The organism is Streptomyces sp. NPDC002784 (genome assembly GCF_053592135.1).
In genome coordinates this window covers 391,417-504,798 of record NZ_JBSFVD010000002.1, presented here as the reverse complement: position 1 = coordinate 504,798, position 113,382 = coordinate 391,417, and the positions used below count along the sequence as shown (strand labels likewise).

The following is a 113,382-nucleotide window of genomic DNA, read 5'->3' as shown; positions in this document are numbered from 1 at the left end:
TGCCAGGTGACCTACGCGACCAACGTCTGGCAGGGCGGCTACACCGCCAACGTCACCGTCAAGAACACCGGTACCGCTGCCCTGAACAGCTGGCAGCTCGGCTTCACCCTGCCCTCCGGGCAGCGCGTCACCAACTCCTGGAACGCCACCCTGTCCGGCTCCTCCGGCGCGGTGACGGCGACTCCCGTGGCGCACAACGCGCAGATCGCCGCCGGCGGCAGCCAGAGCTTCGGCTTCCAGGGCACCTACAGCGGCACCTTCGCCAAGCCCAGCGCCTTCAGCCTGAACGGCACCGCCTGCACCAGCGCCTGACCCCGCCGGTGCGCCGCACCGGCCTCCTCCGGGGCCCGCCCCGCCTTCCCGCACCGACGGGGGCGGGCCCCGGTACCCACGTCCGCCCCTCCGGCCCGCACCCGGAAAGGCCGCACTCCATGAGCCCGAGCCGCACCGTGTCCGCAAGCCCACCCGTGCCCGTACGTTCCCGGACCCGTCGCCCCGCCCTCGTCGCCGCGCTGTGCGCCGCGACCCTCGCCCTGACCGGCCTCGCCGCCGCCCCGCCCGCCCAGGTCCCGGCGGCCGCCGCCGCGCTGCCGTACCAGGACCCCTCCGTGCCGGTGCCCCAGCGGGTCACCGATCTGCTCTCCCGGATGACGCTCGACGACAAGCTCGGGCAGATGACCCAGATCGAGAAGGACGCGCTCGTCCCGCAGTCCGACCTCGCCACCTACCGCATCGGTTCGGTGCTCTCCGGCGGCGACTCGGCGGTCAGCCCCAACAACGCCCAGACCTGGGCCGACACCTACGACTCCCTGCAGCGCACCGCCCTCGGCACCCCGCTCGGCATCCCGATGATCTACGGCATCGACGCGGTGCACGGCCACAACGCGGTGCGCGGCGCCACCCTCTTCCCGCACAACATCGGCCTCGGCGCCACCCGTGACCCGGCGCTGGTGCAGCGGATCGGGCGGGCGGTGGCCGAGGAGGTGGCCGGCACCGGCATCGACTGGTCCTTCGCGCCCTGTCTGTGCGTGGCCCGCAACGACCGGTGGGGCCGCACCTACGAGTCGTTCGGGGAGAAGCCCGAACTGGCCACCTCCATGGCCACGTTCGTCACCGGCATGCAGGGCACGAGCCTGGGCGGCGACCCCGCGTCGGTGCTGGCCACCGCCAAGCACTACCTCGGCGACGGCGGCACCACCGGAGGCGTCGACCAGGGCAACACCGAGCTGTCCGAGGCCGAGCTGCGCGCGATCCACCTGCCGCCCTTCCAGGAGGCGGTACGCCGCGGCGTGGGCTCGGTCATGCTGTCCTACAGCTCTTGGAACGGCGTCCGCTCGCACGGGCACAAGTACCTGGTCACCGACGTGCTCAAGGGCGAGCTGGGCTTCACCGGCTTCGTCGTCTCCGACTGGGCCGCGGTCGACAAGCTCGACGGGCAGAGCGGCTTCACCGGCGCCGAGATCGCCACGGCCGTCAACGCCGGCGTCGACATGGTGATGGTCCCGCACGACTACAAGAAGTTCCTCACCCTGCTGCGCGGCGAGGTGAACGCCGGGCGGATCCCCCTGGCGCGCGTCGACGACGCCAACCGGCGCATCCTCACCAAGAAGTTCCAGCTCGGCCTGTTCGAAAAGCCGCTCACCGACCGGTCGTTGACCCCGACCGTCGGCTCCGCGGAGCACCGGGCGCTGGCCCGGCAGGCGGTGCGGCAGTCGCAGGTGCTGCTGAAGAACGACGGCGCGATCCTGCCGCTGGCGAAGAACGCCAAGCTGTTCGTGGCCGGCAAGTCCGCCGACGACATCGGCAACCAGAGCGGCGGCTGGACCATGGGCTGGCAGGGCCGCAGCGGGCCCGTCACCGAGGGCACGACCGTCCTGCAGGGCATCCGCGCCGCCGCGACCGACCCGTCCCGGATCACCTACGACCGCTACGGCAACGGCATCGACGGCAGCTACACCGCGGCCGTCGCGGTGATCGGGGAGACCCCGTACGCCGAGATGCACGGCGACCGGCCCGGCGGCATGGGGCTGGACCAGGAGGACCTGCAGACCCTCAGCCGGCTCAAGGCCAGCGGCGTGCCCGTCGTGGTCGTCCTGGTCTCCGGACGCCCGCTCGACATCGCCGCACAACTCCCTGACTGGCGCGCCCTGCTGGCGGCCTGGCTGCCCGGCACCGAGGGCGCCGGAGTGTCGGACGTGCTCTTCGGCGACCACGCCCCGACCGGCAAGCTCCCCATGACGTGGATGCGCAGCGCCTCCCAGCAGCCCATCAACGACGGCGACGGCAAGAGCCCGCTCTTCGCGTACGGGCACGGCCTGACCTACGGCAGCGCTCCCGACCCCGACCCCGACCCGGACCCGGACCCCGAGCCGCAACCCAAGTCCTGCACCGCCCAGTTCAAGGTCGTCTCGGCCTGGACCGGCGGCTACCAGGCGGAGATGAGCGTCAAGAACACCGGCAGCGGCCCGCTCACCGGCTGGTCCGTCGCCTGGGACCTGGGCGGCTCCACCGTCAACAGCCTGTGGAACGGCTCGCTGACCGTGGCCCAGGGCCGCGCGACGGTCCGCAACGCCGCCCACAACGGCGCCCTGTCACCCGGCGCCACCACCTCGTTCGGCTTCACCGCGAACGGCGGCGCGGGCACGCCCGCTCCGCAGTGCACCGGCTCCTGACGTACGACCGGCACATCCGCACGTACCACCGAGGAGGGCACGATGACCGAACCGACCAGAGCCGACGGCGCCATGCGGCCGCGCAGGCGCCGACGACGGTCGGCAGCCCTGGCCACCGCCCTGGCCACCCTGATGCTCGGGGTGGCGGGCCAGATCGCGGGACAGCCCGCGGCAGCGGCGGAAGCACACGTCGACAACCCCTTCGCCGGGGCCACCTTCTACATCAACCCCGACTACGCCGAGCACGTGGACACGTCCATCGCGCAGACCTCCGACGCCACGCTCAAGGCGAAGATGGAGAAGGTCAAGAACTATCCGACCGCCGTCTGGCTGGACCGGATCGCGGCCATCCACGGCGGTGCCGCCAACGCCGGACGCAAGAGCCTCGCCGACCATCTCGACCTGGCGCTCGCCCAGAAGAAGCCCGGACAGCCGATCACCGCCACCATCGTGGTGTACGACCTGCCCGGACGGGACTGCGCCGCCCTCGCCTCCAACGGCGAACTCCCGGCCACCCAGGCGGGTCTGGACCGCTACAAGACCGAGTACATCGACGTCATCGCGAACGTCTTCAAGAACCCCAAGTACCAGGACATCCGCATCACCACGGTCATCGAGCCCGACAGCCTGCCCAACCTGGTCACCAACACCTCCGACCCCGAGTGCGCCCAGGTCAAGAGCAGCGGCCTGTACGTCAAGGGCATCCAGTACGCCCTGGACAAGCTGCACGCGATCCCGAACGTATACACGTACCTGGACTACGCGCACTCCGGCTGGCTCGGCTGGGACACCAACCTCACCCAGACCGTGCAGCAGTACACCGAGGTGGCCAGGGGCACCGCGGCCGGTCTGAGCAGCGTCGACGGCCTGATCACCAACGTCGCCAACTACACGCCGCTGGAGGAGCCCTTCCTGACCAACCCCGACAAGACGGTCGGCGGCAACATGGTCAAGTCGAGCAAGTTCTACGAGTGGAACCCGAACTTCGACGAGGCCGACTTCACCAAGAACGTACACCGGGCGCTGGTCGCGGCGGGCTGGCCCGCCTCCACCGGCATGGTGATCGACACCTCCCGCAACGGCTGGGGCGGCGCCGCGCGGCCCACCGCGGAGAGCACCAGCACCACGCTCGACACCTACGTCACCGAGTCCAAGGCCGACCGCCGCACCCACCGCGGACTGTGGTGCAACGTGAGCGGAGCCGGCATCGGGCAGCCGCCGCAGGCCTCGCCCGCGGGATACCCCGACTCGCACCTCGACGCCTTCCTGTGGGTCAAGCCGCCGGGTGAGTCGGACGGCGCCAGCAAGGACATCCCGAACGACGAGGGCAAGCGCCAGGACCCGATGTGCAACCCCGACTACACCGCGCCCAACGCGGGCAACAACAAGACGGGGGCACTGCCCGACGCGCCGCTGGCCGGGCACTGGTTCCACAACCAGTTCGCGATGCTGGTGCGCAACGCGTACCCGGCCGTCCCGACGGGCGGCACCGACCCGGGTGACACCACCGCCCCGACCGCCCCGACCGCACTGCGGACCACCGCCAAGACCGCGAGCAGTGTCTCCCTGGCCTGGACCGCGGCCACCGACAACGTGGGCGTGACCGGCTACGACGTGTACCGCAACGGCACCCGGGTCGGCTCGGCGCCGGCCGGCGGTACCACGTACACCGACACCGGGCTGAGCGCCGCCACGGCCTACAGCTACACCGTGCGGGCCCTCGACGCGGCCGGGAACGTCTCCGCCGCCTCCACCGCGCTGAGCGTCACCACCGAGACGGGCGGCGGCGGCCCCGACCCGGCGGGCGGTCTCAAGATCGCCTACAAGAACAACGACTCCTCGGCCACCGACAACGCCATCCGCCCCGGCCTGCGGATCACCAACACCGGCAGCGCCGCCCTCGACCTGACCAAGGTCACCGCCCGCTACTACTTCACCCGGGACGGCGGTTCGCCCACCGTCAACGCCTGGTGCGACTACGCCGCGGTCGGCTGCTCCAACGTCAAGCTCAGGGTCGTCCCGCTGAGCACCCCGGTCGCGGGCGCCGACGCCTATCTGGAGGTCGGCTTCTCGGCCGGCTCGCTGGCCGCGGGCCGGGACACCGGTGACCTCCAGCTCCGGATGGCCAAGTCCGACTGGTCCGCGTTCAACGAGGTCGGCGACCACAGCCGCACCACCGCCACCTCGTACACCGACGCCCCGGCGATCCCCGGCTACCTCGGCACCACCCTGGCCTGGGGCACCCCGCCCGCCTGATCCGCGTACCTCCCCACACTCCCCCGCCCGCCCGGAGCGACTTCCTTCCCCGGGCGGGCGGGGGCTCCACAGCGGACAGCCAAGGAACGACAGGAGGCACCATGGTTCGACGCAGAAACCGGCTCCTCTCCTGGGCGGCGGTGCTCGCCACCCTGCTGAGCGGACTCGGTCTGGCCTTGCTCGGCCAGGGCAGCGCGCAGGCACACGGGGTGGCGATGATGCCCGGCTCGCGGACGTATCTCTGTTATCAGGACGCCAAGACGGGCACCGGCGCCCTGGACCCGACGAACCCGGCGTGCAAGGCCGCGCTGGCCGAGAGCGGATCGACGGCCCTGTACAACTGGTTCGCCGTGCTCGACTCCAACGCGGGCGGGCGCGGCCCCGGGTACGTACCGGACGGCAAGCTGTGCAGTGCCGGTGACCGCTCCCCGTACAACTTCACCGGCTACAACGCCGCCCGCGCCGACTGGCCCCGCACGCATCTGACCTCCGGGAAGAGCATGCAGGTCCGGTACAGCAACTGGGCGGCCCACCCGGGCGACTTCCGGGTGTACCTGTCCAAGCCCGGCTACTCGCCCAGCAGCCCGCTGGGCTGGAACGACCTGGAGCTCATCCAGACCGTCACCAACCCCGCCCAGTCGGGTTCGGTGGGCAGCGATTCCGGTCACTACTTCTGGAACCTGAACCTGCCCGCGGGCCGCTCGGGCGACGCGGTGCTGTTCATCCAGTGGGTGCGCTCGGACAGCCAGGAGAACTTCTTCTCCTGTTCCGACGTCGTCTTCGACGGCGGCAACGGCGAGGTGACCGGCATCCGCGGCTCGGGCGGCAACCCGACGCCCACGCCCACGCCGACGCCGACGCCGACTCCGACGCCCACCCCGACCAACCCGCACACCGGCTGCATGGCCGTCTACTCGGTGACGAACGCCTGGAACGGCGGCTTCCAGGGCTCCGTCCAGGTGATGAACCACAACACGGCACCGATGAACGGCTGGGCCGTGCGCTGGCAGCTCGGCACCGGCACCCGGCTGAGCCAGGTCTGGAACGGCACGCTCAGTACCGGCTCCGACGGCACGGTCACGGTCAGAAACGTCGACCACAACCGGACCGTCGCGCCGGACGGCAGTGCGAGCTTCGGCTTCACCGCCACCTCCACCGGCAACAACCATCCGGTCGGCTCGATCGGCTGCGTCACCCCGTAACACGTTCCGCCGAGGCGCCGGCTCCCGCACCGCGGGGAGCCGGCGCTCTCGTGTGCGCGGCGGTCAGCGGGCGGGGGAGGCCAGCGCGTCGGCGTGGTCGTTGACCGGCTGCGGGGTGCCCGCGAGGTCCAGGACGAACAGCGGGACGCCGAGGGCGTCGGCGCGGACGCGGCCCTCGGTGGCGTATCCGGCCAGGGAGAAGTAGACGCAGCGCGCCGACTCGGTCATGGCGGTCAGCCACAGGCACTCCACGTCCCGTACGGAGGCCGGGCGCACGGTGGGGTCGACCTGGGCGAGCAGGCCGGGGGCGGCGAGTCCGATGCCGGCGGGGGGCCGCTGGTCGGCGCGGCGGATGTCCCGGTAGCCGAGCCAGCGCAGGTAGAGGGCGGCGGCCGTGACGGCGTCCCGGGCGGTACGGATCGGCACCGGCGCGAAGGGGGCCCGGCACCGGGGCGCCACGGGCGTACGGGCGCCGGGGTCCGGGGGCGCGGCGGCGGGACCGGCCGAGGAGAGCGTCCCCGTCACCGGGATCCGCAGGACCGTGCCGCACGGGCAGCCCAGCTCGGGGCGGGGCCACTGGCCGCTCCGGCCGCAGGAGACGCACCGGACGGTCACCCACTCCTCGGCCCAGGCCCGGTGGCGGACGGCGACCGGGACCCCGCGCGGATCCAGCGGCGGGGCGACCGGGCCGCCGCAGGCGCACGGATAGGACACGGCCGCGTACTGGTGCTCACGACTGCAGGCCGGGCAGCGCACCGCCACGCTCTGGGGCATGGCACCCATGGTGCTCCAGCGCGCCCCCGCTTGTCCCTCTCTTGACGGGCTTCGTCCCCCCCACTTACATTGCTTCCAGATAGTAGAAAATACTTTCCGCAATACGGAAGAGCTCAACCGCGGGGCGCGACGGGGATGCGAATCCGACAGCCGAAGCAGGAGTACTCAATGGCTCGAATGACCGCTGCCCGAGCGGCAGTTGAGATCCTCAAGCGCGAGGGCGTCAGCAACGCGTTCGGTGTGCCGGGCGCGGCGATCAACCCGTTCTACGCGGCGCTCAAGGCGTCCGGCGGCATCCAGCACACCCTCGCCCGGCATGTCGAGGGTGCCTCGCACATGGCCGAGGGCTACACCCGCACCCACGCGGGCAACATCGGGGTGTGCATCGGCACCTCCGGACCGGCCGGCACCGACATGATCACCGGTCTGTACTCCGCGATCGGTGACTCCATCCCGATCCTGTGCATCACGGGCCAGGCGCCGACCGCCGTGATCCACAAGGAGGACTTCCAGGCCGTCGACATCGCCTCGATCGCCAAGCCGGTCACGAAGATGGCGGTGACCGTCCTGGAGGCCGCGCAGGTCCCCGGCGTCTTCCAGCAGGCCTTCCACCTGATGCGCTCCGGCCGTCCCGGCCCGGTCCTGATCGACCTGCCGATCGACGTCCAGCTCACCGAGATCGAGTTCGACCCGGAGACGTACGAGCCGCTGGCGGTCTACAAGCCGGCCGCGAGCCGCGCCCAGGTCGAGAAGGCGCTCGGGATGCTCAACGCCGCCGAGCGGCCGCTGATCGTCGCGGGCGGCGGTGTCATCAACGCCGACGCCGCCGATCTGCTGGTGGAGTTCGCCGAGCTGACCGGCACCCCGGTCGTCCCCACCCTGATGGGCTGGGGCCTGCTGCCCGACGACCACGAGCTGAACGCCGGCATGGTGGGCCTGCAGACCTCGCACCGCTACGGCAACGCGACCTTCCTGGAGTCCGACTTCGTCCTCGGCATCGGCAACCGCTGGGCCAACCGGCACACCGGCAAGCTGGACGTCTACACCGCCGGCCGGAAGTTCGTCCACGTCGACGTCGAGCCCACCCAGATCGGCAAGATCTTCGCCCCCGACTACGGCATCGCCTCCGACGCGAAGGCGGCACTCGAGCTGTTCGTCGAGGTGGCACGGGAGTTGAAGGCGGCCGGCAAACTGCCCGACCGCTCGGCGTGGGCGGCCTCCGCACAGGAGCGGAAGGCGACGCTGCAGCGCCGTACCCACTTCGACGACATCCCGATCAAGCCGCAGCGCGTCTACGAGGAGATGAACAAGGCCTTCGGCCCGGAGACCCGGTACGTCTCCACCATCGGCCTCTCCCAGATCGCCGGCGCCCAGATGCTGCACGTCTTCCGGCCGCGCCACTGGATCAACTGCGGCCAGGCGGGCCCCCTCGGCTGGACGATCCCGGCCGCGCTGGGTGTCGCCAAGGCCGACCCGGAGGCGTCCGTGGTCGCGCTCTCCGGCGACTACGACTTCCAGTTCATGATCGAGGAGCTGGCGGTCGGGGCGCAGCACCGGATCCCGTACGTCCATGTCCTGGTGAACAACTCCTACCTCGGCCTGATCCGCCAGGCGCAGCGGGCCTTCGACATCGACTTCCAGGTCAAGCTGGAGTTCGAGAACATCAACTCGCCCGAGCTGGGCGTCTACGGCGTCGACCACGTCAAGGTCGCCGAGGGGCTCGGCTGCAAGGCGATCCGGGTGACCGACCCGGCGGAGCTGGGCGCGGCCTTCGAGCAGGCCAAGAAGCTCGCCGCCGAGTTCCAGGTGCCGGTCGTCGTCGAGGCGATCCTGGAGCGCGTCACCAACATCTCGATGTCGACCACCAACGACATCAGCAACGTCGTGGAGTTCGAGGAGATCGCGACCGAGCCCGGCCATGCGCCGACCGCGGTCAAGACGCTCAAGGTCTGATCCACCGGCCGGCTCCGTAGGGGGCAGTCCACCCGTGAGGTGGGCTGCCCCCTCGTCGTCGTCCCCCGGTTTCGTCGTTCCCGCCCTGAGGCCCGCCGCACACCCCCGTACCGGCGGGCCTCAGGACGCCCCCGTGTCCCGCGGGCCGCCCGGACACCCCTGACCGGTGTGGCCCGCCGGAGCCCGCCGCCCCCGTGCCGGCGGGCCCCGTGTTCCGAGAATGTGCCCGCGCCCGGGGGCGGTTGAAGCCCCCGGGCGCGGGTTCAGAGGTTGATTTGAGGGTTGCGTAGCGGGGCTACGGACGGCGGCGTAGACGGTTCACGTCCCCGGTGTCCCGTGCGTCCCGTGGGGCTCCGAGAGCCCCGGCCACTCCTCGGGGCCGCCGCCCTGCCATTCGACGAGGTCGCTCTCCGCGACGTCGGTGACGTACAGGTCGGCCAGCCGCAGGAACTCGGCGACGTCGTCGATGTGCGAGGCGATGCCGAGGGTCTCGTCCCCCGCGGTGACCCGCCGGGAGCCGTCCAGGGCGGGGGAGTGGACCACGATGTGCGGTTGCTGCGTCGGGTGTGCCATGTCTTCAGCCTGCTGCGCGAGGGGCGGTTCCGCACGCCGGGAACGCCGAGAAGCGCCGGATACGGGACCGTCCGTATCCGGCGCTTGTCCGCCGGTGAGGCAGGAGGGTTTTCGGGACCGCGGCGGTCGCGACGGAGCCTGAAACACCCTTCCCTCAGGTCGAGAAGGGGTTCCGGTCCTTCACCACCGCACTGGCTCGCACACCGCCGCGGTCCTCACCCTGACCCGCGTCCGACGCCGATCGACCACCCCTCATCCGGGTCTCTCGGCCGCTCGGACGCGGTCAGGGAGCCTTTCAGTCCTCGCGCAGGGCGCGGACCGCCTCCTCCACGCGCTTGCCGTACTCCGGGTCGGCGGCGTGGAAGTGGGCCAGGTTCTTCTCGATCACGTCGTCGCGGGAGACCTGGGAGAGGCCACCGGCGATGTTCGCGACCAGCCGGGACTTCTCCTCGGCGGACATCAGCCGGTACAGCTCGCCGGCCTGGAAGAAGTCGTCGTCCTTGGTGTGCTGCGGGGCCTCGTGCGTGCCGGTGTACCCGGACACCGCGAGCGGGGCGGACAGCGGACGCCCGGTCTCGACCGGGCCGTCGTAGGAGTTCGGCTCGTAGTTCTTGGCGTACCGGCCCTGGGAGTTGGCGGCCATGAGGCCGTCCCGGCCGTAGTTCTGCGCGCTCGTCGCCCGCGGGGCGTTCACGGCGAGCTGGGTGTGGTTGACGCCCAGGCGGTAGCGGTGCGCGTCGGCGTAGGCGAACAGGCGGCCCTGGAGCATCTTGTCCGGCGACGGGCCGATGCCCGGGACGAAGTTGTTCGGGGAGAACGCGGCCTGCTCGACCTCGGCGAAGACGTTGTCGGGGTTGCGGTCCAGGACCAGGCGGCCCACGCGCTGCAGCGGGTAGTCGGCGTGCGGCCAGACCTTGGTCAGGTCGAACGGGTTGAAGCGGTACTCCGCCGCCTCGGCGGCCGGCATCACCTGCACGTACAGCGTCCAGGACGGGTTCACGCCCCGCTCGATGGCCTGGAGCAGGTCCGTCTGGTGCGAGTTGGGGTCCTTGCCCGCGGTCTCGGCGGCCTGCTCGGCGGACAGGCAGCGGATGCCCTGGTTGGTCTTGAAGTGGTACTTGACGAAGAAGGCCTCGCCCTCGGCGTTCGTCCACTGGTAGGTGTGCGAGCCGTAGCCGTTCATGTGGCGGTACGACGCCGGGATGCCGCGGTCGCCCATCAGCCACGTCACCTGGTGCGTCGCCTCGGGGGAGTGCGCCCAGAAGTCCCAGACGTTGTCCGGCTCCTGGCGGCCGGTGAACGGGTCGCGCTTCTGCGAGTGGATGAAGTCCGGGAACTTGATCGGGTCCTTGATGAAGAACACCGGGGTGTTGTTCCCGACGAGGTCGTAATTGCCCTCTTCGGTATAGAACTTGACCGCGAAACCCCGCGGGTCGCGGACCGCGTCCGCCCCGCCGAGGCTGTCGGCCACGGTCGAGAAACGCAGGAAGACCTCGGTGCGCTTGCCGACGGCGCTCAGGAAGTCGGCGTGGGTGAAGCCGCTGACGTCGTCGGTCACCTCGAAGTAGCCGTAGGCGCCGCTGCCGCGGGCGTGCACGACGCGCTCCGGGATGCGCTCACGGTTGAACCGGGCGAGCTTCTCCAACAGGTGCTGGTCCTGGAGGAGCAGCGGACCGCCGACGCCGGCGGAGGCGGAGTTCTGGTTGTCGGCGACCGGGGCGCCGGACTCGGTGGTGAGCACGCGCTTCGACATCGTGGACCTTCCGTGCGGGAGTCAGCGGAAACCTGTTTCCGCTTCGTGGAGCCTAGGAGGGGGCAAACAAGGCGTCAACAGTTTGTTGAAGATACTCAACGGTCTGTTGAAGTGGATTCCGGGCGGCGCCGCCGCTTGGGCGCGACAGGACAGGTGTCAGCGGCGACGCCGCCCGGAGTTCTCGGCAGGTCCTCAGACCTGGGCGCCGGAGAGGCGCTCGACCGCGCGCAGCAGCGCGGAGTGGTCCAGGCCGCCGTCGCCCTGCGCACGCAGGGAGGCGACGAGCTGGGCGACCACGGCGCCGACGGGCAGGGCCGCGCCGACGTTGCGGGCGGCGTCGGTGACGATGCCCATGTCCTTGTGGTGCAGGTCGATCCGGAAGCCCGGCTTGAAGTCGCGCTGCAGGAAGTTGTCCTTCTTGCGCGTCAGCACGGTGGAGCCGGCCAGGCCGCCGTTGAGGACGTCCAGCGCCGCCGTGAGGTCCACGCCCGACTTCTCCAGGAAGACCACGGCCTCGGCGCACGCCTGGATGTTCACGGCGACGATCAGCTGGTTGGCGGCCTTCACGGTCTGGCCCGAGCCGTGCGGACCGCACAGCACGATGGTCTTGCCGAGGGACTCCAGCACCGGCTTGGCCTCGTCGAAGTCGGCCCGCTCGCCACCGACCATGATCGACAGTACGGCCTCGATGGCGCCGGCCTCGCCGCCGGACACCGGGGCGTCCAGCACACGGATGCCCTTGTCCTTGGCGGCCTTGGCCAGGTCCACGGAGGTCTGCGGGGTGATCGAGGACATGTCGATCAGCAGGGCGCCGGACCGGGCGTTGGCCAGGATGCCGTCGGGGCCGTAGGAGATGGCCTCGACCTGGGGGGAGGCGGGGACCATCGTGATGATCACGTCCGCGTCCTTGACGGCCTCGGCGATCGAACCGGCCGCGGTGCCGCCGGCCTTGGCCAGCCGGTCCAGCTTGTCCTGCTCCAGCGTGAACCCGGTGACGTCGTAACCCGCCTTGATCAGGTTCTCGGACATGGGGGAGCCCATGATGCCGAGGCCGATCCAGGCGATCTTGGGGAGTGCGTTGCTCATGAGGGTGTGCCTTTCGGTCAGGGGGGTCAGCGGGGCAGCCAGTCGAAGGCCTCGGCGCTCGGGCGGTCGCCCGGCTTGTACTCGAGGCCGACCCAGCCGTCGTAACCCGCCTTCTGCAGCTGGTCGAGGAGGTCTTCGAGGGGCAGCGAACCCGTGCCCGGGGCGCCGCGGCCGGGGTTGTCGGCGATCTGCACGTGGCCGGTCTGGGCGGCATACCGCTCGATCACCGCCGGCAGGTCCTCGCCGTTCATCGACAGGTGGTACAGGTCCATGAGGAACTTGGCGTTGCCCAGGCACGTCGCGGCGTTGACCTTGTCGACGACGCCGACCGCGGCCGGGGCCGACACCAGCGGGTACCGCGGCGACTCGGGCCGGTTCAGCGCCTCGATCAGCAGGATCGCGCCGATCCGGTCGGCGGCCCGGGCCGCGAAGACCAGGTTCTCCAGCGCCAGCGCGTCCTGCTCGGCCGGGTCCACGCCCTCGACGCGGTTGCCGTAGAGCGCGTTGAGCGCCGTGCAGCCGAGGGAGGCGGCGAAGTCGGCGGCCACGTCGATGTTGGCGCGGAACCTCTCCGACTCCTCGCCGGGCACCGACAGGGCGCCGCGGTCCGGGCCCGGGAGTTGTCCGGCGTAGAAGTTCAGGCCCGTGAGCCGGACGCCCGCGTCCTCGATCGCCTTCTTCAGGGCGTCGAGCTCGGACCGCTCGGGGGTGGGGGAGTCGATCCAGGGCCACCACAGCTCGACCGCGGTGAAGCCGGCCGCGGCGGCGGCCGCGGGGCGCTCCAGGAGCGGGAGTTCCGTGAAGAGGATCGACAGGTTGACGTTGAAGCGCTGCTCTGCGAATCCCATGGGGTCCGGCGCTCCCTTCCGTTGTCGAGATTCCGTATGACGGAAGTTCTTTTCTGCTTACTGGAAGATTGCCGTCGGGTGTTCGAGCTTGTCAAGAGGGGTCGGCGGAAAGCGGCGGCGCGCGTTAGGTTGAGCGCGTGCGACTGAGAGTGGAATTCACGACCGAGCCCTTCGACCTCGACGAAGCCCCCGCGCACGCGGTCGTGGCCCGCGAGGTCATCGAGGCGGCCGAGCTGGACGCGGTGGACGTCGGCCCGTTCGGCAACACCGCCGAGGGCAGCGCCGACGCCGTCCTCGGTGCCGTGGACGCGCTGCTGCGCAAGACCCTGGAGTCCGGCGCCACCCGGGTATCGCTCCAGGTCAACGTGGTCGGGGAGGGGGAGCGGTGAACGTCGAGCCCTTCATCACGGCCGTGAAGCCGCTGGTCGACGCCATGGGCGGCGAGATGCTGCCGCCGGACGAGGCCGGTCCCGAGGACGTGGTGCTCGCCTGGGAGGGTGCCGACGTCGTCGCCGTACGCCTGCCGCAGCTCGCGGACTCGCTGGACCACATCCTGGCCGCCATGGAGCGCAAGCAGGGCAAGCCGCTCGCCGACCTGGACCGCAAGTCCAAGCAGGAGGTCGTCCGGATACTCGAGGCGCGCGGCGCCTTCTCCGTGCGGCACGGCGTGGAAACCGTGGCCGGCGCCCTGGGCGTCAGCCGCTTCACCGTCTACAACTACCTGAACCGCGAGAAAGGGGCCTGACGGGGGGCTCCGGGTTTCGTTACCCGGAATTTTCAACAAAGTGTTGACGTGGTGTCGCGCAGGGCGTTAGCTATCGGCAGCCCGTTCAGCACAAGGCCACGGAGGCTCCCGTGACGTCCACATCCACGCCGGGCCTGGTCCGGTTCAACGCCCTGGAGGAGCACGCGGCCTTCGCCGCGCTCCACGAGGCGTGCGCCTCCCGGGCGTGGGCCGAGCGGCTTCTCGCCGCCCGCCCGTACGCCACCGTGGAGGACCTGTACTCCGCCAGTGACGCCGCGATGGCCGAGCTGACCGCCGCGGACCTGGAAGAGGCGATGGCCGGCCACCCGCCGATCGGCCGCCCCAAGCCCGGCGACCCGACGTCCGCCCGCGAGCAGCGCGGCATGGCCGGCGCCGCGGCGGAGCTCAAGGCGGAGATGCTCGAACTGAACCTGGCCTACCAGGAGAAGTTCGGCCATGTCTTCCTCATCTGCGCCACCGGCCGCACCGGCGAGCAGATGCGCGACGCGGTCAAGGAGCGGATCGGCAACGCGCCGGAGCAGGAGCGCGAGATCGTCCGCACCGAGCTGGGGAAGATCAACCGCATCCGACTGGCCCGACTCGTCGAAGAGGAAGCCTGACACCATGAGCACCAGCACCACCGCTTCCGTGTCCACGCACATCCTGGACACCAGCGCCGGCCGCCCCGCCGAGGGCGTCGCCGTCGAGCTCTCGGCCCGCGGCGGCCGGTCCGCCCAGTACGGGCAAGGAGGCGACTGGCGGACGCTCGGCGGCTCCGCGACCGACGCGGACGGCCGGTGCAAGGACCTCCCCGCCCTGCCGGAGGGGACCACCCACGTACGGCTCGACTTCGCCGTGGAGCCGTACTTCGAGAAGAAGCAAGCCGATGCGCAGCAGGACGCCCCCGCGAATCGGGACAGCGGTGCCGCCGTGTTCTTCCCGGAGGTGGCGATCACGTTCGCCGTCGTGCCGGGCGAGCACTACCACGTACCGCTGCTGCTCAACCCGTTCGGCTACTCCGTTTACCGAGGGAGCTAGCTAAATGCCCACCATCCTGGGACAGAACCAGTACGGCAAGGCCGAGAACCGAGTCGTCAAGATCACGCGGGACGGCGCCACCCACCACATCAAGGACCTCAACGTATCCGTGGCGCTGAGCGGCGACATGGACGAGGTCCACTACTCCGGCTCCAATGCCAACGTCCTGCCGACCGACACCACCAAGAACACGGTGTACGCGTTCGCCAAGGAGTACGGCATCGAGTCGGCCGAGCAGTTCGGCATCCACCTCGCCCGGCACTTCGTCACCTCGCAGGAGCCGATCGAGATCGCGCGGATCCGCATCGAGGAGTACGCCTGGGAGCGGATCGCGACCTCCGACGCCAACTCCCGGTTCATCGGCGCCGACGAGGTCAAGCACTCCTTCGTGCGCAAGGGCCAGGAGACCCGCGTCACGCAGATCACCTACGACGGCTCGTCGTGGGAGGTCGTCTCGGGTCTGAAGGACCTGACCGTGATGAACTCCACCAACTCCGAGTTCTGGGGCTACGTCAAGGACAAGTACACGACCCTCCAGGAGGCCTACGACCGGATCCTCGCGACCCAGGTCTCCGGCCGCTGGCGGTTCAACTGGACCGACGACGAGCAGAAGATGCCCAACTGGGAGAAGTCCTACGAGCAGGTGAAGAAGCACATGCTCCAGGCCTTCGCCGAGACCTACTCGCTCTCGCTGCAGCAGACGCTGTACCAGATGGGCTCGCGCATCATCAACAACCGCAGCGAGATCGACGAGGTGCGCTTCTCGCTCCCGAACAAGCACCACTTCCTGGTGGACCTGGAGCCGTTCGGGCTGAAGAACGACAACGAGGTCTACTACGCCGCGGACCGCCCCTACGGCCTGATCGAGGCCACCATCCTGCGGGACGGCTGCGAGCCGAGGATCCCGGTGGACCTCACCAACCTCTAGCAACACCATCTCGGCACCCGCGGCCGGGACTTGTGCACCCGGCCGCGGCACTCAAATCTCCCGGGTCCTGCCGTGCCCTCTCCACAACAGCGCAAAGGACGAACCATGGCAGCCAACCAGCGCATCGTCATCGACAACTGTGCGATCGCGACCGTCGACGCGAACGACACCGAGTACGCCTCGGGTCACGTCGTCCTCAACGGCAATCGCATCGAGGCGCTGGGCGCGGGCAGGGCCCCCGACGGCCTGGAGAACGTGGTCCGGCGCATCGACGCCACCGGCCACCTCGTCACCCCCGGCCTGGTCAACACCCACCACCACTTCTACCAGTGGATCACCCGGGGCCTGGCCACCGACCACAACCTCTTCAACTGGCTCGTCGCCCTCTACCCGACCTGGGCGCGCATCGACGAGCAGATGACGTACTCGGCCGCGCAGGGCTCGCTGGCCATGATGGCCCGCGGCGGTGTCACCACCGCGATGGACCACCACTACGTCTTCCCGCAGGGCTCCGGCGACCTGTCCGGCTCGATCATCCGCGCCGCCCGCGAGATGGGCGTCCGCTTCACCCTCGCCCGCGGCTCGATGGACCGCAGCGAGAAGGACGGCGGCCTGCCCCCGGACTTCGCCGTCGAGACCCTGGACGGCGCGCTCGCCGCGACCGAGGCCACCGTCAAGGAGCACCACGACGCCTCCTTCGACGCGATGACCCAGGTCGCCGTCGCGCCCTGCTCCCCCTTCTCCGTCTCCACCGACCTGCTGCGCCGGGGCGCCGAGCTGGCCCGCAGCCTCGGCGTACGGCTGCACACCCACGGCTCGGAGACGGTCGAGGAGGAGAAGTTCTGCCACGAGCTGTTCGGCATGGGCCCGACCGACTACTTCGAGTCCACCGGCTGGCTCGGCGAGGACGTGTGGATGGCGCACTGCGTCCACATGAACGACTCCGACATCGCCGCGTTCGCCCGGACCAAGACCGGTGTCGCCCACTGTCCCTCGTCCAACGCCCGTCTCGCGGCCGGCATCGCCCGCGTCCCCGACATGCTGGCGGCCGGCGTCCCGGTCGGCCTCGGCGTCGACGGCACGGCCTCCAACGAGTCGGGCGAGCTGCACACCGAGCTGCGCAACGCGCTGCTCATCAACCGCCTCGGCGCCCACCGCGAGGCCGCCCTGAGCGCCCGTCAGGCGCTGCGCCTGGGCACCCACGGCGGCGCCCAGGTGCTCGGCCGCGCGGCCGAGATCGGCTCGCTGGAGCCGGGCAAGCTGGCCGACCTGGTGCTGTGGAAGCTCGACACGCTGGCCCACGCCTCGATCGCCGACCCGGTGACCGCGCTGGTCTTCGGCGCCGCGGCCCCGGTGACCGCCTCCTTCGTGGGCGGCGAGCAGATCGTGGCGGACAACCGGCTGCTCACGGTCGACGAGGACACCATCGCCCGCTCCACCCGGGAGCAGGCGCAGCGCCTGGCGCGGATCGCCGCGCAGGGCTGACCGGTTGAAGATCTCCGGTCGGGGGGGACGGCCCTCGACCGGTGGCCGTGGACCCGAGCGGGGTCCATGGCGGCCGTCTCCGGGGCGCGCATCAATGTGTGCGCCCCGGAACGGCCTCCCGTCCTCTCTTCAACGTTCCACGGTTTCAACGGTCCCGCACGACCGCGCACCACCTCCTTGAAACCCACGTCAGAGCCGACGTGCTGTTAACCGACCGGAGGAGCCGCCCGTGTCCGCCCACCCCGTCGACGAGAAACTCCCCGCCCTGAAAATGGCGACCACCGGCCTGCAGCATGTGGCCGCCATGTACGCGGGCGTCGTCGCCCCGCCCCTGATCGTCGGTGCGGCCGTCGGTCTCAGCGCCACCGAACTGACCTTCCTCACCGGTGCCTGCCTCTTCACGGCCGGTCTCGCCACCTTCCTCCAGACGCTCGGCATCTGGAACATCGGCGCCCGTCTGCCCTTCGTCAACGGCGTCACCTTCGCAGGTGTCGCCCCCATGACCGCGATCGTCGCCGCCACCGACGACAAGTCCGACGCGCTGCCGATCATCTTCGGGGCGGTGATCGTCGCGGGACTGCTGGGCTTCATAGCGGCCCCGTTCTTCAGCAAGATGGTCCGCTTCTTCCCCCCGGTGGTCACCGGCACGGTGATCACCCTGATCGGCGTCTCGCTCCTGCCGGTGGCCTTCGGCTGGGCGCAGGGCCCCAACCCCGCGGCGGACGACTTCGGTTCGAGTACGAACCTGACGCTGGCGGCGGTGACGCTGCTCCTGGTGCTGCTGCTGCGCCGCTTCACGCGGGGCTTCGTCAAGCAGATCGCGGTACTCCTGGGCCTGGTCGGCGGCACCCTGATCGCCATCCCGTTCGGTGTCACGGACTTCGGCCCGGTGGCGGAGGCGAGCGTGATCGGGTTCCCGTCGCCGTTCCACTTCGGGGCGCCGCAGTTCCAGGTCGCCGCGATCATCTCGATGTGCGTGGTGATGGTGGTCTCGATGACCGAGTCCACCGCGGACATGCTGGCGCTGGGCGAGATCGTGGACCGCCCGGCCGACGAGAAGACGATCGCGGCGGGCCTGCGCGCCGACACCCTCGGCTCGGCGATCAGCCCGCTCTTCAACGGCTTCATGTGCAGCGCCTTCGCCCAGAACATCGGCCTGGTCGCGATGACGAAGATCCGCAGCCGGTACGTCGTGGCCGCGGGCGGCGGATTCCTGGTCCTGATGGGCCTGTGCCCGATGGCCGCCTCGCTGATCGCGGTGGTACCGCGGCCGGTGCTGGGCGGGGCGGGCGTGGTGCTGTTCGGCTCGGTCGCGGCGAGCGGTATCCAGACCCTGGTCCGCGCCGGCCTGGAGAAGGACAACAACGTCCTGATCGTGGCGGTCTCGCTGGCGGTCGGCATCATCCCGATCTCCGCCCCGGAGTTCTACCACGCCTTCCCGGAGACCGCCCGGATCGTCCTGGACTCGGGCATCTCGACGGGCTGTGTGGTGGCGGTGCTGCTGAACCTGGTCTTCAACCACCTCGGCAGGAACCAGGACGCGGAGGACGTCACCCACCCGATGGAATCAGGCGAAGAACTCACGGGCCCGCCCCGAACGGCCCCGGCGACGTCCTGACCCGAGGGCCCTTCAACAGGGAGGCGGCGGGGGCCGGTCACCGCCCCCGCCGCCTTCGCCAGTCTCAGAGCCCGAACGCTCCCGGGTCGGTGGCCAGCTCCTTGAAGCAGCCCTGCGGATTCGCCACCAGCCGGCGCTCGGTCAGGTGCAGCAGGCCGCCGACGCCGGTGACCTCGGCCGCCACGGTGCCGTCCGCCTTGGTGATGGTCTGCTCGATGCGGAAGGTCTTGCCCTCGCCCCACACGAAGGCGCAGGACACGTCGACCTCGTCGCCCGCCAGCAGCTCGCGCCGGTAGCGGATGGTCGTCTCCAGGGCGACCGGCCCGATCCCCTGGGAGATCAGTCCCGTCTGGCTGATGCCGGCCGCCTGGAGCAGCGACCAGCGGGCGTGCTCCGCGTAGTTGAGGTACACGCTCTGGTTGAGGTGACCCTGTACGTCGGTCTCGTAGCCACGGACGGTGATCCGGACGGAGAACGGCTCGCTCACGGACTTCCTCTTCTCGTCGTCGATGCCCTGTGCGGTGATCGTGGCATCCTCCTCACGTCCGGCGCGGCGACGCCAGCAGATATCGCGCGCGGGTACGGGGATCCGTGTGCTCGCTCACCTGCCAGCCCCCCTGCTCCAGGGTCCCCGCGCACGCCTGCAGACCCTCGGCGTCGGGTCCGTGCACGGCCACCGCCTCCGGCTGCGGGGTGGCCCGCACCCGGTAGCCGTCGGTGCCGTCGGGTCCGGCGGGCGGGTGCCCGGCGGCCTCCAGTGCCAGCGCGGCGGCCTGCACCAGATGCGTACGCTCCCAGCCGCACGGCCGGTCGGTGGCGCCGTCCGGGTTGGTCATCCGGCGCAGCTCCACCAGCCCTTCCCAGGCACCGCGCACCTCGCGCAGCCGGCCCGGACCGCCGGCGGGCGGTTCCTCCTCGCCGCCGATGCGCGCGGCGAACACCCCGGACTCGGCGGCGGGCGCCCGTACGGCCGGCACAGCCGGGACGTCCGCCGTCTCCCGTATCCGGTGGCCCGCCGGGGTCAGGAAGTGATCGTGCGGCGGCCGGGGGTGCCGGAAGGCGAGCCCGCGCTTGACCAGGGCCGCGAGCTGGGTCTCCGTGCCACCGCGCAGCCGCCCGGTGACCGGGTCGGCGGAGTCGATCACACGCCGCTGCGCGGCGGTCGGCGGTCGTGTCACGGCGTGCTCCTCTCAAGCGGTTTCCCCACCGCTTCGAAGGCTACGACCCGGGTCTGACATTCCACCCCGCGATCACCGGCCGCCCGTGCTCGGTGCCCAGCCGGCACACGGTCCCGGTGGCCAGCTGGAACAGCGCGCCGTTCGCCGGGGGCAGCCCGAGCCGCCGGGCCGTGAGCACCCGCAGGAAGTGACCGTGCGCCACCAGGACGACGACGCCCTCGGTGTTGGCGAGCGCGGCGTCGACCTTGGCCAGCATCCGGTCGGCGCGTTCCCCGACCTGCGCGGGGCTCTCCCCGGGATGGTCCGGCGGACCCGGCGCGACCCCGTCGGTGAACAGGAACCAGCCGGGCCGCTCCCGCTGGATCTCGACGGTCGTGATGCCCTCGTAGCCGCCGTAGTCCCACTCCCGCAGGTCGGGATCGAGCCGGGGCGAGGCCAGGCCGATCAGCTCGGCCGTCTCGCGGGCCCGTTGCAGCGGGCTGACGAACGCGGCACCGATCCGGTGCGAGCGGATCAACGGCACCAGCCGCCGCGCCTCCTCGCGCCCTTGCTCCGTCAGCGGCACGTCCGTCAAACCGGTGTGCCGCCCCGAACGGGACCACGAGGTCTCACCGTGCCGCACCAGCAGAAGATCACCCATGGCACCCAGGCTACTGGCGGTACCCGCTGAGGAAGCGGCCGATGCGGCCGATCGCCGCCTCCAGGTCCTCCGCGTGCGGAAGCGTGAGGATGCGGAAGTGGTCGGGGGTGGGCCAGTTGAAGCCGGTGCCCTGGACGACCTGGATCTTCTCGCGCAGGAGCAGGTCCAGGACGAACTTCTCGTCGTCGTGGATCTGGTGGACCTTGGGGTCCAGGCGCGGGAAGGCGTACAGCGAGCCCTTCGGCTTGACGCAGGAGACGCCGGGGATCTCGTTGAGCTTCTCCCAGGCCACGGTGCGCTGTTCGTGCAGCCGGCCGCCCGGCGCGGTCAGCTCGTGGATGGACTGGCGGCCGCCCAGCGCGGCCTGGATGGCGTACTGCGCGGGCGCGTTGGCGCACAGCCGCATGGAGGCCAGCATGGTCAGGCCCTCCAGGTAGTTCCTGGCGTGCTGCTTGGGGCCGGTGACGACCAGCCAGCCCGAGCGGAAGCCCGCCACCCGGTAGGTCTTCGACAGTCCGCAGAAGGTCAGGACGACCAGGTCGGGGGCGAGGGCGGCGGCCGAGTGGTGGACCGCGCCGTCGTACAGGATCTGGTCGTAGATCTCGTCCGCGAAGACCATCAGGCCGTGCCGGCGGGCGAGGTCGAGGATGCCCTCGATGATCTCCTTCGGGTACACGGCGCCGGTCGGGTTGTTCGGATTGATGATGACGACCGCCTTGGTGCGGTCGGTGATCTTCGCCGCCATGTCGTCCAGGTCCGGGTACCAGTCGGCCCGTTCGTCGCAGCGGTAGTGCACCGCCTTGCCGCCCGCGAGGGTGGTGACGGCCGTCCAGAGGGGGAAGTCGGGCGCCGGGATCAGGATCTCGTCGCCGTCCTCGACCAGCGCGGTCACGGCCATCGAGATCAGCTCGGAGATGCCGTTGCCGAGGAAGACGTCGTCGACGTCGACCTCCAGGCCCAGGGTCTGGTAGCGCCCCGCGACGGCCCGGCGGGCGGAGAGCACGCCCCGGGAGTCGGTGTAGCCGTGCGCCTGGGGGAGCATCCGGATCATGTCCTGGAGGATCTCCTCCGGCGCCTCGAAGCCGAAGAGCGCGGGGTTGCCGGTGTTCAGGCGCAGCACGCTGTGGCCCGCCTTCTCCAGTGCGTCGGCGTGCTCGATCACCGGGCCGCGGATCTCGTAACAGACCTCGCTGAGCTTGTTCGACTGCCGGAACTCCATGCGCGCGCCCCTCCGGTATCTGGTGTTACTTGGTTTTACCAAGTCCGTGCTTGGAAAGTCCAATGACATGTCTAGACTGCGTTCCATGTCGCCACGCCGAAGCTACGACCAGTACTGTTCCGCCGCCCGCGCCCTCGATGCCGTCGGCGACCGCTGGACCCTGCTGATCGTCCGCGAACTGCTGGCCGGTCCGCGCCGCTACACCGACCTGCACGCGGATCTCCCGGGCGTGAGCACCGACGTGCTCGCCTCACGGCTGAAGGACATGGAACGGGACGGGCTGACCACCCGGCGCCGGCTGCCCCCGCCCGGCGCGGCCTACGTCTACGAACTCACCCCGCGCGGACGGCAGTTGCTGCCGGTCCTCCAGGCCCTCGGGGCGTGGGGCCGGGCCGAGCTGGGCGAGCGCCGGCCGACCGACGCCGTACGCGCCCACTGGTTCGCGCTGCCGCTGCTCAGCCTCCTTCCGGGCGAGGGGCTCGTCGAAGTGCGGCTGGAGGAGGGCGAGTTCCATCTGCACGCCGGCACCGAGGAGGGGCCCGTCTACGGTGAGGGCCCCGCACCGGCCGAGCCCGACGCGCGTCTGGAGCTGGACACCGGCACCTGTACGGCGGTGGCGCGGGGGGAGTTGAGCGTCCCGGACGCGGTACGGGACGGCCGGATCACCGTGACCGGCGACGGGACCCTCGCCAAGGCCCTGCGGGAGGCATAGCGAAGGGCCCGCCGCACCGGAGTGCGACGGGCCCCGGGCCGAGGATCAGACCCCCGGCGGCCGTCCCGAGCCGCGCGACAGCGCGTACCCGCCGACACCGGCCAGCGCGGCCAGCACACCGCCCGCCGCCGTCCACAGCCAGCGGTCGGACCACCAGCCGGACGCCCAGCCGTCCTCCGGATCGATGCTGGACAGCACCGCCGGACTCTCCTCGTCCGCACCGGACTTCATCGCGATCCCCGGCACCAGCGGCTTCGCCAGCGAGCCGTCCACCGCCGCCGCCCCGCCGATGTCCTTGGAGTCGACCCGCACCGAGGCGTCCACCGGCAGACCCAGGTCGGCCGTCGCGAGGTCCACCACGGTCAGCCGGACGTAATAGGTGCCCGGCAGCGGGTCGTTCGCCCACGGCTCCGACCAGGCGCGGACCGTGCGCAGCACGCAGGTCAGCTCCACGGACGCGGCGTCCGCTGCGGCGGTGCGCGTCTGGGCGCCGTACTGGCAGGCCTGACGGCGCCGCAGTCCGTCGTAGACGTCGATCTGCCAGGTCTCGGCGGCGTGCGTCTCGGGGAGCCGCACCGTCGCCCTGACGGTGGGCCGCTGCCCGGCGTCCGCCGGGAACGACCAGTACAGGTAGTCACCCGCGGAACCGCCGGCGGTGGCGTCCTGGCCCTGCTCGATCTCCACCGCCGTACGGAAGGACGTGCCCGCCTCGGTCGGCGCCTCGGCCGCCGCGGCGGGGGCCGCCGCGAGCCCCAGCATCAGCAGGGCCGCGCTCAAGGGACGTATGAACCTCATCAGTTGGTCCTCCAGACCGCGACCCGCCAGCGCGACACCCAGCCCCAGATCAGCCCCGCCAGGAAGCCGGTCAGGATCAGCGTGCCGAGCAGCCACCAGCCCCGCCCGAGCCCGAAGGAGGCCACGTCGCCCGACTCCGACGGACCGTCCACGACGTCGACCGTCAGCTCCAGCGGCAGACCGGGCGTGGTCTTGACCCCGGCGGCCGCCGAGAACGAGTGCGTGACCTGAAGGCACACGCCCTCGGTGGACGCCTCGTCGCTCTCCGCCTTCGGATAGCGCAGGCCGGTCGAGATCACGTCCGTACGGCCGTTGCCCGCGGCCTCGCCGCGCACGATCTCCCGGCCGTGCACGGTCACCGCCCGCAGCAGCACGCCGTAGGAGGGGTTCACCGCCCGGTCCGCGCCCACGCTCAGCGAGGCGCGCAGTTCCTGCCCCGGCTCGACGTCCACCCGGTACCAGCGCTGCTGCCCGGACTCGGCGCGGTCGGTGTACAGGCCCGACTCCAGGGTGGGCGCCTGCGCGCACCGGTCGGCGCCCTCGGCCGCCACCGGTGTCACCACGGGGTCGGCCGCCCGGTCCACCAACTGGTTGACCCGGTCGGTGAGTTCGTCGGTGTGCTCCACCGAGGTGTAGGTGCCGCCGGTCGCCTCCGCGATACAGCTCAGCTGCTGCCGCATCTTGGTGCTGGGGACCAGGCCGAGCGTGTCGATGGTCAGCCCGATGCCTTTGGCGGCGATCTCCCGCGCCACCTCGCACGGGTCCAGCGGGGCGCAGGTGTCCTCGCCGTCGCTGATCAGCACGATGCGCTTGGAGCCGGTGCCGCCGTCGAGGTCGTCGGCCGCCTTCAGCAGCGCCGGACCGATCGGGGTCCAGCCGGTGGGCGTGAGCGTCGCCACCGCCGTCTTGGCCTCGGTACGGTCCAGCGGGCCGACCGGGTACAGCTGCGCGGTGTCCTTGCAGCCCGTCTTCTGGTTGTCGCCCGGGTAGTTGGCGCCCAGCGTCCGGATGCCCAGCTCGACCTCCTCGGGCGTGGCGTCGAGCACCTCGTTGAACGCCTGCTTCGCCGCGGCCATCCGGGACTGGCCGTCGATGTCCCGCGCCCGCATGGAACCGCTGACGTCGAGCACGAGGTTCACCTTCGGCGCGTCCTCGCCCGTGGGTTCGCCGGCCGCCGCCCCGGCCGGGAACGCCGTCCCGGCCGTCAGCGCGGCGAGCAGGGCACAGGCCCCCGCCGCCAGCCGTGTTCTTGTGATCATCGGCGGATCCTAATGATCAGAGGTGTCCGGCTCCAAAACGGCCGCTCACCTTCAGGGGGTTGGGCAGCCGCGCCCACTGGTCCCCGGGCGTCCGCGGCGACAGCCGCATCAGCGTCAGCGCCTTCGCGGGCAGCGGCTCCGCGCGCAGCACGGCCAGATCGGGCGTGCGCGGCAGATCCCGTACGGCCGTCTCCAGCGCCGCCCCCAGGGCCGCCGCCGAGCCCGCCGTACCGGCGAGCGCGCCCGCCACCAGCGAGCCGAACAGCTTGCGGCGCAGGGTGGTTTCGTCGTCCGTCACGATCCGGCCGGTCAGCTCGGGCACCGGGATGCCGTGCCGGGTCAGCCGGGCCGGGCTGACCCGGATGTCGGCGAGGTCGCGGTAGACGAGGCGCAGCGGGGTGCCGTCGGCGCCCAGCACGACGAGCAGGTTCTGGCCGTGCGCCTCCAGCGCCACGCCCAGCTCCAGCAGCCGCAAGCCGACGATGAGGGCGAGCCGGGCGAAGGAGGCGAGCCAGCCGGGGCGGGCGGGCAGGTCGGTGGTGGCGAGCGCGGCCACCGGCACCACGCGCTCGCCGGGACCGGCGTACCGCTGCGGCGATTCCCGCAGTACGGCGGCGAGATCGGGGGAGTCCGCGGTGGCCGCACCCAGGGTGCGGGTGATGTGCAGCAGGCCGTCGGTGCGGGCGGCCAGCGACTCCGCGAACGCGGACAGGGTGGCCGCCAGGGCGATGGAGTACACCGAGATGTCCCGCACCGACGAGGTCAGCCGGGCGCTCAGCGCCGTCTTCACGTGCGGTCCGCCGGGCAGCGCGAGGGTGCGCAGGGACATCAGCGGACGCGCGCCGGGGATCGAGCGCTCACAGGGGCGCTTGAGCACATGCGCCGCCTGCCACGGATGCACCGGCAGCAACAGGCGGCTGCCGTCGCGCAGTTCGTCCGGCCAGCTGCCGGTCAGCAGCGCCTCGGCCGCCGGCACCGGCCACAGGCCCAGCTCCACCAGCGGCCGGTGCTCGGGCCCGTACGCGAGCTGTTCGGCCACCGAGAACCCGGGGCGCGAACGGCAGGTGGGGTGGTACGGATGCCCGTCCACCACCCGCTGCTCCCACTCCCAGTCGCTGTCCGGCCACTCCTGCGGGGCATCCGGCTGCCCGGCCCGGGACAGCGCCAACGAGGCCACGCTGTGCCCGAGTTCGGCCACGAACGCCGTACCCCGCGCCACCCCCAGGCCGGTCACCAGCCGCGCCGGATCGCGGTACTCGGTCCCGTCGAGCCGTACGGCGGTGACATGGGCGGCGGTGGCGTACGGGTCCGCGTGCGGTCCGTGCAGCCGGCGGCCGTCGCCCAGGCGCAGGGTGAGGCCATCCCGGCCGTTCTCGCGGGCGGCGACCCACGGCAGCGGCTCATGGGCGAGCGCCCGCCACAGCCGGGTCAGCACGGCCGCCCGGGCGCCGGGCAGCCCGGCCGCGTACCGGGACGCCAGACCGGGGCGGACATCGGCCAACTCGGCCGCTACCTCGGCCTCGGCGGTGGGGGGACGGTGCACGGTCGGGCTCCTCGGGTACGAGTGGGAGGTCAGGTCGGGCGACGACGACAGCGATACTGATCTTCTCCGCCCGAACGGACCGTAGAGAACGAGTGAACCGCGTGGACCTCATGCCCCCGCCCGCCGACGCCGACGCAGCGACCCGCGCGGACGCCCTCGCGGCGGCCCCCCTGCTCAACTGCCTGCTGCGGGAGGTGGCCCAACCGGCCGGACCCCAGGTGTACCGGCTGCCCAGCGGCCGCCTGCTGCGGGTGCGCGGCGAGCGCCGTCCGGCCGGCCCGGAGGTCCGCGCGGACGGCCGCTGGCGCCCCGTCGGCCACCCCGAACTGGTGAAACTCGTCGCGGAGGAACTGCGCCATCACACCGGCCTGGACAACCACGAGCTGCCCGCCGAGATGGCCGACAGCCGGGACGCGGTCGCCGCGCTGCTCACCGCGCGGGACCGGGCGGCCCCGCCCGCCGACCCGTATCTGCGCTCCGAACAGTCCCTGGTCACCGGCCACCCGCACCACCCCGCCCCGAAGGCGCGCGGCGGCGGACCGGTGGCGGGCTGGCTGCCGTACGCGCCCGAGGCGTACGCCCGCTTTCCGCTGGTCCTGCTCGGGGTGCGCGAGGACCGGGTCGAGGAGGAGGGCGACACCGCCGCCCTGGACGCCCTCGGCGAGGCGCCCCCCGGCTACCGGCTGCTGCCCGCCCACCCCTGGCAGCTCGACCTGGTCGACCTGGGCGAAGCCTTCGCCGACGGCCTGCTGATCCGCCTCGGCACGACCGGCTTCCCGGCCTGGCCGACGGCCGCCGTCCGCACGGTGTACGTCCCCGAGCGCGATCTCTTCCTGAAGTTCAGCCTCGATGTCCGCATCACCAACGACATCCGCCGGCTGTGGCGCCACGACCTGCGCAGACTCCGCAGGACCGACTCGGCCGTGGTGCGGGCGTTCACCACCGGCCCCGGCGCCTGGCTCAGCGACCGCGGCTACCGTACGGCCGACTTCGCCTTCGAGGAGCTGGCCGTCCTCGTCCGCGACGGGTTCCGCCCGCACCTGCGTCCCGGGGCGACGCCGCTCCTCGCGGCGGGCCTCGTGGAGGGCTTCCCGGGCAGCCCGCTCGACACCACGCGGGACCCGGCGGGCTGGTGGGACGCCTACCTGGCCGCGGTCGTACCGCCCGCCCTCAGGGCCTTCGCCGACCACGGCGTCGTCCTGGAGGCGCACCTGCAGAACACGCTGGTCGCCGTCGACGCCGAAGGCACCCCGGTGCAGGCGCTGTACCGGGACGCCGAGGGCGTGAAGCTGCCGGCCGACGCGGACCGGGCCGCCGGGTGGGAGCGGCTGGTGTACTGCCTGGTGGTCAACCACCTGTGGGAGGTGGCCGGGGCCCTCGCCGAACGCCACCCCGGCCTCGACCCCTGGCCCGCCGTGCGCCGGGCCCTCGCCGCCCACGACCTGCCCGAGATCCCCGCCCTGCTCACCGCGCCCACCCTCCCCGGCAAGACCAACCTGCTGCTGCGCTGGACCGGCGCCGACGGCGCCGACGCCCGCTACCGCCCCCTGCCCAACCCGCTGGCCGCGACCGGCCTCGCTTAGGCTGGCCGGTGTGCTGCGTGAAGTGACAGGTGTGCGATACGTGACCCCGCTGCGGTCCGGCGGCTCCGTGCCCGGCGTCGTCGAGGCCGACGACCTGGGCACCTACGTCGTGAAGTTCACCGGCTCCGCACAGGGCCGCAAGGCGCTGGTCGCCGAGGTGATCGTGGGCGAGCTGGCCCGCGCGCTGGGGCTGCGCTTCCCCGAGCTGGTCCTGGTGCACTTCGACCCGGCGATCGCGGACCGGGAGCCCCACCAGGAGGTGCGGGAGCTGCACGGCGCCAGCGCGGGGATCAATCTCGGGATGGACTTCCTGCCCGGCGCGAAGGACTTCACGCCGGAGCTGGCCCGGCACTTCCCGGTCGATCCGCTGGAGGCGGGCCGGATCGTCTGGCTGGACGCCCTCACCGTCAACGTCGACCGCACCGTGCACAGCTCCAACCTGATGGTGTGGCCCACCCTCGGCACCGTGCCCCCGCGGCTGTGGCTGATCGACCACGGCGCGGCGCTGGTCTTCCACCACCGCTGGGACGCCTCCGACCCGGCGAAGGCGTACGACTTCCGCCATCACGCCCTCGGCCACTACGGCCCCGACGTCCGCGCCGCCGACGCCGAGCTCGCGCCCCGGGTCACCGAGGAGCTGCTGCGGTCGATCACGGCCGAGGTACCGGACGCCTGGCTCACCGACCACGCCTCCCCGGACGAGGCGCGCGACGCCTACGTCACGTACCTGCACGCGCGCGTGCGGGCCTCCGCGGCATGGCTGCCCACGGACTTCCCCACCCGCGAGGAACTCGCCGCCGAGGAGGCCGAGCGGGCGGCGAGGACACAGCAAGGACGCCCCGCGTGGCTCAAGCAGGTCCCCGACCTGCACGGCAAGCCCGCGGCCGAACAGGATTGGTCGGTGCACCTCCGATGAGTGGCCGTGTGGAGATCGAGTACTGCACCCAGTGCCGCTGGCTGCCGCGCGCGGCCTGGCTGGCGCAGGAACTGCTCATCACCTTCGAGTCGGAGCTGTCCGAACTGGCGCTGAAGCCCGGCAAGGGCGGGGTGTTCATGGTCCGCGTCGACGGCGAGGTGGTCTGGGACCGCCGCGAACAGGGCTTCCCGGAGCCCACGGCCGTGAAGCGGGCCGTACGCGACCGAGTGGCCCCGGGAAAGTCCCTGGGCCACTCGGACAAGGCCGCGCCGCAGTAGCTCAGCCGTTGAGCTGCTCGTACGCGGGCAGCGTCAGGAAGTCGGCGTAGTCGGCGTCGAGGGAGACCTGGAGCAGCAGGTCGTGCGCCTGCTGCCAGTGCCCGGCCGCGAAGGCCTCCTCGCCGATCTCCTGGCGGATGTTCGACAGCTCCTCGGCGGCGACCTTGCGGGCCAGCTCGGGCGTGGCCTTCTCGCCGTTCTCGAACTCGACGCCCGCGTTGATCCACTGCCAGATCTGGGAGCGGGAGATCTCGGCGGTGGCCGCGTCCTCCATGAGGTTGAAGATGGCGACCGCACCGAGCCCGCGCAGCCAGGCCTCGATGTAACGGATGCCCACCTGAACGGCGTTGACCAGGCCGTCGTACGTCGGCCTGGCGTCCAGGGAGTCGATGGCGATCAGGTCGGCCGCCTCGACGTGGACGTCCTCGCGCAGGCGGTCCTTCTGGTTCGGCCGGTCGCCGAGGACCGCGTCGAAGGAGGCCATGGCGATCGGCACCAGGTCGGGGTGGGCGACCCAGGAGCCGTCGAAGCCGTCGTTGGCCTCGCGGTCCTTGTCCGCCTTCACCTTCTCGAAGGCGACCTTGTTGACCTCCTCGTCCCGGCGGGACGGGATGAAGGCCGCCATGCCGCCGATCGCGTGTGCGCCGCGCTTGTGGCAGGTGCGGACGAGGAGTTCGGTGTAGGCCCGCATGAACGGCGCCGTCATCGTCACCGCGTTGCGGTCCGGCAGGACGAACCTGGCGCCGCCGTCCCGGAAGTTCTTGACGATGGAGAACAGGTAGTCCCAGCGGCCGGCGTTCAGCCCCGAGGCGTGGTCGCGCAGTTCGTAGAGGATCTCCTCCATCTCGTACGCGGCCGTGATCGTCTCGATCAGGACGGTCGCGCGGACGGTGCCCTGCGGGATGCCGACGTAGTCCTGCGCGAAGACGAACACGTCGTTCCAGAGGCGGGCCTCCAGATGCGACTCGGTCTTCGGGAGGTAGAAGTACGGGCCCTTGCCGAGGTCGAGCAGGCGCTGTGCGTTGTGGAAGAAGTACAGGCCGAAGTCGACGAAGGCGCCGGGCACCGGCTGCCCGTCGATCTGCAGGTGACGCTCGTTCAGGTGCCAGCCACGCGGCCGCATGACCACGGTGGCGAGCTCCGCCTCGGGCTTCAGGGCGTACGACTTGCCCGACCTCGGGTCGGTGAAGTCGATGCTGCGGGTGTAGGCGTCGATCAGGTTGAGCTGGCCGAGGACCACGTTCTCCCAGGTCGGAGCCGAGGCGTCCTCGAAGTCGGCGAGCCAGACCCGGGCGCCCGAGTTCAGGGCGTTGATGGTCATCTTGCGGTCGGTGGGGCCGGTGATCTCCACGCGCCGGTCGTTCAGGGCGGCGGGGGCCGGGGCCACCTTCCAGGAGTCGTCCGCGCGCACGGCGGCGGTCTCCGGGAGGAAGTCGAGGGTGGAGGTGCGGGCGATCTCGGCGCGGCGCTCGGCACGGCGGGCGAGGAGTTCATCACGCCGGGGCGTGAACCGGCGGTGCAGCTCGGCCACGAAGGCGAGGGCCGCGTCGGTGAGGACCTCCTCCTGCCGGGGCAGGGGCTCGGCGTCGACGATGGCCAGCGGGGACGGCGCTGGTGCGGACATGAGCTGTCACTTCCTTCAGCGGTGGCACCGGGTGCCAAGCGGCACGCCTGGGTCGACGAGCGCCCGCTGTGCGGGCGGACGCTTCTGAACAGTGGATAGTAGTTTCCTCATTGTGGAACTTCAATGGTTTGTTGATGTCGAGATTCTCTGAGTCGACAGAAGGTGTCGCTCAGTGCCACCTCGCTCACTCGAGGTCTCTCTCAAGGTGGACCAGGTCGGCCTCGGTGTCGATGTCGTACGGCTGCGCCACGTCCCCGCACTCCACCAGCCGGACCGCGTCCGCGTGCTCCCTGAGGTAACCGCGCGCCCCCTGGTCCCCGGTCGCGGCCCGGACGATCCCCGCCCAGTGCGCGGCGCCGAACAGCACCGGATGCCCGCGTACGCCCGCGTAGGCGGCCGAGACCAGCGACGACTCCCCGTCGTAGGCGGCGAGCACCCGGGCCGCCGCCCGGCTGCCGATGCCGGGCTGGTCGACGAGCGAGACCAGTGCGGCCCGTGCACCCGTTCCGGTGAGCGAGGCGAGGCCCGCCCGCAGCGAGGACCCCATGCCCCGCTCCCACTCGGGGTTGTCCACCAGCACACAGCCGCCGAGCTCCGCGCGCTCCCGTACGGCGTCGGCACCGGCCCCGAGGACCACATGGACACGGGTGCAGCCGGCCGCGCGCAACACCCCGACCGCGTGCTCGACGAGCGGGCGGCCGCGGCGGAGGAGCATGGCCTTGGGCCGCCCGCCGAGCCGGCGCCCCCCGCCCGCGGCGAGGACCAGACCGGCGACCTGCTGTTCGTTCTGCTTCATTCCTCCTGCATACCTGACGGCACGAGGGCGGCACGGTTTCCGGGGGCTGAATTTCGGTCCGCGCGGTGGCGCACGGCGCACCGGTGGCGTTTACTGGCCCGCGTCCCACGGGCCCCGGCCGACACACCGGGGCCGGCCCGGCGGGACCAGGACGTGGACGCGCACAACGGCGTGCGCGGGGGGAGAACTGTGTTGCGGAGCGTGGGGCAGAGGCAGAGGCCGGTGACCGGCAGCGACGAGGATCCGAGAGTGGCGGAACTGCGGACCGCGGTGTCCCGGCTGCGCCGCCAACTCGCCACGCTCCCGGCCGAGTTCCCGGACCGGGGGATCGCGGAGGACGAACTCGCCGCACTGGCCGCGATGACGGCGGGCGGCGCGCCCGAGATCCCGCGGCTGCAGCGGTCGTTACTGCTGATCGCCGGGGCCATCGGGTCGGTGAGCGCGCTGTCGCGGGGGCTGACGGACGTACGGAACGCGGTGGACCTCTTCGGTCAGCAGCGGCGCCAGGGCCCGCGCCGGGACGATCCCACCGGCCGACCCTAGTCCCAGCCGCGGAACGGGAACGGCCCCCGGTAGCCCCGGTCCGACGTGCGGTGCTCGAACTGGTCGCAGAGCCAGGTCTCCTGGACGAACTCGGTGTGCCGCGGCCAGATCGTGAGGATGCCGTGGGGGCCCTTCTTGCCGTCGCACCGCCGGTAGACGTCCTTGGCGCCCCGGAAGCAGGCCAGCCCGCTCATCATGCCGTGGCCCACCGGGTGGTAGTCGGACCAGGCACAGGAGATGCACGCCTTGAGGCGGGCCCGCGGGGGCAGGGCGGCCCCGATCTCGTGCAGCGCGTCCTCGAAGTCGGGGCGCGTGGCACGGTACTCGCGCCCGTCCAGGCGCAGGGTGACGGTCAGGTCCTCCGTCTCCACGGGATACCAGATCGCGCAGTGCACGGCCGCGATCCGCTCGCCCTGCCCCTCGACCTCCACCGGCACGGTCAGCTCCCGCTCCAGCAGGCAGGACCACAGCTCCCCGTCCCGGAGGTGAACATCGGCTCGGGCGGCTCCCCGCTCAGCGCGCCGAGCGAGTCCATGCTCCCGCCCTCGAAGCGGACGCCCCTGATCGTCGTACGGATCAGCTCGCGGCCGTCCGTCTCGAAGACGATGTCCTGCGCGCCGTGCCGGTCGGTGTACCGGCCCGGCCGGCGAAGTAAGCCGGTCACGCGGGAGCCTGGGTGGCCAGCGCCTCGGAGAGCTCCTGGGCGATCTGCTGGAGCACGGGCACGATCCGGTCGGTGGCGGCCTCGGTGACGCGCCCCGCCGGCCCGGAGATGGAGATCGCGGCGGCGGTGGGGGAGTCGGGCACGGACACCGCGAGGCAGCGCACCCCGATCTCCTGCTCGTTGTCGTCGACCGCGTACCCGAGGCGGCGCACGTCCGCCAGCGCCGCGAGGAAGCCGTCCGCGGTGGTGATCGTCTTCTCCGTGGCGGCCGGCATGCCGGTCCGGGAGAGCAGGGCGCGCACCTCGGCGTCCGGGGTGGTCGCCAGCAGGGCCTTGCCGACGCCCGTGGAGTGCGGCAGCACCCGCCGGCCGACCTCGGTGAACATCCGCATCGAGTGCTTGGACGGCACCTGGGCGACGTAGACGATCTCGTCCCCGTCCAGCAGCGCCATGTTGGCGGTCTCGCCGGTCTCCTCGACCAGCCGGGCGAGATAGGGGCGGGCCCAGGTGCCGAGCAGCCGGGCGGCGGACTCGCCGAGGCGGATCAGACGCGGGCCGAGGGCGTACCGCCGGTTGGGCTGCTGGCGGACGTAACCGCAGGCCACCAGGGTGCGCATCAGCCGGTGGATGGTGGGCAGCGGCAGTCCGCTGCTCGCGGAGAGCTCGCTCAGGCCCACCTCGCCGCCGGCGTCCGCCATCCGCTCCAGCAGGTCGAAGGCGCGCTCGAGTGACTGGACGCCACCGCTGGCGGACTTGGCGGAGTCGGTGGTGCTGGCGCTGGACGTCGGCACGGCACGTTCCTTTCGAGGCTGGCGGGAAGGGCAGAAGCGTACCCGGCAGGCGGTTGACTCCCCGCTTGTGCGTAGCTACGTTCTGCTTGGTGGAATTCTAATTCCGCTTTGTGGAAACGTCCAGAGTGGCCGCACGGGATGCCTCACGGGGCAGTCTGCCCTTGACGCCGCCGGAGCGGGAGTGAAGACTCCTTCAACAGAACGTTGAATTCCGTAGCGTGGAAGTTCATCCCGTTGCCGGAGACAGACGGCGGCAGAGAGAGGGGTCCCGGGTGTCCGACGTAGAACTGGTGCTGCGCTCGACGCGCGTCATCACCCCGGAGGGGACGCGGGCCGCATCGGTCGCCGTGTCCGCCGGGAAGATCACGGCCGTACTGCCGTACGACGCGCCCGTCGGGGACGCCCGGGTGGAGGATCTCGGCGACGACGTCCTGCTGCCCGGCCTGGTCGACACCCACGTGCACGTCAACGACCCCGGCCGCACCGAGTGGGAGGGCTTCTGGACCGCCACCCGCGCGGCGGCGGCCGGTGGCATCACCACCCTCGTCGACATGCCGCTCAACTCCCTCCCGCCGACCACGACGGTGGAGAACCTGCGGGTGAAGCAGCGGGTCGCCGCCGACAAGGCGCACATCGACGTCGGCTTCTGGGGCGGCGCGCTGCCCGACAACGTCAAGGACCTGCGCCCGCTGCACGAGGCGGGGGTGTTCGGCTTCAAGGCGTTCCTCTCCCCGTCCGGCGTGGACGAGTTCCCGCACCTGGACCAGGAGCAACTGGCCCAGTCCCTGGCCGAGATCGCCTCCTTCGGCGGCCTGCTGATCGTCCACGCGGAGGACCCGCACCACCTTGAGGCGGCCCCGCAGCACGGCGGCCCCAAGTACGCCGACTTCCTGGCCTCGCGCCCGCGCGACGCGGAGGACACGGCGATCGCCCAGCTGATCGCGCAGGCGCGGCGGCTGGACGCGCGGGTGCACGTCCTGCATCTGTCGTCCTCGGACGCGCTCCCGCTGATCGCCGAGGCGAAGGCGGCGGGAGTACGGCTGACGGTGGAGACCTGCCCGCACTACCTGACCCTGACGGCCGAGGAAGTCCCGGACGGCGCCAGCGAGTTCAAGTGCTGCCCGCCGATCCGCGAGTCCGCCAACCAGGACCTGCTCTGGCAGGCGCTGGCGGACGGCACGATCGACTGCGTGGTCACGGACCACTCGCCGTCCACGGCCGACCTGAAGACGGACGACTTCGCCACCGCGTGGGGCGGTATCTCCGGTCTCCAGCTGAGCCTCGCGGCCGTGTGGACGGAGGCCCGCAGGCGCGGGCACGGCCTGGAGGACGTGGTGCGCTGGATGTCCTCCCGCACGGCGGAACTCGTGGGCCTGGACGGGCGCAAGGGCGCCATCGAGGCCGGCCGTGACGCCGACTTCGCGGTCCTCGCACCGGACGAGACGTTCACCGTGGACCCGGCGGTCCTGCAGCACCGCAACCGGGTGACGGCCTACGCGGGCAAGACCCTGTACGGAGTGGTGAAGTCGACCTGGCTGCGCGGCGAACGCGTGGTCCTGAACGGCGAGTTCACGGAGCCGAGGGGACACCTGCTGACCCGCACCCCCTGACCGCCCTGCCCAGCCCCGACACCCGAAAGGCACATGAAGTGACGGCGATTGTGAGTTTCACCGGCGACGCGAACCCGTACGGAGGCGGTGACCCGTACGCGGACTACCGCACCGCGGACTTCCCCTTCACCCAGTACGCCAACCTCGCCGACCGGCAGCTCGGGGCCGGTGTCATCGCCGCCAACGACGAGTTCTTCGCGCAGCGGGAGAACCTGCTGCTGCCCGAACGGGCCGAGTTCGACCCCGAGCACTTCGGGCACAAGGGCAAGATCATGGACGGCTGGGAGACGCGACGCCGCCGGGGCGTGTCGGCTCAGCACCCGTGGCCGGCCGAGCAGGACCACGACTGGGCGCTGGTGCGCCTGGGAGCGCCGGGAGTGATCCGCGGCATCGTGGTCGACACGGCGCACTTCCGGGGCAACTACCCGCAGGCGGTGTCGGTCGAGGGCACGTCGGTCGCGGGCTCCCCCTCGCCGGAGGAACTGCTCGGCGACGACGTGAAGTGGACGACGCTGGTGGCGCGGACGCCGGTGGGGGGCCACGCGGCGAACGGCTTCGCCGTCTCCGCCGAGCAGCGCTTCACCCACCTGCGGGTCAACCAGCATCCCGACGGCGGCATCGCACGGCTGCGGGTGTACGGCGAGGTGGTCCCGGATCCGGCGTGGCTGTCGGCGCTGGGCGCCTTCGACGTGGTCGCGCTGGAGAACGGCGGCCAGGTCGAGGACGCGTCGAACCTCTTCTACTCGCCGGCCACCAACACGATCCAGCCGGGCCGGTCCCGGAAGATGGACGACGGCTGGGAGACACGGCGGCGCCGGGACCAGGGCAACGACTGGATCCGGTACCGGCTGGTGGCCCAGTCCCGGATCCGGGCCATCGAGATCGACACGGCGTACCTCAAGGGCAACAGCGCCGGGTGGGCGTCGGTGTCGGTGCGGGACGGGGAGTCCGGTGACTGGCACGAGGTCCTTCCCCGGACCCGCCTCCAGCCCGACACGAACCACCGCTTCCTCCTCGCGGCCCCCGCGGTGGGCACCCACGCGCGCGTGGACATCTACCCGGACGGCGGAATCTCCCGCCTGCGCCTGTTCGGCTCCCTGACGGACGAGGGCACGGCGGGCCTGACGGCACGCCACCAGGAGCTGGGCGGCTGAACCGTGCGGAACTGAACCGTGCGGCCCTGAGACGGGGAGACGGGGACTGGCAGGCGGCGGGGGCGGCGACCCCCGCCGCTTGCTCGTGCGGCGCCGCCACGGAGGGTGGCGGGCGGCGGGGGCGGCCACCCCCGCCGCCGCGGTCATGCCGCGTGGCCGCCGTCCACGGAGAACTCCGCGCCGGTCACATAGGACGCCCCCGCCAGATGCACCACCGTGGAGGCGACCTCCTCCGCCGTGCCGAAGCGGCCCAGAGCCGTGATGGCCGCCTGGTCGGGCCCGTACGGACCGTCCGCCGGGTTCATGTCCGTGTCGATCGGGCCGGGGTGCACGATGTTCGCCGTGATGCCCCGCGCCCCCAGCTCCCGCGCCAGCGCCTTCGTCAGCCCGATCAGCGCCGACTTGCTCATCGTGTAGAGGGTCCCCCCGGGGCCGGGCACCCGCTGCGCCATGCACGAGCCGATCGTGATGATCCGCCCGCCCTCCGGCATCAGCGCGGCAGCCGCCTGCGCGGCCAGGAACACCCCCCGCACGTTCACCGCCAGCACCCGGTCCACGTCCTTGGCCGACAGGGTCTCCAGCGGCCCGATCACCCCCACGCCCGCGTTGTTCACCAGTACGTCCAGCCCGCCCAGCGCCGACGCCGTACGCCCCACGGCCTCCGCCGCCTCCCCGGCGTCCGCGGAGTCCGCGCGCAGCGCCACCCCGCGCCGCCCGAGCGCCTCCACGGCCCGGACGACGTCCGAGGCCGCCTCCTTGCCGTTCACATACGTCACGGCCACATCCGCGCCGGCCCGGGCCAGCCGCACCGCCGTCGCCGCACCGATGCCCCGGCTGCCGCCGGTCACCAGGGCCACCTTGCCGTCAAGAGTGCCTTTGTCGTTTCCGTTGTCAGAAGTCATGGGTCCATCCCAGCGGCCCGCCCGCCCCGGCGCTGGCGGCGTACGGACATGGAGATCACCGGCACTCCTCGCCCGCCGGACCGATGAGTTGCGGGGGCCCGCGGGGTCTGCCCTGATGACAGCAGATCCCGCAACAGGAAGCAGGTACCCGCCATGGGCAAGCTCGTCTCCACGGTCTTCGTCACCCTCGACGGCGTCTACCAGGCCCCCGGCGGCCCCCAGGAGGACACCCGCGACGGCTTCGATCAGGGCGGCTGGAGTTTCCCGTACGCCGACGACGACTTCGGACGGTTCATCAGCGACGTCTTCGACCGCGCCGGCGCCTTCCTCCTCGGCCGCCGGACGTACGACATCTTCAGCGGCTACTGGCCCAAGGTGACCGACCCCGAGGACCCGGTCGCCTCGCGGCTGAACACCCTGCCGAAGTACGTCGCCTCCGCCACCCTCACCGACCCGGACTGGGACGGCACGACCGTGATCAGCGGCGACCTCGCCAAGGAGGTCACCGCCCTGAAGGAGCGCACCGACGGCGAACTGCAGATCCACGGCAGCGGCGCCCTCGTCCACTCCCTGCTCGGCCTGGGCGTCCTCGACACCCTGCACCTGCTGACCTTCCCGGTGGTCCTGGGCGCGGGCCACCGCCTCTTCCCGGAGCGCACCGCCCCGACCGCCTTCCGCGGCACGGGCGGCAGCGTCACCTCCACGGGCGTCTCCATCCGGACCTACGACGTGGCCGGGAAGCCCGAATACGGCGCGTTCGAACTCCCCGAGAACGCGTGACGCCGCGGATCGACACCGGCCCCGGCGGGTCAACTCCCCGTCACCTTCGCGGACTTGCCGTGAAGATCCGCCGGGTGGTCATTGACGTGCCATGGTCTACGCGCATCATCATGGGGCCATGAGATTCCCCCCACGGATCACTCGCCTCGGCGCCGCGGCCGCCGTCCTGTCCGCCCTCCTCGTCGGCGGCACCGTCACCGCCACCCCGGCCGCCGCCGCGGTCGGCGACATCTGCTACGGCGCCCTGCCCTCCCAGGCACACGACACGCTCGACCTGATCGAGCGGGGCGGTCCCTTCCCGTACACCCAGGACGGCACCGTCTTCCAGAACCGCGAAGGCATCCTGCCCGGCCAGTCCACCGGGTACTACCACGAGTACACGGTCATCACGCCCGGTGCGTCCACGCGTGGGGCACGCCGGATCGTCACCGGCGAGGAACACCAGGAGGACTACTACACGGCCGACCACTACGCCTCGTTCGACCTGATCGACTACGGCTGCTGAGGCCGCCGGTGCAGCCGGGGGTCCGGTCCGCGGTCAGCCGGATCCCCGGTTCTCGGCGACGGCGAAGAGCGCGAACGCCAGCACCAGCAGCGTGATGCTCGCGTAGAGCTCGTAGCCGTCGAACAGGCCGACCCGCTGTACCAGCCCCCAGTCCCAGTCGGTGAACTGGTGCAGCAGACCGGCGACGCCCTGGACCAGGGCGAGGAATCCGAGAAGTTCCAGCAACTGCTTCATGGACAGACCCTCGCCCCGCGGACCCCCCACGGACATCGGCCGCGGGGCGGGACCGGCCCGACCGAAGTCCCCGCCTCCCGTGCCTCGGCGCGCCGAAAGTCTGACGTGCCGCGACTTTGGTCGACGATCCCGCCGGGGCAGGGGTGCCGGGGCGCTCGGCTGCGTAGATTTGTCGACCGTGAGCGGTGATATGCCAGGGCCCGAGTCGCAGCCCTTCGTCGAGCAGCCCTGGCTGCTGCCCTCGGCCGTGGTGAAGGAACTCGACCCCGACGACGAGCGGGCGGGGCGGCGCCACCGGCGCACCGCGCGGGACTGGGTGGTCGACTTCTCGTGCTTCCTGGTGGCCATCTCCTTCGGCCTGCTCAGCGCCGACGCCATGGAGCAGGAGAAGCTGCCGGAGGCCGTCGCCGCCCTCGACCAGGTGCTGGGCGCGCTCGCCTGCGCGGCCGTCTGGCTGCGCCGCCGCTGGCCGCTCGGGCTCGCCGTGGCGATGATCCCGGTCGCCTTCCTGTCGGCCACCGCGGGCGGCGCGAGCCTGGTGGCGATGTTCACCCTCGCCGTGCACCGCCCCTTCCGTTACGTGGCCTGGGTGAGCGGGGCCGGGCTGGCGGTGACGCCGCTGTTCTACTGGTACCGGCCCGACCCCGAGATCCCGTACGGCTGGACGCTGTTCATCGGCGTCGTGCTCACCGGTGCCGTCGTCGGCTGGGGCATGTTCGTGCGCTCCAGGCGCCAGCTCATGCTCAGTCTGCGGGACCGCGCCCGCCGAGCCGAGACCGAGGCGCGACTGCGGGCCGAGCAGGCGCAGCGGCTGGCCCGCGAGGCCATCGCCCGGGAGATGCACGACGTCCTCGCCCACCGGCTGACCCTGCTGAGCGTGCACGCGGGCGCGCTGGAGTTCCGGCCGGACGCGCCCCGGGAGGAGATCGTGCGGGCCGCCGGGGTGATCCGGGAGAGCGCCCACGAGGCGCTCCAGGACCTGCGGGAGATCATCGGCGTACTGCGGGCGGGGGAGCGCGACGACACCAGCCGGCCCCAGCCCACCCTCGGCGCGCTGGAGGCGCTGGTCACCGAGTCCCGCGAGGCCGGGATGAAGGTCACCCTCGACCTCCGCGTCACCGACCCCGCCGCCGTCCCCGCCTCCGTGGGCCGCACCGCCTACCGCATCGCCCAGGAGGGCCTGACCAACGCCCGCAAGCACGCCCCCGGCACCGAGGTCACCGTCACGGTCACCGGCGGCCCGGGCGAGGGCCTCGACGTGTGCCTGCGCAATCCGGCGCCGGACGGCGACGTACCGCCGGTGCCGGGCTCCGGGCAGGGACTGATCGGGCTGACCGAACGGGCGACCCTGACCGGGGGCCGCCTGGCCCACGGCCCGACGACGGACGGCGGCTTCGAGGTACGGGCCTGGCTGCCCTGGGGGTGACGGCCGGGCCCGAGCCGCACCGGCCTCGGCGGATCCGGCGGAGCCCGCCCCGCACCGGGCTCCACGCCGCCACCGGCATCCCGAACACCTCGGCCGGCGGCGGCAGTTCCCGCTCGATGTCGCAGCGCGCGCGTCCCGCCCCGGCAATCATGATTACGTAAGCGCCATGACTGCGATCAGACTCCTCCTCGTCGACGACGATCCGCTGGTGCGGGCCGGTCTGTCCCTGATGATGGGCGGCGCGGACGACATCGAGATCGTCGGAGAGGCCGCCGACGGCGCGGAGGTCGGGGACCTCGTCGAGCGCACCCGCCCGGACGTCGTCCTGATGGACATCCGGATGCCCTCGGTGGACGGTCTCACCGCCACGGAGCGGCTGCGCGGCCGACCCGACGCCCCGCAGGTGGTCCTGCTCACCACCTTCCACGCCGACGAGCACGTCCTGCGTGCCCTGCGCGCGGGCGCCGCCGGATTCGTCCTGAAGGACACCCCGCCCGCGGAGATCGTCGAGGCGGTACGGCGGGTCGCCGCGGGTGATCCGGTCCTGTCGCCCACGGTGACACGGCAGTTGATGGAGCACGCGGCGGGCGCCGCCGCCGGCACCCGCCGCACCCGCGCGCGGGCCCGGATCGCCGCCCTGAACGAGCGCGAGCGCGAGGTCGCCGTCGCGGTGGGCCGCGGCCTGTCCAACGCGGAGATCGCCGGCGCCCTGTTCCTGAGCGTCGCCACGGTCAAGACGCACGTCTCCCGCATCCTGACCAAGCTCGACCTCAACAACCGGGTCCAGATCGCCCTGCTCGCCCATGACGCGGGGCTCCTCGAAGAACCCGACGAGAAGGGGCACTAGGCGCGGGGCCCATCCGTTGTGAGGGTGTCGGGGGGAAGGGTCCGAGGGGGAGCGGTCATGAGCGGTGTCATCGATCTGGGGGAGTTCGGCGAGGAGTTCCGCCGCAATCCGCATGTGGCGTACGCGAGCCTGCGGGCCATGGGGCCCGTCCACCGCGTCCGGCCGCCCGAGTGGGAGTCCGCGACCTGGCTCGTCGTCGGCCATGAGGAGGCACGCGCGGCGCTGGCCGACCCGCGTCTGTCCAAGGACGCCTCCAAGATCGGCATGTCGTCCCTGGACGAGGAGATGATCGGCAAGAACCTCCTGGTCTGCGATCCGCCCCAGCACACCAGGCTGCGCGGCCTGATCTCCCGCGCCTTCACCATGCGCCGGGTGGAGGAGCTGCGCCCGCGCGTCCAGCGGATCACCGACGACCTCCTGGACGCGATGCTGCCGCACGGCCGCGCCGACCTGGTGGAGTCCTTCGCGCACCCCCTCCCGCTCACCGTCATCTGCGAACTGCTCGGCGTGCCCGAGATGGACCGCGCGGAGTTCCGCAAGATGTCCACGGAGGCGGTCGCGCCCAGCAGCACGGGCAGTGAGTACGACGCCTACGTCGGCCTCGCCGCGTACTTCACCGACCTGATCGAGGCCAAGCGGGCCGCGGGGCCGGGCGGCGACCTGCTCAGCGACCTGATCCGCACCACCGCGGAGGACGGCGACCGGCTCTCCCCGGACGAACTGCGCGGCATGGCCTTCATCCTGCTGATCGCCGGCCACGAGACCACGGTCAACCTCATCAGCAGCGGCGTCCACGCCCTGCTCACCCATCCCGACCAACTCGCCGCCCTCCGGGCCGACATGACCCTCCTCGACGGCGCGGTCGAGGAGATGCTGCGCTACGAGGGCCCGGTGGAGAACGCCACCTTCCGGTACGCCGCCGAGCCGCTGGAGATAGGGGGCGCCCGGATCGAGGCGGGCGACCCGGTGATGATCTGCCTCACCGCGGCGGACCGGGACGCCGGCCGCTACCCCGACCCGGACCGCTTCGACATCCGCCGCGACACCCGTGGCCATGTCGCCTTCGGCCACGGCATCCACTTCTGCCTGGGCGCCCCCCTGGCCCGCCTGGAAGCGCGCACGGCGATCCGCACACTCCTGGACCGCGCCCCGCACCTCGCCCTCGACGGCCCACCCGGCGAATGGCTCCCAGGCATGCTGATCCGAGGCATGCGCACCCTGCCGGTGCGCTGGTAGACACGGCGGGCTCCGGAGGCGTGCGCCACCGAACGCGCGCCGCGGGACCCCGGACGCCGGACCCCGGTCGCCGGACCCCGGTCGCCGGGTGTCGGGCCCTGATGGCCGGGGGTCACACCCCGGCCGTCGCGTGCCGGGTCCCGGCCGCCGAGGGTCGCACCCCGGTCGTCGGGGAGTAGGCCCCAGTCGTCGGGTGTGGCCCGGGTAGTCGGGGTTGCGCCTCGGCCTGTCGGGGATTGGGCCCTCGTCGGGTGTCAGGCCCGGGTCGCCGAGGGGCGGACCCTGGTGGTCGGGTGTCAGATCCCGGCGGTCGGGCGGGGGCCCACTCCGGCCGCGGGAGGCCAGGCCCCGGTGGTGGGGTGTCAGGTCCCGGGGGTCGCTACCCGGCCGTGGGGGCCCCGGCGGTCGCGGGGGCAGGTCCCGGGGGGCGGTGTCACACCCCGGTGGTCGGGTTTCGCCCCCGGCCGTGGGGGCTTGGGCCCCGGTCGTCGAGTGGTCAGACGCCGATAGTCGAGGGTCAGACGCCGATGGCCGGGGGTCAGGCCCCAGTCGCCGGCGGTCGCACTCAGGTCGCCGGCGGTCGCACCCCGGTCGTCGGCGGTCGGACCGCACCCGTCGGGGGACGGGACCCACCCGCTGGGGGACGGAACCCACCCACCGGGGAACGGGACCCACCCGTCGGCGGTCGGACCGCACCCGTCGGGGGACGGGACCCACCCGCTGGGGGACGGGACCCGCCCGCTGGGGGACAGCACCCCACCCACCGGGGAACGGGACCCACCCGTCGGCGGTCGGACCGCACCCGTCGGGGGACGGGACCCACCCGCTGGGGACGGACCCTCCGTCGGCGGTCAGACCGCCGACGTCTCGTGGCCGCCCGGCAGTTCGGCCGGGTGTACCGGACGGTGCTCGTGTCTGGACCGTTCGCAGGCCTCGGCGATCCGCAGGGCCTGCAAGGCCTCGCGGCCGTCGCAGGGGTTGGCCCGCTCGCCCCGGACCACCTCGACGAACGCCGCCAGCTCGGCCTCGTAGGCGGGTCCGAAGCGTTCCAGGAAGCCGGGCCAGGGCTTGTCGGCGGCCGGGGGCCCGCTCGGTTCCGTGGACGCGATCGGCGTGCGGTCGTCCAGGCCGACGACGACCGTGTCCCGCTCCCCGGCCAGCTCCATGCGCACGTCGTACCCCGCGCCGTTCATCCGGGTCGCCGTGGCCGTGGCGAGGGTGCCGTCGTCCAGCGTGAGCACCACCGCCGCGGTGTCGACGTCGCCCGCCTCCCGGAACATCGCGGGACCGGCGTCGGATCCGGCCGCGTACACCTCGGTCACCTCGCGCCCGGTCACCCAGCGCAGCGCGTCGAAGTCATGGATCAGCGTGTCCCGGTACAGCCCGCCGGACCCGGGCAGATACGCGGCCGGCGGCGGCGCCTGGTCGCTGGTGAGCGCCCGTACGGTGTGCAGCCGTCCCAGCCGCCCGGCGCGCACCGCTTCCCGGGCGCCCAGATACCCCGCGTCGAAGCGGCGCTGGAACCCCATCTGAAGGATCGTTCCGGCGGTCTCCACCTCGGCGATCGCCTGGAGCGTGCCGGGCAGGTCCAGCGCGATGGGCTTCTCGCAGAACACCGGAAGCCCCGACCGCGCCGCCCGCCCGATCAGCTCGGCGTGCGCCGGGGTGGCCGTGGTGATGACCACCGCGTCCACGCCCCACCGGAAGATCTCGTCCACCCCCGGCGCCGCCGTCTCGCCCAGCCGCAGGGCCAGCTCCGCCGCCCGCGCCGGATCGGCGTCCGTGAGGATCAGGGATCCGACCTCCCGGTGCCGGCTCAGGGTGTTCGCGTGGATCGTCCCGATCCGGCCGGTACCGATGACTCCGATGCGCATGGGACCAAAGTGCGGTCGCACCGGCCACCCTGTCAATCTGAATGTCCGGACAATCGAACTACACGACTTCCCGTCAACCGGCCATGGAGCTACGCTCGGCCCGTGCCGAAACCAGAAGTGGACCCGACCGTGTCGCTCGCCCTGCGTGTGGACCGCAGCAGCCCGGTGCCGCTGTACTTCCAGCTGTCCCAGCAGCTGGAGGCGGCGATCGAGCACGGAGCGCTCACTCCCGGCAGCCTGCTGGGCAACGAGATCGAGCTCGCCGCACGCCTCGGCCTCTCCCGGCCCACCGTCCGCCAGGCCATCCAGTCGCTCGTCGACAAGGGCCTGCTGGTCCGCCGACGCGGCGTCGGCACCCAGGTCGTGCACAGCCAGGTCAAGCGCCCCCTGGAGCTCAGCAGCCTCTTCGACGACCTGGAGGCCGCCGGCCAGCGCCCGGCCACGAAGGTGCTGGTCAACACCGTCGTCCCGGCCTCCGCCGAAGTGGCCGCCGCGCTCGGCGTCCCCGAGGGCGGCGACGTGCACCGGGTGGAGCGGCTGCGCCTCGCGCACGGCGAGCCGATGGCGTACCTGTGCAACCACCTGCCCGGCGGACTGCTCGACCTGGACACCGCGCAGCTGGAGGCCACCGGCCTGTACCGGCTGATGCGCGGCGCCGGGATCACCCTGCACAGCGCCCGCCAGTCCATCGGCGCCCGCTCCGCGACCGCCGCCGAGGCCGAGCGGCTCACCGAGGACGAGGGCGCCCCGCTGCTCACCATGCAGCGCACCACCTTCGACGACACCGGCCGCGCCGTCGAGTTCGGCGATCACATCTACCGCCCGAGCCGCTACGCCTTCGAGTTCCAGCTCCTCGTACGGCCATAGAGGTCCTTCTCCCGGCCCCCTGGTTCGTCTCAATGTCCGGACAAGGCGACCGACTCGCGGTCCCCGGTCGCCAGGCGCATGATCCCTGTGTTTGATACTGGGGCGTTTGGGGCTGGTGATGTCACTGGCCCCTTGCGTACGTCAGCACACAGCAAGAAGGGCACGGCCTCGTGGCACGGTTGAGGACCTGGGCAGGATTCGCGCTGGCGGGGGCACTGTGCGTGTCCCTGGCCGGATGCAGCAGCACCGGCGGCAAGCGCGCCGAGGACGCCCGCAAGGCCGCGGCGGCCCAGGGGAAGGCGGCGGTGAACACCCCCCGCTGGACCTTCGCGATGATCACCCACTCGGGCGATGGCGACACCTTCTGGGACATCGTGCAGAGCGGCGCCGAGCAGGCGGCCGTCAAGGACAACATCAACTTCCTGTACTCGCACGACGACGAGGGCCAGCAGCAGGCGCAGCTCGTCGACGCCGCCGTCGACAAGCAGGTCGACGGGATCATCGTCACCTTCGCCAAGCCCGACGCCATGAAGGCCGCCGTGGCCCGCGCCCGCAAAGCCGGCATCCCGGTGATCACGGTGAACTCCGGCTCGGAGCAGTCCAAGGCGTTCGGCGCGCTCACCCACATCGGACAGGACGAGACCATCGCCGGCGAGGCCGTCGGCGAGGAGCTCAACAAGCGCGGCCGCGAGAAGGCCGTCTGCGTGCTGCACGAGCAGGGCAACGTCGGTCACGAACAGCGCTGCGACGGCGTGAAGAAGACCTTCGACGGCACCGTCCAGGACCTGTACGTCAACGGCACGAGCATGCCGGACGTGCAGTCCGCCATCGAGGCCAAGCTCCAGGCCGACGACTCCATCGACGCGGTCGTCACGCTCGGCGCCCCGTACGCCGACACCGCCGTCAAGGCCAAGCAGGGCGCCGGCAGCGACGCCGAGATCGACACCTTCGACCTCAACGCCAAGGTCGCGGCCTCGCTCAAGGACGGCACCCTCGGCTTCGCCGTCGACCAGCAGCCCTACCTTCAGGGCTACGAGGCCGTCGACCTGCTGTGGCTGTACAAGTACAACGACGACGTCCTCGGCGGCGGCAGGCCCGTGCTCACCGGCCCGCAGATCATCACCCAGGACCAGGCCGCGGCGCTGGAGGAGTACACCAAGCGGGGCACCCGATGAGCGCCGCCACCGTCGACGAACGGCTCGTCGAGACCTCACCGCTGCGCAAGCTCCTCGGCCGCCCCGAACTCGGCTCGGTCGTCGGCGCCCTCGCCGTCTTCGTCTTCTTCGCGCTCGCCGCCGACGGCTTCCTGCGCGCCGCCAGCCTCAGCACGGTCCTGTACGCGTCCTCCACCATCGGCATCATGGCGGTCCCCGTCGCCCTGCTGATGATCGGCGGCGAGTTCGACCTGTCGGCGGGCGTGATGGTGACGTCCTCGGCCCTGGTGTCGTCGATGTTCAGCTACCAGATGACGGCCAACACCTGGGTCGGCGTCGGGGTGTCCCTGCTGGTCACCCTGGCCATCGGCGCGTTCAACGGCATCATGCTCACCCGCACCAAGCTGCCGAGCTTCATCATCACGCTCGGCACCTTCCTGATGCTGACCGGCATGAACCTCGGCTTCACCAAGCTGATCGACGGCACCGTCTCCACCAAGTCGATCGCCGACATGGAGGGCTTCCCGAGCGCGCGCGACGTCTTCGCCTCGACGCTGACCATCGGCGGCGTCGACGTCAAGGTGACGATCCTGTGGTGGTTCGGCCTGGTCGCCGTCGCCTCCTGGATCCTGCTGCGCACCCGCGCCGGCAACTGGATCTTCGCGGTCGGCGGCAACCAGGACGCGGCCCGAGCGGTCGGCGTTCCCGTCGCCAGGACCAAGATCGGCCTCTACATGGGCGTCGCCTTCGGCGCCTGGATCCTGGGCCAGCACCTGCTCTTCTCGTACGACGTCGTCCAGTCCGGCGAGGGCGTCGGCAACGAGCTGATCTACATCATCGCGGCCGTCATCGGCGGCTGTCTGATCACCGGCGGCTACGGCAGCGCGGTCGGCTCCGCGGTCGGCGCGTTCATCTTCGGCATGACCAGCAAGGGCATCGTCTACGCCGAGTGGAACCCCGACTGGTTCAAGTTCTTCCTCGGAGCGATGCTGCTCCTCGCGACCCTGCTCAACGCCTGGGTCCGCAAGCGCGCGGAGGCCACCAAGTGACACTCGTCGAGCTGGCCGACGTCAGCAAGCACTACGGCAGCATCCGCGCCCTGGAAGGGGTCTCCCTGGAGGTCCACGCGGGCGAGATCACCTGCGTCCTGGGCGACAACGGCGCGGGCAAGTCCACCCTCATCAAGATCATCTCGGGGCTGCACCAGCACGACGGCGGCGTCCTGCGCCTCGACGGCGAGGAGACGAAGCTGTCCTCCCCGCGCGAGGCCCTGGACCGCGGCATCGCCACGGTCTACCAGGACCTGGCCGTCGTACCGCTGATGCCGGTGTGGCGGAACTTCTTCCTCGGCTCCGAGCCCCGCAAGGGCGTCGGCCCCTTCAAGCGCCTGGACGTCGACCACATGCGCCGCGCCACCTACGCGGAGCTGCGGAAGATGGGCATCGACCTCCGCGACGTCGACCAGCCCATCGGCACCCTCTCCGGCGGCGAACGCCAGTGCGTGGCCATCGCGCGGGCCGTGCACTTCGGAGCGAAGGTCCTGGTGCTGGACGAACCGACGGCGGCGCTCGGCGTGAAGCAGTCCGGCGTGGTCCTGAAGCTCGTGGCGGCGGCGCGGGACGAGGGCCTGGGGGTTGTGTTCATCACACACAACCCGCACCACGCCTATATGGTCGGCGACCGCTTCGTGCTGCTGAAGAGGGGCACGATGGTGGGCGGCTACACGCGGGAAACCATCGACCTCGACGAGTTGACCAGGCAGATGGCGGGCGGCAACGAGCTGGACGATCTACGTCATGAGCTGACCCGTACCCAGGGGCGCGGGGAACTGCGCGAGCGACCGCACACCGGCCGGTAGGCGGCGTACGACAGAAACCACCCCATTGTTTCCCTCGACGGCACCCATACCCGCGGTGAGGCAGAATCGGGCCCGATGAGCACCTACGGCACCTTCAACGCCCCCATCGGCTCCCGCCGCGCCACGGCTCTGCGCACAGTCGGCACAAGGGAGCGCCGGTCCCACCTGACCGCCCCCCGAGTGCCCACCGTGGGCATCGACATCGGCGGCACCAAGGTGATGGCCGGCGTCGTCGACGCCGACGGCAACATCCTGGAGAAGCTCCGCGCGGAGACCCCGGACAAGTCCAAGAGCCCCAAGGTCGTCGAGGACACCATCGTCGAACTGGTGCTGGACCTGTCCGACCGGCACGACGTGCACGCCGTCGGCATCGGCGCGGCCGGCTGGGTGGACGCCGACCGCAACCGCATCCTGTTCGCCCCGCACCTGTCCTGGCGCAACGAGCCGCTCAGGGACCGCATCGCCGAACGGCTCGCCGTGCCCGTCCTGGTCGACAACGACGCCAACACCGCCGCCTGGGCCGAGTGGCGCTTCGGCGCGGGCCGCGGCGAGACCCACCTGGTGATGATCACGCTGGGCACCGGCATCGGCGGCGCGATCCTGGAGGACGGGCAGGTCAAGCGCGGCAAGTTCGGCGTGGCCGGCGAGTTCGGCCATATGCAGGTCGTGCCCGGCGGCCACCGCTGCCCGTGCGGCAACCGCGGCTGCTGGGAGCAGTACAGCTCGGGCAACGCCTTGGTGCGCGAGGCCCGTGAGCTGGCCGCGGCCGACTCCCCGGTGGCGTACGGCCTCATCGAGCACGTCAAGGGCAGCGTCTCCGACATCACCGGCCCCGTCATCACCGAGCTGGCCCGGGACGGCGACGCCATGTGCATCGAGCTGCTCCAGGACATCGGCCAGTGGCTCGGCGTCGGCATCGCCAACCTCGCGGCGGCCCTCGACCCGTCCTGCTTCGTCATCGGCGGCGGTGTCTCGGCCGCCGACGACCTGCTCATCGTCCCCGCGCGGGACGCCTTCAAGCGCCATCTGACCGGGCGCGGCTACCGCCCCGAGGCCCGTATCGCGCGCGCCCAGCTCGGCCCCGAGGCCGGCATGGTCGGCGCCGCCGACCTCGCCCGCCTGGTCGCCCGCCGCTTCCGGCGCGCCAACCGGCGCCGGGTGGAGCGCCATGAGCGCTACGAGCGGTACGTGTCCTCCCGCCGTGCGTCGCAGGGGCCCGCGTGACCCCTGAACTGCCGCACCAGGCCGAACCGGCGGACGAGCCGTCGCGGCCCGCCGAGAACCGGCGCCACATGATCCGCCGCCGGGCGCTCACCCTGCTCATCATCGTCCTGCTCATCGGCGTCCCGGCCGGCTACCTGGTGATCTCCGCCAATCAGAGCCGGGACAGCGGCAAGGACAAGGAGGCCAAGTACGCGGCGCGGGGACTCACCGAGGGCTGGCCGTCCAAGGTCCAGCGCCGCCTCTACCAGGTGCCGGTCCCGCACCCCGCGAACCAGGTCGCGTACTACGAGACGAACAACTGGCGCACCAGCCGGCTCTACGTCCAGTTCCAGACCACGCACGCCGGCCTGGACGCCTTCCTGGCCGAACTCGGGCTGCACCGCAACGACCTCCAGCGGGGCGACATCACCATCGGCGCCCGGGACCAGAAGGTCACCGGCTGGAAGTTCGCCGGCGAGGGCTCCCGGCCCGGCGAGTACTTCGGGATCGTCCGCGAGCAGAAGAACCCGGCCCCCACCCAGGACATCGTGGTGAACACGGGCAACCCGACCTTCCCCATGGTCTACGTCGTCTCCCGCACGGTTCCCTAGCCGTCCGGCATGGTCCAGGTCGTCTCCCGCACGGTTCCCTGGCCGTCCGGCATGGTCTACGTCGTCTCCCGCACGGTTCCCTGGCCGTCCGCCCCGCCAGGGCCGGGCGGCGGGGCCGGTTGTCAGACCCCGCCCGTAGAGTCGAAGACGACTGATCCGACTCAGGGACGGGAGGTGACAGGGCGTATGAGGGACACCGCGACAGCGGCCGACCGCACCGGCGATCTCCGTACGGCGGACTTCGTGCCCGTGCGCCTCGCCGCCGTCTTCCTGCCCGCGCCCCTGCCGCGCGAGGGCCGGATCGCCTTCTGGGACCCCGAGGACGCCCCCCTGCCCGCGGGCCCCGGGCCCACCGAGCTGACGGTGGTACGGCGGCACGGCACCGGGGTCCGCCGCAGGCCCGCCCCCGCCCTGACCCTCCCCCTGGACGCCGCGCTGCCCCTCCTCGTCCGCGCCCGCCGCGACCCCGCGGCCCACCCCGCCACCGCCGCCTGGGGCGCCGCCGCCCAGCACGCCCTACGGCTCACCGCGCGCGGCCGGCTCCTCCCCGGACTGACCCCCACCGGCCACGACGCCTGGCGGGCCGGCCCCCTCGGCCCGGACGACATCGCGCACCTGCGGGCCATCGCCGCCGCCCTGCCCCCCGAAGGACACGCGGTGCCGCTGCCCGGCCCGGGACCGCTCCGGCTGCCCGAGCCGGAAGCCCTGATGCGCTCCTTCCTCGACGCGGTCGCCGACACCCTGCCCCGCACCCCGGCCGCTCCCCACGCCTGCGGGAAGCCCTTCGCGGACCGCCGGCCGCAGCGCCTGCCCGACGCCCACGACTGGGCGGCCGAGGTCGCCGCCGGAATGGACGCGGGCGTCCGGATCTCGCTGCGCCTGGACCTGGCGGCCCACCAGCTGTTCGACAGCGAGGAGGGCGTGCGCCACGCGGGCGCGGCGATCGTCCAGGTGCACAGCCTCGCCGACCCCACCCTGGTCGCCGACGCGGCGGCGCTGTGGGCGGGCGAGGCGGACGCGGCCTTCGGTCCCCGCGCGCGGGTCGACGCCGCCCTCGCGGTGCGCCGCGCGGCCCGGGTCTGGCCGCCGCTGGACCGGCTCGCCGAGCAGGACGTACCCGACGTACTGGCCTTGTCCGACGAGGAGTTGGGCGATCTGCTGGGGGTCGCGGCGACCCGGCTCGCGGCGGCGGGCGTCGGGGTGCACTGGCCCCGCGACCTCGCCCAGGACCTCACCGCCGCCGCGGTGGTACGGCCCGCCCCGGGTTCGGCGACCGACGGCACCGGCTTCTTCGAGAGCGAGGACCTGCTCCAGTTCCGCTGGCAGCTGGCGCTCGGCGGGGAGCCGCTCAGCGAGGCCGAGATGGACGCGCTCGCCGAGGCGCATCGCCCGGTCGTCCGGCTGCGCGACCACTGGGTGCTGGTGGACCCCGCCCTGGTCCGCAAGGCCCGCAAGCGCGAACTGGGCCTGCTCGACCCGGTCGACGCGCTGTCCGTCGCCCTCACCGGCACCGCGGAGGTCGACGGCGAGTCGGTGGAGGCGGTGCCGGTCGGCGCCCTCGCCGCCCTGCGCGACCGCCTCACGGCGGGCGTCCGCCCCGCCGCGCCACCGCCCGGCCTGGCCGCCACCCTGCGCGACTACCAGCTCCGCGGCCTGGCCTGGCTGGACCTCATGACCTCCCTGGGCCTCGGCGGCTGCCTCGCCGACGACATGGGCCTCGGCAAGACCGTCACCCTCATCGCGCTGCACCTGAAGCGGGCCCGCAGCGAACCGACCCTGGTGATCTGCCCGGCCTCCCTGCTCGGCAACTGGCAGCGCGAGATCACCCGCTTCGCGCCCGGCGTCCCCGTGCGCCGCTTCCACGGCCCCGACCGCACCCTGGACGACCTGACCGGCGGGTTCGTCCTCACGACGTACGGCACCATGCGGTCCGCGGCGCCGGTCCTCGCCCAGCAGGCCTGGGGCATGGTCGTCGCGGACGAGGCCCAGCACGTGAAGAACCCCTACTCGGCGACGGCCAAGGCGCTGCGCACCATTCCGACCCCGGCGCGGGTGGCGCTGACCGGCACCCCGGTGGAGAACAACCTCTCCGAGCTGTGGGCCCTGCTGGACTGGACGACCCCGGGGCTCCTCGGCCCCTTGAAGTCCTTCCGGGCCCGGCACGCGCGGGCGGTGGAGAACGGCGAGGACCAGGAGGCGGTGGAGCGGCTGGCGCGGCTCGTGCGGCCCTTCCTCCTGCGCCGCAAGAAGTCCGACCCCGGGATCGTCCCGGAGCTGCCGCCCAAGACCGAGACCGACCACCCGGTGCCGCTCACCCGTGAACAGGCCGCGCTGTACGAGGCGGTGGTGCGGGAGTCGATGCTCGCCATCGAGACGGCGGAGGGCATGGCGCGCCGGGGCCTGGTCCTGAAGCTGCTGTCGGCGCTGAAGCAGATCTGCGACCACCCCGCGCTGTACCTGAAGGAGCCCGCCGCGGGCGAGTCCCTGGTGACCCGTTCCGGCAAGCTGGCGCTGCTCGACGAACTGCTGGACACCCTGCTGTCGGAGGACGGCTCGGCGCTGGTCTTCACGCAGTACGTGGGGATGGCCCGGCTGATCACCTCCCACCTCGCCTCCCGCGCGGTCCCCGTGGACCTCCTCCACGGCGGCACACCGGTGCCCGAGCGCGAACGCATGGTGGACCGCTTCCAGGCGGGCGAGACCCCGGTCCTGGTGCTCTCCCTGAAGGCGGCCGGCACCGGCCTGAACCTCACCCGGGCCGGCCATGTCGTCCACTTCGACCGCTGGTGGAACCCGGCCGTGGAGGAACAGGCCACCGACCGCGCCTACCGCATCGGCCAGACCCAGCCCGTCCAGGTCCATCGCCTCATCACCGAGGGCACGATCGAGGACCGCATCGCGGACATGCTGGAGTCCAAGCGGGCTCTGGCCGACGCGATCCTCGGCTCCGGCGAAGCCGCCCTCACCGAACTGACGGCCCGCGAACTCTCCGACCTGGTCTCCCTGCGGAGGACCTCATGACCCCCCGCCCATCGGAAGAGGCCCGCCGCGCGCTCAGGGCCGCCCGGGAGCGGGAGGCGAGGGACGGGGGTGCTTCCGGCGCGGATGTAGGGGAGGGCGGGGGTCCTGGGGGCGAGGACCGTCCCGTGACCGGGCTGTCGGAGGAGGGCGGTCGGGTGCTGCGCCCCGAGCCGATGGGCATGGGCGGGGAGTTCGGTGACGTGAAGCGGCCTGCCGGGGAGCTGTCCGAGGCGGCTCGGCGGGCGTTGCGGATGGCACGGGAACGGGAGGGCAAGAGCGCGGCCAAGGGCGAGCGGTCCGGTGGTTCGGGTCCCGCCATGACGGGGACGGACACGCGTGAGGCTCGCCCCGGCGACGTGGCACGTGCCGCGCTGCGGCGCGCCGGTGCCGGGGACGGCCCGGACCCGGCGGGTGACACCGGGGCGGGCACGCCCGGGACCGCCTCCGCCGACCCGCCGGCGGCGCGCCCCGCGGATGTCGCGCGGGAAGCGCTGCGTGCCGCGCGCCGGGCCGAGCCGAACCCGGCGACCCCGGTCCCGGGACGCGCGCGTCACCCCCGCCCCGCGCGGAGCGACGCACCGGCGGCCCGCGCCCGCGCCCTGCGGGAACTGCTCTCCGGCGCCTTCCGACTGCCCGCCGATGCGGATTCCCCGGAGGAGAAGCCGACCGAGACCGGCGATACCGGACGCGATTCCCGGCCCCGGACCCCCGACGCACCCGACGCCGACCCGATGCCTCCCAACCCGCCTGCCCCCAGCCAGGGAAGTGCCAGTGCCGGTACCCACGACGCCGACCGGCTGCATGCGGATGCCCACGCCGATACCCGTGGCGCCGACCGGGCGGCTCCCGAGCCCCCTGCAGATGCCCGTGGCGCCGGTCCGACGGTCCCCGACCTCCATGCAGTGCCCCGCAGCATGGCCGCTCCCTCCCGGGACGGGGACCACCGGCGTACCTTCCCCGCCCTTCCCGCCGGAGGCGCCGGTGGGACCGGGTTCGCCGAGACGTGGTGGGGCAATGCCTGGGTGGCGGCGCTGGAAGAAGGGGCGCTCGACCCCAAGCGGCTGGCGCGCGGGAGGGGTTACGCCGAGCAGGGGCACGTGGACGCCATCACCGTCACCCCCGGCCTGGTCCTCGCGTATGTGAAGGGGAGCCGCCCCCGGCCGTACCGCGTGCAGGTGCGGTTGCGGACGCTCGACGACGCCGACTGGGAGCGGTTCCTGGACGTCGCCGTCGAGCGGCCCGGGCATATCGCCGCGCTGCTCGACAAGGAGATGCCGCACTCCCTCGCCGAGTGCGGTGTGCCGCTGCTGCCCGGCCCGGGGGACCTGGAGCCCCAGTGCAGCTGCCCGGACCACGGCCACCCCTGCAAACACGCGGCCGCCCTCTGCTACCAGACGGCACGTCTGCTCGACGCCGACCCCTTCGTCCTGCTCCTGCTGCGCGGCCGCGGTGAGCGCGAGCTCCTGGACGCCCTGTCCCGCCTGAGCGCCGCGCGGGCGGCCCGGGCCGCGCAGGACCAGGGACCGGCGCCACTGCCGGGCGTACGGGCGAGCGACGCTCTCGCACCCCGCGAACTCCCGCCGCTCCCGCCACCGCTGCCGGTCCCGCCGCACCCCGAGCAGCCCCCCGTCTATCCGGCGGCACCGGGCGGCCCGGACCCGTTCGCGCTTGACCAGCTGGCCACCGACGCCGCCGCCCGCGCACACGCCCTGCTCGGCACCGGCCACGACCCGCTCGCGGAACTGACGCTGTGGCAGGACGCCGTACGACTCGCCGCGGCCCGCCCCGGAGCCGGCCTCACCGCGGGCACCCGCGCCCTGTACGCCTCGCTCGCCTCCGCCGCTGGCCGCACGCCCGCCGACCTGGCCCGGGCGGTCGCCGCGTGGCGCCAGGGCGGCGAGCAGGGGCTCGCCGTACTGGAGGAGGCATGGGACCCGCCGGCCGGCCGCTTCGACCGGGCCCGCCCCCTGCTCCTGGCCGCCGACCTCCCGGCGTTCCGCCCCTGGCGCAACCGCCTCACCCACCCCCGCGGCCATGTCCAGCTCCGCCTCGGCCGCGACGGCCTGTGGTACGCGTACGAATCGGAACCGGGCCACGACGACTGGTGGCCGCGCGGCACCCCGGACCTGGACCCCGTCGGCGCGCTGACCGGCCTGGGCGGTCCGGTCGGGCCATGACGGCGGACCGGGAGCGCCCGGTGAAGAGCGTGTGAGGATTCGTCGCCGAAGTATGGGAGCCGGATGGGGGGAGTGGGGGACCGGGGGCGGGGCACCGAGGCGCGGACGCTAGCGTGGAGCGGTGAGTGAGACGAAGACCCCTGCCCTCCAGTACCGCTTCGACGGCCCGCAAGACGCCCCGGTCCTCATCCTCGGCCCGTCGCTCGGCACCACCTGGCACATGTGGGATCGTCAGGTCCCCGAGCTGACGAAGCAGTGGCGGGTCTTCCGGTTCGACCTGCCGGGACACGGCGGCGCCCCGGCGTACCCGGCCGGATCGGTCGCCGAGCTGGCCACGCGGCTGCTCGTCACGCTGGACGGTCTCGGCGTGCAGCGCTTCGGCTACGCGGGCTGCGCGTTCGGCGGCGCCATCGGAGTGGAGCTGGCGCTGCGCAACCCCGAGCGGCTGGCCTCGCTCGCCCTGATCGCCGCCTCGCCCCGCTTCGGCACCGCCGACGAGTTCCGGCAGCGCGGGGTGATCGTCCGGACGAACGGCCTCGATCCCATCGCCCGCAGTTCGCCCGAGCGCTGGTTCACCCAGGGCTTCGCCGGCGCCCAGCCCGCCATCACCGACTGGGCCGTGCAGATGGTGCGCACCACCGACCCCGGCTGCTACATCGCCGCCTGCGAGGCGCTCGCCTCCTTCGACGTGCGCACCGAGCTGACCAGCATCGGTGTGCCCACCCTGGTCCTGGTCGGCTCCGAGGACCAGGTCACCGGCCCCGCCGAGGCCCGCACCCTGGTCGCCGGCATCCCGGACGCGCGGCTCGCCGTGGTCCCCGGCGCCTCCCACCTCGTCCCGGTGGAGCAGCCGGCGGCCGTCACCGATCTGCTGGTCAGGCACTTCTCCACCGCCTGGCAGCCCGTCTACGAGCCGTCCACCGGCCAGGTCGCCATCGCCGCGGCGCCCGTGCAGCCGGTCCTCGCCGCTCCGGCGCCGGTCGCGCCCCCGCAGCCCGCGCCCATCGCCGAGATCGCCCCGGCCGCCGTCCCCGCCCCGATGGAGGGCGGCCGGCCCGATCCGTACGACGCCGGCCTGAAGGTGCGCCGCGAGGTGCTCGGCGACGCGCACGTGGACCGGGCGCTGGCGCAGGCCGACGAGTTCTCGGGCGACTTCCAGGAGTTCGTCACCCGCTACGCCTGGGGCGAGATCTGGGACCGTCCCGGCCTCGACCGGCGTACGCGCAGCTGCGTCACCCTCACCGCCCTGGTCGCCGGCGGCCACCTGGACGAGCTGGCCTTCCATGTGCGGGCCGCGCTGCGCAACGGCCTCACGCCCGCCGAGATCAAGGAAGTGCTGCTGCAGGCCGCGGTCTACTGCGGTGTACCGGCGGCGAACAGCGCGTTCACGGTGGCGCAGCAGGTGATACGCGAGGAGACCACCCCCACCGAGTGATCCCCCGCGCCGGCGCGGGGGCAGGATGGTGCCATGAGGTTCACGAAGAAGACGCACGCCTGCGTCCGCCTGGAGAAGGACGGACGCGCGCTCGTCCTCGACCCCGGAGGCTTCACCGAGGAGGACGCCGCCGTCGGCGCGGACGCGATCCTCGTCACGCACGAGCACCCCGACCACTTCAGCGAAGAGCGGCTGCGCACCGCGATGGAGGCCAACCCGGCCGCCGAGATCTGGACCCTGCGGTCGGTCGCGGAGCAGATCTCGGCCGCCTTCCCGGGCCGGGTGCACACCGTCGGCCACGGCGACACCTTCACCGCGGCGGGCTTCGACGTCCAGGTCCACGGCGAACTGCACGCGGTCATCCACCCGGACATCCCGCGGATCACCAACGTCGGCTATCTCATCGACGGCGGCCGCGTCTTCCACCCCGGCGACGCCCTCACCGTCCCCGACCACCCGGTCGAGACGCTGATGCTCCCGGTCATGGCCCCCTGGAGCAAGATCTCGGAGGTCATCGAGTACGTCCGCGAGGTGAAACCGCGGCGCGCCTACGACATCCACGACGCCCTGCTCACCGACCTCGCCCGGCCGATCTACGACAAGCAGATCGGCGCCCTCGGCGGCGCCGAGCACCTGCGGCTGGCGCCCGGCCAGAGCGCGGCTCTCTGATTGTCAGTGGTGCCGGGTAGGTTGTGGGACATGCGTATCGCGACCTGGAACGTGAACTCGATCACCGCCCGCCTGCCGAGGCTCCTGGCCTGGCTGGAGAGCAGTGGCACCGACGTGCTCTGCCTCCAGGAGGCCAAGGTCGCCGAGGCCGCCTTCCCGACCGAGCAGCTGCGCGAGCTGGGTTACGAGTCGGCGGTGCACGCGACCGGCCGGTGGAACGGCGTGGCGGTGCTCTCCCGCACCGGGATCGAGGACGTCGTCAAGGGCCTGCCCGGCGATCCCGGCTACGACGGCTCGGTCGAGCCCCGCGCCATCTCCGCGACCTGCGGCCCGGTCCGCGTCTGGTCGGTGTACGTGCCCAACGGCCGCGAGGTGGACCACCCGCACTACGCCTACAAGCTGCAGTGGTTCGAGGCCCTGAAGGCGGCCGTCGCGGGCGACGCGGCCGGCAGCCGCCCGTTCGCGGTGCTGGGCGACTACAACGTGGCGCCGACGGACGACGACGTCTTCGACGTGGCGGCCTTCGAGGGCCTGACCCATGTCACCCCCGCCGAGCGGGCGGCCCTGGCGTCCCTGCGCGAGGCGGGCCTGTCGGACGTGGTCCCGCGGCCCCTGAAGTACGACCGCCCCTTCACGTACTGGGACTACCGCCAGCTCGCCTTCCCCAAGAACCGCGGCATGCGCATCGACCTCGTCTACGGCAACGAACCGTTCGCGTCGGCGGTCAAGGACGCGTACGTGGACCGCGAGGAGCGCAAGGGCAAGGGCGCCTCGGACCATGCGCCGGTGGTGGTGGACCTGGACGTGTAGCCCCTCACGGCGCGGGCACCAGAGCCCGCAGATCCACCGACGCGGCCAGCGCCGCGAGCCCCGCGTCACCCGGGTGCAGATGGTCGCCGCTGTCGTACCGCGGCAGGATGCGCGCGGGGCGCGCCGGATCCCGCAGGGCCGCGTCGAAGTCCAGGACGCCGTCGAAGACTCCGGTGGCCCGGATCCACGCGTTCACCTCGGCCCGCTCCGCGTCGACCGCGGCCGTGCACTGGGCCGCGCCCTCGCACGGCACGATCGTGGCCGCCAGCATCCGCAGCCCGTGCGCGTGTCCCCGGTCCGCGAGCAGGCGCAGGCCCTCGATCACCTGCTCCGAGGTCGCGCCCGCGCGCACGTCGTTGACGCCCTCGAAGACCACCGCGGTCCGCACCGACGGCTGGGCGAGGACATCGCGGTCGAAGCGGTGGGGCGCGTTCACCCCGGCGGTCTCCGTGGAGACGCCGTCCCCGGGGTAGCGGTCGGTGAGCACACGGTTGCCGGAGATCCCCTGGTTCAGCACGCCGTAGTGCGGCACCTCGTCCTGGCCGAGCAGCCGGGTGGCCAGCACATTGGGCCAGCGGCGGTTCGCGTCGAGGGTGGAATGCGTCCCGTCCGTGATCGAATCGCCGAGCAGCACCACCGAGCCCGGCCCGCCGCCCACGTCCACCCCGGCGAGCAGCGGCCAGCTGGTCAGGGTCGAGGTGTACGCCGTGGCGGTACCGTCGGCCGCGTGGTCGCCCGGCTCACTGAGGTACGACCGCTGCACCGCGAGCCGGTGCACCGGCGCCGCCGCCACCGTGCCGGGCAGATGGAAGCTGACCAGGAGGTTCGTGTCCGCGGGCACCGTGAAGCCCAGCGGGTCGCTGAACACCTGGGCGCCCGCCGGGATCTCGCTGCCCGCCGCGCCGCCGAAGGACAGCGGCACCGGCGCCCCCTGCGGCGTGGCGCCGGACGCCTGGACGGCCACCGTGGCGCTGCCGATCCGTACCGGCGTCGCCGCGAAGGTGTTGTCGAAGCGGACGCGGACCCGCGGCCCGCCCGCCGAGGTGTGCACGACCAGCCGCAGCGTCCGGTCGGTCCAGGGACCCACGGCCGGGTAGCCGCCGGTGGCCGCGGACCAGGTGCCGGTCCACCCGAGGGTGTCGGTGCGCACCGACACCGCGAACACATGGAGTCCGGCCGCGTGCGGCAGCCGTACCGACGTCACCTCGCGGTCGGCCGCGAGCGGCACGGTGACGACGTACAGCCGGGCCTTCTCGGTGAGCCGGCCGGCCGGTGTGTTGATGTGCGGGAGGGCCAGCGCCTTGGTGGCGAGCGGACCGGTGCGCCAGTCGGGGGCGGTGAGCCGGTACGGGGCGCTGGTGCCGTCCGCGTACGCGACGGTGCCGATGCCGGTCACGTTCGTGCCGGTGGTGCCGGCGACCAGGAAGGCGAGGGCGTCGCCGCGGCCGGGGAGGCGGATGTCCTGTCCGGCGGCGAGGACGTTGTCGGGCTCGCCCGGCGTGCGGTCCGGCCAGGTGAGACGGGCGCCCTGCACGGTGAACGCGCGGCCCGGGTGCCAGCCCGCGGCGGCCAGGTCCGCGGCCGACAGGGAGGCGCCCGAGCCGTCGAAGTCCGCCTCGCCGGGGCGGGCGTCGTCGCTGACCGCGGTGTTGTCGAAGAACTGCTCCAAGGGCAGCGGCTCGGCCGCCGCAATCGCCGCGTGGGCGGTCGCCGACGTCACGGGCAGCAGCCCCGCGATCAGCGCGCACACGACCCCCGCGCCCCGAAGACTCAGCCGCACGTCCCGCCCCTCTCCTCCGTGACGCCCTTTGCTGACGTGATGTCAGGCGGGCACGAAGCTATGGACGTGGCGGGCGCAGGTCAACGAGGGTCGTGTGCACGGCGGTCGAACTCACCCGTTCGTCACGGCTTCGCGGTCACGGGCAGCTCCGCGACCACCGGGTGGTCGGACTCGACGGGACCGAGGTTGGCGGCACCGCCCGGGGAGCCGAGGTCGGCGAAGAACTCCGTGTCGGCCCGGCGGAAGTCGGTCCACTCGCCGGGGACGTCGTCCTCGAAGAAGATCGCCTCGACCGGGCAGACGGGCTCGCAGGCGCCGCAGTCGACGCATTCGTCCGGGTTGATGTACATCTTCCGCTGGCCTTCGTAGATGCAGTCGACGGGGCACTCGTCGACGCAGGCCTTGTCCTTGAGGTCGACGCAGGGCTGGGCGATGACGTACGTCATGAGCGACTCTCCGTGATCCAGATGGCGTTGCCGGGCTCGTGCGTGCGGTGAGGGTAGGAGGCGCGGCAGGAATGCGCGTGGACGTCGGATGGAGTCCGTCTCGAACCGGTTGCGCGGGTTAATTCAGCACCCGTAGACTTCAACGGAGGGTGAAATATTACGGCTCCGTGCCCGGCGCGGTGAAAGGACGTACCACCGTGTTCTCGGTTCTGGTGCTCGGTGCGACTTCCGCGCTGGCGTACGCGGCCGCGGCGGTCGCGCAGCGGATGGCCGCCCTGCGCGCCGCCGGGCCGCGGGCGGTCGGACTGCGGCGGTCCGGGGCGTGGTGGGTGGCGGTGCTGCTGAACGCGTTGGGGGCCGTGCTGCACACGGCCGCGTTACGGTACGGCTCGCTCGTCGCCGTGCAGATGCTCGGGGTGCTGACGCTGGTCGCGGCGCCCCTGCTGTCGTCGGGGGTGCTGCGGCAGCGGATGACGTCCGCGCAGTGGACGGGGACGGCGTTGACCGTGGCCGGGGTGGTGGGACTGCTGGCGCTCGTCCCGTCCGCCGGGGAGAGCCGCACGCTGGACACGGGCGAACTGGTCGGGGTCGGGCTGCTGACCGCGGTCGCGATGGGGGTGCCGGTGGTCGCGGCGGCGGTCGCCCGGAGCGTGACGGTCGCGAGCCTGTCGTACGCGGCCGCGGCGGGGGTCGCCTTCGCGGCGGCGAGCGCGCTGGCGCAGACCGCGGTGCTCCGGGTGACCGGGGCGGGGTCGGGGACCGTCGCGTCGACGGTGCTGGTCGCGGGCGGGGTGCTGTTCCTCGCGCCGGCCGGGCTGCTGTTGTGCCAGCTCGCCTACCGGGGCGGCCTGGCGGCTCCGCTGGCCACGGTGACACTGGTGAACCCGGTGTTCGCCGTGGTGCTCGGGGCGGCGGTGCTGGGGGACCGGTACGCGACGGGGCTGATGACGGTGGCCGCCGGCCTGGTCGCGGCGGCCGCGGCGGGACGGGGCGTGTTCGTGCTGGCCCGCGCGGAAACCCACGGCGCACCCGAGGGCTCCCGCCCGCAAGTCGCCGCGCCCGGCGGCCACTTCTGGGGAATCCGGCTGCGGAGGTCGGCGTCGGAGGCGGTGGGGACGGCGCCGGAGCCGCGGCGGTGACGTCGCCGGCTTCGGCTGGGCGGTGGGGTTCCTTCCGGGTTCCCGCCCGCCGCCCCGTGGAGCCGCGCTCGAGATTCAGTCCAGCCGCTCTCGTGGAGCCGAAGTGCCGGTCTTGTCGGGGTTGTTGGCTCGTGCGAGTCTCGTGGGGGGTGAGTTCATCAGTTGTTGAGTTCCCCTTGTGGGTGGGACACGGCAGCGCCCGTATATCGCAGGGAGTTCCTATGAGCAGCACTGGTACCGGTCTCACCGTTCATCCGGAGGAGGCCGAGGCGTTGGCGTGGGTGATGCTGGCCGAGTTGTCGGGGACCGTGCCCGCGCCGCCGCCCGTGGAGCAGGTGGAGGACGGCGGTGAGGGGTGACCGCCGATGCGGCCGTCGGCGTCCGGGACGCGGCGCCGCGGGTGCAGACGGAGGACGTGCGCGATGCCGCCCTCGCCTCCCGCGCCGCCGCCCGGCTGCTTGCCGGTACCTCCGGTGACGTACGGAACGCCGCGCTGCTCGCCGTCGCGCGGCGCCTGACCGTCGACCCCGCCGACATCCTCGCCGCGAACCAGCGCGACCTGGCCGCCGCCCGGGACGCCGGACTCGCCGCCGCCGTGCTGGACCGGCTGACCCTCACCCGCGAGCAGCTCCACACGCTCGCCGGCACCGTGCGCTTCCTCGCCGCCCAGCCCGACCCGGTCGGCGCCGGCGTGGACGGGACCGTCCGGCCCAACGGCCTGGAGGTACGGCGGATCAGAGTCCCCCTCGGCGTCATCGGGATGATCTACGAGGGCCGCCCGAACGTCACCGTCGACGCCGCCGCCCTCTGCCTCAAGAGCGCCAACTCCGTTCTGCTGCGCGGCTCCTCGACCGCCCGGCACACCAACGCCGCCCTCGTCGCCGCCATGCGCAAGGCCCTCGCGGACACCGGCGCGCCCGTCGACGCGGTGCAGACGGTGCCCGGCACCACGCATGCCGCCGTACGCGAACTGATGTCCCTGCGCGGCCTGGTGGACGTCCTCGTCCCGCGCGGCGGCGCCGAGCTCATCCGCACCACCGTGCGCGAGTCCGCCGTACCCGTGATCGAGACCGGCGTCGGCAACTGCCACGTCTACGTCGACGAGCACGCCGACCTCGACAAGGCGCTGGCGATCCTGCTCGACGCCAAGACGCAGCGGACGTCCGTCTGCAACGCCGCCGAGTCCCTTCTCGTCCACGAGGCCGTGGCGCCCGCCTTCCTGCCCCGCGCCCTGTCCGCGCTGGCCGAGCGCGGCGTGGTGGTGCACGGGGACGCGCGGGTACGGGCCCGGCACGCGGCCGTCGTACCGGCCACCGACGAGGACTGGGGCCGCGAGTATCTCGACCTGGAGATCTCCGCCGCCGTCGTCGGTTCGCTGGACGAGGCCGTCGAGCACATCCGGCGCTACGGCACCGGTCACACGGAGGCCATCGTCACCGACTCGCACACCGCCGCCCGCCGGTTCGTCGGCGCGCTGGACACCGCGGTCGTCGCCGTCAACGCCTCCACCCGCTTCGCCGACGGCGGTGAGCTCGGCCTGGGCACCGAACTCGGCGTCTCCACCCAGAAGTTGCACGCGCGCGGCCCGATGGGTCTGACCGCGCTGACGACCACCAAGTACGTCCTGGTGGGCGATGGGCACATCAAGGGCGGAACCGCCGCCCCGCTGCCCTAGACGGGAGGTCCGTTCATGCAGATACGCATCATCACCAAGACGAAGCCGGCGGGCCGGCTCGTGTACCGGGACGAGGCGCGGCGGGTCCGCCGCCGCTCCGAGGTGCCGCCCCCGCTGGGGCTGGCCGGAGTGGACGACGATCCCGCCGAGTTCCACATCGTCCGCAGCATCGACTGAGCGGAACGAGAAGGCGGAGCGGCCTCGGCAAGGCTGAGCGGAGTGATAGGGCCGAGCGGAGTGATACGGCCGAGCAGCCTCGGCAAGTCGGGCCCGTCGAGGGCCTCGTACAACAGGGCGGCGCCCGTCGTGGAAACCGACGGGCGCCGCCCTGCTGCCGGCCGTCAGCCGAGCCCGGGTCCGCCCGCGTCCCGTGCCGCGAACTCGCGGGCCGGCAGCACCCGTACGCTCACCTGCCGGCGCAGTTGCGACGGGAGCCCGCCGCGGGCCGCGGCCGGGAGCAGGACCAGGTCGTCCTGGTGCACCACCTCCCGGCCCGAACGGCCGCGCAGCAGCGACAGCTCCTGGAAGGCGAGCGAGGCCAGGCCGCGGGCGACCACCCGGCCCTCCTCGTCGAGGAGTTCCACCGGATCGCCCGCGACGAACTGGCCCGCCACCCGGGTCACCCCGGTCGCGGGCAGCGCCCCGCGGCCCTGCACCAGGGCCTGCACCGCGTCCGCCGTCAGCTGGACGGTGCCGCGCGGGCTGCTGGCGTGCTCCAGCCACAGCAGATGGTCGGAGCTGCGGTCCCCGGTGCGGTGGAAGAGGGTGCCCGTCTCCCGGCCCGCCAGCGCGTCGGCCGCGTGCCGGGCGGCGGTGAGGACCACCGGGACACCGGCCCCGGTCGCGATCCGGGCCGCCTCCACCTTGGTCTTCATCCCGCCGGTGCCCACCCCCGAACTGCCGGCGCCGCCCAACTCGACGTCCGCCAGATCCTGTTGGCCGTGGACGTCCTTCAGGCGCTGCGCCCCGGGCCGTCGCGGGTCGCCGTCGTACAGGCCGTCGATGTCGGACAGCAGCACCAGCAGGTCGGCGCGGACGAGGTGGGAGACGAGGGCGGCGAGCCGGTCGTTGTCGCCGAAGCGGATCTCCGACGTCGCCACCGTGTCGTTCTCGTTGACGATCGGCACCGCGCCCATGGACAGCACCTTGGTCAGGGCGCGGTAGGCGTTGCGGTACTGGGCGCGGCGGCCGATGTCGTCGGCGGTCAGCAGGACTTGGCCGACCCGCAGGCCGTAGCGGGCGAAGGAGGCCGTGTAGCGGGCCACCAGCAGGCCCTGGCCCACGCAGGCGGCCGCCTGCTGCCCGGCCAGGTCCTGCGGGCGCTCGGCCAGGCCCAGCGGGGCGAGCCCGGCGGCGATGGCACCGGAGGAGACGAGCACGATCTCGGTGCCCGTGGTGCGGGTGCGGGCGAGGACGTCGACGAGGGCGTCCACGCGGTCCGAGTCCAGGCCGCCGACCGCGGTGGTCAGCGAGGACGACCCCACCTTCACCACGATCCGCCTGGCCTTCAGCACATCGGGGCGCAGGACCTCGGTATCGGGGGTCGGGGGTTTGGCAGCGGGGGTCGGGGACTTGGTATCAGGGGTCGGGGGCTTGGTCATCGTTCCGCTCCCGTTTCGAGGGCGAGTTCCCGAGGCTCACTCGGGGCCGGCTCGCGTCGGTCTCGTAGGTCGCGCAAGAGCGCGTGCACGGTCTCCACGACCAGCACCGGACGCTCGTACGGCAGGTCATGGCCCTGTTTCGGCACGGTGTGCAGGCTCGCCCCCGGGATGTCGTCGGCCAGGCGCAGGGCCTGGGCGGGTGGTGTGTAGCTGTCCAGGGCGCCGACGAGGATCCGGGTCGGCACCCTGCCGAGCGCGCCGAGGCGGCCCGCGCAGGCGTGGGTGGTGAGCGCGGCGAAGAACTCGGCCACGATCAGCGGCGGGATGGTGCGCAGCGCGTGCGCGTCGGCCCGTGCGGTGTCGGTGCCCGGGCCGCGCCCGAACAGGGCGTGCCAGATCGGGGCGGTCGAGGGGTGGGACAGCGGTCCGGTGAGCAGCCGGTGCACGGCCTTGGCCCAGCCCGGCGAACGCAACATGCCGTCAGCGACGAGCCGTTCGGCGTGCGCCCTGCGCTGCGCGCCCCGGTCCTGCGGTACGAAGGGGACCGCCCCGACGTCCTCCACGCAGGTCGAGAACAGCGCGACGCCGCTGACCCACGGTCCGAACAGATCGGGCCTGGCCGCGGCGAGCTGCTGTACCGCCATGCCGCCCATGGAGTGGCCGACGAGCAGGACCGGCCCGTCCTCGGGCGCGGTCGCCCGGCGCAGCACGAGGTCCAGGTCCCGGCCGAGCAGCGCCATGTCCAGCGGCGCCTGCCCTCGCGTGGACCTGCCGTGCCCGCGCTGGTCGTAACTGACCGCCCGCAGCGCGGGAAAGCCGGGCCGGGGCCGCGTCAACGCGTCGATGTGCGGCCGCCAGTCGATGGCCGACATGGTCCACCCGTGCGACAGTACGACGGTGGCCTCGGCCTCCGGCGAACCGTGCGCGTACACCACGATCTCCGCGCCGTCGTCCGTGATGACGGTCCCCGCGAGCCGCCGGTCCTGCCCCATCCGTACGGCACTCATGACGCACCCCGCTCACCGGCGGGGGCCCCTGGAACGGGCCGGATGGTGATGGTGATCCGAGGACTGCCGGGGGTGACGAAGGTGCGCGCGGACCTGCTGGTGAGCGTGACCCGAGGGCCGGTGGGCAGGCGGCGCGCCTTGGGCATGAGGGGCATGCGGGTACGGTCGGCGGTCATCGGCCGCGAAACCCGCCCCTCCGCGCCCGCCAACTCCGCCGAGTACCCGGCACCACCGGCCGACTGATGGGTGGCCTCCGCCGAGTACCCGGCACCACCGGCCGACTGACGAGAGGACCGCGCCCCGTCGTCCGCGGGCGCAACTCCGGGTCCGTCACCGGCGTCCGCCGCTTGCCGTCCGCCCGTGGAACCGGGCGGTACGGGGGTATGCCGGCCAGCCGGCATTCGCGGCCCGTCCGCAGGAGCCGGGGCTCCCCACCCGTTACCGGCGCCCGGCGCCCGCCGTCCACCATCGCCAGGCGGCACTCCCTGCCCACCGGTCTCCGCCGGCCTCGGAGGACGCCGACCACCCGGCCCCCCTCGCCCGTCAGCCGTGAGCGGCCCCAACCGTCCGTCGCCGCGAGTTACCAGCGGTCGCGAGGTCCGATCGCTGCCCGACGTTCCTCGCCCGTCGGCCGCAGGTGCAACGCCCAGCCCGTCAGAGTTGACCGGCGCTCGCCGTCCGCCGCCGCCCGGCGGCACCCCCCGCCCGCCGGACCCCGCCGGAGCCGGAGGACGCCGACCACCCGGTCCCCCTCGCCCGCCGGCGGTAGCGGGAACCGCACGCGCACCAGGCCCCAGTGGCCCCGCCGCCTGATTGCCGCCTGGTCTTCGGGTCCCGTCCGCAGGAGCCGGTACTCCCCGCCCATCCGCGCTGAGCGGCGCTCGCCGTCCGTCACCTGCGAGCGGGACGCCCCGGGCACCGGGCCCCAGCGGACCCGAGACCCGCCCGCCACCCGGAGCCCTCCGCCCATCCGCCGAACCCGACACTCCCCGCCCGCCACCCGCAGCCGACACTCCCCGCCCGCCACCCGCAGCCGACACTCCCCGCCCGCCACCCGCAGCCGACACTCCCCGCCCGCCACCCGCAGGCGGCGCGCCTCGTCCGCCACTCGCGAGCGGTCCCCGTCGTCCATCTCCGGTAGGCGGCGCGCCTCGTCCGCCACTCGCGAGCGGTCCCCGTCGTCCATCCCCCGCAGGCGGCACCCCCCGCCCGCCCCCCGCCAGCGGCACCCCCCGTCGGTCCGCAGGTACCGGCCCCGCCGGATGACCGCCGCCGGACGGGAGTTGTGGTTGCTGGGGACTGGAGGGCCGGGCACGGGATCCGTACCGGGGGAGTGGGGTGCCGCCCAGGGACGTTGCGCCGCCGCGTATGGCGGGGCGTTCGGCGCCGGTCACCTCCCCTCCCTGGGTGCCGGACCGGCGCACCCGTTTCCTGGGGGCTCGCGGGTTCGGCATGCCGCTCACCGGGCCGCGGGTGCATGAGGATGCCAACTCGGCCAGCTGCCAAGCCTGTTGGACCTGCCCGAAGCTGATGCCGAGGGCGCCGGCGATCCGGCGCGGGGTCCAGCCGTGCCGGCGCAGGTACCACACGTACGCCGGCCGCTCCCGGGGCGTCGCGCTCAATCTGCGTCCGCCGCCCGCGAGATACGCGGCCAGCTCCGCGGCCGTCGACTCCAGCGTGCTCGCGATACGCAACAGCTCACGCCGTTCACGCGCGTTGAAGCCGCCCCAGATCCCGGCGCCCTCGTCGTGGACCAGGGCCTCGCGCAGACACTCCCGGGCCACCGGGCAGCGCCCGCACAGGCGTTTGGCCATGGCCTCCCGGTCCACGCCGCCGGAGGCGCCGGGGAGGGGGAAGAAGGTCTCGGGGTCGGTATCGCGGCAGGCAGCGCGTTCGGTCCAGGGGTCGGGGTCCGCGTAGTGCGGTGGTGCGTGCATGGCGGTCGGCCCTTTCTCGGTGTGATCCCGGTGGCCGGTGCTCTCGGCTGTCCTCCCGGATTGAATTCCATGCGCGTTGAATTTCGCTCTAGCTGGAGTCAACTCCGGTCTCGTACCTTCGTTTTCCAGAGGCCGACCCCGGGCAACGCCCGGAAAGTGGGAAAGCCTCCGTACAGCGTTCCGCATCGCCATGTGCCGCCGCGCGCCCGATCCTTGTGGCGTCCGGCGAGACGCGCCGTCGAGGCGCCCGCGAAGGACAGCACCGTCAGACACCGGGGGGAGTGTTCGGCATGCGCGATTTTCCAGGCAAGACTCAACGGGCGGCGACTGCGACGCCGTTCGGGCGCCCGATCACCGGGCCGGATGTGGTGAGTGCTCCTTCATCCGCTGGCTTCCCACCGTTTTGGAGACGTCGTGCCAGTCGTCACTGCTCCCGTTGTCGCCCTGCCCCGCTACCAGGTGACGACCGATGAACTCATCGGCCGTATAGACGAGTTGTACCCGGACCACCCACGACTGCGCCTGGTCCGTCAGGTCATCCGGCGCTCGTCGGTGCGCACCCGCTGGTACACCCGCCCGCTGGAGGAGCAGTTCAAGAACGACTGTTCGCTCTTCGAGCGCACCCGCAGACATCTGCACGACTCGCTCGACCTCGCGGAGCGGGCCGGCCGCGCGGCGCTGCGGGAGGCGGGACTGAAACCGGAGGACGTCACCGCTCTGGTCGTGTCCAGTGCCACCGGCCACAGCATGCCCGGACTCGACGTCCTGCTGATGGAGCGGCTCGGACTGCCCCCGTCGGTCCGCCGCATCCCCGCGACCCAAATGGGCTGTGTCGGCGGCGTGTTCGCCGTCTCGACGGCAGCGGAACTGGTGAAGGCCCGCCCGGACGCCATCGTGCTCGTGGTGTGCGCGGACGCCTTCAGCCACTACCTGCACCCCGGTGACGTCGGCATGGACGGCATGATCTTCAAGGCCATCCTCGGCGACGCGGGCGGCGCCTGTGTGGTCCGCGGACGGGTGGACGGTCCCCACATGGAGATCACGGGATCCTGGGAGTTCCTGGACGTCAGCGGCAAGGACATCGTCGGCAGCCGCATCGAGGACGACGGACTGCACGCCCAGAACTCCCCGCGGCTCGCCGAGGTCGTCGGCGGAGCCCTGCCGGGGCTGCGGGAATGGCTGGCCGAAACCGCGCCCGCCGGCACCGACGGCGCCCCGGACTTCATCGTCTCGCACACCGGGAGCCCCCGGATCCTGGACTGCCTCTCCGACGGTCTCGGCTGCCCGCCGGAGATGTTCGGACTGGCCCGCGACTCACTGCGCGAACTGGGCAACCTGGGCGCCGCGTCCGTGCTGGAGGTCATGGAACGGACCTTCGCCAAGCGGCCGGAGCCGGGAGCGCGCGGCCTGATGATCGGCGTGGGCCCCGGCGTGTGCCTGATGGCGCTGAAGACCGTCTGGCGCAACGGCGTCTGACCCGGTGTCGCCGCGGCGGGCGCTCCGCCGCGGACCGCGCTGCCGCACCACGGAAGGGGCGGCCCCGATGCGGGGCCGCCCCTTCCCGCAGCCCCGGCCGGTGCGCCCGGCCGGGGCTCAGTCCTTCTCGTCGCCGGCGAACTTGCGAGGTTCCAGCCGGGGAGACAGACGCTGTTCGAGCGCCGGAACCACCCAGGCCATGAACTCGGTGTACTCCATCCCCGCCAGCGGCTGGATCTGCAGGACGTAGCGCATGATGGCCAGCCCGGCGAGATGGCCGGCGGCCAGCGCCGTACGGGTCTCGGCGTCAGCAAGGTCGCGGTAACCGGAGGCGTTCGCCCAGGACTTGGAGCTCGCCTCGACGCGGGCCCGGAGCACGTCGGACGTAGCGCTGTCGGCCATGCCCGCCCGGTAGACGGCGGTCATGGCGTAGCGCGTCTTCTCGTTCTCCCAGAAGGAGAAGTACGCGTGCGCGAGCCAGGCGGCCTGTGAGGTGGAGGTGTCGCCGATCGGCGTCTCGTCGAAGGTGGTGGAGACGCTGAAGGAGGAGTTGACCGCGGCGTCGAACACCCCCTCCTTGTTCACGAAGAAGTGATGCACCAGCGCCGGGTCCACCTGGGCGGCTTCGGCGATCGCGCGGATCGTCGTGCGGGCGTAGCCCCGGTCGGCGAAGAGGTGGAGCGCCGCTTCCAGGATCTGGTCGCGGGTTCCGCTGTCCCCTGGGCGACGCCCGCTGCGGGCACGCCTCGGACGGCTGCGCCGAGCGGTCGGAACGTCGGTCGAGTCGGTCTTCCCGGATCCTCCCGACATCGAAGCGGAACCGTCTGTACGCCTGGGATTCATGACATCACTGCACTTCGGACGAGGTCTGTCGGAACAATTAATTCACTGTACAGTGAAAATACCTTATCAGGTGGGTCACCTCGAGGCCATGACCATGCGGAGTCTTGGGCTCTTCCTTACTCGGCCGTCAGCACCGTCCGCAGCGACGGCGTCACCAGCTCCGCCAGCGCCGCCACCGGCAGGTCCGCGATCGGCCGCAGCCGCAGGACGTACCGGGTGAACGCCACCCCCAGCAGCTGCGCCGCGAGTATCCCGCTGCACGCCGCCGCGCGCTCCGGCCCGAGGGCGCCGCGCAGGCTGCTGGTGAACTGTTCGTGCAGCATCTGCCGCAGATGCTCCGCCGCCCGCTCGTTGGTCGCCGCGCAGCGCAGCAGCAGCCGCATCGAGCCCTCGGCGAGGTCGTCCTCCCACGGCGCGAGGAAGTGGGTGACCAGCGCCTGCGGGAGCAGCTCCGGGGGCGTGCCCGTGAGGTCCGGCAGATGCAGGTCCACGTCGAGCGCGGCGTCGAAGAGCTGTTCCTTGCTGCCGTAGTAGCGCATGACCATGGAGGGGTCGATGCACGCCGTGGCCGCGATGGCCCGGATCGTGGACCGCTGGTACCCGTCGGCCGCGAAGTGCATCCGCGCCGCCCGCAGTATGGCCTCGCGGGTCCGCTGGGAACGCCCCGAGATCAGCTGCTGTGCCATGGCGACGAACCTTTCTGCATCCGATCCGTGCTGGTGCCCGCGCGGCGGCACCGGGCCGCCGCGCGGGAGTGGGGCCGGCGGTATCGTTCAGGGCCGGCCGCGGTGGCGCCTCATCAGGTGCGGTCGGCGGAGGCGGGCGCCGTGTCGGTGGCCCCGGACTGTTCCCGCCGGGCCGGCCGGGCGAGGGCCGCCGCCTCGGCGGTGGTGGCGGGCTGCCGCGCCGGGGTGGGCCCCTCGGTGCCGCACCAGCGGTGCAGGGCCTGCCGTACGCGTGCTTCGCGGCCCGTCGGCGACGATGTGCTGTCCACCCAGGCAGCGTAGCCGTCGGGGCGGACCAACACAGCGCCGATACCGGCGAGTTGCGGGACCGGACCGGCCACCCGGACCGGGCAGACCCGCGAGCCCCAGGCGTCCGCGACCGCCGCGGCCGCGCCGTCCTCGCCCAGGTCGAGCAGGAGGAAGCGGCCGTCGCGCATCAGCTCGTACAGCCGTACCGGCGCGCCCTCCGCCTGCGGCACCGCCAGGTCCGGCACCCGCTGGCCGGGGCGCAGCCGGGCACCGCCGAGCGCGGCCGGCCGGCCCCGGCCGGCGTAACCGGCGCGCAGTCCGGACAGCGCCTCGCCGGCGAACTTCTGGATCCGGCGGCGCCCGAGCAGCCGGCTCAGCACCACCCGGCGCAGACCCGACACCACCGGCGAGGGGTGGGTGGCCATCCGGGTGGCGTGATCGGTGGCCTTGAGGATCTTCTGCGCCTGCGGCCGGCGCTCGCTCTGGTAGGTGTCCAGCAGTCCGGCCGGCGCCCAGCCCTGGAGCGTGGCGGCCAGCTTCCAGCCGAGGTTGACGGCGTCCTGGATGCCGAGGTTCAGGCCCTGCCCGCCGAGCGGGGAGTGCAGATGCGCCGCGTCGCCCGCGAGCAGCACCCGGCCGGTGCGGTACTGGTCCGCGAGCCGCTGGTGGATCTTGAACCGGGCCATCCAGCGCGGCTCGTGCGGCTTGGGGTCAAAGCCGAGGACCTCCGTCAGCCGCTCGGCCAGCTCCTCCAGCGTCACCTCGTCCCGCGTCCACGGGTGGTCCCGGTGGCCCACCGCGATCCGGTGGAAACCGTCCCCGAAGGGGATGGACACCATCATCGCGCCGCCGCCGGAGAGGATCGCGACGTCGTCCGGCGGCGGCGTCTCGAGCCGCACGTCCGCGAGAATCGGCGCGATGTCGTAGGTACGGCCGCGGAAGGCGATGCCGGACAGCTCGCGCACCGCGCTGTGCGCGCCGTCGCAGCCGACGACGTAGTCCGCGGTCTCCTCCCATTCGCCGGACTCGGTGCGCACCTGCAGCCGGACGCCCGTCGCGTCCTGCTCCAGGCCGAACACCTCGGCCCCGCGCTGCACGATGACCCCGAGATCGATCGCGCGCTGCTGCAGCATCTCCTCGGTGCGGCTCTGCGGGACCACGTACACCGCCGGGAAGGGGCTGTCGACCGCGGTGAAGTCGATCGACGCGCCCGGTGCGGGCAGCATCCGGCCGACCGGACGGCCCACCGCGGTGAGCGCGTCGGCGTGGCCGCGCAGGTCGAGCACCTCCAGGGTCCTGCTGTACAGGGCCATGGCACGGGATTGCGCGGACGCCTCCGTACGGCGCTCCAGGACGGTGCAGGAGACTCCGGCGGCGGCCAGTTCGCAGGCCAGTGCCAATCCGGTGGGTCCCGCTCCGACGATGATGACGGACTGTTCAGGGGTGGGTGCCATGGGTCTCTCCTTGGACATCGGTCAGCGATAAGGCCGGTGCGGGCTGTGCACCGGAGGCGGTGGACGGCCGGCCGGCCCGTGCCGCCCAGGCACCGCAGCCGAGGGCCAGGGCGCCGAGCAGCAGCCAGCCGACGGCCCCGCGCTGCACCACGAGGAACGTGACGACGAGCGGACCGTAGGTGTTGCGGGCGGCGTTGCCCAGGCTGAAGAAAGCCAGATACACCTGACGGCGGTCCTCGGGCGCGAGGTCGTAGGAGATGGCCCAGGCGCCCGCCTGCTGGTGCATCTCCGCGAACGCCTGGAAGGCCACCGCGGCGAGCAGCACCGTCACCGCCCAGGCCGTGGGCAGCTCGCCGGTCGCGGCCAGCGCACAGCAGCCGACGGCGAGCAGCAGACCGCTCAGCCGCAGGGCCCGGCCGCCGTCCGCGGCGCTCTCGATGCCCCGGGTCGCCCGTACCTGGAAGAGCACGACGACGGCCGTGTTGAGCACCAGCGTCCAGGCGATCACGGACCGGGGCAGCTCGTCATGGGCCAGCACCCACAGCGGGATGCCGATGGTCAGCACCGTCACATGCAGGCTCACCACGGAGTTGAGGACGGTCAGACCGGTGAACCGCCGGTCCCGGAAGACCGCCAGGCGCCGCCGCCACGGCAGCGGCCTGCCGCCGCCGCCCTGCCCGGCCGGCAGCCGGGCCACCAGCGCGGCGGCCAGCACGAACGACAGCGCGTTGCCGTGGACGACGGCCAGATACACCCCGTCGCTGTCCCACAGCAGCGCCCCGGCGGCCGCCAGACCGCCGAGCGAGAGCCCCAGGTTCTGCAGCGAACGGGCCATGCCCATCGCCCGCACCCGCTGCCCGGACTCCACCGCCGCCCCGAACATCCCCTGCACCAGCGGCGAGGCGGCCCGGTCGGCCACCGCCAGCAGGGACACCACGAGCAGGAAGGGCACGAAACCGGAGGCGAACGGGTAGCACGCCAGCAGCGCCGCCCGGGTCAGATGGGCGGCGATCAGCATGGTGCGCGGACCGGCCCGGTCCGCCAGGATCCCGGTGGGCACCAGCAGCGCGAACGACACCGCGCCCGCGATGCCCAGACCGAGCCCCACCTCACTGCTGCCCAGGTCCAGGTAGCGGGTGAGGAAGACGACGGAGACCGCCATGTAGAGGCCGCTGCCGAGGGCGTCCACGAACACCGCGGCCAGCAGCGCCCGGGCGGTGCGCGGCAGCCGCTCCCGCTCGGCGGTCTTGTTCATGTCGGCTCCGATCGGCGGACGTTCTAGTAGTAGTCGCGCATCAGATCGTCGACCCACGCGGGCTGTACGACGTCCTCGCGCGGCCCGAACTGGGTCAGATACGGCTTGATGTCGAGCACGGGCGTGCCGTCCACGGCGTCGAGGCCGCGCACATGGACGTCGAGCCCGTCGACCTTCAGCAGCCGGCAGCGCGAGACCCCGATGCGGTTGGGGCGGTTCTTCGCGCGCTGGGCGAAGATCCCGGCCCGCGGCCACTCGGGGTTGCCCCGCGGATGCCGGGCCCCGGTGTGCACCTTCTCCGGGGCCACCCGGTGGAAGTGGAAGACCACCTCCACATGGGAGAAGGCGTCCAGGCCGAGCAGCGCCTCCGGGGTGAACCGCTGCCCGTCCAGCCGGATCACCGAGGTGACGTCGCCCCAGTAGTCGTCGGAGAGGTCACTGCGGTCGCTGTGGACGCGCCCGATCGGCACCAGGTCGGTGACGGCACCCGGCCGCGGCTCCTCCAGATGCGCGAACCACACCTCGTCCCGGACCAGCAACTCGCCCGCGACGGCCCGCTGGACGGTCAGGAAGATCCCTTCCGCCGGGACGTTCAGCAGCTCGGCGAGCCGCTGCTGGATCAGCCGGAGCAGCGCGCCCACCTGGTCCTTGGTGTAGCTCTCCTTGCACACCACGAAGCCGACCGGGGCCGGGGGAGTGTCCGGGGTGCGCCACTCGGGCCGGTGATAGGTGCCCGGCTCAAGACGCTGCCACCACACCCAGCAGTGACCGGCGGGCAGGCCCAGCAACTCCGTGACGGACTGCGACAGTTGCTCCAGGGCCGTGGGACCCGGACTCGCGTCGGGGGAGAACAGCCTGATGATCGGCATGTCAGCGCCCCCCGCCCAGCGGCTTGACGCCGATGACCATGCAGGTGCGCACGGGGATGTAGAACTCCTCGCCGTCCTGCCGGATGCCGAGCGCCTCCCGGTGTTCCGCCGGGGCCTCGGCCAGCCGCCTGCGGATCGCGGCCTCTGCCTCGGCGCCGGAGGAGGCGATCTCGCACCAGCGCTTCACCGGCACCCCGGTGCGGCTCTCCGCCTGACGGCCGCGGGCGACCGGCACGTTGAGCCCCGCGCCCTGGAGGAAGCCGATCCATTCGTCGAGGGTGTAGCTGCGCTGGTGGGTGGGGTCGTGCAGGATCTCCAACTCGTGGTTGAGCGCGTCGATCACGGGGTCCTCGTGGCCCTCCAGATCGATCACCGCCAGCCGACCGCCCGGCCGCAGCAGCCGGGTCATCTCCCCGACCGCCTTCGGCATGTCCTGGAAGTGGTGCGGGGCGAGCCGGGACACCACCAGGTCGAACGAGGCGTCGGGGAAAGGCAGTTCCTCGGCGGCGGCCTGCGCCGTCTCCACCGTCACCTGCCGCTCGGCGGCCAGCTTGCGGAACGACTCCAGCATCGACGGCGCCGGGTCGACGCCGACCAGCCGGGCCGGGTACTCGTCGGCGAAGGACAGGGCGAGATGGCCCGCACCGCAGGCCACGTCGCAGATCGCGCTGCCGGTCTGCGGCCCGAGTGTCTCGTGCAGCGCCTCCATCGTGGGGCTCGACCGGTGCACCTCGCTGGTGGCGAAGTTGTCGGCGATCTTGTCGAACCGCCGGCTGGAGACCGTCTCACTCGCGGGCATGTCGTTCCCTTTCCTGTCGTGCTGTGAGCTGACGTGACGTCATGAGGTGACGCCCACCAAAGAGGTGAGCGCCGGCAGCGGGTCCCGGGCCGGGCCCGGACCGCACGGGTGCAGGGTGTGACCGAGTCCGTCCAGTACGTGGACCCGGACCGCGGGTGAGTGGGTGCCGATGAGATGACGGGCGGACCAGTCGGCGTACAGGGCCGGCTCGAACACCGCGGGCGGCAGCGTGTCGTCCGACTCGTCAGCGAGATAGCCGACCAGGTCGAAACTGCCGTAGACCAGCTCGATCAGGGGGACGCGGGAGGTCAGGAAGGTGTCCGTCTCCACCACCGTGCCGATCAGGACGACCCGGTCGGCGCGCGGTGGGGAGCCGGACTCCAGCAGTCTGAGCAGCGCCTGGCCGCCGAGCGAGAAGCCCACCAGGGACAGCGGGCCGGTCATCAGGTGCCGGTTGCCGTCCAGCAGCCGCCGCAGGCGCTCGGCGCGGATGCGCCCGTCGGCCGCCGAGGCGGGGATGTTGCGGTCGCGGGCGGGCATGTCGCACTGCAACACCTGCGCACCCGAGGCCACCAGACGCGCCGTCAGCCGGTCCAGCAGCTCGTCGTCGCGTCCCTCACCGTCGAGATGCGAGACGCTGCCGGGGCCGGCGAGCAGCACCGTCGCGTTCGGCGGTCCGGCCGGGAACGACCGCCGGGCACGGTAGGCCGTTCCGTCCGGATCGCGGCGCCACTGGTGGTGGCGGTGGACGCGCACGGTCTCACCTCCGGCAGACTGCTTCGGCGAAGGAGCCGATGCGCTGGTGGAAGTAGACACTGATGATCTCCTCGTGCAGGGCCTCGCCGTCCAGCGTGGGCACGACGCTCTCCGCGGCCCCCGCCACCGGCTCCACGAGCCCGCGCTGAAGGAGCTCGGTGAACACCTCGGCGAACGGCTCGTCGTGGAACAGTTCGATGCCGAACCGGCGCCGGAAACGCGCCGCGTCGATGGGCTGGTTCGCCTTGAACGCGAACCCGAGGACCATCCCGACCGCCTCCGCGCCGGCCAGCCTGCGCCCGAACGCCAGCGGCAGGCCGGGGCCGTTCTGCAGGTGCCGGGCGTAGCCGCTGATGTCCGCGATGTTGTGGGTCTGGACGACCGTGTCGTCGTCGCCGGTGAGCCAGCCGTAGGCGCCGGGGCCGTAGGCGATCATCGAGTCGTGGCGCTGCCACTTGTTGCGCGAGACCCGCGGGATGTTGCCGTCCGGGTAGATGCCGGGCCGGTTCCACCAGCCGCACGGGCTCGGGTGGTAGCCGCCGTCGAGCAGCAGCTCCACGATGGCCTCGCGCATCTCGTACGTCTCGTCGAGGCCGGGGAAGGCATGCTCCTCGCGCAGCCGGTCGCGGACGCTCTCCACGTTCCACAGCGCCCGGTTGCCGATCCCCATCTTGGCCCGGTCCGCGTTGCGCAGCCGGTAGATGGTGATGGTCGGGGCCTTGAGGTCGATCAGCGTGCGGATGTCGTGGGCGACCTTCTCGGGCGTCTGGTGGGGCAGCCCGAACATCATGTCGACGTTGAACGGCCGCCCGGTCGCCCGGAGTTGCTCGATCGCGCGCAGCGACATCTCCGCGTCGTGGCCGCGCCCGGCGAAGGCGTTGACCTCGCTCTGCAGCGACTGCACGCCCACGCTGAACCGGTTGAAGCCGATCGCGCAGGCCTCGGCCAGCTCGTCGTGCAGGAAGTTGTCGGGGTTGCCCTCGAGGGAGATCTCGCAGTCGTCGGTCAGCGCGTAGTTGGCCCGCATGTGCTCGACCAGCCGCGCCAACTGCTCGGTGCCCAGCAGGGAGGCGGTGCCGCCGCCCAGGTAGACCGACTCGATCCGGGCCCCGGAGAGCCAGGGCGCGTGCGCCAGCCGCCGCTCGGACTCCTCCAGCAGCAGGTCGGTCCAGAGCCGGGAGGCGTGTTCACCCTCCGCGCCGCCGGGCATCTTGCGCTTGACGTAGTTGCAGAAGTGGCAGATGTACGCGCACAGCGGCACATGGAAGTACAGGTGCGCGGGCCGGCCGGCGCCCGGGTGGGCGCGCAGGGCGTCGGCGACCTCGTCGGGGTCGAGCCGGTCGCCGTAGTTGGCCGTCACGTTGATGTTGTAGTCGTCCTGGCCGATCCTGAGGGCCGGGTTCTCCTGGAGCAGCCGCGCGAGTCCTGTGCCGGGGCGCACGGCGGTGGTGCCGGCTGAAGCAGTTGTGCTCATCGCGACCTCGTCTCCTGTCCGGGCTGGGCCCACAGGGCCTGGGCCCCGCTCGTCGGTCACGCCGCGCATGACGTTCGCGCGGCCCTTCCCGGCCCGTCCCTCACGGGCCGGGAAGGCCGTGCAGCGCTCGTCCCCGGTTCCGATCCCTCGGCGGTTCCAGGGGTCCCTCGAGCGCCCTTCCGCGAGCCCGTCCCTCTACGAGCCCGGGGGGTCCTGCTGCGCTCCGGTCCGTCTCGCCACGGCAGTGGGTCAGACCTCGACCTCGATGACCGTGGCCTCGGTGATGTTGGTGGCCTCCACCAGGAGCGTCTCGTTGGGCGCGGTGGCCGAGGCGGCACCGACGGCGCTGAGCGTCACGCCCTCCTGGCCGGGCTCGAGGTGGATGCGGATGACCTTCTTCTCTTCGGGCATGTCCGTGTTCCCTTCGATGAGGGGCGGCAGCGGTCGCGCCGCCCGCGGACGGGGCCCGCTCACGACATCGGGAGCGGGGTCGGTGGGCCCGGCGAGGTCGCCGGGCGCGGTCGGCACGCGGCCGGTGCGGCCGCGGCTAACGCGGGGTGAGAGTCAGGCGTACGTCGCGTCGCTTGCGCTCCCGCCAGTAGCGGCCGGCGCGCAGCATGAACTCCTGGAGGTATTCGGTGGCACCGCACCCCGTCGGGTCACCGGTGAGGTTGCGGGCCAGCGGCGGGCACCGGAACTGGCACCAGAGGTCCTCCGCGGCCACCGGGCAGCTCCCGCACACGGTGTGGTCGCTGAACCGGATGTCACGGAAGGCGTCGAAGCCGGTCTCCCAGATGTCGGCGAAGGACCGCTCGGCGAGGTTCCCGGCCCGGTGCAGCTGTCCCGACATGCAGTTGCTGCACGGGTAGACGTCGCCGCGGCTGTTGACGTAGACGACCGAGCGGCCGCACTTCTCCTGGCCGACGGCGCGTTCCAGGCGCTGGCAGAACTGGATGGTGTCCACCCCGCGGATCTCGTCCGCGGCGCGCCCGCCGGGTGCCGTGCCGGCGGCGTTCTCCGGCTCGATGTCGGGTCCGCTGGAGTACCGCTCCATGCACCGCCGGTAGACCTCGAAGACCTCGTCGACGTCCTCGGGGCGCAGCAGCATGTCCGGGTGGAGCAGGGCGCGGCCCACGGGGTGGGTCTCCAGCCACTGCGGCCGGGGGTAGCCCCGCTCCGCGCACCACTCGAAGATCTCCTCGGCGTCCTGGATGTTGTTGCGGTGGACGGAGATCGCGGTGCGGAAGACATGGCCGTGCCGGCGCATCATCTCGAAGGCGTTCTGGAGCTTGGGAAAGTCCATCCGGCCGCGCACGGTGCGCTCGGGGTCTGCGGTGTCGAAGCTGATGAAGAACGACTGGCCCGGCGGGATCGCCGCGAGCCGCTCCTCGGTGATGAGCAGGCCGTTGGTGAAGATCTGGGTGCTGAACGGCTTGGTGCGGGCGTACCGGATGATCTCCACGGCGTCCCGGTGGGAAAAGATCTCACCCCCCGTCAGGAAGACCTGGAGCACGCCCAGTTCGGCGAACTCGTCGAGCAGGGCCTTGATGCGCGGGGTGGACATCTCGTCGGGGCGCTTGAGCGCGGAGTCCGCGTAACAGTGCTTGCAGCGCAGGTTGCACAGGTTCGTGGTCTCCACGAACGCGATGGCCGGGGCGGACAGATGGAACCGGTCCAGGGTCACCAGCGGATCGCTGAGCGTGTGGGTCATCAACTCCGCGGCCGAAACCGGCCGTCCGGCGTTGTGACGCAGGATCAGCGGACGCGCCGAGTCGGCGAGAAACTCCACATGGCCGTTGGGCAGAAGGGCGACCAGTCCGCCCTCGTTCACCTGGAATGGAATCTTCCGCACGGGTCCCCGCCTCCCGGAAGGCCAAAGTCAACATCCGTTGAACTCATGACCTGATGAACTCTACGGAGCATGAATAAGCTTTGGCAAGAGGTTTCCGGGTGGCTGGTTTCCGCGCGCCGGTGGTGCCGGTGGCATGGTCGGTGCGAGGCTGAGCGTATGAACATCCCTTTCCTGGGCGGCCGGCGCAGACGGCGCGGCCCCGCCTTCGGCGTCGCGGTGTTCTCCGACGGCGACGACACGCACGAGGGCATCGCCGACCTGCTCGCCGAGTGCGATCTGCTCCGCTCCCGGGCGGCCCGGGAGGGGGTCCGGCTCGACGACTCCGCGGCCTCGCTGGAGGCCCTGGACCAGCTGCTCCCCGGCTGGCGGGACGATGAGGAGGTGCTGGCCTGGCTGGGCAATGACGCGGGCCTCTACCTGGGCACGGTCATCGTGCGGACGGTCCCGGGCGCGCGGTGGGAGATCTGGCCCAACGGCCAGCCGGTCGTACGGCTCTCCTCGGGGCGCGAGTTCGATGTCGTCGCCTCCGGGCACGAATGGGCCTCCAGTGGCGCGCCCGAGCTGTCGCAGCTCTACGCGGAGGTCGCGGAGGCGTGAAGCCCTGGCCCGAGCCGCGGCTTAAATACGGCTAATGCCCGAAAAGTGCGTGTCGTCCTCTAACTCCCCTATTGTCTGGGTAGGTTGCGGCAACCACGACACAGCTGAGAGTGAGTAGGGCTGGGCATGGTTCTCGATCCGTTGATCGAACTGCGTGACGTCAACAAGTACTACGGAGAGCTGCAAGTCCCCCAGGACGTCGACCTCGCCGTCGGCTCCATGATCCGCCCGGCACCTGCCGCGCGCCGAGCCTCCACTACGATGGGCGGTTCGTCCCCGTAGCGGTCACCGTGGCCGGGGCGCTGCCGAGTGGGAACCCCCTACGGCCCCCCGACCGCAGGGGGGCGGCAGTCACAGAGCCATACCCGCCCGGCGGCAGCCGGAGATCACTGCTCGCGCAACGGGACCGACACGTACGACGGGTCGTTCGCCGGCGAGGAGAAGGTCAGCTGCGCGCCGGTCGGGTTGTGCTCGGCGTAGAGCGGGTCGACCGTGTCGACGACCAGGGCCAGCCGGTGCCCCGCCGGGACGTCGTAGGCCGTGGAGAACAGCTCCAGGTCGACGCCGAACGGCTGGTGGGGCGTACGCCCGTGGAAGGTGTACGGCGCGCTGCTGACCAGCTTGCCCAGGCCGAGCGGGCCCACGTCGTACAGGTGGGCGATGAGAGTGCCGCTCTCCGCGGTCGGGGTGAGGGTGGTGTGCAGCCGGGCGGTGCCGCGCACCTGCTGGGCCGTTGCGTACGTCCCCGACTGCCACACGGCCGCCCAGCGGCGGGGGAGCAGCGGGATGGAGGCCACCGGGGGCACCTGGGCGATCTGGTCGAGCAGGCCGGAGAGCAGGACGAGCCCGCCGTCCGCACCGGAGTTGACGTTCGTACGGATCGTGGTGGAACCCGCGAGGGCGATCTTCCGGTCCGTCGCGCCGACCGACTTCCAGTCCGGGTAGCCCTCGTAGCCGCCCTTGGAACGGGACTTGAGCCGGACCGGCTGCTCGCGGTCGATGCCGTTGTCCTCGCCCTTGAGGTGGTGGTCGAACCAGCGCTCGGTGTCGGTCCAGACGTCGTTGGGCAGGCCGAGCAGCCCGGTCAGTTCGGCGGTGGCGTGGTCGCCGGGGCGGAACTGCAGGCGCTTGGGGCCGGTGAGCTTCTCGTAGAAGTCCGCGTACTGGTTGGGCGGGAAGACCGAGTCGCCCCAGGCGTTGGCGAGCAGCACGGCCGGGGCGTGGTCGTTGAGCCGGTCCAGATACGTCGTGGCTGAACGCTTCTTCCCCCAGGCCAGCATCATGTCCTCCTTGCTCAGGTCGGAGGACTGGAAGGCGGTGAAGATCTCTCTGAGTTCGGCGCTCTGCCGGCCGGTGACCAGGCTCGCGCCGTCCAGCAGCGCGGCGGCCTGGGTGTGCTGGGTGCGCCCCGAGTAGATCGAGCCGATCAGGTCCGCCCAGCCGCTGAGGGCCGCGACCGCCCTGACCCGCTCGTCGTGCGCGGCGGTGAGCAGGCCGATGCCCGCCCCGTACGACACCCCGCCCATGCCGATCCGCTCCGCGTCGGCGGGGGTGTGGGCGAGTGCCCAGTCGATCACCCGGGAGGCGTCGGCCACGTCGGGCGGGCCCGCCACTTCTATCTCGCCGCCGGACTGCCAGAAGCCGCGGACGTTGTAACCGACCACGATGTAGCCCGAGTCGGCGAGCTTCTTCGCCTGGGCGAGGTACTCGACCTGGGGCATGCCCCAGCTCGTGGGGAACACCAGCAGCGGGTAGCGGCGCGTGCCGTCGGCGCCGGCCGGGGTGATGACGTTCGCCTTGAGTGTCGTCCCGCCGTCGCCGGTGATGTCGACGAAGCGGAGCCCGCCCGTGGTGGCGGACGCCACCGGGCCGACGCCCGCGATCAAGGTCGCCGAGACGATGCCCACGGCGGTGGTGCGCAGAGCCGTGCGAGATCCCACAGGTCACTCCTCACTCGTGTCAGTGCAAAGTGACCCGACGGTAACCTCGGGCTCTTACCGTGGGTAACCCGTCGGTAAGTTACGTGGGAGTAACGATTGTTGGTGAGTGAACGACGTCACGAGGCGCGGTGCGAGTTGCGCGCGACCGCCGGTGTCGGCAGCGGCGCCTGCGCCTCCCGGGTCACGTCCGCCACCAGCTCCACCACATCCGGGCCGTACGCCTGCGAGTTGACGACCTTCAGCAGCAGCACGAAGGAGTGGGTGCCGTGCTTGCGGGACAGCCGTTCGTGGTTGCGGGCCAGATAGCGGGTCGCGGCCTGGTTGGTGATCGCCCGCTGTCCGCAGAAGAGGAACACCGGACGCGAACCCGCACCCTGGCCCGCGGTGAGCCGGGCGAGGATGACGTACTCGCCCCGGCCCGGGTCCATCCGGTAGCGCTCGCTGCCGATCTGGAAGGCGCCCCGGTCCGGCCCCGGCTCGGCGTCCACATTGACCCGTATACCGGGCAGCAGGGACGCGAGATGGGCGGTCATGCGGCGGTTGGAGGCCGGCCCGCCGACGCAGAACTCGGTGCGCTCACCGAAGCCCTGCTGGGCCGCGTCGTGCGCGACGACCTGGGCGTGCGCGTTGCAGTCCTTGATCAGCGCGGCAAGTTCGAGCAGCGCGAACACATCGTGGCGCATCACGGTGAGTTCGGGCCCGCCCGCCTCGCGGTTCACCACGAGCAGCGACTCGGAGTTGTCGGGCAGCCCGAAGAAGGCCTGCTTGCGGCGGAGCTTGCGCTTGTACAAGTAGGTGCGGGCCACCCAGCCGAGGGCGGCGCTGAGGCCGGCCGCGACCACACCCAGGACGATGTTGCGCAGGTCGTCATTCATGGGCGCGCATGCTAGCCGGTGCTCCTGACGGGGGCATGTCGATCCATTAGGCTGCGCGAACGGTCCCTGACTGGAGGTGCGGATGCGTCTTTCCGTCGCACACAAGCTGTCGGTCCTCGCGGTCTCGGCCGCCGTGGTGTCGGTGGGGGCGGCGCCGCCCGCCGCTTCCGGCCCGGCCGTCGAGAAGGTACCCGTCGCCGTCGGCCACGGCGGTGCCGTCGCGAGCGTCGACGCGGACGCCTCCGCCGCCGGGATCGAGGTCTTGAGAAAGGGCGGCAACGCCGTCGACGCGGCCGTCGCCACCGCCGCCGCCCTCGGGGTCACCGAGCCCTACTCCGCGGGCATCGGCGGAGGCGGCTACTTCGTCTACTACGACGCCAGGTCCCGTACGGTACGCACGATCGACGGCCGCGAGACGGCCCCTTCGAGCGCGGACTCGGGGCTGTTCCTGGAGAACGGCACCCCGGTCCCCTTCGCCGAGGCCGTCAGCAGCGGACTGAGCGTCGGCACGCCCGGCACGCCCGCCACCTGGCGCCGGGCGCTGGACAAGTGGGGGAGCAAGAGCCTCGGCACGCTGCTGAAGCCCGCCGAGCGGCTCGCCCGGGACGGCTTCACCGTCGACGCGACCTTCCGCGCGCAGACCGCTGCCAACGAGACCCGGTTCCGCTACTTCCCGGACACCGCCGAGCTGTTCCTGCCGGGCGGCGAGCTGCCGGTCGTCGGGTCCACCTTCAAGAACCCCGATCTCGCCCGCACCTACGCCGAGCTGGCGCGGAAGGGAACCGGCGCGCTCTACCGGGGCGACCTCGCCGAGGACATCGTCGACACGGTCAACCACCCGCCCGTCGACCCCGCCTCCGGCTGGAACGCCCGTCCCGGCGACCTCACCGCCCGGGACCTCGCCACCTACCGCACCAAGTCGCAGGCCCCCACGAAGAGTTCCTACCGGGGCCTGGACGTCTACTCCATGGCGCCCTCCTCCTCCGGCGGTACGACCGTCGCGCAGGCCCTCAACATCCTGGAGCGCACGGACCTTTCGAAGGCGAGCGAGGCCCAGTACCTGCACCGCTACATCGAGGCCGGCCGGATCGCGTTCGCGGACCGCGGGCGCTGGGTCGGCGACCCCGCCTTCGAGGACGTACCGACGAAGGAACTGCTCTCCCAGCGGTACGCCGACTCGCGGGAGTGCCTGATCAAGGACGACGCGGTGCTGACCAGCCCGCTCGCCCCGGGCGACCCGCGCCGACCGGCACCCTGCGCCGCGGGCGGCACCGCGACCCCCACCACCTACGAGGGCGACAGCACCACCCACCTCACGGTCGCCGACAAGTGGGGCAACGTCGTCTCGTACACGCTCACCATCGAGCAGACCGGCGGCAGCGGCATCACGGTGCCCGGCCGGGGCTTCCTGCTCAACAACGAGCTGACGGACTTCTCCTTCACCCCCGCCAACCCGGCCGTCCACGACCCCAACCTGCCGGGACCGGGCAAGCGCCCGCGCTCCTCCATGGCCCCGACCATCGTCCTCGACCAGCACGACAAGCCCGTCGTGGCGCTCGGTTCACCCGGCGGCGCCACCATCATCACCACCGTGCTCCAGACCCTCACCGGCCACCTCGACCGGGGCCTGCCGTTCGTCGACGCCATCGCCGCGCCCCGCGCCAGCCAGCGCAACCAGACGACCACCGAGCTGGAACCGGGGCTGTACAACAGCCCGTTGCGGGCCGAGCTGGAGTCGATCGGGCACGGCTTCCGGCTCAACCCCGAGATCGGCGCGGCCACCGGCGTGCAGCGGCTGCCGGGCGGCAAGTGGCTCGCCGCCGCCGAGAAGGTACGCCGGGGCGGCGGCTCCGCGATGGTCGTGCACCCGGCGCCGTAGTCACAGCTCGGGGGCGGGTGCCGCGTCCCGCGCCACCGTGCGGAAGGCGAGGCGTCCGTCCTCGACGTCCACCGTCACCCGGCCGCCCCCGGCGACCCGGTTGTCCAGCAGCAGCCGCGACAGCTGGTTGTCGACCTCGCGCTGGATGGTGCGGCGCAGCGGCCGGGCACCGTACTCGGGCTGATAGCCGCGCGCGGCCAGCCAGTCGACGGCCGGCGCGGTGAACTCGACCGCGACGTCCTGCGCCTGCATGAGCCTGCGCGTCCGGTCCAGCAGCAGATTGGTGATGCGCCGCAGCTGGTCCGGGTCGAGCTGGCGGAACACCACGATCTCGTCGATGCGGTTGAGGAACTCGGGCCGGAAGTGGTCGCGCAGCGGCCGCAGGATCCGCTCCCGCCGTGCCTCCTCGTCCGCCTCCTCACCGCCCGCGCCGAAGCCGACCCCCACGCCGCGCCGGGTGATCGCCTCCGAGCCGAGGTTGCTGGTCATGACGATGACGGTGTTGGTGAAGTCCACCGTGCGGCCCTGCGAGTCGGTCAGCCGCCCGTCGTCCAGCACCTGGAGCAGGATGTTGAAGACGTCCGGATGCGCCTTCTCCACCTCGTCGAGCAGCAGCAGCGAGTACGGGTGCCTGCGCACCACCTCGGTGAGCTGGCCCGCCTCCTCGTGGCCGACGTAGCCGGGCGGGGCGCCCACCAGACGGCTGACGGTGTGCCGCTCCTGGTACTCGCTCATGTCCAGCCGGACCATGCGCTCCTCGCTGCCGAACAGCGCCTCCGCCAGCGCCCGGGCCAGTTCGGTCTTGCCGACGCCGGTCGGCCCGAGGAAGAGGAAGCTGCCGATCGGCCGGTCCGGACTGGCGAGCCCGGCCCGCGAGCGCAGCACCGCCTCGGAGACCACGCGCACGGCCTCGTCCTGGCCCACCACCCGCTCGTGCAGATGCTGTTCCAGCCCCAGCAGGCGGTCCTTCTCCTCCTCGGTGAGGCTGGCCACCGGGATGCCGGTCAGCCGTGACACGACCTCCGCGACGGCCTCGGCGGTCACTTCCAGGTTCTGTCCCTCGTCGGCCGCGCCGCTGCCGTCGGCGTCCGCGATCCGCTGCTTCAACTCCACGATCCGGTCCCGCAGTTGCGTGGCCAGCTCGTACTGCTCGTCCGCGACCGCCTGGTCCTTGTCCCGGGCCAGCTGCTCGACCTCGCGCTCCATCGCCCGTACGTCCGTGCCCTTGGTGCGCGCCCGCAGCCGTACCCGGGCACCGGCCTGGTCGATCAGGTCGATGGCCTTGTCCGGCAGCCGGCGGTCGGTGAGATACCGGTCGGACAGCTCCACGGCGGCCACCAGCGCCTCGTCGCTGTAGCGGACCTGGTGATGGGCCTCGTAGCGGTCCCGCAGGCCGCGCAGGATCTCGATGGCGTCCGCCGCGGTCGGCTCGGGCACCAGGATCGGCTGGAAGCGCCGGGAGAGCGCCGCGTCCTTCTCGATCCGCCGGTACTCCTCCAGCGTGGTGGCGCCCACGACGTGCAACTCCCCGCGGGCCAGGGCCGGTTTGAGGATGTTCCCGGCGTCCAGCGAACCGCCCTCGCCGCCGCCCCCGGCGCCGACCACGGTGTGCAGCTCGTCGATGAAGACGATCAGCCGGTCGGAGTGGGCGCGGATCTCGCCCACGATGTTGGTCATGCGCTCCTCGAAGTCGCCGCGGTACCGGGTGCCCGCGACGACCCCCGTCAGGTCCAGCGCGACCACGCGCCGCCCGCTGAGCACGTCCGGGACGTCCCCGTCGGCGATCCGCTGCGCCAGCCCCTCCACCACGGCGGTCTTGCCGACGCCCGCGTCGCCGATCAGCACGGGGTTGTTCTTGCCGCGCCGGGAGAGCACCTCGATGGTCTGCTCGATCTCCTCGTCCCGTCCGATCACCGGGTCGATCCGGCCCTGCCGGGCCAGTTCGGTCAGATCGCGGCCGTACTTGTCCAGGGTGGGCGTGTCCGCGGACCGGGGCCGCTCGGGCCGCGGCGCGGTGTCCGGCACCTCGGGCGGCAGGCTGCCGGTGGGGCTGAAGCGCGCCGAGCTCAGGATGTGCCCGGCGGCGGAGTCCGGGTTCGCGGCGAGGGCGCTGAGCACGTGCTCCGGGCCGATGTAGCCGGTGCCCCGGGCCCGGGCCAGGTCGTGCGCGTCGAGCAGGGCGCGCTTGGCGGCCGGGGTGAGCGAGAGCGACGTCGGCGGGGGGACCTCGCCCGGCGGGTGCTGGACCGGGCCCGAGCGCTCGTCGATCTCCGTGGCCAGCGAGTCGGGGTCGGCCCCGGCCCGGCTGAGCAGGGTGCGCGTGGGCTCCGCGGACAGCGCGGCGCGGAGCAGGTGCTGGGTGTCCAGGTCCCGGCTGCCGTGTTCGGCGGCGTACTGGGCGGCGCCGCGGACGAGTTCCCGGGCCGGCTGGCTGAGCAGCTGGCCGATGTTGATCTGGCGGGGGCCGGGGCGGGGGCCGCCGAAGAATCGGGCCAGGAATTCGCCGAAGGGGTCGCCGTAGCCCTCCGGTCCGTTGAAGCCGTTGGTCATCGGTTCCGTACCTTCGTTGACGACGTACCGGAGTCGGGTAACCCGGACATGGTGCGCTTATGTCAGGTTGGCACGGATATGGGCGGTGGGCATGTGCAGGGCGCCCCCGGACGGGGGCCTGCCTAGCCCCGATCGGTCAGGACCCTGGGGCCGCTGTTCGTGATCGCCACCGTGTGTTCCGCGTGGGCCGCCCTCGATCCGTCGTTCGTCTTCAGGGTCCAGCCGTCCGGGGCCTCGTGGTAGCCGTCCTTGCCGCCCGCGATCAGCATCGGCTCGATCGCCAGTACCATGCCGTGGCGCAGGGGCATGCCCCGGTGGGGCCGGCCCTCGTTGGGGACCGAGGGGTCCTCGTGCATCTGGCGGCCGATTCCATGGCCGCCGAAGCCGTCCGGGATGCCGTAGCCGGCCGCGCGGCAGACCGTGCCGACGGCGTGCGCGATGTCGCCGATGCGGTTGCCGACCACGGCCGCCTCGATACCGGCCGCCAGGGCGCGCTCGGCGGTGTCGATCAGGCGCAGGTCCGCCGGGCGCGGCCGGCCCACGGTGAAGCTGATCGCCGAGTCGCCGGCCCAGCCGCCGAGCTTGGCGCCGCAGTCGATGGAGACCAGGTCGCCGTCGCGCAGGCGGTAGGCGGTCGGGATGCCGTGCACGATCGCGTCGTTCACCGAGGCGCAGATGACCGCGGGGAAGGGGGTCGGGGCGAAGGAGGGGCGGTAGCCGAGGAAGGGGGACGACGCCCCCGCCTCGCGCAGGACGGCATGCGCCACCTCGTCCAGCTCCAGCAGGGAAACGCCCACGTCAGCGGCTTCTCGTACGGCTGTCAGGGCGCGGGCGACGACCTGTCCGGCCTCGTGCATGGCATCGATCGATGTGTCCGTCTTCAGTTCCACCATGCCAATTACTATACCGGTATTAGTATGGGGGCATGGTCCGTAACCCCTTGACCCCCGAAGAGCGCGAGCGCGGTGAACGGCTCGGGCGGCTGCTCCGCGAGGCCCGCGGCGGCCGCAGCATGGCGGAGGTCGCGGCGAGCGCCGGCCTCTCCGCCGAGACCCTCCGCAAGATCGAGACCGGCCGGGCCCCGACTCCGGCCTTCTTCACGGTGGCCGCACTGGCGCGAGCGCTCGGCCTCTCCATGGACGAGCTGGCGGGGCTGTGCGCGCCGGTCGCGGCCTGAGCTTCTCGCGGTCACGTTGCGGCAGGGCGGGCGTACTCTGCGTTCCGCCGGAAAACTCCCCGTAGCCTCCCCGTAACACGACTGGTGTTGCCTACGGACCGGAGTGTTCCGGTCTTGGCGGGAGTTCAGCATGGCTGTGGAACAACTCCCGGCTCAGGTGCGGGAGTTCGCGAACTACCTGAACGGTCTGATGGCGCGCCTCGACCAGGGCGGCGGCTGGTGCGGGGTGTTCTGGCAGCGCGATCCGGACGGCATGCGTGCCTGCCTCGACGGCCGTGAAGTGCCGCCGTGGGACGTGGTGGAGGCGCTCCTGCAGGACCTCGCCTCGGAGTACGGCCCCGACGTCGCGCGCGCCGAGGCGGACGGAGCGCGCACGCGGCACGCCGCCGCGCTCCTCGCCCACGACACCCGCCCCGGCGGCCGGGACGCCCTCGCTGACCGGCTCGACGTCATGCTCCGCGAGCAGCGGTACGCCGCGGAACGGCAGGCGGAGCTGGGCCGTTCGCTGACCGAGGCCGCGACGCAGGATCAGGCGGACGCCCTGCGCCTCGACCTCGCCTGGGCCCGCGACGACCACACACGCGCCACGGCCCGTTGCGCCGAACTCCGTTCCCGCATGGCCGAGTTGGACCGCCGGTCGGCGGTCGTACGGCGAGAGGGGGCGGGCGTTCAGGGCGCGGGCTTCCCGGGGGGAGGCGCGGTGACGCGGGCGTCGGGCGGCCGGGCCGGGGGAGCCTCTGGATGGGGGCCCGGCGATGTGGTCGGGCAAGCCTCCGGGCAGCGGTCGGGTGCGGGCGCCGGAGAAGCCTCCGGGCAGCGGTCGGGCGCAGGTGCTGGGGGAGCGTCCGGGCAGGGGTTGGGCGGGGATGCCGGGGTGGCTCTCGGGTGGGGGTCGCGAACTGCCGGGCAAGCGTCCGGGCAGGGGTCGGGTGCCGAGGAAGCCCGGGGGCGGGGACCGGGCGTAGAGGCCGGGGACGCCCAGGGGCAGGGGCCGGGTGTGGAGGCCGGGGAGTCCTTCGGGTGGGGGTCGCGAGCGGCCGGGGGAGCCTCGGGGCGGGGGTCCAGTGATCGGGCCGGGCGGGCCTTCGGGCAGGGGCCGGGCGCAGGGGATGCCCAGGGGCAGGGGCCGGGCGTGGAGGCTGACGAGTCCCTGGGGTGGGGGTCGCGAGCGGCTGGGGGAGCCTTCGGGCGGGGGTCCAGTGACCGGGCCGGGCGGGCCTTCGGGCAGGGGCCGGGCGCAGGGGAAGCCCAGGCTCAGGGGCCGGGCGTAGAGACCGGGGAGGCCCCCGGGTGGGGGTCCGGCGTACAGGCCCGGAACGCCGCAACGCGGGCGTCCGCGGATCACGCCGACGACGCCTGGCCACAGGCACCCGGTGCGCATGCCGATGATCCCGGCGCCCGGGCAGCCGGTACGCACGCCGACACCCACGGGTCCCAAGCATCCGGCACGCACGCCCCTGGCCCTCAGGCACCCGGCATACACGTCCCCGGCCCTCAGGCACCCGACGCGCACACCCACGCCCCCGGCCCCCAGGCACCCGGCACGCACACCCCCAGCCCCCAGACCCCCGGCACGCACCCCGCGCAACCCCCCGCCCAGGCGTTCCCCTCCTGGGGTGCCGGGACCCCGCCCGGGTCTCCCACCCCCGCCCCCGTCCCCAAGCAGCGCAAGCGGCGCCGGGGCGGTGCTCGTTTCGCCGGGATGGATGAGGAGGCCGCCGCCCCCGTCGTCGTACCGCCCACCGCCGTACCGTCCCTCCTCGAGCCCTCCGACGCCCCGGGCCGCCGCACCCCCCGAGGGGCCCGCTTCGCCGGGGCCGCCGAGGTCGTGGAACCAGCCGCGCAGCCGCTGGTCGAGCCGGTGGACGGCGCGGACCGGCAGGAGGTCGCGGGGGCCGTCGAGAGGCTGCTGCGGCTGCGGCGCGATGGCCGTAGCGGTGAGGCGCACGCGCTGCTCGCCGAGATCACGTACTCGTCACCCGGGCGGTACCCCCTGCTCGCCGTCGAGCTCCAGCGGGCCGGGCTCGGCGCGGACTGGGCCACCCTGCTGTGGGAGGCCGCCTCGCTGCCCGCCGACCGGCTGGTCGCGGCGGCGGACGCGCTGGTCGCCGCGGGCCGGGAGGGCGACGCGGAGCAGATCATGCGGCAGGGAGTCGTCCGGTCCGCCGACGAGGTCGGGCAGGTCGTGCTGGCGCTCGCCGAGGAGGGGCGCCGGCGCGAGATGGGCGCCCTGCTGGACGCCTACGTACGGGTCCGCACGCCCGAGGAGGCCGCCCGCAGCGTGGCCGCGGACCCGGGGACCCTCGTACCGTTGCTGCTGGAGGCCGCACGGGGTGTGTCGGACGAGCGGCACTGGGATCTCGTCCACGCGCTGAGGGTCGCCGGATTCGCCGCCTGACGGGCCGCGGGACTCACCCACAGGAGTGTGAAACCGGATCGCCGCAGCGGGTTGCCGACGATGGTCTTGGCAAGCCCGTCCAGGAGGCTTACGTTCGTGCCTCTACGGCCTGCATCTACGGGCGTAGAGGCTCTGACGTCCCGTCGAAGGAGCAGCTCATGGCCAACGTCGTACGCGCCGCTCTGGTCCAGGCCACCTGGACCGGCGACACCGAGTCCATGGTGGCGAAACACGAGGAGCACGCACGCGAGGCGGCCCGCCGGGGCGCCCAGGTGATCGGGTTCCAGGAAGTCTTCAACGCCCCCTACTTCTGCCAGGTGCAGGATCCTGAGCACTACCGCTGGGCCGAGCCCGTCCCCGACGGGCCGACCGTGCGCCGGATGCGCGAACTCGCGCGCGAGACCGGCATGGTGATCGTCGTGCCGGTCTTCGAGATCGAGCAGTCCGGCTTCTACTACAACACCGCGGCCGTGATCGACGCCGACGGCTCCTACCTCGGCAAGTACCGCAAGCACCACATCCCGCAGGTCAAGGGCTTCTGGGAGAAGTACTACTTCAAACCCGGAAACGCCGGCTGGCCGGTCTTCGAGACCGCCGTCGGCAAGGTCGGCGTCTACATCTGCTACGACCGCCACTTCCCGGAGGGCTGGCGGCAACTGGGTCTGAACGGCGCCCAGTTGGTCTACAACCCGTCCGCCACCCACCGCGGGCTCTCGTCCCACCTGTGGCGCCTGGAGCAGCCCGCGGCGGCCGTCGCCAACGAGTACTTCGTCGCCGCGATCAACCGCGTCGGCGTCGAGGAGTACGGCGACAACGACTTCTACGGGACGAGCTACTTCGTCGACCCGCGCGGACAGTTCGTGGGGGAGGTCGCCAGTGACAGCGAGGAGGAACTCCTCGTCCGCGACCTCGACTTCGACGTCATCGAACAGGTGCGGCAGCAGTGGGCGTTCTACCGTGACCGCCGCCCCGACGCCTACGAAGGGCTGGTGCAGCCGTGACGGCCGACGATCTGCTGGGACGCCACCGCCGGGTGCTGCCCGACTGGCTCGCCCTCTACTACGAGGAGCCGCTGGAGATCACCCACGGCGAGGGCCGCCATGTCTGGGACGCCGAGGGCAACAAGTACCTCGACTTCTTCGGCGGCATCCTCACCACGATGACCGCGCACGCGCTGCCCGAGGTGACCAAGGCGGTGAGCGAACAGGCCGGGCGGATCATCCACTCCTCGACCCTGTACCTGAACCGCCCGATGGTCGAACTCGCCGAGCGGGTGGCCCAGTTGTCGGGCATCCCGGACGCCCGGGTCTTCTTCACCACCTCCGGCACCGAGGCCAACGACACCGCCCTGCTGCTCGCCACCGCCCACCGGCAGAGCAACACGCTGCTGGCGATGCGCAACAGCTACCACGGCCGCTCCTTCAGCGCGGTCGGCATCACCGGCAACCGCGGCTGGTCCCCGACCTCCCTGTCCCCGCTGCAGACGCTGTACGTCCACGGCGGGGTGCGCACGCGCGGCCCGTACGCCTCGCTCGGCGACGAGGACTTCATCGCGGCCTGCGTCGAGGACCTGAAGGACCTGCTCGGCCACACCCGGGCGCCCGCGGCCCTGATCGCCGAGCCCGTGCAGGGCGTCGGCGGCTTCACCTCCCCGCCGGACGGCCTGTACGCGGCCTTCCGCGAGGTGCTCGCCGAGCGCGGCATCCTCTGGATCGCCGACGAGGTGCAGACCGGCTGGGGCCGCACCGGCGACCACTTCTGGGGCTGGCAGGCGCACGGCAGGAACGGCCCGCCGGACATCGTCACCTTCGCCAAGGGCATCGGCAACGGGATGTCCATCGGCGGGGTGATCGCCCGCGCCGAGATCATGAACTGCCTGGACGCCAACAGCATCTCGACGTTCGGCGGCACCCAGGTCACCATGGCGGCGGGGCTCGCCAACCTGACGTACCTCCTGGAGCACGACCTCCAGGGCAACGCCCGGCGGGTCGGCGGGCTGCTCATCGAGCGGCTGCGGGCGGTCGCCGCGCAGGTGCCGCACGTACGGGAGGTGCGCGGGCGCGGCCTGATGATCGGCATCGAGCTGGCCGAGCCCGGGACGGACCGGGCGGCTCCCGAGGCGGCCGCCGCGGTCCTGGAGGCGGCCCGCGCGGACGGGCTCCTGATCGGCAAGGGCGGCGGTCATGACACCAGCGCGCTGCGGGTCGCCCCGCCGCTGTCGCTGTCCGTCGCGGAGGCCGAGGAGGGTGCCGCGATCCTCGAACGCGCTCTGCGGAGCCTTCGGTAACGCGCTCTGCGGAGCCTTCAGCAAGGGACACCGCCATGACCACCACCCTGGAACCCGCCCTGTCGGTCCGTCAGGTCCTCACCCTGGAGCGGGTGCTGGCCGGGGAGCCCGAGGTGGTGGCCGGCGCCGGCCAGCTCGACCGGCCGGTGCGCTGGGTGCACGTGGCCGAGGCCGCCGACGTCGGCGTGATGCTCAGGGGCGGCGAGATGGTGCTGACCACCGGGGTGCTGCTGGCCGGTGACGACGGCGCCCAGGCCGAGTACATCCGGTCCCTGCACCGCGCGGAGGCCGCGGCCGTGGTCCTCGGACTCGGCCGCGCCTTCCCGGCCGCCCCGGACGTGATGCGCCGGGCCGCCGAGCGGTGCGGGCTGCCGATGGTGGTCCTGCACCGGCCCTTCCCCTTCGCCGAGCTGACCGAGGAGGTCCAGTCCCGGCTGGTGCGGCGGAAGTTCGCCGCCGTCAGCCTCTCGGAGTCGGTACGGACCGCGCTCACCGCCCTGATCACCGGGGGTGCCCCGCTCCAGCGGCTGCTCGACGAGATCGCCCTGCACAGCGCCTGCCCGGTCGTCGTCACCAACCTCGCCCACCGGGTGCTGGCCACCGCGGGCGAGCGGTCGGCCGTGGACGACGTGCTGCGCGACTGGGACCGCATCGCCCGGCAGGCATGGGGGCACCACCCAGGCCTTTCAGGCACTGGGGGAGGCAGTGCGGGCGACGGCTGGATCCGGGCCGAACTCGGCGGCCGGGGCGAGCGCTGGGGCCGGATCGTGCTGTGCGGCCACCGCGGCGACTCCGCCACCGGACGGCTGCTCGCCGACCGCGCCGCCGAGGCCCTGGTGCTGCACCGCATGCTCGGCGGCGCCTCCGCCCGCAGCTGGGAGGAGCAGTCCGCGCAGGGCCTGCTCACCGACCTGGTCAGCGGGGTCGTACCGGCCAGGCAGGTGCTGCCCCGGGCGCGGGCGGCCGGACTGCCCGTCAACCGGCGCACCTTCGTGCCGCTGGTCGTCCGGGGCGGCGACCCCGTCCACCTGGACCGGGTGCTGCGGACGCTGGGGCTCCCCGGCATCGTCGCGGAGCTGGCCGAGCCGGTCACCGCCGTCCTGCTGAGCCTCGCCCGGGACCAGGACGCGGGCGTGCTCACCGCCAACTTCGCGACCCGGCTGCGCGCGGAGGCACCCGGCACCGTCGTGGCCGCCGCCGACCCCCGCGCCGCCTGGGACGACGTGCCCGCGGGACTGCGCGAGGCGCGGCATGTCGCCGACGCCGTGACCGACGTCCTCGACGTCCCCGCGGTGGTGCGCCTCAGGGACGTCCATCTGCGTGGCCTGATACGGCTGTTGCGGGACGACCCGCAGGTGCAGTCCTTCGCGGAACGGGAGTTGGACGGACTGCTCGGCGGCCCCGAGGAGGACCTGCTGGCGGTGCTGCGCACCTACCTCGCCACCGGCCGCAACAAGTCCCGCACCGCCCAGCTCCACCATGTCTCCCGGCCCGCGCTCTACCGCCGCCTGGAGGCCATACAGGGCCGCCTCGGGGTGGACCTCGACGACTTCGAGCAGGCCGCCTCGGTGCACATCGCCCTGCTCGCACACGATGCGCAACAGAGCTGAAACATACGACGACCTGGGAAAACGGCGGTGAAACATGGGCCTGAGACAGGGTGACACCGTGGCACGCCGGATGCCCGCAGACGTGACACCGTGCCAATCGAAGCAGGCCCTCGGACTTCCTAGTCTCGCTGCACACCGAGCGACCGGAGGTCCCGATGAGCCGAGTGATCCGCGCCGCCCTCTTCCAGACCGCGTGGACGGGCGACAAGGAGTCCATGATCCAGGTGCACGAGCAGGCGGCCCGCGACGCCGCCGCCCAGGGTGCACAGGTGCTGTGCTTCCAGGAGCTGTTCTACGGACCGTACTTCTGCCAGGTGCAGGACAAGGCGTTCTACGAGTACGCCGAACAGATCCCCGAGGGCCCGATCGTCCGGCGGTTCCAGGCGCTCGCCAAGGAGCTGGGCATCGTGCTGATCCTGCCGATGTACGAGGAGGAGCAGCCCGGCGTGCTGTACAACACCGCCGCCGTGCTCGACGCGGACGGCTCGTACCTCGGCAAGTACCGCAAGCACCACATCCCCCAAGTGCCCGGGTTCTGGGAGAAGTTCTACTTCCGGCCCGGCAACCTCGGCTGGCCCGTCTTCGACACCCGGGTCGGCCGGATCGGCGTCTACATCTGCTACGACCGCCACTTCCCCGAGGGCTGGCGGGCGCTGGGCCTCGCGGGCGCCGAGATCGTCTTCAACCCCTCGGCCACCTCGCGCGGCCTGTCCGCCTACCTGTGGCAGCTGGAGCAGCCGGCGGCGGCCGTCGCCAACGAGTACTTCGTCGGGGCGATCAACCGGGTCGGCGTCGAGGAGCTGGGCGACAACGACTTCTACGGGACGACGTACTTCGTCGACCCCGAGGCCCGGTTCGTGGGCGAGGTGGCCTCCGACAAGGAGACCGAACTCGTCGTCCGCGACCTGGACATGGCCACGCTGCGCGAGGTCCGCGACCGCTGGCAGTTCTACCGGGACCGCCGCCCCGACGCCTACCCCCCGCTGACCGCACCTTGAGCACACCGCCCACCCCGGGAGGAGAGGGACCATGAGCAGCCGTACCGTCATCCGTGGCGGTCTCGTCATCACCGCGTCCGACGAGGTCCACGCCGACGTCCTGATCGAGGACGGCCGCATCGCCGCCCTCACCGTGCCCGGTACGCAGAGCTGGAGCGCGGACCGCACGATCGACGCCACCGGGAAGTACGTCATCCCGGGCGGGGTCGACGCCCACACCCACATGGAGCTGCCCTTCGGCGGCACCTTCGCCTCCGACACCTTCGAGACCGGCACCCGGGCCGCCGCCTGGGGCGGTACGACCACCATCGTGGACTTCGCCGTGCAGAGCGTCGGACACAGTCTGCGCGAGGGCCTGGACGCCTGGCACGCCAAGGCCGAGGGCAACTGCGCGATCGACTACGGCTTCCACATGATCGTCTCCGACGTGAACCAGGACACGCTCAAGGAGATGGACCTGCTGGTGGAGGAGGGCGTCACCTCCTTCAAGCAGTTCATGGCCTACCCGGGCGTCTTCTACAGTGACGACGGCCAGATCCTGCGCGCCATGCAGCGCTCCGCCGAGAACGGCGGCCTGATCATGATGCACGCCGAGAACGGCATCGCCATCGACGTGCTGGTGGAACAGGCCCTGGCGCGCGGGGAGACCGACCCGCGCTACCACGGGGAGGTGCGCAAGGCACTGCTGGAGGCCGAGGCCACGCACCGCGCCATCCGGCTCGCGCAGGTCGCGGGCGCGCCGCTGTACGTCGTGCACGTCTCGGCGATGGAGGCGGTCGCCGAGCTGGCGCGAGCGCGCGACGACGGGCTCAACGTCTTCGGCGAGACCTGCCCGCAGTACCTGTTCCTGTCCACCGACAACCTCGCCGAGCCCGGCTTCGAGGGCGCCAAGTACGTCTGCTCCACGCCGCTGCGCCCCAGGGAGCACCAGGCCAGGCTCTGGCAGGGGCTGCGCACCAATGACCTCCAGGTCGTCTCCACCGACCACTGCCCGTTCTGCTTCGTGGGCCAGAAGGAGCTCGGCCGGGGTGACTTCTCCAAGATCCCCAATGGTCTGCCGGGGGTGGAGAACCGTATGGACCTCCTCCACCAGGCCGTGGTCGACGGGCACATCTCGCGTCGCCGGTGGATCGAGATCGCCTGCGCCACCCCGGCCCGGATGTTCGGCATGTACCCGAAGAAGGGCACCCTGGCGCCCGGCTCCGACGCCGACGTCGTCATCTACGACCCGGGCGCCGAGCAGGTCATCTCGGCGGACACCCACCACATGAACGTCGACTACTCGGCCTACGAGGGCAGGCGCATCACCGGCCGGGTGGAGACGGTCCTCTCGCGCGGCGAAGTCGTCATCAGCGAGCGGGAGTACACCGGCCGCGCCGGGCACGGGGTCTACACGCCCCGCTCCACCTGTCAGTACCTCATCTAGGAGTGGCGCACATGGACTTCGGACTCGTCCTGCAGACCGACCCGCCCGCCTCGAAGGTCGTCAGCCTGATGAAGCGGGCCGAGCGCAACGGCTTCACCCACGGCTGGACCTTCGACTCCGCCGTGCTGTGGCAGGAACCGTTCGTGATCTACAGCCAGATCCTCGCCCACACCACCAAGCTGACGGTCGGGCCCATGGTCACCAACCCGGGCACCCGCACCTGGGAGGTCACCGCCTCCACCTTCGCCACCCTCAACGACATGTTCGGCAACCGCACGATCTGCGGCATCGGCCGCGGCGACTCCGCGATGCGGGTGGCCGGCCGCAAGCCCAACACCCTCGCCCGGATCAGCGAGGCCATGAAGGTCATCCGCGCCCTCGGCAGCGGCGAGGAGGCCGACCTCGGCGGCACGGTGATCAGGTTCCCGTGGATCAAGCCGGGCGCCGAACTCCCCGTCTGGATGGCCGCGTACGGCCCGAAGGCGCTGAAGATGACCGGCGAGGAGGCGGACGGCTTCATCCTCCAGCTCGCCGACCTGTACCTCACCGAGTACATGGTCAAGGCGGTCAAGGACGCGGCCGTCGCCGCGGGACGCCGGGCCGACGAGGTGAGGATCTGCGTCGCCGCCCCCGCGTACGTCACCGACGACGACTCGCCCGCGGCCCTCGCCCACGCCCGTGAGCAGTGCCGCTGGTTCGGCGGGATGGTCGGCAACCACGTGGCCGACCTGGTGTCCAAGTACGGCGAGCACTCCGCCGCCGTACCCGATGAACTCACCGACTACATCAAGGCCCGTGAGGGGTACGACTACTCCCACCACGGACGGGCCGACAACCCCGACACCGCCTTCGTGCCGGACGAGATCGTCGACCGGTTCTGCCTCATCGGTCCCGTCGGCAAGCACATCGAGAAGCTGACCGCCCTGCGCGAGCTGGGTGTCGACCAGTTCGCCGTCTACGACATGCACGACGCCCAGGAAGCCGTCATCGACGCGTACGGGGCCCACGTCATCCCCGCGCTCCGCGGCTGACCTCCCTCCCGACACCCCCTTCCCGCCGTCCCGGGGAGGGGGCCCAGGGCGCATTCCCTCAGCGCACCCCCCCATCGGCGCCACCCGCACGGCCTTTCCCGTCCCACCGTCCCTGATTGGCCTGCCCATGACCGACACCGCTCCCACGGCGATACCGCCGTCCTCCCAAGTCACCCTGGCCGACGGCCGGGTGGAGCTCGCCCCGGGGTCCCCGCCGCCCAGCGGCCGTTACGCCAACGACGACCTGCTCCCGGTCCCGGTGGAGAAGCGGACCTGGACCACGTACAACTTCTCCGCCCTGTGGGTCGGCATGGCCCACAACACCGCCTCCTGGACCCTGGCCTCCGGGCTCATCGCCGTCGGCATGGACTGGAAGCAGGCGGTGTTCACCATCGCGCTGGCCAATGTGATCGTGCTGGTGCCGATGCTGCTCACCGGGCACGCCGGACCCAAGTACGGCATTCCCTTCCCGGTGTTCGCGCGCGCCTCCTTCGGCATCCGCGGCGCCAACCTGCCCGCCGTCGTACGGGCGTTGGTGGCCTGCGGCTGGTTCGGCATCCAGACCTGGATCGGCGGCGAGGCGATCTTCTTCCTGGCCGGGAAGCTGATCGGGGACGGCTGGGCCGACGCGGGGAGGATCGGCGGGTACGCCTGGACCATGTGGCTGTCCTTCGCGATCTTCTGGGCGATCCAGGTCGCGATCATCTACCGGGGCATGGAGACGATCCGCCGGTTCGAGAACTGGGCGGCGCCCTTCGTGCTGGTCGGCGCCTTCGTGATGCTGTGGTGGATGAGCGAGAAGGCCGGCGGCTTCGGCCCGCTGCTGGACCAGCCCTCGAAGCTCGGCTGGGGCGGCGACTTCTGGAAGCTGTTCTGGCCCTCCCTCATGGGCATGATCGGCTTCTGGTCCACGCTCTCCCTGAACATCCCGGACTTCACCCGGTACGGAAGGAGTCAGAAGGCCCAGACCTGGGGACAGGCTCTCGGACTGCCCACGACCATGACGCTGTTCGCGTTCCTGTCGGTGATGGTCACCTCCGGCTCGGCGGCGGTGTACGGCGAACCGATCTGGGACCCGGTGCAGTTGGCCGCCAAGACCGACAACGTGGTCGGACTGCTCTTCGCCCTGGTGACCGTGCTGGTGGCGACCCTGTCGGTGAACATCGCCGCCAACCTGGTCTCCCCGGCCTTCGACTTCTCCAACATCGCGCCTCGGAAGATCAGTTTCCGCGCCGGCGCCCTCGCCACCTGCGTCCTCGGCGTGCTGATCTTCCCCTGGAAGCTGTACTCCGACCCGCAGGGCTACATCTTCACCTGGCTCGGCCTGGTCGGCGGACTGCTCGGCACGGTCGCCGGCATCGTCATCGCCGACTACTGGATCCTGCGCCGCGCCCGGCTCGACCTGACCGACCTGTACCGCACCGGCGGGCGCTACTGGTACGAGGGCGGCTGGAACTGGCGGGCCGTCGTGGCCTTCCTGGCCGGCGGTGTGCTCGCCATCGGCGGCGCGGACTTCGACCCGCTGATCGACGGCACGCCCGTCCCCGCGCTCTCCTCGCTCGCCGACTACGGCTGGGCGGTGGGTCTGGGCACCTCGATGGTGCTGTATCTCGCGCTGATGCTGCCGCGTCGGAGCAGCGTCTAGCGGGCCCGCGGGAGGACGGTCAGCCCGTCCGGCCGTCCTCCAGCGCCGCCACCGCCTCCTTGGCGGCCTTGATGGCGCCCTTGTTGATCTCGTCCGAGCCGGGCGCCTGCTTCGTCTCGAAGTCGCTGCCGTTGTAGGTGACGACGACCAGCGCGTTGGACACCTGGGCCAGCACCACGCCCTCGCGGGTCTGCTGCTTGTCCTCGGTGGTCAGGTTCACCACCGAATACCCCGCGTCCCCGAGGCCCGGAACATCCCCTCCGCCGCTCTTGTCCTCGACTCGCTGCTGGTACGACTTCTGTGCCGCTTCGTCCGAGTCCGTGATCTCGAAGGAGACGTCGAGCCAGCGGTAGTCGTACCCCTGGAGCGCGTTCCAGGAGCAGGTGCGGCGCAGTTCGGCGTCCGTGGACGGGATCTCCTTGCCGGCGGCCTTGGCGCCCGGAACCAGCGACTTGACCGTGGCCGAGGAGACGCTGTCGCAGGGCGCGGGGGCCCCGGTGTACGTCTTCGAGGCGGCCGAGGTCGAGGGTGCCGAGGCGGACTTGTGCTCCGTCCTCTGCTGCGCCTGCGGCGCGGCGGCCTCCGGTTCCGCGGCGAACGGGCCGGACGTCAGCGCCCAGCCCGCCACGGCGAGCACCACGACGGGGGACAGGCGGGCGGTGAGGGCGAGCGGGAGGGGGTAGGAACGCACGGCGCACTTTTCGTGGGGGACGGTGCGGAGGGGGTCCGCACTGCGGACGGGACGGCAGTTTCGCACGACTGACTGTGGGGCGGAAGGGTCAACTCGCTCCGTGCACGGGCGGTGACGCAGGCCCACCGCCCGTGCGCGCTCTGCCCTGTTATGTCCGTGCGATGGACCGGCTCAGCGCGGACTCGATCCGGTCCACCGCCGTGAACGCCCCGTAGGCCACGAGGTGCACCAGGCAGTGGTCGGTGTGCTCGGGCCGCCGCCAGGCCGCCACGTCCTCGTCGGTGATCCGGTACGGCGCGAGGGCGGCCAGCAGCGCCAGCCGCGCCCCCGGCCGTTCCCGGCGGTCCGGGAACCCTTCGAGCGCCGGTCCCGGATGCCGCCCGTCCCAGTGCCACAGCCGCTCCCGTACGACGGCCCGCTCGTCGGCGTCGAGCAGCTCGGCGCCCGCCATGGCCGCCCGCAGCAGCGCCGCGTAGGCCGGTCCCACGGCACGGTCGCCCGCCCACGCGGGAGCCTCGCCGGGCTCAAGGCTGTCCAGCAGTGCGAGCGACGCGCCGGGCACGGCCGTGCGGCGCACGGTCCGGGAGAGCGAACGGCCGGCCAGGCTGCGCACCACCCTCAGCCGCTGGGCGTTCGCCGGCATCAGGCCCCCGTTCACCAGGGCCGACACCATCCGGTTGATGAAGTGGAAGGCGAGCGCCGTGCCGACGTACCCGGGGGCGTGGGCACGGGGGAAGGGGTACGGCTGCGACGCGGGGCTGGGCACCCGGGTCCGCCTGCCCCACTCCAGTACGCGCGCGTGCTCCTCGTTCTCCGGGCGCTCTCCTCGCACCAGGCGTTCGGCGAGGGTGTGGTCGCCGGTGGCGTGCAGCAGCACGGTGTGGGCGTCCACGCAGAACGGGCACTGGTTGGCCTGGGACACCCCGAGCGCCGCGAGCTCCTTGCCGGTCCGGCCGCCGGGGCCCGCGATCAGCGACTCGCGCATCAACGCCCAGGTGGCGGTGAGGATTTCCGGTGCCGAGGAGAGCACCACGAAGGTGACCGGTTCGTCGATGCCGAAGTCATGCGAGAGCTGCCGGTAGACCTCGGTGACACGGCCGGTGGCCGCCTTGGGCGGCACGGGCCGGGTGTAACGGAAGGGTGTGGTCATGGGCAGCAGCGTGCTCCGGGCGGGGGCCCGCGGTCGTCGTACGGCCGAAGGGAGTTGACGCTGCTCCGCGCGGGTCGCCGGGGAGCGGGAACTACTGCGGGGGGAGTAGTGCCGGAGTTGTCCACAGGGCTGACGCCGGTGTCGGTGCGGGCGTCTACTGTGCCGTCATGAGCGGGATCACGGTCACACGCGCGCAGCTCGCCGACGCGGCCCTGGCGGTCGTCGTCGGCGCCCTGGTGCTGGCCACGGCGGACGGTGCGGCGCTCGTGGACTACGCGCTCGCGGCCGCGGGCTGTGCGGCGCTCGCGTTCCACCGGGCGGCGCCCCGGGCCGTGCTGGCGGTCGCCACCGTGAGCGGCGCCGCCTACGTGCTGCACGCCCAGCCCGGAACCCTGGCCGCCCTGCCCGTCATCGGCGCCGTGCACACGGCGGCCCGGGTCGGCCACCGGGCCCTCGCGGGGGCGGCGGCCGGGGCCTTCCTCGCCGCGCACCTCGCCACCGGACCCGGCACCCAGGAGGTGCTGGAGAAGTCCGCGCTGCTCGCGGGCTGGTTCCTGTGCGCGGTGGTGACCGGGCTCGCCGACCGCAACTGGCAGGCCTACCTGCGCCAGACCGAACAGCGCGCCGTGGAGGCCGAGCGCACCCGGGAGGAGGCCGCCCTGCGCCGGGCCGGTGAGGAACGCCTGCGGATAGCCAGGGAGTTGCACGACTCGCTCACGCACAGCATCTCCATCGTGAAGCTCCAGGCCGGCGTCGCCGTGCACCTCGCCCGCAAGCGCGGCGAGGAGGTGCCGCCCGCCCTGCTCGCCATCCAGGAGGCGAGCGGGGAGGCCATGCGCGAACTGCGGGCCACCCTGGAGGTGCTGCGCACCGACGAGCCGGGCGGCGACCCGGCGCTGCTGGTGGAACGGGCCCGGGCGGCGGGCCTCGCGGCCGAGCTGGCGGTGACCGGGGACGCCCGCCCGCTGCCCGCGACCGTGGACCGGGCCGTCTACCGCATCGTCCAGGAGGCGCTCACCAACGCGGCACGGCACGCGGGACAGGCGCAGGTCAGCGTGGAACTCGCCTACGGCCGGCAGGACGTGACGATCCGGGTGGACGACGACGGCAACGCCGTCCCGGACCGTCCGCCGGTGCCCGGCATCGGGCTCACCGGCATGCGGGAGCGCGTCACCGCCCTCGGCGGCACGCTGCACGCGGGCCCGCGCGCGGAGGGCGGCTTCTCGGTGCGGGCGCGGCTGCCGCTGGGGGAGGCAGGATGATCAGGGTCGCGCTGGTCGACGACCAGGCGCTGATGCGGGCCGGGTTCCGGGCCCTGCTGGACGCCGAGGACGGCATCGAGGTGGTCGGCGAGGCGGCCGACGGGGAGCGGGGCGTGGCCCTCGTCCGCGCGCAGGCCCCCGACATCGCCCTGATCGACGTACAGATGCCGGTGATGACCGGTATCGAGGCGACCCGCCTGATCGCCGCCGACCCCGCCCTCGCGGACGTCCGCGTGGTGATGCTCACCAACTACGGCCACGACGAGTACGTCTTCGAGGCGCTGCGCGCGGGCGCGAGCGGCTTCCTGCTGAAGGACACCGAACCGGCCGACCTGCTCCAGGCGATCGAGGTCGTGGCACGCGGCGAGGCACTGCTGTCCCCGTCGGTGACCCGCACGCTCATCGGCGAGTTCGTCGCCCGCCCCCCGGACCGGGCCACCGCCCCCGGCCTGGAGGGCCTCACCCGCCGCGAACGCGAGGTGACGGCGCTGGCCGCCCGCGGCCTGAGCAACGAGGAGATCGCCGAGCACATGGTCATCAGCCCCTACACGGCCAAGACCCACGTCAGCCGCGCCATGACCAAACTGGGCGCCCGCGACCGCGCCCAACTGGTGGTGTTCGCCTACGAGTCGGGACTGGTGACGGCACGCGGCGGGAACTGAGCCGGGGCCGGCGACAGCGCGCGGCGGGAAGTGACCCGCGTACGATCGCCCGACCGGCAGCCGCGCAGTGAGGAGCCCGTCCGTGTTCACCTCCCGCCCCACGCTCCAGGGCACCTTCGGCATGGTGTCCTCCACCCACTGGCTGGCCTCCCAGTCGGCCATGGCGGTGCTGGAGGACGGCGGCAACGCCTACGACGCCGCCGTGGCGGGGGCGTTCGTCCTGCACGTCGTCGAGCCGCACCTGAACGGCCCGGCCGGCGAGGTCCCGATCCTGCTCGCCCCGGCGGGCGGCGAGGTACGGGTGCTGTGCGGCCAGGGCGTCACCCCGGCCGGCGCGACCGTCGCGCACTACCGGGGACTCGGCCTGGACCTGGTCCCGGGCACCGGCCCGCTCGCCGCCGCGGTGCCCGGCGCCTTCGACGCCTGGATGCTCCTCCTGCGCGACCACGGCACCAAGTCCCTCGCCGACGTGCTCAAGTACGCCGTCGGATACGCCGAACACGGACACGCGCCCGTGGAGAACGTCGGCGCCACCGTCGAGGCCGTACGGGAGCTGTTCGAGACGGAGTGGACGTCGTCGGCGCGGGTGTACCTGCCGGACGGCACGCCGCCGCGCCCCGGACGGCTGTTCCGCAACCCCGCCCTCGCCGCCACCTGGAAGCGGCTGCTCGCCGAGGTGGAAGGGGCCGGCGACCGGGAGGCGCGGATCGAGGCGGCCCGCCAGGTGTGGCGCACCGGATTCATCGCCGAGGCGCTCGTCCGGCAGGCCCGGCGGCCCACCCTGGACACCAGCGGCGAGCGCCAAACCGGCACCCTCACCGCCGACGACCTGGCCGGCTGGTCCGCGACGTACGAGGCACCGGTGACGTACGACTGGAACGGCTGGACGCTGTGCAAGCCCGGCCCCTGGAGCCAGGGCCCGGTGCTGCTCCAGCAGCTCGCGCTGCTCCCCGCCGAGCTGCCGCCCTACGGCTCCGCCGGCTACGTCCACCTGCTGATCGAGGGCTGCAAGCTCGCCATGGCCGACCGGGAGGCCTGGTACGGGGACGCGGGCGAGGTACCGGTCGGGGAGCTGCTGTCCGCGCGGTACAACGCGCACCGGCGGACGCTCGTGGGCACCGGCGCCTCCCACGAGCTGCGGCCCGGCAGCCCCGGCGGGCGGCAGCCCAGGCTGTCGGCGCACGCGCGCGTGGTGCTCGACGACGCCTCCCTCCCGGCACCCGGCGCCGGTGAGCCCACGGTCGCCCGGCACCCGGCCTCACCCGTGCCCGGCGAGCCCCAGGTGGGCGGGGACGGGGCCACCCGGGGCGACACCTGCCACCTGGACGTCGTCGACCGCTGGGGCAACATGGTCTCGGCCACGCCCAGCGGCGGCTGGCTCCAGTCCAACCCCGTCGTGCCCGAACTGGGCTTCCCGCTCGGCAGCCGGCTCCAGATGACCTGGCTGGAGGAGGGGCTGCCCGCCTCGCTGACCCCGGGGCGGCGCCCGCGCACCACGCTCTCGCCCTCGCTCGCCCTGCGCGACGGGGAGCCGGTCCTGGCCTTCGGCACGCCCGGCGGCGATCAGCAGGACCAGTGGCAGCTGCACTTCTTCCTGGCGGTGGCGCTGCGCGGGCCGGTGCGCGGCGGCCTCGACCTCCAGGGCGCGATCGACGCCCCGAACTGGCACAACGACAGCTTCCCCGGCTCCTTCTTCCCGCGCGGGATGCGGCCGGGCAGCGTGACCGTCGAGTCACGCATGGCCGCTGACGTGATCGAGGACCTGCTCGGGCGGGGGCACCGGGTGACGGTCGGCGACCCCTGGTCGGAGGGGCGGCTGTGCGCGGTCGCACGGGATCCGTACACGGGGGTGCTGTCGGCGGCGGCCAATCCGCGGGGGATGCAGGGGTACGCCGTGGGACGGTGACGGCCGGGGGAGGCCCGGCATCAACCGACGTATTCACGCCGATTCGGGATGCCCGGTGTGAATCTGCCTGTTCACGCTGATTCCACCCGGTTTTTACTGGCGGGGCGGGGATTGTCAGTGGGGCGTGCTCTCATGGAGACATGATCGTAGACACGGAAACCATCGACGAGTTTCTCGCTCGGCACGCCTCTGACGTGGAGGAAGCAGTCCGCCAGGCCGCCGCCCGGGAGATAGTGCCGCGCTGGCGGAAGCTCGCCGCGCACGAAGTCGACCAGAAGAGCGGACCGCACGACCTGGTGACGGACGCCGACCGCAGGGCCGAGCAGTACCTCACCGAAGCGCTCGGCGCGCTGTTGCCCGGCTCCGTCGTGGTCGGCGAGGAGGCGGTGCACGCCAACCCCGCGACCTACGCGGCGATACAGGGCGAGGCGCCCGTCTGGATCGTCGACCCCGTCGACGGCACCCGCCAGTTCGTCCACGGCGACCCCGGATTCTGCACCCTCGTCGCGCTGGCCCAGGGCGGCGAGCTGCTCGCCTCCTGGACCTACGCGCCGGCCCGCGACCAGCTGGCCACCGCGATACGCGGCCGGGGCGCCTGGCTCGACGGCGAGCGGCTGCACTCCGGTGCGCCGGAGGCGGGCCGCGACCTGCGGGTGGCGACGTCCCACCCGGACTACACCACCGACGAGCAGAAGCAGGCCCTGCTCGGCCTGTGGAGCGAGGGTGTGGCGCCGCGTGCCTGCGGCTCGGCGGGCCTGGAGTACCTGGCCGTCGCGCGGGGCGAGTCGGACGCGGTCGCGTTCAGCTGGGAAGCGGCCTGGGACCACGCGGCGGGCCTGCTGCTCGTGGAGGAGGCGGGCGGCGCCCATCTCACCCTGACCGGCGAGCCGTTCCGCATCACCGGCGGCAACGCCCTGCCGTTCACGGCGGCGCGGGACGCGGCCACGGCGAGGCGGGTGCGGGAGCTTCTGGGGCGAGCGGCGCCCTGACCCACCGAGCGGCGCGATCCGATAGGGCCCGGCCCTGCCCGTGGGCGGGCCCGGCATATCCTGACCTCGCATGGCCATCGGCTGACGAAGGAGTCCGAAGGTGCCGTCGATGCTCGACGCGGTAGTGGTGGGTGCGGGGCCGAACGGACTGACCGCTGCCGTGGAGCTGGCCCGCCGCGGGTTTTCCGTCGCCCTGTTCGAGGCGCGTGACACCGTCGGCGGGGGAGCCCGCACCGAGGAACTCACCCTCCCCGGGTTCCGCCACGACCCGTGCTCGGCGGTGCATCCGCTCGGCGCCAACTCCCCGGCGTTCCGGGCCCTTCCCCTGGAGCGGTACGGCCTGCGGTGGCTGGACGCCGACCTGCCGATGGCGCACCCGTTCCCCGACGGCACCGCCGCCGTGCTCTCCCGCTCGGTCGGGGAGACGGCCGCCTCGTTCGGCGCGCGGGACGCGGGGGCGTACCGCAGGCTGGTCCAGCCGTTCCTGCCGCGCTGGGACACCCTGCTCCGGGACTTCATGTCCCTGCCGCTGACCGCGCTGCCCCGCGATCCGGTCACGCTCGCCCGCTTCGGCCTCGCGGGCCTGCCGCCCTCGACCTGGCAGACCCGCCGCTTCCACGGGGAGCGCGCCAAGACCCTGTTCGCCGGTCTGGTGGCCCATGTGATGGCCCCGCTGAACGGCTTCGCCACCAGCGCCGTGGGCCTGGTCTTCGCGCTGGCCGCGCACGCCCGCGGCTGGCCGGTGGCCCGGGGCGGCTCCCAGGCGATCTCGGACGCGCTGGCCGCGTATCTGCGCGACCTCGGCGGCGCGATCCACACCGACTACGAGGTCAAGCGGCTCGACGACCTGCCGCCCGCGCGCGCGTACGTCTTCGACACCTCACCCACCGCCCTGGCTCGGATCGCCGGGCTCGGCCGCTACTACGACACCTACCGGTACGGCGCGGGCGTCTTCAAGATCGACTACGCGCTGGACGGACCGGTCCCGTGGACCGCGCCGGAGGCCCGCCGCGCGGGGACCGTGCAGATCGGGGCCGACAGCGCGGAGATCGGCGCCGCGCTGCGCGCCGCCTCCCGGGAGGGCCGGGCGCCCGACCGGCCGTTCATGATCACGGCCCAGCCGAGCGTCGTCGACCCGAGCCGGGCCCCGGAGGGCAAGCAGGTGTTCTGGGCGTACGCCCATGTGCCCAACGGCTGGACCGGCGACCTCACGGACGCGATGGAACGCCAACTGGAGCGTTACGCCCCGGGCTTCCGCGACCGCGTCCTCGCCCGCGCCACCGCAGGGCCGCCCGAGCTCGCCGCTCGCAACGCCAACTACGTGGGCGGTGACATCGGTTCCGGCGCGGCCTCCGGACTCCAGCTCGTGCTGCGGCCCAAGATCTCCCTGTTCCCCTACGGCACTCCGCATCCGGCGGTCTTCATCTGCTCCTCCGCCACCCCGCCCGGACCCGGGGTGCACGGGATGTCGGGACACAACGCGGCGAAGGCCGTCTGGAGGAGGCTGAGGCAGACATGACCACCCTCACGCTGGTCCAGGGCGACATCACCCGCCAGAGCGCCGACGCGATCGTCAACGCCGCCAACTCCTCCCTGCTCGGCGGGGGCGGAGTGGACGGCGCGATCCACCGCCGGGGCGGACCGGCGATCCTGGAGGAGTGCCGCAAGCTGCGCGCCTCCCGGTACGGCAGGGGCCTGCCCACGGGCCGGGCGGTCGCCACCACGGCCGGGGACCTGGACGCCCGCTGGGTGATCCACACCGTCGGCCCCGTCTTCAGCCCCACGGAGGACCGCTCCGACCTCCTCGCCTCCTGCTACCGCGCATCCCTGGCCGTGGCCGACGAACTGGGCGCCCGCACCGTCGCCTTCCCGGCCATCTCCACCGGCGTCTACCGCTGGCCCATGGCGGACGCGGCCCGGATCGCGGTCGAGACGGTCCGGACGACGCCGACGGAGGTCGAGGAGGTGACGTTCGTCCTGTTCGACGAACGGGCCTACGAGACGTTCACCGCCCAACTCCCCTGACCACCTGACCCTCCCGGAGCACGGCGCCCACCCTCTGGAAGGCCTGCGCCGGGCTGACACCCTGGCCTTCCGGGCCCACCGCGCGATCAACGCCGACCCGGAACAGGCAGCCCGAGTCCAGCCGGTATGACCGGGCCGCCCCCGGCCCCACCCCCCAGCCTCACCCGGACGGCCCGTCACGGTCGCCGCCCTCCCGCCCCCGGGGTCTGCTGACCCCAGGGCACAGGAGGGAGACCGGTATGGCAGGTGACGGGGAGCTGCCGAGAGGGCCTCAGGCGGAGCTGGAGCGGCTGCGGGCCCGAGTCGAAGCGCTGGAGGCCGAGCGCGCCGTGCGTCCGCGACGGCACCGCGTCAAGTCGCTGCTCGCCGCCCTGCTCATCGTCCTGGGCTGCATCCTCACCCCGCTGGGCGCCCTCGCGGCGTGGACCGCCGACATCACGCGGGACAGCGACCGCTACGTCGACACGGTCGAACCCCTCGCGCGTGACCGGGACATCCAGAACGCCGTGGCGGGGCGGGTCAGCGATGCCGTGATGGCCCATCTCGACCTGAAGGCGCTGCTGTCGCAGACCCCGGCCGCGGACCGGCCGCTGGTGGAGAAGGCCCTGGGACAGCTGGGCGGTTCGCTGGAGAACGCGGTCCGCAGCTTCGTGCACGACAAGGCACAGGCGGTCATCGCCTCGGACACCTTCGACCGCATCTGGGCCGAGGCCAACCGCCGGGTCCACAAGGCCGTCGTCAAGGCGCTGACCGGCGAGGGCGGCGGCGCGGTGAAGGTGGAGGGCGACGCGGTGACCATCGACCTCGGTCCGGTCGTCGCAGAGGTCAAGAAGCGTCTCGTCGACGACGGCTTGACGGTCGCGGGGAAGATCCCCGAGATCCACACCGACTTCACGGTCATCAAGTCGGAGGACATCGGCCAGGCCCGTACCGGGTTCCGGCTGCTGCAGCTCACCGGATTCTGGCTCCCGATCGTCTCCGTGCTGCTGATCGCGGGCGGGGTCCTGCTGGCCACGCACCGCCGCCGGGCCCTGATCGCGGGCGCGCTCGGCTTCGCCTTCGCGGCCGGCCTGCTCGGCATCGCCCTGACCGTCTTCCGCATCGTGTATCTCGACGCCCTGCCCTCCGGCATCTCGCAGCCCGCCGCCGAGGCCGTGTACAACACCATGGTCCGCTTCCTGCGCACCGGCATCCGCGTGGCGCTCGCCCTCGGTGTGGTCGTCGCCCTCGCCGCCTGGCTCACCGGACCCGGCCGCCGGGCAGGATTCGTACGGCAGATGTGGCACGCGGGCATCGGCGCCGTGCGCTCGACGGCCGACCGGGCGGGCCTGCGCACCGGACCAGTGGGACCTTTCACCCACCGCTACCGCGCCTGGATCTCCTGGCTGCTGGTGGCCGCGGCGGTCCTGACGTTCGTGCTGTGGCCCTATCCGACCGGCTGGGTCGTCGTCGGCCTGGCTCTCACCCTGCTCCTCGCGCTCGCGATCGTCGACTTCGTGGCCGAGGACGAGGTCACCGCGTAACCCTCACTCCGTGGCGTCACTGATCCCCAGCCGCAGATGCTCCACGTGATAGACGGCCTGGTCGAGGAGTTCGGCGACATGGTGGTCGTGCAGCGCGTACACGACCGACCGGCCGCGCCGCTCACCCACCACCAGGCCCAGATTGCGCAGCAGCCGCAGCTGGTGCGAGCAGGCGGACTGCTCCATGCCCACCTCCGCGGCCAACTCGGTGGCCGGCAGCGGTCCTTCGCGCAGCCGCGCGAGGATCAGCAGGCGGGAGGGGGTGGACAGGGCCTGGAGGGTGGTCGCCACCTTCGCGACATTGTCCGCGTCCAGGCGTACGCGCTCATCCGCGGTGGTGGTGACGGCTCCATGACCCATGGGCGTATCCTACCCACCACACATGAACAGATGAATGAGTCTTCATGTGTTCCTGTATGGTGGCCCGCGTGTCCACCGCACTCGCCCCCACCCACGCCCCCGCACCCGCCCCGGCGGCCCCCCGCCGCCGTACCCGGATCCTCGCCCTGCCCGAGGCCCGCTGGGCGCTCGCCGCGACCGTCGCCTTCCTGCTCGGCCTCGCCCTCGACCTGACCGGCGCCCCCGCCTGGGCCTACGGCCCGCTGTACGCCGTCGCCTACCTCACCGGCGGCTGGGAGCCCGCGCTCGAAGGGCTGCGAGCGCTGCGCGAGAAGACCCTGGACGTCGATCTGCTGATGATCGTCGCGGCACTCGGCGCCGCCGCGATCGGGCAGGTCCTCGACGGCGCCCTGCTGATCGTCATCTTCGCCACCTCCGGCGCCCTGGAAGCCCTGGCCACCGCCCGCACCGCCGACTCCGTGCGCGGCCTGCTCGACCTCGCGCCCACCACCGCGACCCGGGTCACCGAGGCGGGCGAGGAGACCGTACCGACCGTCGAACTCGGCGTCGGTGACGTGCTGTTGATCCGCCCCGGCGAACGCATCGGCGCCGACGGCCGGGTCCTCGACGGCACCAGCGAGGCCGACGAGGCCACCATCACCGGCGAGCCCCTCCCGGTCCTCAAGCGCCCCGGCGACGACGTCTTCGCGGGCACCCTCAACGGCGCCGGCGCCCTGCGCGTCCGGGTCGACCGCGACCCCGCCGACTCGGTGATCGCCCGGATCGTCACCCTCGTCGAGGAGGCGTCCCGCACCAAGGCGCCGACCCAGCTGTTCATCGAGAAGATCGAGCAGCGCTATGCCGTGGGCATCGTGATCGCCACCCTCGCGGTCTTCGGCGTCCCCCTCGCCCTCGGCGCCGAACTCACCGACGCCCTGCTGCGCGCGATGACCTTCATGATCGTCGCCTCGCCGTGCGCGGTGGTCCTGGCGACCATGCCGCCGTTGCTGTCCGCCATCGCCAACGCGGGCCGGCACGGCGTCCTGGTCAAGTCGGCCGTCGCCATGGAACGCCTCGGCGAGATCGACACCACCGCCCTCGACAAGACCGGCACCCTCACCGAGGGCGCCCCCGAGGTGACCGGCGTCCGTCCGCTGCCGGATTCCGGCCTGGACGAGGACGCCCTGCTCGCGCTCGCCGCCTCCGCCGAACACCCCAGCGAACATCCGCTGGCCCGCGCGATCGTCGCCGCCGCCCGCGGCCGGGGCCTCGCCCTCGCGCCCGCCGAGGACTTCAGCGCGATCCCCGGACAGGGCGTCACCGCCACCGTCGACGGGCGCCGGGTGAGCGTGGGCCGCGCCGAGGCCGACAGCGACGCCACCGTCGTCCAGGTGCACCGCGACGGCACGCCGGTCGGCACCCTCGCCCTCACCGACCGCCTGCGCGCCGAGGCCCCCGCCACCACGGCCGCCCTCACCGCCCTGACCGGCACCGCCCCCGTCCTGCTCACCGGCGACCACGCCGGCGCCGCCGCCCGGGTCGCCGAGGCCACCGGCCTCACCGACGTCCGTGCGGGACTGCTCCCCGAGGACAAGGTCGACGCCGTACGCGACCTGCAGCAGCGGGGCCGCAAGGTGCTCTTCGTCGGCGACGGCGTCAACGACGCCCCCGCCCTCGCCGCCGCCCACTCCGGCATCGCCATGGGCCGCGCGGGCTCCGACCTGGCCCTGGAGACCGCGGACGCGGTGATCGTGCGCGACGAGCTGACGACCGTGCCCGCGGTGGTACGGCTGTCCCGGGCCGCCCGCCGGCTGGTGGTGCAGAACCTGGTCATCGCGGGGGTCTTCATCACCGGCCTGGTCCTGTGGGACCTGATCGGACACCTTCCGCTGCCGCTCGGCGTGGCGGGCCACGAGGGCTCGACCGTGCTGGTCGGCCTCAACGGACTGCGGCTTCTGCGTGAATCGGCATGGACCCAGGACCGCTGAGGTTGATGTCGGATTCTCGCCAGCCTTCCCCCGGCGCGTGCTCGATGCTGGACGCATGCAGAAGGGGATGCACACCCAGACCGAGCACTGCGTACGGGCCGTCCAGGCCAAGGACGCGCGCTTCGACGGATGGTTCTACACCGCGGTCCTGACCACCGGCATCTACTGCCGGCCCAGCTGTCCGGTGGTCGCGCCCAAGCCGGGGAACATGGTGTTCCACCCGAGCGCGGCCGCCTGTCAGCAGGCCGGCTTCCGGGCCTGCAAGAGGTGCCGCCCGGACGCCAGCCCCGGCTCCCCGGAGTGGAACCGGCGCGCCGACCTGGTGGCCCGCGCCATGCGGCTGATCGCCGACGGCGTGGTGGACCGCGAGGGCGTGCCCGGCCTCGCCGCCCGGCTCGGCTACAGCACCCGGCAGGTCGAACGCCAGCTCCTCGCCGAACTGGGCGCCGGCCCCCTCGCCCTGGCCCGCGCCCAACGCGCCCAGACCGCCCGCCTGTTGATCGAGACGACGCCGCTGCCGATGGCGCAGATCGCCTTCGCCGCCGGGTTCTCCTCGATCCGTACGTTCAACGACACCGTGCGCGAGGTCTTCGCCCTCGCCCCGAGCGACCTGCGCGCCCGCGCACCCCGCAGCACCCCGGGCCGCACCCCGGGCGTCCTCGGCCTCCGGCTGCCGTTCCGCGCGCCTCTCAACCCCGACAACCTCTTCGGCCACCTCGCCGCGACCGCCGTACCGGGCGTGGAGGAGTGGCGCGACGGCGCCTACCGGCGCACCCTGCGCCTGCCCTACGGCCACGGCATCGTCTCCCTCACCCCGAAGCCCGACCACATCGGCTGCCGCCTCACCCTCAGCGATCTGCGCGACCTGCCCGTCGCCATCAGCCGCTGCCGCCGCATGCTCGACCTGGACGCCGATCCGGTCGCCGTCGACGAGCGGCTCAGCACGGACGACCTGCTCGCGCCGCTGGTCGCCAAGGCGCCCGGACGGCGCGTCCCGCGCACGGTCGACGAGGCGGAGTTCGCCGTCCGGGCGGTCCTCGGCCAGCAGGTCTCCACCGCCGCCGCCCGCACCCACGCGGCCCGGCTGGTCACCGCGCACGGCGAACCGGTCGACGACCCCGAGGGCGGCCTCACCCACCTCTTCCCCACGCCCGAGGCGCTGGCGGCGGTGGACCCGGAGTCCCTGGCGATGCCGCGCACCCGCCGTGCGACGCTCACCACCCTCGTGGGCCAACTCGCCGACGGATCACTC

Annotated in this window: 101 protein-coding genes and 2 pseudogenes (2 of these 103 cut by a window edge); 62 read left to right on the top strand and 41 right to left on the bottom strand. The window is 72.6% G+C overall.

The window, feature by feature from the left end:
• The 4 genes from ACWD1Z_RS06920 to ACWD1Z_RS06905 form a co-directional block, all read left to right on the top strand.
• On the top strand, positions 1–312 hold the 3' end of the coding sequence (locus ACWD1Z_RS06920; RefSeq protein ID WP_451116190.1) for a GH12 family glycosyl hydrolase domain-containing protein. It extends 822 nt beyond the left edge of the window; only the last 312 of its 1,134 coding nucleotides appear in the window; the start codon falls outside the window, past its left edge; it ends in the stop codon at positions 310–312.
• Between the two features lie 155 nt (positions 313–467).
• On the top strand, positions 468–2,672 hold the full coding sequence (locus ACWD1Z_RS06915; RefSeq protein ID WP_451116189.1) for a glycoside hydrolase family 3 N-terminal domain-containing protein: 2,205 nt from the start codon (positions 468–470) through the stop codon (positions 2,670–2,672).
• A gap of 42 nt (positions 2,673–2,714) precedes the next feature.
• The gene (locus tag ACWD1Z_RS06910; RefSeq protein ID WP_451116187.1) at positions 2,715–4,928 is read left to right on the top strand and encodes a glycoside hydrolase family 6 protein; all 2,214 of its coding nucleotides are present in this window, start codon (positions 2,715–2,717) and stop codon (positions 4,926–4,928) included.
• A gap of 101 nt (positions 4,929–5,029) precedes the next feature.
• A complete protein-coding gene (locus tag ACWD1Z_RS06905; RefSeq protein ID WP_451116186.1) occupies positions 5,030–6,130 on the top strand; it encodes a lytic polysaccharide monooxygenase in 1,101 nt (366 codons plus the stop codon).
• Positions 6,131–6,193: 63 nt separating this feature from the next.
• On the opposite strand, the gene ACWD1Z_RS06900 is transcribed toward ACWD1Z_RS06905, so the two are convergent.
• Complete coding sequence (locus tag ACWD1Z_RS06900) at positions 6,194–6,913, bottom strand: hypothetical protein (RefSeq protein ID WP_451116184.1); 720 nt, start codon at positions 6,911–6,913, stop codon at positions 6,194–6,196.
• Between the two features lie 159 nt (positions 6,914–7,072).
• Here ACWD1Z_RS06900 and gcl point away from each other — a divergent pair, with 159 nt between their 5' ends.
• Positions 7,073–8,857, top strand: a complete 1,785-nt coding sequence (gene gcl, locus ACWD1Z_RS06895; RefSeq protein ID WP_451116183.1) for a glyoxylate carboligase — start codon at positions 7,073–7,075, stop codon at positions 8,855–8,857.
• 318 nt (positions 8,858–9,175) lie between these two features.
• Here the strand turns inward: gcl and ACWD1Z_RS06890 are convergent, their stop codons facing one another.
• The 4 genes from ACWD1Z_RS06890 to ACWD1Z_RS06875 form a co-directional block, all read right to left on the bottom strand.
• Positions 9,176–9,430: a hypothetical protein gene (locus ACWD1Z_RS06890; protein WP_451116181.1), complete on the bottom strand. Its 255-nt coding sequence runs from the start codon at positions 9,428–9,430 to the stop codon at positions 9,176–9,178.
• Positions 9,431–9,725: 295 nt separating this feature from the next.
• Positions 9,726–11,183, bottom strand: a complete 1,458-nt coding sequence (locus tag ACWD1Z_RS06885) for a catalase (protein WP_451116179.1) — start codon at positions 11,181–11,183, stop codon at positions 9,726–9,728.
• Positions 11,184–11,375: 192 nt separating this feature from the next.
• Complete coding sequence (locus ACWD1Z_RS06880) at positions 11,376–12,269, bottom strand: 2-hydroxy-3-oxopropionate reductase (RefSeq protein ID WP_451116178.1); 894 nt, start codon at positions 12,267–12,269, stop codon at positions 11,376–11,378.
• Positions 12,270–12,295: 26 nt separating this feature from the next.
• Positions 12,296–13,117 (bottom strand): TIM barrel protein, encoded by an 822-nt coding sequence (locus ACWD1Z_RS06875; protein WP_451116176.1) that lies wholly within the window; start codon positions 13,115–13,117, stop codon positions 12,296–12,298.
• A 137-nt stretch (positions 13,118–13,254) separates the two neighbouring features.
• On the opposite strand from ACWD1Z_RS06875, the gene ACWD1Z_RS06870 reads away from it, so the two are divergent.
• From ACWD1Z_RS06870 to ACWD1Z_RS06840, 7 genes are all read left to right on the top strand, one after another.
• Positions 13,255–13,506: a hypothetical protein gene (locus ACWD1Z_RS06870; protein ID WP_451116174.1), complete on the top strand. Its 252-nt coding sequence runs from the start codon at positions 13,255–13,257 to the stop codon at positions 13,504–13,506.
• Positions 13,507–13,550: 44 nt separating this feature from the next.
• Positions 13,551–13,862 (top strand): helix-turn-helix domain-containing protein, encoded by a 312-nt coding sequence (locus ACWD1Z_RS06865; protein ID WP_389420600.1) that lies wholly within the window; start codon positions 13,551–13,553, stop codon positions 13,860–13,862.
• A 110-nt stretch (positions 13,863–13,972) separates the two neighbouring features.
• Positions 13,973–14,482, top strand: coding sequence for a 2-oxo-4-hydroxy-4-carboxy-5-ureidoimidazoline decarboxylase (gene uraD / locus ACWD1Z_RS06860; protein WP_451116172.1), 510 nt, complete (start codon positions 13,973–13,975; stop codon positions 14,480–14,482).
• A gap of 4 nt (positions 14,483–14,486) precedes the next feature.
• Positions 14,487–14,900, top strand: a complete 414-nt coding sequence (gene uraH, locus ACWD1Z_RS06855; protein ID WP_389420534.1) for a hydroxyisourate hydrolase — start codon at positions 14,487–14,489, stop codon at positions 14,898–14,900.
• Between the two features lie 4 nt (positions 14,901–14,904).
• A complete protein-coding gene (pucL, locus tag ACWD1Z_RS06850; RefSeq protein ID WP_451116169.1) occupies positions 14,905–15,828 on the top strand; it encodes a factor-independent urate hydroxylase in 924 nt (307 codons plus the stop codon).
• 105 nt (positions 15,829–15,933) lie between these two features.
• Positions 15,934–17,313, top strand: a complete 1,380-nt coding sequence (locus ACWD1Z_RS06845) for an 8-oxoguanine deaminase (protein WP_451116168.1) — start codon at positions 15,934–15,936, stop codon at positions 17,311–17,313.
• A 229-nt stretch (positions 17,314–17,542) separates the two neighbouring features.
• Entirely contained in the window at positions 17,543–18,931 is a 1,389-nt protein-coding gene (locus ACWD1Z_RS06840; RefSeq protein WP_451116166.1) for a nucleobase:cation symporter-2 family protein, read from the top strand.
• Between the two features lie 64 nt (positions 18,932–18,995).
• On the opposite strand, the gene ACWD1Z_RS06835 is transcribed toward ACWD1Z_RS06840, so the two are convergent.
• The 4 genes from ACWD1Z_RS06835 to ACWD1Z_RS06820 are packed head-to-tail and all read right to left on the bottom strand — an operon-like array spanning position 18,996 to position 21,968.
• Positions 18,996–19,418, bottom strand: coding sequence for an acyl-CoA thioesterase (locus ACWD1Z_RS06835; RefSeq protein WP_451116164.1), 423 nt, complete (start codon positions 19,416–19,418; stop codon positions 18,996–18,998).
• Positions 19,419–19,470: 52 nt separating this feature from the next.
• On the bottom strand, positions 19,471–20,109 hold the full coding sequence (locus ACWD1Z_RS06830) for a hypothetical protein (protein ID WP_451116162.1): 639 nt from the start codon (positions 20,107–20,109) through the stop codon (positions 19,471–19,473).
• A 40-nt stretch (positions 20,110–20,149) separates the two neighbouring features.
• Positions 20,150–20,749, bottom strand: a complete 600-nt coding sequence (locus ACWD1Z_RS06825; protein ID WP_451116161.1) for a histidine phosphatase family protein — start codon at positions 20,747–20,749, stop codon at positions 20,150–20,152.
• A gap of 10 nt (positions 20,750–20,759) precedes the next feature.
• Positions 20,760–21,968 (bottom strand): pyridoxal phosphate-dependent aminotransferase, encoded by a 1,209-nt coding sequence (locus ACWD1Z_RS06820; RefSeq protein ID WP_451116159.1) that lies wholly within the window; start codon positions 21,966–21,968, stop codon positions 20,760–20,762.
• An 85-nt stretch (positions 21,969–22,053) separates the two neighbouring features.
• On the opposite strand from ACWD1Z_RS06820, the gene ACWD1Z_RS06815 reads away from it, so the two are divergent.
• A complete protein-coding gene (locus ACWD1Z_RS06815; RefSeq protein ID WP_451116157.1) occupies positions 22,054–22,680 on the top strand; it encodes a winged helix-turn-helix transcriptional regulator in 627 nt (208 codons plus the stop codon).
• 45 nt (positions 22,681–22,725) lie between these two features.
• Here ACWD1Z_RS06815 and ACWD1Z_RS06810 read toward each other — a convergent pair whose 3' ends face one another.
• The 3 genes from ACWD1Z_RS06810 to ACWD1Z_RS06800 are packed head-to-tail and all read right to left on the bottom strand — an operon-like array spanning position 22,726 to position 26,277.
• A complete protein-coding gene (locus ACWD1Z_RS06810; protein WP_451116155.1) occupies positions 22,726–23,475 on the bottom strand; it encodes a hypothetical protein in 750 nt (249 codons plus the stop codon).
• Complete coding sequence (locus ACWD1Z_RS06805) at positions 23,475–24,734, bottom strand: VWA domain-containing protein (RefSeq protein WP_451116154.1); 1,260 nt, start codon at positions 24,732–24,734, stop codon at positions 23,475–23,477. The genes ACWD1Z_RS06810 and ACWD1Z_RS06805 overlap by 1 nt, the downstream gene beginning before the upstream one ends.
• Positions 24,735–24,750: 16 nt before the next feature.
• Positions 24,751–26,277: an IucA/IucC family protein gene (locus ACWD1Z_RS06800; protein ID WP_451116152.1), complete on the bottom strand. Its 1,527-nt coding sequence runs from the start codon at positions 26,275–26,277 to the stop codon at positions 24,751–24,753.
• A gap of 92 nt (positions 26,278–26,369) precedes the next feature.
• Here ACWD1Z_RS06800 and ACWD1Z_RS06795 point away from each other — a divergent pair, with 92 nt between their 5' ends.
• The 3 genes from ACWD1Z_RS06795 to ACWD1Z_RS06785 are packed head-to-tail and all read left to right on the top strand — an operon-like array spanning position 26,370 to position 29,054.
• Positions 26,370–27,860, top strand: a complete 1,491-nt coding sequence (locus ACWD1Z_RS06795; protein ID WP_451116150.1) for an IucA/IucC family protein — start codon at positions 26,370–26,372, stop codon at positions 27,858–27,860.
• A gap of 10 nt (positions 27,861–27,870) precedes the next feature.
• Complete coding sequence (locus tag ACWD1Z_RS06790) at positions 27,871–28,776, top strand: HipA family kinase (protein WP_451116148.1); 906 nt, start codon at positions 27,871–27,873, stop codon at positions 28,774–28,776.
• Complete coding sequence (locus ACWD1Z_RS06785; protein ID WP_451116146.1) at positions 28,773–29,054, top strand: SelT/SelW/SelH family protein; 282 nt, start codon at positions 28,773–28,775, stop codon at positions 29,052–29,054. Before ACWD1Z_RS06790 ends, ACWD1Z_RS06785 begins: the two co-directional genes overlap by 4 nt.
• A gap of 1 nt (position 29,055) precedes the next feature.
• On the opposite strand, the gene aceB is transcribed toward ACWD1Z_RS06785, so the two are convergent.
• On the bottom strand, positions 29,056–30,678 hold the full coding sequence (gene aceB / locus ACWD1Z_RS06780) for a malate synthase A (RefSeq protein WP_451116144.1): 1,623 nt from the start codon (positions 30,676–30,678) through the stop codon (positions 29,056–29,058).
• A 184-nt stretch (positions 30,679–30,862) separates the two neighbouring features.
• The gene (locus tag ACWD1Z_RS06775; RefSeq protein ID WP_451116142.1) at positions 30,863–31,474 is read right to left on the bottom strand and encodes a nucleotidyltransferase family protein; all 612 of its coding nucleotides are present in this window, start codon (positions 31,472–31,474) and stop codon (positions 30,863–30,865) included.
• Positions 31,475–31,663: 189 nt separating this feature from the next.
• On the opposite strand from ACWD1Z_RS06775, the gene ACWD1Z_RS06770 reads away from it, so the two are divergent.
• On the top strand, positions 31,664–32,017 hold the full coding sequence (locus ACWD1Z_RS06770) for a DUF5955 family protein (protein ID WP_451116141.1): 354 nt from the start codon (positions 31,664–31,666) through the stop codon (positions 32,015–32,017).
• Here the strand turns inward: ACWD1Z_RS06770 and ACWD1Z_RS06765 are convergent.
• Positions 32,014–32,681, bottom strand: a pseudogene (locus tag ACWD1Z_RS06765) (DUF6304 family protein). The gene ACWD1Z_RS06770 and the pseudogene ACWD1Z_RS06765 sit on opposite strands and share 4 nt — an antisense overlap.
• Positions 32,678–33,472, bottom strand: a complete 795-nt coding sequence (locus tag ACWD1Z_RS06760) for an IclR family transcriptional regulator (RefSeq protein ID WP_451116139.1) — start codon at positions 33,470–33,472, stop codon at positions 32,678–32,680. The pseudogene ACWD1Z_RS06765 and the gene ACWD1Z_RS06760 overlap by 4 nt, the downstream one beginning before the upstream one ends.
• A 272-nt stretch (positions 33,473–33,744) precedes the next feature.
• Here ACWD1Z_RS06760 and allB point away from each other — a divergent pair, with 272 nt between their 5' ends.
• Together allB and alc are read left to right on the top strand one after the other, a co-directional pair.
• Positions 33,745–35,082 carry an allantoinase AllB gene (gene allB / locus ACWD1Z_RS06755; protein ID WP_451116137.1) on the top strand — a complete coding sequence of 446 codons (1,338 nt, stop codon included), beginning with the start codon at positions 33,745–33,747 and terminating at the stop codon, positions 35,080–35,082.
• A 38-nt stretch (positions 35,083–35,120) separates the two neighbouring features.
• Positions 35,121–36,236, top strand: coding sequence for an allantoicase (alc, locus tag ACWD1Z_RS06750; RefSeq protein ID WP_451116136.1), 1,116 nt, complete (start codon positions 35,121–35,123; stop codon positions 36,234–36,236).
• Positions 36,237–36,379: 143 nt separating this feature from the next.
• Here alc and ACWD1Z_RS06745 read toward each other — a convergent pair whose 3' ends face one another.
• The gene (locus ACWD1Z_RS06745; RefSeq protein WP_451116134.1) at positions 36,380–37,138 is read right to left on the bottom strand and encodes an SDR family NAD(P)-dependent oxidoreductase; all 759 of its coding nucleotides are present in this window, start codon (positions 37,136–37,138) and stop codon (positions 36,380–36,382) included.
• Between the two features lie 153 nt (positions 37,139–37,291).
• Here ACWD1Z_RS06745 and ACWD1Z_RS06740 point away from each other — a divergent pair, with 153 nt between their 5' ends.
• Together ACWD1Z_RS06740 and ACWD1Z_RS06735 are read left to right on the top strand one after the other, a co-directional pair.
• Entirely contained in the window at positions 37,292–37,918 is a 627-nt protein-coding gene (locus ACWD1Z_RS06740) for a dihydrofolate reductase family protein (RefSeq protein ID WP_451116133.1), read from the top strand.
• Positions 37,919–38,036: 118 nt separating this feature from the next.
• Positions 38,037–38,423 carry a ribonuclease domain-containing protein gene (locus ACWD1Z_RS06735; protein WP_451116131.1) on the top strand — a complete coding sequence of 129 codons (387 nt, stop codon included), beginning with the start codon at positions 38,037–38,039 and terminating at the stop codon, positions 38,421–38,423.
• Between the two features lie 33 nt (positions 38,424–38,456).
• Here the strand turns inward: ACWD1Z_RS06735 and ACWD1Z_RS06730 are convergent, their stop codons facing one another.
• Complete coding sequence (locus ACWD1Z_RS06730; protein WP_451116130.1) at positions 38,457–38,657, bottom strand: hypothetical protein; 201 nt, start codon at positions 38,655–38,657, stop codon at positions 38,457–38,459.
• Between the two features lie 190 nt (positions 38,658–38,847).
• On the opposite strand from ACWD1Z_RS06730, the gene ACWD1Z_RS06725 reads away from it, so the two are divergent.
• From ACWD1Z_RS06725 to ACWD1Z_RS06715, 3 genes are all read left to right on the top strand, one after another.
• Positions 38,848–40,083, top strand: a complete 1,236-nt coding sequence (locus ACWD1Z_RS06725; protein ID WP_451116128.1) for a sensor histidine kinase — start codon at positions 38,848–38,850, stop codon at positions 40,081–40,083.
• Positions 40,084–40,249: 166 nt separating this feature from the next.
• Entirely contained in the window at positions 40,250–40,930 is a 681-nt protein-coding gene (locus ACWD1Z_RS06720) for a response regulator transcription factor (RefSeq protein ID WP_451116127.1), read from the top strand.
• 57 nt (positions 40,931–40,987) lie between these two features.
• Positions 40,988–42,166, top strand: a complete 1,179-nt coding sequence (locus tag ACWD1Z_RS06715) for a cytochrome P450 family protein (protein WP_451116125.1) — start codon at positions 40,988–40,990, stop codon at positions 42,164–42,166.
• A gap of 851 nt (positions 42,167–43,017) precedes the next feature.
• Here ACWD1Z_RS06715 and ACWD1Z_RS06710 read toward each other — a convergent pair.
• Positions 43,018–44,040, bottom strand: a complete 1,023-nt coding sequence (locus tag ACWD1Z_RS06710; RefSeq protein WP_451116123.1) for a Gfo/Idh/MocA family protein — start codon at positions 44,038–44,040, stop codon at positions 43,018–43,020.
• A 129-nt stretch (positions 44,041–44,169) separates the two neighbouring features.
• Here ACWD1Z_RS06710 and ACWD1Z_RS06705 point away from each other — a divergent pair, with 129 nt between their 5' ends.
• From ACWD1Z_RS06705 to ACWD1Z_RS06655, 11 genes are all read left to right on the top strand, one after another.
• The gene (locus tag ACWD1Z_RS06705) at positions 44,170–44,907 is read left to right on the top strand and encodes a GntR family transcriptional regulator (protein ID WP_451116345.1); all 738 of its coding nucleotides are present in this window, start codon (positions 44,170–44,172) and stop codon (positions 44,905–44,907) included.
• A gap of 170 nt (positions 44,908–45,077) precedes the next feature.
• Positions 45,078–46,082: a sugar ABC transporter substrate-binding protein gene (locus ACWD1Z_RS06700; protein WP_451116122.1), complete on the top strand. Its 1,005-nt coding sequence runs from the start codon at positions 45,078–45,080 to the stop codon at positions 46,080–46,082.
• Positions 46,079–47,110 (top strand): ABC transporter permease, encoded by a 1,032-nt coding sequence (locus ACWD1Z_RS06695; RefSeq protein WP_451116120.1) that lies wholly within the window; start codon positions 46,079–46,081, stop codon positions 47,108–47,110. The genes ACWD1Z_RS06700 and ACWD1Z_RS06695 overlap by 4 nt, the downstream gene beginning before the upstream one ends.
• The gene (locus ACWD1Z_RS06690) at positions 47,107–47,919 is read left to right on the top strand and encodes an ATP-binding cassette domain-containing protein (RefSeq protein WP_451116119.1); all 813 of its coding nucleotides are present in this window, start codon (positions 47,107–47,109) and stop codon (positions 47,917–47,919) included. Before ACWD1Z_RS06695 ends, ACWD1Z_RS06690 begins: the two co-directional genes overlap by 4 nt.
• A gap of 75 nt (positions 47,920–47,994) precedes the next feature.
• Positions 47,995–49,143, top strand: a complete 1,149-nt coding sequence (locus tag ACWD1Z_RS06685) for an ROK family glucokinase (RefSeq protein WP_451116117.1) — start codon at positions 47,995–47,997, stop codon at positions 49,141–49,143.
• Positions 49,140–49,733 (top strand): sugar kinase, encoded by a 594-nt coding sequence (locus ACWD1Z_RS06680; RefSeq protein WP_451116115.1) that lies wholly within the window; start codon positions 49,140–49,142, stop codon positions 49,731–49,733. The genes ACWD1Z_RS06685 and ACWD1Z_RS06680 overlap by 4 nt, the downstream gene beginning before the upstream one ends.
• A gap of 186 nt (positions 49,734–49,919) precedes the next feature.
• The gene (locus tag ACWD1Z_RS06675) at positions 49,920–52,754 is read left to right on the top strand and encodes a DEAD/DEAH box helicase (RefSeq protein WP_451116113.1); all 2,835 of its coding nucleotides are present in this window, start codon (positions 49,920–49,922) and stop codon (positions 52,752–52,754) included.
• Positions 52,751–54,931: an SWIM zinc finger family protein gene (locus ACWD1Z_RS06670; protein WP_451116112.1), complete on the top strand. Its 2,181-nt coding sequence runs from the start codon at positions 52,751–52,753 to the stop codon at positions 54,929–54,931. The genes ACWD1Z_RS06675 and ACWD1Z_RS06670 overlap by 4 nt, the downstream gene beginning before the upstream one ends.
• Positions 54,932–55,052: 121 nt before the next feature.
• The gene (gene pcaDC, locus ACWD1Z_RS06665; RefSeq protein WP_451116110.1) at positions 55,053–56,366 is read left to right on the top strand and encodes a bifunctional 3-oxoadipate enol-lactonase/4-carboxymuconolactone decarboxylase PcaDC; all 1,314 of its coding nucleotides are present in this window, start codon (positions 55,053–55,055) and stop codon (positions 56,364–56,366) included.
• A gap of 33 nt (positions 56,367–56,399) precedes the next feature.
• Positions 56,400–57,035, top strand: a complete 636-nt coding sequence (locus ACWD1Z_RS06660) for an MBL fold metallo-hydrolase (RefSeq protein ID WP_451116108.1) — start codon at positions 56,400–56,402, stop codon at positions 57,033–57,035.
• A gap of 30 nt (positions 57,036–57,065) precedes the next feature.
• Positions 57,066–57,845 (top strand): exodeoxyribonuclease III, encoded by a 780-nt coding sequence (locus ACWD1Z_RS06655; RefSeq protein WP_451116106.1) that lies wholly within the window; start codon positions 57,066–57,068, stop codon positions 57,843–57,845.
• Positions 57,846–57,849: 4 nt separating this feature from the next.
• On the opposite strand, the gene ACWD1Z_RS06650 is transcribed toward ACWD1Z_RS06655, so the two are convergent.
• On the bottom strand, positions 57,850–59,625 hold the full coding sequence (locus tag ACWD1Z_RS06650; protein WP_451116105.1) for an SGNH/GDSL hydrolase family protein: 1,776 nt from the start codon (positions 59,623–59,625) through the stop codon (positions 57,850–57,852).
• 122 nt (positions 59,626–59,747) lie between these two features.
• Positions 59,748–60,071, bottom strand: coding sequence for a ferredoxin (fdxA, locus tag ACWD1Z_RS06645; RefSeq protein WP_451116103.1), 324 nt, complete (start codon positions 60,069–60,071; stop codon positions 59,748–59,750).
• Between the two features lie 197 nt (positions 60,072–60,268).
• Between fdxA and ACWD1Z_RS06640 the strand changes: the two genes are divergently transcribed.
• The 4 genes from ACWD1Z_RS06640 (at position 60,269) to ACWD1Z_RS06625 (ending at position 63,062) form a co-directional block, all read left to right on the top strand.
• Entirely contained in the window at positions 60,269–61,210 is a 942-nt protein-coding gene (locus ACWD1Z_RS06640) for a DMT family transporter (RefSeq protein ID WP_451116102.1), read from the top strand.
• A 221-nt stretch (positions 61,211–61,431) separates the two neighbouring features.
• Positions 61,432–61,569, top strand: a complete 138-nt coding sequence (locus ACWD1Z_RS06635) for a hypothetical protein (RefSeq protein ID WP_389420576.1) — start codon at positions 61,432–61,434, stop codon at positions 61,567–61,569.
• Entirely contained in the window at positions 61,566–62,885 is a 1,320-nt protein-coding gene (locus ACWD1Z_RS06630) for a glutamate-5-semialdehyde dehydrogenase (protein WP_451116101.1), read from the top strand. The genes ACWD1Z_RS06635 and ACWD1Z_RS06630 overlap by 4 nt, the downstream gene beginning before the upstream one ends.
• 15 nt (positions 62,886–62,900) lie before the next feature.
• Positions 62,901–63,062: a hypothetical protein gene (locus ACWD1Z_RS06625; RefSeq protein ID WP_451116099.1), complete on the top strand. Its 162-nt coding sequence runs from the start codon at positions 62,901–62,903 to the stop codon at positions 63,060–63,062.
• A 164-nt stretch (positions 63,063–63,226) separates the two neighbouring features.
• On the opposite strand, the gene proB is transcribed toward ACWD1Z_RS06625, so the two are convergent.
• A complete protein-coding gene (gene proB / locus ACWD1Z_RS06620; RefSeq protein WP_451116097.1) occupies positions 63,227–64,486 on the bottom strand; it encodes a glutamate 5-kinase in 1,260 nt (419 codons plus the stop codon).
• Positions 64,483–65,493, bottom strand: coding sequence for an alpha/beta fold hydrolase (locus ACWD1Z_RS06615; RefSeq protein ID WP_451116095.1), 1,011 nt, complete (start codon positions 65,491–65,493; stop codon positions 64,483–64,485). The genes proB and ACWD1Z_RS06615 overlap by 4 nt, the downstream gene beginning before the upstream one ends.
• 42 nt (positions 65,494–65,535) lie before the next feature.
• On the opposite strand from ACWD1Z_RS06615, the gene ACWD1Z_RS06610 reads away from it, so the two are divergent.
• Positions 65,536–65,736 (top strand): hypothetical protein, encoded by a 201-nt coding sequence (locus tag ACWD1Z_RS06610; protein WP_451116094.1) that lies wholly within the window; start codon positions 65,536–65,538, stop codon positions 65,734–65,736.
• A gap of 1,463 nt (positions 65,737–67,199) precedes the next feature.
• Here ACWD1Z_RS06610 and ACWD1Z_RS06605 read toward each other — a convergent pair.
• Positions 67,200–67,430 (bottom strand): annotated as a pseudogene (locus tag ACWD1Z_RS06605) (WhiB family transcriptional regulator); the annotation flags it as partial.
• A 414-nt stretch (positions 67,431–67,844) separates the two neighbouring features.
• On the opposite strand from ACWD1Z_RS06605, the gene ACWD1Z_RS06600 reads away from it, so the two are divergent.
• Positions 67,845–68,906: a type III polyketide synthase gene (locus ACWD1Z_RS06600; RefSeq protein ID WP_451116092.1), complete on the top strand. Its 1,062-nt coding sequence runs from the start codon at positions 67,845–67,847 to the stop codon at positions 68,904–68,906.
• A 117-nt stretch (positions 68,907–69,023) separates the two neighbouring features.
• On the opposite strand, the gene ACWD1Z_RS06595 is transcribed toward ACWD1Z_RS06600, so the two are convergent.
• The 10 genes from ACWD1Z_RS06595 to ACWD1Z_RS06550 all read right to left on the bottom strand — a co-directional run bounded on the left by ACWD1Z_RS06595 (position 69,024) and on the right by ACWD1Z_RS06550 (position 79,182).
• Positions 69,024–69,716 carry a TetR/AcrR family transcriptional regulator gene (locus tag ACWD1Z_RS06595; RefSeq protein WP_451116090.1) on the bottom strand — a complete coding sequence of 231 codons (693 nt, stop codon included), beginning with the start codon at positions 69,714–69,716 and terminating at the stop codon, positions 69,024–69,026.
• Between the two features lie 149 nt (positions 69,717–69,865).
• A complete protein-coding gene (locus tag ACWD1Z_RS06590; RefSeq protein ID WP_451116089.1) occupies positions 69,866–70,435 on the bottom strand; it encodes a TetR/AcrR family transcriptional regulator in 570 nt (189 codons plus the stop codon).
• Between the two features lie 113 nt (positions 70,436–70,548).
• Positions 70,549–72,177, bottom strand: a complete 1,629-nt coding sequence (locus ACWD1Z_RS06585) for an FAD-dependent oxidoreductase (protein WP_451116088.1) — start codon at positions 72,175–72,177, stop codon at positions 70,549–70,551.
• Positions 72,161–73,432 carry an MFS transporter gene (locus ACWD1Z_RS06580; RefSeq protein WP_451116086.1) on the bottom strand — a complete coding sequence of 424 codons (1,272 nt, stop codon included), beginning with the start codon at positions 73,430–73,432 and terminating at the stop codon, positions 72,161–72,163. The genes ACWD1Z_RS06585 and ACWD1Z_RS06580 overlap by 17 nt, the downstream gene beginning before the upstream one ends.
• 23 nt (positions 73,433–73,455) lie before the next feature.
• Positions 73,456–74,301 (bottom strand): SAM-dependent methyltransferase, encoded by an 846-nt coding sequence (locus ACWD1Z_RS06575; RefSeq protein WP_451116084.1) that lies wholly within the window; start codon positions 74,299–74,301, stop codon positions 73,456–73,458.
• A gap of 1 nt (position 74,302) precedes the next feature.
• Positions 74,303–75,100, bottom strand: a complete 798-nt coding sequence (locus ACWD1Z_RS06570) for a class I SAM-dependent methyltransferase (protein WP_451116082.1) — start codon at positions 75,098–75,100, stop codon at positions 74,303–74,305.
• A gap of 39 nt (positions 75,101–75,139) precedes the next feature.
• The gene (locus tag ACWD1Z_RS06565; protein WP_451116080.1) at positions 75,140–75,856 is read right to left on the bottom strand and encodes an alpha/beta hydrolase; all 717 of its coding nucleotides are present in this window, start codon (positions 75,854–75,856) and stop codon (positions 75,140–75,142) included.
• Positions 75,857–75,860: 4 nt separating this feature from the next.
• Positions 75,861–77,330 (bottom strand): coproporphyrinogen-III oxidase family protein, encoded by a 1,470-nt coding sequence (locus ACWD1Z_RS06560; protein WP_451116078.1) that lies wholly within the window; start codon positions 77,328–77,330, stop codon positions 75,861–75,863.
• A 249-nt stretch (positions 77,331–77,579) separates the two neighbouring features.
• Positions 77,580–77,741, bottom strand: a complete 162-nt coding sequence (locus ACWD1Z_RS06555; protein ID WP_250079159.1) for a hypothetical protein — start codon at positions 77,739–77,741, stop codon at positions 77,580–77,582.
• Positions 77,742–77,877: 136 nt separating this feature from the next.
• Positions 77,878–79,182 (bottom strand): radical SAM/SPASM domain-containing protein, encoded by a 1,305-nt coding sequence (locus ACWD1Z_RS06550; RefSeq protein ID WP_451116076.1) that lies wholly within the window; start codon positions 79,180–79,182, stop codon positions 77,878–77,880.
• Between the two features lie 156 nt (positions 79,183–79,338).
• Between ACWD1Z_RS06550 and ACWD1Z_RS06545 the strand changes: the two genes are divergently transcribed.
• Together ACWD1Z_RS06545 and ACWD1Z_RS06540 are read left to right on the top strand one after the other, a co-directional pair.
• The gene (locus ACWD1Z_RS06545) at positions 79,339–79,779 is read left to right on the top strand and encodes a DUF6278 family protein (RefSeq protein ID WP_451116074.1); all 441 of its coding nucleotides are present in this window, start codon (positions 79,339–79,341) and stop codon (positions 79,777–79,779) included.
• Between the two features lie 126 nt (positions 79,780–79,905).
• Entirely contained in the window at positions 79,906–80,061 is a 156-nt protein-coding gene (locus ACWD1Z_RS06540; RefSeq protein ID WP_451116073.1) for a hypothetical protein, read from the top strand.
• A gap of 104 nt (positions 80,062–80,165) precedes the next feature.
• Here the strand turns inward: ACWD1Z_RS06540 and ACWD1Z_RS06535 are convergent, their stop codons facing one another.
• Together ACWD1Z_RS06535 and ACWD1Z_RS06530 are read right to left on the bottom strand one after the other, a co-directional pair.
• On the bottom strand, positions 80,166–81,719 hold the full coding sequence (locus ACWD1Z_RS06535) for a CocE/NonD family hydrolase (protein WP_451116071.1): 1,554 nt from the start codon (positions 81,717–81,719) through the stop codon (positions 80,166–80,168).
• Between the two features lie 116 nt (positions 81,720–81,835).
• On the bottom strand, positions 81,836–82,594 hold the full coding sequence (locus ACWD1Z_RS06530; RefSeq protein ID WP_451116069.1) for a hypothetical protein: 759 nt from the start codon (positions 82,592–82,594) through the stop codon (positions 81,836–81,838).
• Between the two features lie 82 nt (positions 82,595–82,676).
• Between ACWD1Z_RS06530 and ggt the strand changes: the two genes are divergently transcribed.
• Positions 82,677–84,473 (top strand): gamma-glutamyltransferase, encoded by a 1,797-nt coding sequence (gene ggt / locus ACWD1Z_RS06525; protein WP_451116067.1) that lies wholly within the window; start codon positions 82,677–82,679, stop codon positions 84,471–84,473.
• On the opposite strand, the gene ACWD1Z_RS06520 is transcribed toward ggt, so the two are convergent.
• Both ACWD1Z_RS06520 and map read right to left on the bottom strand, forming a co-directional pair.
• Positions 84,474–87,023 (bottom strand): ATP-dependent Clp protease ATP-binding subunit, encoded by a 2,550-nt coding sequence (locus tag ACWD1Z_RS06520; protein ID WP_451116065.1) that lies wholly within the window; start codon positions 87,021–87,023, stop codon positions 84,474–84,476.
• 122 nt (positions 87,024–87,145) lie between these two features.
• Positions 87,146–87,916: a type I methionyl aminopeptidase gene (gene map / locus ACWD1Z_RS06515; RefSeq protein WP_451116064.1), complete on the bottom strand. Its 771-nt coding sequence runs from the start codon at positions 87,914–87,916 to the stop codon at positions 87,146–87,148.
• A 32-nt stretch (positions 87,917–87,948) separates the two neighbouring features.
• On the opposite strand from map, the gene ACWD1Z_RS06510 reads away from it, so the two are divergent.
• From ACWD1Z_RS06510 to ACWD1Z_RS06470, 9 genes are all read left to right on the top strand, one after another.
• Positions 87,949–88,200: a helix-turn-helix domain-containing protein gene (locus ACWD1Z_RS06510; RefSeq protein WP_451116062.1), complete on the top strand. Its 252-nt coding sequence runs from the start codon at positions 87,949–87,951 to the stop codon at positions 88,198–88,200.
• Positions 88,201–88,330: 130 nt separating this feature from the next.
• The gene (locus tag ACWD1Z_RS06505) at positions 88,331–90,598 is read left to right on the top strand and encodes a hypothetical protein (RefSeq protein WP_451116060.1); all 2,268 of its coding nucleotides are present in this window, start codon (positions 88,331–88,333) and stop codon (positions 90,596–90,598) included.
• Between the two features lie 158 nt (positions 90,599–90,756).
• Positions 90,757–91,599 carry a nitrilase-related carbon-nitrogen hydrolase gene (locus ACWD1Z_RS06500; RefSeq protein ID WP_451116059.1) on the top strand — a complete coding sequence of 281 codons (843 nt, stop codon included), beginning with the start codon at positions 90,757–90,759 and terminating at the stop codon, positions 91,597–91,599.
• On the top strand, positions 91,596–92,885 hold the full coding sequence (locus ACWD1Z_RS06495; RefSeq protein WP_451116058.1) for an aspartate aminotransferase family protein: 1,290 nt from the start codon (positions 91,596–91,598) through the stop codon (positions 92,883–92,885). Before ACWD1Z_RS06500 ends, ACWD1Z_RS06495 begins: the two co-directional genes overlap by 4 nt.
• Positions 92,886–92,920: 35 nt before the next feature.
• Entirely contained in the window at positions 92,921–94,495 is a 1,575-nt protein-coding gene (locus ACWD1Z_RS06490) for a PucR family transcriptional regulator (RefSeq protein ID WP_451116056.1), read from the top strand.
• Between the two features lie 155 nt (positions 94,496–94,650).
• A complete protein-coding gene (locus tag ACWD1Z_RS06485; RefSeq protein ID WP_451116054.1) occupies positions 94,651–95,493 on the top strand; it encodes a nitrilase-related carbon-nitrogen hydrolase in 843 nt (280 codons plus the stop codon).
• A 31-nt stretch (positions 95,494–95,524) separates the two neighbouring features.
• Complete coding sequence (gene hydA / locus ACWD1Z_RS06480; protein WP_451116052.1) at positions 95,525–96,919, top strand: dihydropyrimidinase; 1,395 nt, start codon at positions 95,525–95,527, stop codon at positions 96,917–96,919.
• 11 nt (positions 96,920–96,930) lie between these two features.
• On the top strand, positions 96,931–97,950 hold the full coding sequence (locus tag ACWD1Z_RS06475) for a TIGR03842 family LLM class F420-dependent oxidoreductase (RefSeq protein WP_451116051.1): 1,020 nt from the start codon (positions 96,931–96,933) through the stop codon (positions 97,948–97,950).
• A gap of 127 nt (positions 97,951–98,077) precedes the next feature.
• Positions 98,078–99,595 carry an NCS1 family nucleobase:cation symporter-1 gene (locus tag ACWD1Z_RS06470; RefSeq protein ID WP_451116049.1) on the top strand — a complete coding sequence of 506 codons (1,518 nt, stop codon included), beginning with the start codon at positions 98,078–98,080 and terminating at the stop codon, positions 99,593–99,595.
• 19 nt (positions 99,596–99,614) lie between these two features.
• Here ACWD1Z_RS06470 and ACWD1Z_RS06465 read toward each other — a convergent pair whose 3' ends face one another.
• Positions 99,615–100,286: a hypothetical protein gene (locus tag ACWD1Z_RS06465; protein ID WP_451116047.1), complete on the bottom strand. Its 672-nt coding sequence runs from the start codon at positions 100,284–100,286 to the stop codon at positions 99,615–99,617.
• 148 nt (positions 100,287–100,434) lie between these two features.
• On the bottom strand, positions 100,435–101,436 hold the full coding sequence (locus ACWD1Z_RS06460; protein WP_451116045.1) for a carboxymuconolactone decarboxylase family protein: 1,002 nt from the start codon (positions 101,434–101,436) through the stop codon (positions 100,435–100,437).
• Positions 101,437–101,603: 167 nt separating this feature from the next.
• Between ACWD1Z_RS06460 and ACWD1Z_RS06455 the strand changes: the two genes are divergently transcribed.
• From ACWD1Z_RS06455 to ACWD1Z_RS06425, 7 genes are all read left to right on the top strand, one after another.
• The gene (locus tag ACWD1Z_RS06455; protein WP_451116043.1) at positions 101,604–102,698 is read left to right on the top strand and encodes a sensor histidine kinase; all 1,095 of its coding nucleotides are present in this window, start codon (positions 101,604–101,606) and stop codon (positions 102,696–102,698) included.
• Positions 102,695–103,360, top strand: coding sequence for a response regulator (locus ACWD1Z_RS06450; protein ID WP_451116042.1), 666 nt, complete (start codon positions 102,695–102,697; stop codon positions 103,358–103,360). Before ACWD1Z_RS06455 ends, ACWD1Z_RS06450 begins: the two co-directional genes overlap by 4 nt.
• Positions 103,361–103,442: 82 nt before the next feature.
• Entirely contained in the window at positions 103,443–105,266 is a 1,824-nt protein-coding gene (locus ACWD1Z_RS06445; RefSeq protein ID WP_451116040.1) for a gamma-glutamyltransferase family protein, read from the top strand.
• Between the two features lie 140 nt (positions 105,267–105,406).
• Entirely contained in the window at positions 105,407–106,255 is an 849-nt protein-coding gene (locus ACWD1Z_RS06440) for an inositol monophosphatase family protein (RefSeq protein WP_451116038.1), read from the top strand.
• A gap of 109 nt (positions 106,256–106,364) precedes the next feature.
• A complete protein-coding gene (locus tag ACWD1Z_RS06435) occupies positions 106,365–107,774 on the top strand; it encodes a phytoene desaturase family protein (protein WP_451116036.1) in 1,410 nt (469 codons plus the stop codon).
• Positions 107,771–108,280 (top strand): O-acetyl-ADP-ribose deacetylase, encoded by a 510-nt coding sequence (locus ACWD1Z_RS06430; RefSeq protein ID WP_451116035.1) that lies wholly within the window; start codon positions 107,771–107,773, stop codon positions 108,278–108,280. The genes ACWD1Z_RS06435 and ACWD1Z_RS06430 overlap by 4 nt, the downstream gene beginning before the upstream one ends.
• Positions 108,281–108,519: 239 nt before the next feature.
• The gene (locus tag ACWD1Z_RS06425) at positions 108,520–109,803 is read left to right on the top strand and encodes a hypothetical protein (RefSeq protein ID WP_451116033.1); all 1,284 of its coding nucleotides are present in this window, start codon (positions 108,520–108,522) and stop codon (positions 109,801–109,803) included.
• Between the two features lie 3 nt (positions 109,804–109,806).
• Here the strand turns inward: ACWD1Z_RS06425 and ACWD1Z_RS06420 are convergent, their stop codons facing one another.
• Complete coding sequence (locus tag ACWD1Z_RS06420; RefSeq protein WP_389420721.1) at positions 109,807–110,163, bottom strand: ArsR/SmtB family transcription factor; 357 nt, start codon at positions 110,161–110,163, stop codon at positions 109,807–109,809.
• A 56-nt stretch (positions 110,164–110,219) separates the two neighbouring features.
• On the opposite strand from ACWD1Z_RS06420, the gene ACWD1Z_RS06415 reads away from it, so the two are divergent.
• A complete protein-coding gene (locus ACWD1Z_RS06415) occupies positions 110,220–112,130 on the top strand; it encodes a heavy metal translocating P-type ATPase (RefSeq protein ID WP_451116030.1) in 1,911 nt (636 codons plus the stop codon).
• 55 nt (positions 112,131–112,185) lie between these two features.
• Positions 112,186–113,382, top strand: the 5' portion of a protein-coding gene (locus ACWD1Z_RS06410; RefSeq protein ID WP_451116029.1) for an AlkA N-terminal domain-containing protein. The gene runs 285 nt beyond the window's last position; 1,197 of the gene's 1,482 nt are visible here — the first part of the coding sequence; the start codon lies at positions 112,186–112,188; its stop codon lies off the right edge, out of view.

Coding starts and splice junctions, on each gene's coding strand:
- ACWD1Z_RS06910 (WP_451116187.1), top strand. CDS start 2,715: ATGACCGAACCGACCAGAGCCGACGGCGCCATGCGGCCGCGCAGGCGC.
- ACWD1Z_RS06905 (WP_451116186.1), top strand. CDS start 5,030: ATGGTTCGACGCAGAAACCGGCTCCTCTCCTGGGCGGCGGTGCTCGCC.
- ACWD1Z_RS06900 (WP_451116184.1), bottom strand. CDS start 6,913: ATGGGTGCCATGCCCCAGAGCGTGGCGGTGCGCTGCCCGGCCTGCAGT.
- gcl (WP_451116183.1), top strand. CDS start 7,073: ATGGCTCGAATGACCGCTGCCCGAGCGGCAGTTGAGATCCTCAAGCGC.
- ACWD1Z_RS06890 (WP_451116181.1), bottom strand. CDS start 9,430: ATGGCACACCCGACGCAGCAACCGCACATCGTGGTCCACTCCCCCGCC.
- ACWD1Z_RS06885 (WP_451116179.1), bottom strand. CDS start 11,183: ATGTCGAAGCGCGTGCTCACCACCGAGTCCGGCGCCCCGGTCGCCGAC.
- ACWD1Z_RS06880 (WP_451116178.1), bottom strand. CDS start 12,269: ATGAGCAACGCACTCCCCAAGATCGCCTGGATCGGCCTCGGCATCATG.
- ACWD1Z_RS06875 (WP_451116176.1), bottom strand. CDS start 13,117: ATGGGATTCGCAGAGCAGCGCTTCAACGTCAACCTGTCGATCCTCTTC.
- ACWD1Z_RS06865 (WP_389420600.1), top strand. CDS start 13,551: ATGGGCGGCGAGATGCTGCCGCCGGACGAGGCCGGTCCCGAGGACGTG.
- uraH (WP_389420534.1), top strand. CDS start 14,487: ATGAGCACCAGCACCACCGCTTCCGTGTCCACGCACATCCTGGACACC.
- pucL (WP_451116169.1), top strand. CDS start 14,905: ATGCCCACCATCCTGGGACAGAACCAGTACGGCAAGGCCGAGAACCGA.
- ACWD1Z_RS06845 (WP_451116168.1), top strand. CDS start 15,934: ATGGCAGCCAACCAGCGCATCGTCATCGACAACTGTGCGATCGCGACC.
- ACWD1Z_RS06825 (WP_451116161.1), bottom strand. CDS start 20,749: ATGGGTGATCTTCTGCTGGTGCGGCACGGTGAGACCTCGTGGTCCCGT.
- ACWD1Z_RS06820 (WP_451116159.1), bottom strand. CDS start 21,968: ATGGAGTTCCGGCAGTCGAACAAGCTCAGCGAGGTCTGTTACGAGATC.
- ACWD1Z_RS06815 (WP_451116157.1), top strand. CDS start 22,054: ATGTCGCCACGCCGAAGCTACGACCAGTACTGTTCCGCCGCCCGCGCC.
- ACWD1Z_RS06810 (WP_451116155.1), bottom strand. CDS start 23,475: ATGAGGTTCATACGTCCCTTGAGCGCGGCCCTGCTGATGCTGGGGCTC.
- ACWD1Z_RS06805 (WP_451116154.1), bottom strand. CDS start 24,734: ATGATCACAAGAACACGGCTGGCGGCGGGGGCCTGTGCCCTGCTCGCC.
- ACWD1Z_RS06785 (WP_451116146.1), top strand. CDS start 28,773: ATGAGTGGCCGTGTGGAGATCGAGTACTGCACCCAGTGCCGCTGGCTG.
- aceB (WP_451116144.1), bottom strand. CDS start 30,678: ATGTCCGCACCAGCGCCGTCCCCGCTGGCCATCGTCGACGCCGAGCCC.
- ACWD1Z_RS06775 (WP_451116142.1), bottom strand. CDS start 31,474: ATGAAGCAGAACGAACAGCAGGTCGCCGGTCTGGTCCTCGCCGCGGGC.
- ACWD1Z_RS06745 (WP_451116134.1), bottom strand. CDS start 37,138: ATGACTTCTGACAACGGAAACGACAAAGGCACTCTTGACGGCAAGGTG.
- ACWD1Z_RS06740 (WP_451116133.1), top strand. CDS start 37,292: ATGGGCAAGCTCGTCTCCACGGTCTTCGTCACCCTCGACGGCGTCTAC.
- ACWD1Z_RS06735 (WP_451116131.1), top strand. CDS start 38,037: ATGAGATTCCCCCCACGGATCACTCGCCTCGGCGCCGCGGCCGCCGTC.
- ACWD1Z_RS06730 (WP_451116130.1), bottom strand. CDS start 38,657: ATGAAGCAGTTGCTGGAACTTCTCGGATTCCTCGCCCTGGTCCAGGGC.
- ACWD1Z_RS06725 (WP_451116128.1), top strand. CDS start 38,848: ATGCCAGGGCCCGAGTCGCAGCCCTTCGTCGAGCAGCCCTGGCTGCTG.
- ACWD1Z_RS06720 (WP_451116127.1), top strand. CDS start 40,250: ATGACTGCGATCAGACTCCTCCTCGTCGACGACGATCCGCTGGTGCGG.
- ACWD1Z_RS06715 (WP_451116125.1), top strand. CDS start 40,988: ATGAGCGGTGTCATCGATCTGGGGGAGTTCGGCGAGGAGTTCCGCCGC.
- ACWD1Z_RS06710 (WP_451116123.1), bottom strand. CDS start 44,040: ATGCGCATCGGAGTCATCGGTACCGGCCGGATCGGGACGATCCACGCG.
- ACWD1Z_RS06695 (WP_451116120.1), top strand. CDS start 46,079: ATGAGCGCCGCCACCGTCGACGAACGGCTCGTCGAGACCTCACCGCTG.
- ACWD1Z_RS06685 (WP_451116117.1), top strand. CDS start 47,995: ATGAGCACCTACGGCACCTTCAACGCCCCCATCGGCTCCCGCCGCGCC.
- ACWD1Z_RS06675 (WP_451116113.1), top strand. CDS start 49,920: ATGAGGGACACCGCGACAGCGGCCGACCGCACCGGCGATCTCCGTACG.
- ACWD1Z_RS06670 (WP_451116112.1), top strand. CDS start 52,751: ATGACCCCCCGCCCATCGGAAGAGGCCCGCCGCGCGCTCAGGGCCGCC.
- ACWD1Z_RS06660 (WP_451116108.1), top strand. CDS start 56,400: ATGAGGTTCACGAAGAAGACGCACGCCTGCGTCCGCCTGGAGAAGGAC.
- ACWD1Z_RS06655 (WP_451116106.1), top strand. CDS start 57,066: ATGCGTATCGCGACCTGGAACGTGAACTCGATCACCGCCCGCCTGCCG.
- fdxA (WP_451116103.1), bottom strand. CDS start 60,071: ATGACGTACGTCATCGCCCAGCCCTGCGTCGACCTCAAGGACAAGGCC.
- ACWD1Z_RS06635 (WP_389420576.1), top strand. CDS start 61,432: ATGAGCAGCACTGGTACCGGTCTCACCGTTCATCCGGAGGAGGCCGAG.
- ACWD1Z_RS06625 (WP_451116099.1), top strand. CDS start 62,901: ATGCAGATACGCATCATCACCAAGACGAAGCCGGCGGGCCGGCTCGTG.
- proB (WP_451116097.1), bottom strand. CDS start 64,486: ATGACCAAGCCCCCGACCCCTGATACCAAGTCCCCGACCCCCGCTGCC.
- ACWD1Z_RS06615 (WP_451116095.1), bottom strand. CDS start 65,493: ATGAGTGCCGTACGGATGGGGCAGGACCGGCGGCTCGCGGGGACCGTC.
- ACWD1Z_RS06610 (WP_451116094.1), top strand. CDS start 65,536: ATGGTGATGGTGATCCGAGGACTGCCGGGGGTGACGAAGGTGCGCGCG.
- ACWD1Z_RS06595 (WP_451116090.1), bottom strand. CDS start 69,716: ATGTCGGGAGGATCCGGGAAGACCGACTCGACCGACGTTCCGACCGCT.
- ACWD1Z_RS06590 (WP_451116089.1), bottom strand. CDS start 70,435: ATGGCACAGCAGCTGATCTCGGGGCGTTCCCAGCGGACCCGCGAGGCC.
- ACWD1Z_RS06585 (WP_451116088.1), bottom strand. CDS start 72,177: ATGGCACCCACCCCTGAACAGTCCGTCATCATCGTCGGAGCGGGACCC.
- ACWD1Z_RS06580 (WP_451116086.1), bottom strand. CDS start 73,432: ATGAACAAGACCGCCGAGCGGGAGCGGCTGCCGCGCACCGCCCGGGCG.
- ACWD1Z_RS06575 (WP_451116084.1), bottom strand. CDS start 74,301: ATGCCGATCATCAGGCTGTTCTCCCCCGACGCGAGTCCGGGTCCCACG.
- ACWD1Z_RS06570 (WP_451116082.1), bottom strand. CDS start 75,100: ATGCCCGCGAGTGAGACGGTCTCCAGCCGGCGGTTCGACAAGATCGCC.
- ACWD1Z_RS06560 (WP_451116078.1), bottom strand. CDS start 77,330: ATGAGCACAACTGCTTCAGCCGGCACCACCGCCGTGCGCCCCGGCACA.
- ACWD1Z_RS06555 (WP_250079159.1), bottom strand. CDS start 77,741: ATGCCCGAAGAGAAGAAGGTCATCCGCATCCACCTCGAGCCCGGCCAG.
- ACWD1Z_RS06545 (WP_451116074.1), top strand. CDS start 79,339: ATGAACATCCCTTTCCTGGGCGGCCGGCGCAGACGGCGCGGCCCCGCC.
- ACWD1Z_RS06540 (WP_451116073.1), top strand. CDS start 79,906: ATGGTTCTCGATCCGTTGATCGAACTGCGTGACGTCAACAAGTACTAC.
- ACWD1Z_RS06530 (WP_451116069.1), bottom strand. CDS start 82,594: ATGAATGACGACCTGCGCAACATCGTCCTGGGTGTGGTCGCGGCCGGC.
- ggt (WP_451116067.1), top strand. CDS start 82,677: ATGCGTCTTTCCGTCGCACACAAGCTGTCGGTCCTCGCGGTCTCGGCC.
- ACWD1Z_RS06520 (WP_451116065.1), bottom strand. CDS start 87,023: ATGACCAACGGCTTCAACGGACCGGAGGGCTACGGCGACCCCTTCGGC.
- map (WP_451116064.1), bottom strand. CDS start 87,916: ATGGTGGAACTGAAGACGGACACATCGATCGATGCCATGCACGAGGCC.
- ACWD1Z_RS06510 (WP_451116062.1), top strand. CDS start 87,949: ATGGTCCGTAACCCCTTGACCCCCGAAGAGCGCGAGCGCGGTGAACGG.
- ACWD1Z_RS06505 (WP_451116060.1), top strand. CDS start 88,331: ATGGCTGTGGAACAACTCCCGGCTCAGGTGCGGGAGTTCGCGAACTAC.
- ACWD1Z_RS06500 (WP_451116059.1), top strand. CDS start 90,757: ATGGCCAACGTCGTACGCGCCGCTCTGGTCCAGGCCACCTGGACCGGC.
- ACWD1Z_RS06490 (WP_451116056.1), top strand. CDS start 92,921: ATGACCACCACCCTGGAACCCGCCCTGTCGGTCCGTCAGGTCCTCACC.
- ACWD1Z_RS06485 (WP_451116054.1), top strand. CDS start 94,651: ATGAGCCGAGTGATCCGCGCCGCCCTCTTCCAGACCGCGTGGACGGGC.
- hydA (WP_451116052.1), top strand. CDS start 95,525: ATGAGCAGCCGTACCGTCATCCGTGGCGGTCTCGTCATCACCGCGTCC.
- ACWD1Z_RS06475 (WP_451116051.1), top strand. CDS start 96,931: ATGGACTTCGGACTCGTCCTGCAGACCGACCCGCCCGCCTCGAAGGTC.
- ACWD1Z_RS06470 (WP_451116049.1), top strand. CDS start 98,078: ATGACCGACACCGCTCCCACGGCGATACCGCCGTCCTCCCAAGTCACC.
- ACWD1Z_RS06460 (WP_451116045.1), bottom strand. CDS start 101,436: ATGACCACACCCTTCCGTTACACCCGGCCCGTGCCGCCCAAGGCGGCC.
- ACWD1Z_RS06455 (WP_451116043.1), top strand. CDS start 101,604: ATGAGCGGGATCACGGTCACACGCGCGCAGCTCGCCGACGCGGCCCTG.
- ACWD1Z_RS06450 (WP_451116042.1), top strand. CDS start 102,695: ATGATCAGGGTCGCGCTGGTCGACGACCAGGCGCTGATGCGGGCCGGG.
- ACWD1Z_RS06440 (WP_451116038.1), top strand. CDS start 105,407: ATGATCGTAGACACGGAAACCATCGACGAGTTTCTCGCTCGGCACGCC.
- ACWD1Z_RS06435 (WP_451116036.1), top strand. CDS start 106,365: ATGCTCGACGCGGTAGTGGTGGGTGCGGGGCCGAACGGACTGACCGCT.
- ACWD1Z_RS06430 (WP_451116035.1), top strand. CDS start 107,771: ATGACCACCCTCACGCTGGTCCAGGGCGACATCACCCGCCAGAGCGCC.
- ACWD1Z_RS06425 (WP_451116033.1), top strand. CDS start 108,520: ATGGCAGGTGACGGGGAGCTGCCGAGAGGGCCTCAGGCGGAGCTGGAG.
- ACWD1Z_RS06420 (WP_389420721.1), bottom strand. CDS start 110,163: ATGGGTCATGGAGCCGTCACCACCACCGCGGATGAGCGCGTACGCCTG.
- ACWD1Z_RS06415 (WP_451116030.1), top strand. CDS start 110,220: ATGGTGGCCCGCGTGTCCACCGCACTCGCCCCCACCCACGCCCCCGCA.